The sequence below is a fragment of the Leeuwenhoekiella palythoae genome, assembly GCF_900130045.1.
Lineage (GTDB): Bacteria > Bacteroidota > Bacteroidia > Flavobacteriales > Flavobacteriaceae > Leeuwenhoekiella > Leeuwenhoekiella palythoae.
The window spans coordinates 118,830-234,172 of sequence record NZ_FQXT01000006.1; the positions used below are offsets into that span (position 1 = coordinate 118,830).

Below are 115,343 nucleotides of genomic sequence, written 5' to 3' on the forward strand. Positions count from 1 at the left end.
GAACGGAGTTGCTGCTGGTCAGCTTTCTAACCCTGAAATTAAATGGGAGCGTCAGAAGACCTTTGATGTCGGTTTTGATGCACGCTTGTTCAATAATCGGATCGATCTTACGATGGACTATTTTAAGCGTCGTACCGATGATTTATTGCTAGTGCCTCAGGTTTCGGGAATTTTAGGAGTTTATGCGCCGGGTGCAGGAGCTCCAATCGTAAATGCCGGAAGTGTTGAGAACCAAGGATTAGAATTCTCGGTTTCTTATGATCAGCCAATTGGTGACGATGCGGGATTCAATTTGAGCTACAACTTCACCACACTGAAAAACGAAGTGCTTGAAGTAGGAAATGAAAGTGGCTTTATTCCGGGTGGAAGTTTTGGTTTCGGTCAGGAGCCGCCTGCACGTATGGAAGCCGGCTTTCCAATCGGGTATTTCTACGGTTTACAAACCAACGGTATTTTTCAATCTCAAGCTGAAGTTGATGCGCACGCAACACAAACCGATGCTACCTTGGGAGATTTACGCTACGTAGATCAAAACGGAGATGGTGTCATTAATGGCGATGATCGTGTGAATATTGGCGACCCAATTCCAGATGTTACGATGGGTCTTAATTTAGGATTCAACTATAAGAATTTTGACTTTACGGCTTATGCATTTGCTTCCATAGGCAATGACATAGTACGCTCGTACGACCGTAATCAAAACCTGACCAATAAAACCAATTATGTCTTAGACCGTTGGACGGGACCGGGATCTACAAACAGCTATCCACGCGTAACCGTTGGGCCTAACTCTAACCTGTTGTTCTCCGATTTTTATGTAGAAGACGGTTCGTATGTAAGATTACAAAACGTGCAGTTAGGTTATAGTTTAGGCAATGAAGTCTTAGATCAATTAGGCATTAGAAAACTACGTTTTTACTTGGCGGTGACCAATGCGTTTACGCTAACAGAGTATAAAGGATACGATCCTTCAGCTTCTTCGGGAGCACCGATTGGTGGCGGAATCGACCAAGGGTTTTACCCGGTGCCACGTACATATACTGCAGGAATGAACTTCAAATTTTAAAAGAAGAGCGATGAAAAAATATAATATACAACGTGCATTTTTAAGCCTTTTAGCCGCAGTGCTCATGGTGGCTTGCGGGGACGACTTTGTAGAAGTCGACCCTATCAATGAGAATTCAGAAGATTTTTTCAATACTGAAGAAGATTATCAGGAAGCCTTAGTTGGCGCGTACGATCTGTTACAAGCAACCTATTTGAATGTAATGGTCGGTGAGATTGCTTCAGACAATACCCTTGCCGGTGGCGAGAGCGCTACCGACACGCCGGGGATTCAGGAAATTGATAATATGACCCACACCCCGGTCAATCAGCAACTACGCGACATCTGGGGATGGATGTTTGCCGGAGTAAACCGTGCAAACTACATTCTGGAATTTCAGGATAAAATCGATTTTTCAGGAAAAGATCAAATCATTGCGCAAGCGCGTTTTTTACGTGCTTACTATTATTTTGAATTGGTAAAATGGTTTGGTGATGTGCCGTTAGCGGTAGATCAACGTCTTTTATTTGGAGATCAATTTAATGTTGATAGAACTCCGAAAGCAGAGGTTTACGCCCAAATTGAGCAGGATCTCATTTTTGCTGCGGAAACGCTTCCGGCAACTCAGGCAGAAGAAGGCCGAATCACCAGTGGAGCCGCAAGAGCATTGTTAGGGAAAGCCTATCTGTATCAAGATAAATTTACCGAAGCTGCAAGCGCTTTAGACCAGGTGATCGCCGGTCCTTATGACTTGGTAGACGATTATTCCACCATTTTTGAGTTGGAAGGAGAGAACAATATCGAGTCGGTTTTTGAAGTACAATACACCGATAAAGAAGGAGCAGGTTTTGGATGCTTGCAGTGTAGTGAAGGAAATGTCGCGGTTGGTTTCAACGGAATCCGTAATTACAGCGGACCTTTATTTGACTCAGGATTCAGCTTTAACGTTCCTGTACAGGAAGCTTATGATGCTTTTGAGCCGGGAGATATGCGTCGCGATATCGCTATTTTGAATATCGAAGAATTTGCCGCTGCAAACGGCGCTACGTACAATGAAGGTTACGAGCATACCGGCTTCTATAACCGAAAATACATTGCGCGTAAAGGGGATGCCAATTTGGGAGATGCCAATCTTACCAATCCTAACAATTATCGTTCTATTCGTTTTGCAGATGTGTTGCTTATGGCAGCAGAGGCACACAACCGTAAGGCAAACGCTAACGATGCCTTGGCAAGAGAATACTTAAACCGTGTACGTCGTCGTGCTTTTGGCGATACCGATCACGACATAGCTGCAAGTGGCGCCACGCTTACCGATTTTATTTTAGAAGAAAGAAGGCTAGAACTTGTAGGTGAAGGACACCGCTTCTTCGACTTGGTACGTACCGGCAGAGCGGCACAAAACATACCGGGCTTTACAGCTAATAAAAACGAATTATTCCCAATCCCAACAATAGAGATTCAGTTGGCTGGAAATCGCTGGGAACAAAATCAAGGATACTAATTAATACACTAGGATACGATGAAAATTTTACGATTACTAATAGCATTTTTGGCAGTAGCCCAAATCTTTACCGCTTGTGAAGATGATGTAATTACAAATTATGCATTACAAGAAATTTCTGCACCTACCGGTGTTACCGCAAACTTTGCGATCACACAGGACGATACGGGGATGGTAACTATTACTCCGGTAGGAGAAGGTGCTTCAACCTTTACCATAGATTTTGGTGTTGAAGGGGAAACACCAATTACTATAAACGCAGGAGAAAGCACGACTTATACCTATGCCGAAGGGGAGTATCTGGTGCGTATCACGGCAACAGGAGCAACAGGTTTAACCAGCGAGTTCAACCAGATGATCAAAGTATCGTTTACGGCACCAGAAAATCTGGATTTTGAAACTACCGTGAGCGGACTTACTGCTGTGGTCACACCATCAGCAGACAACGCAACTATGTTTGATGTGTATTTTGGTGCAAGTGATGAGGAAGAAGCAGTTACGGTTATGGCTGGTAGCGCTGCAGAGTTTACTTATGAAGAACCCGGCGATTATAGGGTACGTGTTGTGGCTAAGGGCGCGAGTGTAAATACTATTGAATTGACTAAAACAGTAACGATTACCGGTGCTGTAGATCCTATGGCATTACCAATCACCTTTGATGATCCTACTGTAAATTACGCGTTCGGAACCTTTAACGGTGCTGCTTTTGAAGTGGTAACCAATCCTGATCTTTCCGGAGCTAACACTACTGAATCTAACGTAGGAGGGATCACAAATTCCGGTGCACAGTACGAAGGTGGAGCATTCACTTTAGGTACTCCGGTTGACTTCAGCGGAGCGAATAAAACCATCACTCTGAAATTCTGGTCTGATGTTGAAGTTCCGGTATTATTGAAATTTGAAGGAGGCCTTAACGGAGAACGTCAAAACGAGATCACCAAAACCCATAGTGGTTCAGGATGGGAAACTTTAAGCTTTGATTTTGCTACCGAAGCTGTAAAAAGCTACATCGACGGAAGCCAGGGTGTAGGTGAACCTTTTGTACCTACTGGGCAATATGCAACGATGGTGATTTTTGTGGATGGTCCGGGTACCACAGCAGGAACCTTTTACATCGACGATGTAGAGCAAACCGGCGGTGCGACTGAGCCAATGATGGCTGCGCCAACTCCGGAAGCTGCAGAGGCAGATGTGCTTTCGATTTTCAGTGATTCTTATACAGATCCTACTTCGGTAAATTATTTCCCAAATTGGGGACAATCAACAACCTATGAGCAAGTAGATCTAGCTGGAAACGCTGCAATTAAATACGGAAACGCAAACTATCAGGGAATCGATCTTGGCGATGAGTACGATGCTTCCGGATACGAATTTGTGCATATCGATGTTTGGTCTGCAGATTATGCAAGCATTCCGTTTTTCATCATTGATACTTCAGGAGAGCGTCCGGTAAACCTAGAGGTAACCGCAGGAGAATGGACAAGTATCGATATTCCGCTTTCAGCATTTACTGATCAGGAAATTTCGGTAACTAATGTATTCCAATTCAAGTTTGATGTGCAGCCTGATAACGGCGGAACCTTCTACATAGATAATTTATACTTCTACAACCAAGCGGCTGCAGCGCCAGAAAACCCAGAAGCGGCAGCACCGGCACCCACTTTTGATGCGGCAAATGTGCTTTCGATCTTTAGTGACTCGTATACAGATCCTGCATCAGTGAACTATTACCCGAATTGGGGGCAATCAACAACCTATGAGCAAGTAGATCTAGGTGGAGACGCTGCAATTAAATACGGAAACGCAAACTATCAAGGAATCGATCTTGGCGGAGAGTATGATGCTTCCGGATACGAATTTGTGCATATCGATGTTTGGTCTGCAGATTATGCAAGCATTCCATTTTTCATTATTGATACTTCAGGAGAGCGTTCGGTAAACTTAGAAGTGACTACCGGAGAATGGACGAGTATCGATATTCCTCTTTCAGCATTTACTGATCAGGGAATTTCGATAACTAATGTATTCCAATTCAAGTTTGATGTGCAGCCTGATAATGGCGGAACCTTCTACATAGACAACGTATACTTCCACAACTAGGAATTAAATTATAAGATATCATGAAAAAGATAATTCAAATAACATCCTATTGCTTGCTGCTGTTTTTAGCAGTAGGCTGTCAGGATGATGACAATACTCTGGAGCAAATTCTGGTACCCCAAAATCTTGAGGTGACTATGGATGTAACGGAAGATGGCTCAGGAAACGTCACCTTTACCGCAACCGCAGACAATGCGGTGACCTACAGATTTGCTTTTCCTGACGGAACCACAGCGGTTGCGCCTAGTGGAGTGTACACAAAGCGCTTTACAAAATCCGGACTCAATACGTATCAGATAACGGTAATGGCGTACGGTCAGGGAGGTGTGAATAGTTCGAAGCTAGTAGAAGTAACGGTAGAAAGCGATTTCTCAGATCCAGAAGCGATCGAGTTGTTAACCGGTGGCGGAAGCAAAACCTGGTATTGGGCAGCAAGTGAACCCAACCATTTGGGTGTGGGGCCTAATAATGATGATGCTACGCAAAACTACTTTTGGGCGTATTTTTCATTTACAGAGCCTTTTGCGTTGGCCAATATTCCAGCGGCGACCTGTGCGTATGACGATGAGTTTATTTTCAGTACCACGACCGGTGAAGATTTGACCTATGAGTATGATAACAACGGGGCAAGTTTCTTTAACAGAAGCTATGCGAGCGTGGTTAATGGGCAATCACCAGACGATAGCTGTTATGAGTTTGATACCTCTGGCGAGCGTGCGGTGAGCTTAGCACCATCAGAATCTGTGGTTGCTGCAGAGCGCAAGCGTGGTACCACGATGACCCTTACAAACGATGGTTTTATCGGGTATTATATTGGCACCAATGAATATGAGATTCTTTCACTCACCGAAAACCGTATGCTACTTAGAGCAATACAAGGCAACGATCAAGGTTTGGCGTGGTATATCATTTTAACTGCTGAAAAGCCGGTGCAAGGTAGCGGACCGCAAGCGGAAGAAGATGATTTTCCAAACTTAGTTTGGTCAGACGAATTTGACACTGACGGTGCTCCTGATCCTGCAAACTGGACCTATGATTTAGGCAATGGTCAAGCAGGTTGGGGAAATAATGAATTACAATATTATACAGACCGAAGCGACAATGTAGTGGTTGAAGACGGAGTATTAAAGATCACTGCGCAACGCGAAAGTTATATGGGATTTGACTTTACTTCGGCACGTTTGAAGTCTGAAGGTTTACAGGAATTTACTTTTGGTCGCTATGAGATCAGAGCCAAGTTACCGGAAGGTGTTGGTACTTGGCCTGCGATCTGGATGTTGGGAGCAGATTATATGACCAATCCGTGGCCGGGAACGGGAGAGATCGATATTATGGAGCACGTAGGTCGCAATCAGAACGAGGTTTTATCTACGCTGCATTTCCCCGGGAATTCTGGAGCAAATGCAATTTCAGAAGCAACAACAGTAGAAACGGTAAGTAGTGAATTCCACGTGTATGCGGCAGAATGGACTGAGACGCAAATTCGTTTTTATGTAGATGACGAGTTGTATCACATTTTTCAAAATGACGAAACCAAGCCTTTTAACAAGGACTTCTTTATGATCCTCAATGTCGCTATGGGTGGAAATCTTGGAGGTGATGTCGATGCCTCTTTTTCTCAGAGCGCTATGGAAGTAGATTATGTACGCGTCTACCAGCGCGATTAATTTGAAAGAAAAAACGATGAAACAGTTCAAAATTGTATTGATCGCAGTTTTTGCACCGCTCTTTGCGTCAGAAGCCCAAACCAAAGGAATCAACGATTTGGATCCTGTGGTAGAGCACAAAATTGATTCGATTCTAGAATTGATGACGGTAAAGGAAAAGGTAGGTCAAATGGTGCAATACAACGGAAGCTTTGATGTAACCGGTGCGCCATCTGATATCGACTCCAAAACCAAACTTCAAAAACTTAAGAATGGTGAAGTTGGTTCTATGCTGAATGTACTCACTGCTGAAGCTACCCGCGAAGCACAACAGGTCGTGATGGAAAATTCAAGACTGAAGATTCCGTTGCTTTTTGGCTATGATGTGATTCACGGTTATAAAACCATGTTCCCGGTGCCTTTAGGAGAAAGCGCAAGCTGGGATCTCGACGCGATGGAATTAAGTGCAAGTATCGCCGCTAAAGAAACAGCCGCGGCCGGAGTGCACTGGACTTTCGCACCAATGATCGATGTGTCTCGCGATGCACGCTGGGGTCGTATTATGGAAGGTGCCGGTGAAGATCCTTATCTCAATGCGGTAATCGGTGTGGCACGCATTAAAGGTTTTCAAGGCAGCGATTTGGCAGATGTTGCCACCATTGCCGCTTGTGCAAAACACTTTGCAGGTTATGGCTTTGCCGAAGCAGGCAGAGATTACAACACGGTAAACGTAGGGACTTCTGAGTTGCAAAATGCGATTTTGATGCCGTTTAAAGCAGCTGCCGAAGCTGGTGTAGCGACCTTTATGAACTCGTTCAACGAGATCGATGGGGTGCCTTCAACTGCATCGACTTACTTGCAGCGTGATATTTTAAAAGGCGTTTGGGACTATAAAGGTTTTATGGTTTCAGACTGGGGTTCTATTGCCGAGCTGATTCCGCACGGCTATGCTGAAGATAAAATGCAGGCGGGCGAATTGGCTGTAGTTGCCGGTAGTGATATGGATATGGAAGGCCGTGTGTATGAAGAAGCACTTGAGCCTTTGGTGAATGAGAATACTATTGACGAAGCCCTTCTAGATGATGCGGTACGACGTATTTTAAGAGTGAAATTTCATCTGGGACTTTTTGAAGATCCGTATAAATACAGTGATGCACAACGCGAACAAGAAGTATTACTTGCAGAAGCGCACCTTGAAGCTGCCCGAGATATAGCACGTAAATCCATCGTCTTGCTCAAAAATGAAAATTCGGTTTTACCACTAAGTAAAGCGTTAGAAAGTATTACCGTGATCGGTCCGTTGGCAGACGATAAAGATTCCCCATTAGGAAACTGGCGCGCTCAGGCCGATAAGAATTCCGCGGTTTCTGTTTTAGAAGGAATTCAAAACGCGGTGGGCAAAGAGGTTCAAATCAATTATGCTAAAGGTGCTGATTTAGGAATGGGAGAACGTAGTTTCTTGATGCCGCTAGAAATCAATGATACTGATACTTCCGGCTTTGCTAAAGCTATTGAAGCCGCCAAGAAGTCTGAGGTGGTTGTTATGGTTTTAGGTGAAGATGCCTTTCAAACCGGTGAAGGCCGCAGTCAAACCGGGATTCAATTGCGCGGTGTTCAGCAGGAATTGCTTGACGAGGTCGTCAAAGTAAACCCGAACGTGGTGCTGGTATTGATGAATGGCCGTCCTTTAGATATAAGTAAGCCTAACGAAGAAGTTTCAGCGATCGTAGAAACTTGGTTTTTAGGTTCGCAAGCGGGTAATGCCATTGCAGATGTACTTTTTGGAGCCTACAATCCGTCAGGGAAATTACCGATATCTTTTCCACGAAATGTAGGTCAAGAACCTTTATACTATAATCAAAAAAATACAGGAAGACCTGCGAGCGATATGGTGACCTATTCAGGTTATCAAGACAGTTCGCGTGAAGCCTTGTTTCCTTTCGGTTTCGGGTTGAGCTATACAACTTTTGAATATGGAGCGATCAGCCTAAGCGCAAGTGAATTTTCAGGCGAAGAAAAACTAGAGGTTACTATAGAATTAACCAATACAGGAGCTGTTGCCGGTAAAGAAACGGTACAGCTGTATCTTAGAGATTTGGTTGCAAGCCGAACACGTCCCGTCAAAGAATTACGAGACTTTAAGCAGGTAAGCTTAAAGCCCGGAGAAACTAAAAAAGTGACGTTTGAAATTTCAGCAAAAACTTTAGAATTCTATACTGCTAACAATACTTGGGAAGCAGAGTCAGGAAGCTTCAAAGTGATGTTGGGAAGCAATTCAAGGGATTTAAAAGAAGCAAGCTTTCAATATAAAAAGTGATGAAAAAAGTTCTAGTAGTTATAGCAATAATCAGTTTCGGAGTTCACGCACAAGAGCGTGAATTGATGTGGTCTGATGAGTTTAACGGCGATGCCTTAGACCTCACTTCGTGGAATTTTGAACTTGGAGACGGTTGCCCTAATCTTTGTGGTTGGGGAAATAATGAGCGTCAAGTTTATACCAAAGAGAATCACCGCTTAGAAAACGGCAAGTTGATTATTACCGCAAAAAAGGAAGGAGATCTTTACACTTCAACCCGCATAACCTCACAAGGAAAACACGAATTTCAGTATGGAAGAATGGAAGCGCGTGCAAAGGTAGCGGTGGGACAGGGGATTTGGCCTGCATTCTGGATGTTGGGAAGCGATATTAAAGAAGTTGGCTGGCCGGCTTGTGGCGAGATCGATATTTTGGAGTACGTGGGTAGAGAGGAAGATATGGTGTACACCACCTTACACGTGCCTGCGGGGCACGGCGATAGTGCTTTCAGTAAAAAAACGAAGTTTGAGGATATTGAAGAGGGCTATCACGTGTATGCAGCAGAATGGTCACCGGAGCAAATTGAGTTTTTCGTAGATGATCAATCGGTCTTTGTGTATAGTCCTGAAGATAAGACCAAAGCAGTTTGGCCGTTTGACCAGCCTTTTTACTTCATTATTAATCTGGCCATCGGCGGAAACTTTGGTGGGCCCGAAGTAGATGATTCGATTTTTCCGCAGGAATATGCGATAGATTATGTACGGGTATACCAGTTAGAACCTTAGTTTAGTTTCATAAATACGTTGTTTGTTTTAAGGTCTTGTGTGATGCGCAAGGCCTTTTTTTATCGAAGCACATAAGATGATCTAAATAGCAAGTATATTTGCAGTCTATGAGTACACTTACCTCAATTACGATTAGACCAGAACTGCTGGAAAATCGAGAATACATTCTTCAGCAAGCCTTGGGGAAAACGAAGATCAAAGCGGTATCTGTGATCGATTGGCGTATTAGAAAGCGCTCTATAGATGCTAGAAATAAGCCTATAAAATTACAATTGCAGATTGAAATTTGGCAGCAAGGTGAACAGCGCGAACCTTTAAATCGTTTTGTACCGAAAGAGGTAAGTAATGCACCAAAGATTGCCATTATAGGCGCCGGTCCTGCCGGATTGTATGCTGCATTGCGCGCTATTGAAGCCGGCTTGAGGCCCATTGTTTTTGAACGTGGTAAAGACGTGCGCGAGCGCCGAAGAGATTTAGCAAAGATCAATAAAGACCAGCTTGTAAATCCGGAATCTAATTATTGTTTTGGGGAAGGTGGCGCCGGAACTTATTCTGACGGAAAATTATATACCCGTTCAAAAAAGCGCGGTAATGTGCTTAAAGGATTAGAATGGCTGGTGCATTTTGGTGCAGACGAAGATATTTTGGTAGATGCGCATCCACATATCGGGACCAATAAATTGCCAAAAGTAATTTCTGCAATGCGGGAAGCGATCATCGCTGCAGGCGGAGAAGTGCATTTTAATGCAAAACTCACCGATATTCATATTGAAAATAAGATCTTAAAAGGCATTGTGATCAATGAAGAAAAGCAATACACTTTTGATGAGGTGGTTCTGGCGACTGGGCATTCAGCTCGAGATATTTTTTATTTAATGCATGAGAAAGGCGTGAAGATCGAAGCCAAACCTTTTGCGCTGGGTGTACGCGCCGAACATCAGCAGGAAGTGATCAATTATATTCAGTATCACGGGGAAACTGACAATCCGTACTTGCCGCCTGCCGCTTACAGTCTGGTGGAGCAGGTGGATGGGATGGGTGTGTATTCATTTTGCATGTGCCCCGGTGGGATCATCGCGCCTTGTGCTACCCAACAGGAAGAAGTGGTCACCAACGGCTGGAGCCCCAGTAAACGAAATAATCCGTACGCCAATTCTGGAATTGTAGTAAGTGTAGCACCTAAAGATTTACCCAATTATGCTCCAGATGATCCTTTTGTTAGTTTGAATTTTCAGAAGGAAGTTGAACGTGCCTGCTGGATTGCGGGTGGGAAAACACAACAAGTTCCGGCTCAACGTATGACTGATTTTGTAAATGGAAGATTAAGTAATGATTTTCCAAAAACCTCCTATCAACCGGGAATTGTGAGTGCCGATTTGAATAAAGTACTTCCAAAATTAATAGCAAACCGACTCAAGAAAGCGTTTGTGCTTTTCAATAAGAAAATGCCGGGATACCTTTCTAAAGAAGCGGTATTGCACGCGCCCGAAAGTCGCACCTCATCTCCGGTTTCTATTCCTAGAAACCTGAAAACTTTAGAACATATTGAAGTTAAAGGATTGTATCCGTGTGGAGAAGGAGCAGGCTATGCCGGCGGAATTATGTCTGCTGCCATCGACGGTATTAACTGTGTAGATGCGATAGCCAAGAAATACCAGTTGGTATAAAATGACAAAGCTCTGCATTAGGCAGAGCTTTGTATGTTTTAAAAGCTGAAAAACAGACTTGATTATTCAGCTTCTGGAGTAGTAACAGCAGCGCTGTCAACTACAACTTCAGCAGGAGCTTCAACAGGAGCTTCTTCTAAAACAGGAGCTTCAGGAGTTACTTCCTCCATTGAAGTTTCTTGCATAGACTCATCAGTAGTTGCTTCTGCAGACTCTCTACAAGAAGAAACAGTGATCATTAAACTCAGTGCGAAACCAGCTAAAATATTGCGTTTCATAGAATGTGATTTATTGCGTTAAAAATGCGAGCGAATGTAATTTAAATTCTAATTCGTGCAACAAAATCAGATACTATTTTTTCAAAAAAATAAACGTTTTTTTAGCGGTGTATTTTTGAATTTAATTACCTGATAATTAAATTATTGAGTTGTTTTTATTCTTTTGAATACGCAATAAACAACCCTTACTACGCATACACATTCGCTAATGACGAAATTCTGGACGCCAAAATCTCATCACGAGAAGCATTTTCGGTAAAATTTGCTTTCAGTTTTTTAAATTCTAATAGGGTATAATTACGCACTATTTGTTCTAAAATAAGTCCTCTCGATTTTCTAAAATGCGCCAAGTTGATGCGCAAGGTATCAGGGTTTGTGGTTAAGGTGATTTTATCGCGTTTTAAAACATTCCAATACGTATGTATGATCAAATTCTCATGGGTTGAGGTATTGATGTGATGCAATAATTGCTGAGTCAATTGTGCATCGTCATTATTTAAATGCTCTAAAAGATGTTTTTGAAAAAACGAACTGTTGATGACTTGAGTAGCACGGCGCACCGCACTATCTACAAGACTGTTATTTCCTTGATAAACTAAATTCATTCGGGTTAGGCTTAGGTTTAAAATTCTTGTTGGTTGCTGTGGTTAAACGAATTACAACGTTTTCTACAGCTAAAAATTTGAACGCGCAGTAAAACATTATATATTAGGGTTTTAGTTGAAATGATAAAATATTCGTTGTAATGAACGTGTAGGGTAATGTATTCTGAAAGTTTAAGTTTCATGCCCTCTGCTAACGTATTAATGTATTCGACTTGAGACTAGGTCGTTTATAATCTTCGAAGTACAGGTAAGAACAGGATAAATGGAAGCGTGTAGATACGTACTTTTCCAACAAACTATTAAATATGAAGCTCTTAAAATCCACGCTACTTGTAACACTCCTCATCAGTTTGTTCTCTTGTAAAAATCAAAAGGAAACTAAAACTTCCGCAGAAAATTTCTTAATTATCGATACGCTGAATGTCACGGCTCCTTTTGGCAACTACAACATACAAACTCCGGATTTTAAGAACGCGCCGCAATTTTTAATCACCGACTTTGGTGCAGAGCAGGCTGATCAAGACAAAACTTCAAAGGCTATCGCTACTGCCATAGATAGTGCGCACGCGCGTAATGGTGGAACGGTGGTCATTCCAAAAGGGGAGTGGCTTACTTCAAAAATTCATTTTAAGAGTCACGTAAATCTACATTTGGAAGAAGGAGCTACATTGCTCTTTTCAGAAAACCCACAAGATTATTTACCTGCGGTGCTGAGTACTTGGGAAGGGATGGAATGCTACAATTACTCCCCATTGATTTATGCTTACGATTGTGAAAATGTTGCCATCACTGGCAAAGGTAAATTAAAGGCCAAAATGGATACCTGGAAAGTATGGTTCGCACGTCCATCTGGTCATATGCAAAACCTGAAGCAGCTTTATGAGATGGCTTCTAAAGATGTGCCGGTAGAAGAGCGCCAAATGGTCAATGATTCGGCTAATTTCAGACCGCAATTCATTCAGTTTAACCGTTGTAAAAAAGTACTTTTAGAAGGTATTTCGATAGAAAATAGTCCGTTTTGGGTGATTCATCCCTACCTATCTTCTGATGTAGTCATCAGAAATGTAAATGTGTATGCGCATGGTCATAACAATGATGGAGTGGATCCTGAAATGAGTCAAAATGTACTTATTGAAGACTGTGTTTTTGATCAGGGCGATGATGCCATCGCAGTTAAAGCAGGTCGTAATCAAGATGCTTGGCGTCTCAACACTCCGGTAAAAAATGTGGTTGTACGTAATTGTCTGGTTAAAAACGGGCACCAGTTATTAGCCATAGGAAGCGAACTTTCTGGAGGGGTTGAAAATATTTATATGGAAAATTGTGAAGTTGAACCCAATGCAAAACTCAATCATTTACTCTTTATAAAGACTAATGAGCGCCGTGGTGGTTATGTGAAGAATATTTATATGGAAAATATCAAAGCCGGAAGAATTGATATGGGCGTACTGGGTATTGAGACCGATGTGCTGTACCAGTGGCGTGATCTCGTGCCTACCTACGAGCGCCGTTTGACGCAGATTGAACAAATACATATGAAAAATATCAAAGCCAAAAATGTAGATTTTGTCTCGCGCATTTTGGGTGAAGCAGAATTACCGGTGCGAGATATTCAGTTAACTACTATCCAGGTTGATTCTATTCGGGATACCGAAACGACTCATCAAAATGTTGAGAATTTTAAACGTACGGAATAAAACTAGTTGCGTTGCTTAGCGTTTAGAGAGCTTACCAAGCCCGAATTTTCATTCGGGCTTTTTTATTGGTTTAGGTAAATGTCAATTTGGTAAAATCAAAAGCTCATAATTTTCAACTTCTTATTTAATGATACTTAAATTGCGAATTGTGCAGAAACATTAGCACATTCCTAAAACGCCCACTTCTTTTTGTTAAAATTTTAAGTTTTTAAGCTTTTTTTAAGATAGTGAGAAAATTATATCGATTAGTTTAGGGCTCGTCTCTCACTGGATTTACAGAAGATTTACTGATTTTGAATCTTGCTTTTTTAGCAGAATTTTAAAGGTTTAGGCTTTAGTGGTGGGATATAGTTCATTAATCAAAAACTCAAACCGTTTTTATGAAAAGAAGAAATTTTGTGCAATTAGCAGGATTGGGAGCGGGAGCGTTGATGGTGCCTTCAGCAATGATGGGAAACAACATCGCCGCCGAAGCATTATTAGAACCTGGTCTTGATATTGCTACCAAAAAATCACTAGCCGATGTGGCGCTAAACACCGCACGCTCCCTCGGCGCTTCGTATGCCGATGCGCGTATAGGTCGCTACCTTAATCAATATGTATTTACCCGTGAGGATAAAGTGCAAAATGTAGTAAATACTGAATCTTTTGGTATTGGGGTACGCGTGATCGCTAATGGAACCTGGGGCTTTGCATCAACTAACGATGTAACCGATGCGGGAATCAAAAAAGCCACACAACAAGCAGTTTCTATAGCAAAGGCAAATTCTAAAATTCAAACGGAGCCGGTAACGCTTGCTCCTGTAGAAGCACACGGTGAAGTAAGCTGGAAAACACCAATTGTAAAAGATTTTAGAGAAGTTCCGGTTTCTGAGAAAGTAGAACTCTTGTTAGATGCCAACGCAGCTGCAATGAATGCAGGAGCCAACTTTGTGAATTCGGCCTTGTTTATGGTGAATGAGCAAAAGTATTTCGCTTCAACCGACGGTTCTTATATCGACCAAGATATTCATCGCATCTGGCCCACCTTTGGCGTTACAGCCATAGACCGCGAAGCCGGGAAATTCAAGTCTCGTGATGCGCTCAGCGCACCGATGGGAATGGGATATGAATATATGGACGGTCTGGAAAGCGAAAAACTGAAGAGTCCGGCAGGATTCAACCTGTACCGCAACAGCTATGATATCATTGAAGATGCAACCACCGCAGCAAAGCAGGCAAAAGAAATGCTTACTGCTGAGTCTGTGATGCCAGGCAAATATGATTTGGTTTTAGAACCCAATCATCTAGGCTTGACGATTCATGAATCGGTAGGCCACCCGCTAGAGCTTGACCGTGTATTGGGTTATGAAGCCAATTATGCAGGAACCAGTTTTGCTACCTTAGATAAATGGAAAGCCGGTGACTTTAAATACGGTAGCGATATTGTAAACATCGTAGCCGATAAAACCCAACCGCATTCTCTTGGTGCTGTAGGTTATGATGATGAAGGTGTGAAGACCAAGAAATGGGATTTGATCCGTAATGGAACATTGGTAAATTATGAAGCGATTCGTGATCAAGTAAGCATCTTAGGGCAGAATGAATCCCACGGATGTTGTTATGCACAGAGCTGGAATGACGTTCAGTTTCAGCGTATGCCTAACGTTTCACTCGAGCCGGGCAAAGAGCCGTATTCAGTAGAAGAAATGATCAAAGACGTAGAAAAAGGAATCTATATCGCAGGGCGCGGTAGTTATTCTATAGACCAGCAGCGCTATAACTTTCAGTTTGGCGGTACGGTATTCTACGAGATAAAAGATGGTAAGATTGTAGGGATGTTAAACGACGTGGCCTATCAATCAAACACACAGGAATTCTGGAATTCGTGTGCAAAGATCTGTGACGAGAAGGATTACCGATTATTCGGTTCGTTCTTTGACGGAAAAGGGCAACCTTCACAAGTAAGTGCAGTTTCTCACGGAAGTTCAACGGCGCGTTTTAACGGTGCTAATGTCATCAACACAGGCAGATCGGTCTAATTCTTTTATCTAACAATTAATACAAAGTACAATGGCAATATATACTGAAGAAGAAGCACGAGCGATCTTAGAGAAGGCGATGAGCTTTTCTAAGGCCGATGCGTGTGTAATGAATCTAGGCGGAAGCGAAAGCGGAAATATCCGTTACGCGCGAAATACCGTTTCTACCGCCGGCCACCAGTCTAACCAAAGCTTGGCTGTAGAGTCGAGTTTCGGAAAGAAATCGGGAACAGCAACCATCGACGAATTTGACGATGAATCTCTAGAAAAAGTAGTGCGTCGCTCAGAAGAATTGGCGCAGCTTTCACCGGAAAACCCGGAATATATGGAACCTCTAGGTCCGCAAACCTATGACAAATCGATTACCTATGTAGAAGCTACAGCGAATGTAACCCCCGAATATCGAGCGGAGGTTGCTGCAAACAGCATCAAACCGGCCGCTGTGCAGGATGTGACGGCTGCCGGATTTTTGGACGATGGCGCTGGCTTTAGCGCGATGCTCAATTCTAATGGGCTTTTCGCCTACAACAAATCGACCAATGTTGATTTTACGGTTACCATGCGTACCAACGATGGTACCGGGTCAGGATGGGTGACACGAGATTATAATGATATTACCAAGTTTGATGCAGAAGAAGCATCAGCGATTGCAATAGATAAAGCGGTGATGTCACGTGAGGCGAGAGCAATCGAGCCAGGACGTTATACCGTGATCTTAGAACCTGCTGCGGCAAGTGATCTGTTAGGAAGATTCCGTGGAGCGTTCAACGCACGTACTGCTGATGAAGGCCGAAGCTTTATGTCTAAAGAAGGTGGAGGAACTAAACTAGGTGAGAAAATTGTTGATGAGCGCGTGAACATTTGGTCAGATCCTTTGCATCCTGATGTACCTGCTTCAACCTGGAGCGGCGATGGGTTACCACGCAAAAAAACACAATGGATTGAAAACGGAGTCGTAAAAAATCTCGCTTACGACCGCTATTGGGCATCACAGCAAGGCGTTGAGCCGGTACCATTTGCAGCTAATATGATTATGGAAGGTGGCGATACCTCTTTTGACGAAATGATCAAGAGCACAAAACGCGGAATCTTAGTGACCCGTTTCTGGTACATTCGCTCGGTTGACCCGCAAACCCTCTTGTTTACAGGACTAACCCGCGACGGAACTTTTTATATCGAAAATGGACAGATCAAATATCCTGTGAAGAATTTCCGATTTAACGAGAGTCCGATCATTATGCTCAACAACCTTGAAGCCTTAGGCAAACAGGTTCGCGTCAATGGAAATCTCCTTCCGTATATGAAGGTCAGAGACTTTACGTTTACCAGTCTTTCAGACGCGGTTTAAACAAAAACAACTAGAAACTGGTTACTTCTTAAGTAGCCAGTTTTTCTTTTCCTTTAAAATGTATTGAAATTTGGCTGCAGCCAAAATAAAACAGCAAATCCCTTGAACTTCCGTTGAATACCGAATTTTTCTTCACACGATTGCAGTACGAGTCGGGCGACTGGGATGTAGACCAGCGTATGCCCTCCAATTTGCTCAACTCGCTTGTGGAATATACTACGCTTAAGATCAGTACCACCGAAAATATCATCTCGCTAAGTAGTGATGCGATATTTGAATGCCCGTTTTGTTATATCTCAGGACATAAACTGGTGCAGTTTACACCCAAGGAGCGGGAAAATTTTGAGAAGTATGTGCGCAATGGCGGTTTTGTATTTGCAGACGATTGCAATCACGATATCGACGGACTCTTTGCAAAATCTTTTGAGCGGCAAATGGAAGATATTTTTGGTCCAGACGAACTCAAAAAAATCCCTAACGATCACGAATTGTATTCTTCCTTCTTTGAATTTGAAGACGGTCCGCCGGCAACCTCACAGGAGCTGAACGGCTGGGGAGATGACTTGGTGCACGAGTACTTAAAAGCTATTGAGATCAACGGCCGCATCGGGGTGCTGTACAGCAATAAGGACTACGGCTGCGAGTGGGATTACGACTTTAGGAACAAGCGATTTTATAGAATAGACAATACACGATTTGGGGTGAACATCGTGATGTATGCCCTGACCTCATAACTTAAACGTATGGATAACAACTTGGTAAAAATCGAGCAAGAAGTAAATAGCCTTACGGCGAAAATTAAACAGCTCAAACAAGAAATTGGCAAGATCATTATTGGTCAGGAAGAAACGGTCGAGCAGTTGCTGATTACCTTTTTGGCGGGTGGACACGCCTTGCTTGAAGGAGTTCCCGGACTGGCAAAAACCTTGATGATACGCACTTTGGCGCAAGCCATAGATTTAAAATTTAAACGTATTCAGTTTACGCCAGATCTGATGCCCAGCGATATCATAGGAACCGAAATTCTCGAGGAAGATCAAACTACGGGGAAGAAATTCTTTGAGTTCAACAAGGGACCTATTTTCTCAAACATCATCCTTGCCGATGAGATCAACCGTACACCACCCAAAACACAGGCGGCCTTGCTCGAGGCGATGCAGGAATTTGAGGTGACCTATTCCGGGAAAACCTACGCGCTGGATAGACCCTTTTTTATACTCGCAACGCAAAACCCTATCGAACAATCAGGAACCTTTCCCTTGCCGGAAGCACAACAAGACCGTTTTTTGCTCTACATCCGTATTGGCTATCCTACCGAAGCAGAGGAAACCACGATTTTAAAAGCAACTACAAGTTCTAAAAAAGCAAAAGTAGAATCCGTGCTTAGCGGCGAAGAGATCATACGCTTACAGCAACTCGTGCGTGAAGTGCCCATCAGTGATGAACTGATAAGCAAAGTGAGCAAGATCATTAGAGCTACCCGCCCTGAAACTACGAGCGACGAATACGTCAAACAATGGGTGAGTTGGGGTGCAGGTCCACGTGCAGGCCAGGCAATGATCTTAACCGCAAAAGCCAGAGCGCTTTCGCAAGGCCGACTATCCGTGACTCCAGACGATTTGAAGTTTGTGGCTTTTCCGGTGTTGCGTCATCGCGTGATTGTTAACTTCAAGGCGGAAGCTGCAAATATTACGACAGATACCGTGACTCAAAAACTATTGGAAACCATTTTATAAATCGGGATGCAAACCAATTATCAAGAACTCCTCAAACCGGAAATCTTACACGAAGTGTCAGGACTCAGCCTGATTGCTCGGGTGGTTGTTGATGGCTATTTGCAAGGTTTAAATCGCAGTAAAAGTCTCGGTAGCGGTATGGAATTTAGTCAGTACCGCGGTTACGAGCCGGGGGATGATTTGCGTTTGCTCGACTGGAAAATGCTGGCGCGTTCCGGGCGTTATTACATCAAGCAATCAGAGATTGAATCTCAGGTTTCTGTAAAGTTTATTCTTGACGCGAGCAACTCGATGGCGCACAAGGAAGGCGAGCTGACCAAAATGGATTATGCTCGGGTTTTGACTGCAAGCCTTGCGTACCTCGCACATCAACAAGGAGATGAGGTGGGGCTTTTCGCGTTAAGCGAAAACCACATGACCACCATTTATCCCAAAGCCAGCATACAGCATTTTAACCGTTTGCTCCAGGAATTGCTCACGGTAGAAACCACCGGAACCTGGCCGATGAGTGCGATAAGTAATGAGCGTTTGCACGAGCGTGGCCGTAAAGAACTTATCTTTTTTATTACCGATATGTATGAGCATAGCGACGAACTTTCAGCATTCATAAAAGCGTTGAAAACGTCGCGGAATGAAGTAGCGGTGTTACAAATAATGGGGCAGGACGAAGTGAATTTTGATTATAAAGGGACAGTGACTTTTGAAGATCTGGAGACCGGGAGCAAGTTGAAGATTTCTGCAAAGGAGGCCAAGAAGCACTATCTGGAAAACCTGCAAAATAAACTCAAACAAACGGAAGAATTGTTACTGAGTCAGGGCATCAGCCATCAAGTATTTACGATGGGCGAACCGCTGGGAGAAACCCTGAACTTGTTCCTCAAAAAACGCATAAATCTCGTTTAATATGTTTTTTGCCAATCCGATGTATTTATGGGCTTTACTGGGACTCGCCGTTCCTGTAGCCATACATCTATGGAGCAAAGACGAGGGCAGAACCATCAAAGTAGGCAGCATTGCAAACCTTAGAGAATCTGAAAACGCGCAAACGAGAACACTGCAGCTCAATGAATGGCTGTTACTGCTGTTACGACTGCTGGTGATCGCTTTGTTAGTTGTTATTTTGGCGGAACCTTTCGTTAAAACAACAACCAAAAATCAGGATTTGGTTTATCTCGTAGAACCGGAATTATTAAAGATTGACACGTTTAAAACTTCTATTGATAGTCTTGCGGAAAGCAAAACGGTAAAATTATTTCTAGAGGATTTTCCGGAGTATAATGCAGCCGATTCGGTGAAAACCGTTGCGGCGAACTATTGGCAATTAGCACAGGATTTTGAGATGCTAAAAGCCGATAGTTTAGTGGTTTTTTCTCAATCGCTTGTCAGGGGTTTTAAAGGGAAACGTCCTGAAATTACCGAAAATGTAAATTGGGTGACTATTGATTCCATTCAGACCGTTGAAGGTATTGTCGCCTTGACCCAATTGCAAGATTCGGTAGAAGTGCTTGAAGTAAAAAGCACGAAGGAACAGCTACGCTTTAAAAAGTCTGTTCGTGAAGCTGCAGCTGTACAAAACCTGGAAACGGATCTCGAAATTGAATTCCTTGATACGCTTCAGGTTTACGCATTCGCGGAAGACAGTCTACAAACCAACCTGAAATTCCTCAAAACGGGTTTTGAAGCTTTATCCACGTATTTAAAGCGCCCGATAACAGTCACTGAAATTACTCAGAATGAAACACAGCAGGAAGGAATTTTGATTTGGATTAGCCTAAGCGATACGCCTGAGTTTACGGGTACGCTGCTCAAATATCAGCCGGATGCATTCGATTCTGATTTGATTGCACAAAACGGTACCCATTTTTCACTGACCCTAAACCTTACCCGTAAAAATGTGGTCGAACAACATCTAGCAGAACAGTTGTTGCCATTGTTAAATCTATATCCGGAGTTGGAGAAAGCGGTTCAAAAATACGACCGTCGCGTGTTGGCCGATGCATTTGCAACACCCTTGCGTACAGCAAAAGACCAAGAACTAAACCACGCCTCAAGCATCCCGCTGACACACTGGTTTTGGTTGGCTTTGCTCATTGCCTTGATTGTTGAACGTTTGTTATCCCGAATTCGAAAGCAATGAGCAATACAGGAAAACATAGCGTTCTAAAATTTAAACAGCGTTGGCAAAGCCAATTATGGCTGTTGGTGCTTTTATTGGCGCTGCTTCCGGCGATGTTGTTGTTTATTTTGACCAAGGGGATTGTGATCAGTCTTCTCCTTTTTGTGGTTTTAGCGACGGTAGGATTTTTGCTTTATAAACCTTTAGCGCTGGGAATTTCAAAAGTAATTGCATACATCGATGCGCGCATTCAGCATTCTGAATACAGTGCAGGACTGGTGTTTCAACCTACAGAAGAACTGAGCAGTTTAGGTCAGATTCAGCGGTATCGCACCGAACAGAAACTGGCAAACGAACTCAAAGCATTAAAAACGCCTATAGATTTTAAACATTTCGGTTTTTTACTTTTTGGAGTACTGGTTGGTACTTTGATTTTGGGTGTTTTGCTAAACACGAACGATAGTCTTTTTGATGAGGAAGCAATCCAACCTGAAAACGAAATGGTAATCCGCGCAGTAGATTCCGCGGAAGCGAAAATAATTCCGCCTAAAATCATCCAACAATCCGTCACTGTGCGTTATCCAGGATATACCGGCATTGCTGCACGCACAAGCGAGAAAATGGATATCAAAGCGCTTGAAGGTTCGCAAATCACTTGGATTTTGACGTTTGACCAGCCCGTCGATTCTGTTTTTATGGAAAGCCAATCGGCGCAGTATGAGATGAAAACCAACGCCAAAACCTATCAAAGAACCCAGCAATTAACAACCTCAGGGTTTTACAGTTTCCGCTTTGTGGATACCTTGGGTAATGCTTACGTTTCCGATTTGCACAGCATCGAGACATTGGTTGACGCGCCGCCACAGGTAGATATCTTGAATCTCGATCAGTTCACTTCCTTTGAGCCAGGAGACGAAAAAAACATTGCTTTTGACACTCAGATCATTGACGATTACGGTATTAGTGCTGCTTATATTGTGGCGACGGTGAGCCGCGGTTCGGGAGAATCGGTGAAGTTTCGGGAGGAGCAAATAGCTTTTAATTCTGCTATAACGAAAGGAAGCAAGCAGCAATCCCTTTCGCAACAGCTAAATCTGGATCAGTTAAAAATGGAGCCGGGTGACGAACTTTATTTCTACGTGCACGCGCAGGATTTGAAAACACCAAAGCCCAATGTAGCGCGTAGCGAAACCTATTTTGCGGTGATCAAAGACACGACCGAATATGAGTATGTCGAAGCCGGAGGAATGGGCGTCGATCTGCTTCCGGATTATTTTAGAAGTCAGCGCCAACTCATCATCGATACCAAAAAACTGCTTAAAGACAAACCGAATTTAAGTACTAAAGAATTCAATTCAACCAGCAACGAACTCGCTTTTGACCAGAAAAGTTTGCGTTTAAAGTACGGCGAATTTATGGGTGATGAAGCCGAAGGTGGTCTTGCTGCACAAACCGAAGATCCCGGGATGCTGAGCGACGATGATGCTGATCCGCTTGCTGAATATTCGCATCGGCACGACAGTTCCAATGAGCATAATCTAGTGGAAGTGGAGCACGAGCACGAAGGTGAAGAGGCAGAGGAGGAAGACCCGCTGGAGAAATACGTACATAACCACAGCGACCCCGAAGAATCGACCTTGTTTGCAAAATCTCTAAAACAGAAACTGCGCGAGGCGCTCAATATTATGTGGGATGCAGAATTGCACCTGAGAATGTTTGAGCCCGAAAAATCCCTGCCGTATCAAAATGAGGCGTTGAAATTGATTCAGGAGATCAAAAACAGTTCGCGTATTTATGTGCATCGCATTGGTTTTGATCCGCCGCCCATCAAGGAAGATAAACGCCTGACCGGCGAGTTGAAAGAAGTTTCAAGCACCACAAAACAGGAGGATATGGAGCAAGCCGCCCGTTTTGATGCGATTCAAAAGACCATTTCAAGAATAGAAGAATTGATTGCGTTTCAAGTGAAACCAAATTCAGAAGATCAGCAATTGTTTGAAGACGCAGGCAACGAACTTGCAGCATTAGCCATCGAGCAACCTGGGAATTATTTGGAAACTTTACAACAACTCAACTGGATCTCGCAAACGCTCGATGCCGATGTCGAAGCCTTGAAAGAACTACAAAACGGATTGCTCAAAGCCTTGCCCGTGGAAGAAGCAAAGCCCAACACCCAAAATGCCAAATTTTCTAAACTGGATGCCGTGCTGGTGAAAAATCTGGATGCCGATGAGTGAGTTGACCTTTGTACATAGTGCCTATTGGATTTCGGGATTGATTGCTGCGGTAATACTATTGGCTATTTTTGTAGTGAAAGAATGGCCACGCAAAAGCAGGAATTTTGTGTTGCGTCTGGCAGCAGGATTTGTAGCTATTTTGGCACTCCTGACAATCGCCTTAAAACCGGCACACTTGACCTCAGTGGATGGAAAGCAAGGGGTTTTGCTGACTTCAGGATATCAAGAAGCACAGCTGGATAGTTTGCGGGAAACAAATCCGGAGTTAAAAGAGTTGATGTATCAAGATCATATTGATCGCGACGAATTGGATTCAATTTCCCAACTTTTTATTCTGGGAAGTGGAGTTAAACCGTATGATTTTTGGCAGTTGGAAGGAAAGACCGTAAAGCTTTTAAAGACGGAAATCCCCAATGGAATCAATCAGTTGAGCTATTCAAAAACACTTACAGAAGGAGAAGAACTAAACATTACGGCCTATTACTCAAAACCAAAACCCGGAAATCAAATCGTATTGCAAGCCCCGGGAAATCTAGGATTGGATTCGATTCAATTTAAGGCTGCTGCAGATACGGTGTTTTCGCTTCAAGCGAAAGTAAAAGCGCCCGGTGATTTTGTATACAATTTAGTTGAGAAGGATTCTTTTGGAAGGGTTTTGAACAACGAAGCTTTACCCGTCCACATAAGCCCCGAAAAGCAGTTGAGCGTTGTGATGCTATCGGCATTTCCTTCGTTTGAGTTTAAATATTTAAAAAATTACTTGGCAGAATTAAACCATCAGGTTTTAGTGCGCAGTCAGTTGACGCAAAACCGTTTCAAGTACGAGTACTTCAATCAAGAGCGGAAGCCTTTTAATGCATTGAGTACTTCCGGTTTGAACCATTTAGACTTGCTGATTCTCGATGCGGGAGCCTGGCAATCCCTTTCGCAAAACGAACAAAATAGCATTAAAGATGCGATAACACAAGAGGGGCTGGGCGTGTTTTTGATGGCTAGCGAAGAGCTATTTTACGGCAGTCAGCCCTTGATCGATTTTAAATTCACCCGAACCGCACAGACAGAAGTAGAGCTACAAGACGGCACAGTAGTTTCGACTTTTGGATACTACTTAAATCCTGCAACCAACTTTAATGCAACGCTAAAGTCGGGAAATCAAATTTTAGCCGGACAACGCTTTATCGGCTTTGGAAGTGTGAGCACCACGGTGTTGTCAAATACCTACGCTTTGCAGTTAAAAGGAAATCAAGAGCGGTATAAATCCCTGTGGAGCGAGATATTAAAATCGGTGCTCAAACCGGAAAGCGGTGAGGTATTTTGGGAAGAACGGGATCAAATTCTTACGCCTAACGAACCCTACACTATAGAATTTCGAACTGCGGTTTCAGAATTCATCCTAACTGATACCGATGGGAATTCCATTCCTGTCATACAAGATCCAGACATCCCCGAGTTGTGGTCTGCTACTTTTTATCCCGAAGATACCGGTTGGTTTACCTTAAGATTTTCCGCTGGAGATACGATTTCAGAATATGCATATTATGTGTTTACCGAGGCGGATTGGAAAGCTAGAGCAGCGCAGGGGCTCACCAAAGCCAATCAGGACTTTTTTAGAAAAGGAGATGCTGAAGTAGAAGAACTTCAAGTTAAACGTCCTATCAATCCAATATACTTTTTTGTTCTCTTTGTGCTGGCTATGGGCTATTTATGGTTAGAGCCAAAGCTGCGAAGTTAAATTCTAATACGATTTCTTAAAATATATCATTTGGGCATATAAAATTTAGAAAGCCTTAGCATATGATGCTAAAGTACTTTTAATCTTTTGCTGGTGAGCGCTAATGCTTTGTAAATTAGAATTATAAATTTTAAACGATGAAAACTTTACTAAGCATATTCAGCATAATCACACTAAGTTTAAGCACCGCGGTAATACCGGTGAATGATGATCCTAGCACCCAACAACTCACCTTTGATGGCTATGAAGGCGGGTACTATTTTTTCTCAGACGAAGCCTATCAAGCCGTGGTTCTGGAAAGTGATTCAGAACTTGTGATGGACCTAAAAAATAATGATGCGGTAGGTGAGCAATTTGAGGTAGCTTACGAACCTAAAGCACAAACTGAGACTTCTTCAAGTCAAGGTACCATTGAAAGCATTAAAAAAATTAAATAATTTATTTTGATTCCCCTCAACGAGAAAGTCCGGATTGTGAATCCGGACTTTTTTTATGGCTACACTTTTCGGAAGTTTAAATCCTGAAAGCTTTAGTGTAGAATGCTTCGGGCTGTATGCTTATTTAATTTCGGTGATGAAATCTTCTTTAGGCGTACGCACTTTTTTCATATTTACTAACCAATCATTATCGGCATCGCGATAGCCCAAAGTGAGCAACAAGGTACTTTTATAACCAGAACCTTCCAATTCTAATAATTTATCTACTTCCGCAGGAACAAAACCTTCCATTGGCGTTGCATCAACTTTTTGTTCTGCCGCAGCAGCGATGGCCATCGCAAAAGAGATATAACTTTGTTTTGAAGCGTGATCTGCCTGCCACTCTTTACCTAAAGGTTCGTACAAACTCATAATATTTTGCTTGTAATCATCCATAGTTTCGTGAGGTAAGCCGCGCTGATCCATCGTATAATTAAATACTGCGCTTACACGCTCGTTGGTATAACCATCCCAAGCAGCAAAAACCAATAAATGCGAGCAATCAGTAACCTGACTTTGATTCCACGCAACATTTTTGATTTTTTCAAGCAATTCTTTGTTGGTAATCACAAACACTTTATAAGGTTGTAATCCTGAAGAAGAAGGTGCTAAACGGGCAGCTTCTAAAATATAATCCAGTTTTTCCTGAGGTACTTCGGCGCCATTCATGCTTTTAGCTGCATAACGCCATTTTAGATCGTCTAATAAACTCATATGCTAGTATAATTTTTAAGCAAAATTAGCAAAGGGAGGTTACATAAAGTAACTTTGTAACAAAATAGCTAGTAACATTAGAGTAACCGGGTTATGTGTGAGGATGAATTAAATTGTAACGAAAAAATTAGGGCCATTCACGATACGATGGATGTCTTGAGCGGTAAATGGAAAGTTTCAATTATTGCTTGCTTGTGTTATCAAGGTATGCGTTTTTCTGAATTACTCAGGGAGGTAGAAGGTATTTCCGGGCGTATGCTGAGTAGAGAACTCAAAGATCTGGAGATGAATAAACTCATTGAGCGTACCGTAGTTGACACTAAACCGGTAAGCGTGTTTTACAAAATTACAGACTATGGTGCTTCTCTAAAAGAACTCACCGATGTCATTGCCGAATGGGGCATAAAGCATCGCGCTCTGATCACTGAAGATTTTAAAAAGGTAACGCTGTGAAAGAGATCGAAAGCACACTGCAAAATAAAGGCATTCGGCCTACGGCGATGCGTATGCTGATCTATAAGTTTATGGCCGAAAAAAATTCGGCACAAGGCTTGTCAGATCTGGAGTTGGCGTTTACTAAAGCGGATCGCACCACGGTTTATCGCACGCTAAAAACTTTTGAAGAAAAAGGGGTAGTTCACCAGATTGACGACGGTACCGGCGTGCTCAAATATGCGCTCTGTGAACCCGGCTGTCGGTGCGATATTGAGCGTGATCTGCACCTTCATTTTCATTGTAACGCTTGTGATAAAACCATTTGTCTAACCGAGCATAAAATTCCGCATATCAATTTACCTGATGGTTTTATTGCAGAAGATGCTAATCTGGTAGTCAAAGGTATTTGCGATAGCTGCAGCACCTATTAAAATGCACTTCTGTTGCACGGCTTTTTTAGTGAACTTTCCATTATGAAAGAACACACGCATACGTCAGAGCACCACGTTGAAGAAGGTTGCTGCGCAAAACATAGCACATCAGGAACTTCTGAACATCACCATCACGGTACGCTAGCGTTTAAAACCTATGCGCCCGGACTTTTTAGTTTTTTGATGCTGGCTTCAGGAATGTTGCTAGACCATTTTGAAGCATCTTTTTTTAAAGGTACGTGGCGCTTGATTTGGTATATTATTGCTTATATCCCGGTGGGGGTTCCCGTACTTCAAGACAGTTGGGAGAGTATTAAAAAGGGTTCGGTATTTACTGAATTTCTTTTGATGAGCATCGCAACGCTGGGTGCTTTTATCTTAGGCGAATATCCCGAAGGTGTTACGGTAATGTTGTTTTATGCCGTGGGCGAATTGTTTCAGCACGCTGCGGTAGATAAGGCCAAGAACAACATCAAAGCCTTGTTAGATGTACGACCCAATGAAGCTATGGTTTTTAGAGAGGGGAAATTTGTTCCGACGGCTCCTGAAGATGTTAAAATAGGAGAACGCGTTCAGGTGCGCAAAGGTGAAAAAGTACCTTTAGACGGAACTTTGCTAAGCGCGAAAGCTTCTCTAAATACGGCTGCATTAACAGGCGAAAGCAAACCGGATTCGGTTAAACAAGGAGAAACCGTTTATGCCGGAAGCATTAATCTCGATGGAGTTATCGAACTGGAAACTACTGCGATTTTTACAGAAAGTTCCATTGCACGTATTCTTGAACTGGTACAGAACGCCACTACGAGAAAGTCAAAAACCGAATTGTTCATCCGCAAGTTCGCTAAAGTCTACACGCCTATCGTCGCCTTTCTGGCCTTAGCATTAACCTTTTTACCTTACTTCTTTGTTGCCGATTATGTTTTTAAAGAATGGTTATATCGTGCCTTGATTTTCTTGGTGATCTCTTGTCCTTGTGCTTTGGTGATCTCTATTCCGTTGGGGTATTTTGGAGGTTTAGGAGCAGCATCCCGTAACGGAATTTTATTTAAAGGGGCCTCCTTTCTTGATGCGATAACCAAAGTGAAGTTCGTGGTTACTGATAAAACGGGAACGCTTACGCAAGGAGTTTTCCGTATAAAAACCATAGCAACTGAAAACGGCTGGAGCGAAGCAGAATTTATGACTTATGTAAAGGCCTTAGAAGCACAATCAACGCATCCCATAGCTAAGGCGATACAGGAATATCAAGTAGAAAGTTCAAGCGTAGAAGCGCGCGAGGTTCAAGAGCATAGCGGTAAAGGCTTGCAAGCGTTGATCAACGGCAAAACGGTGCTTGCCGGTAATGCGACTTTACTGAAAAGCCATAACATCGAGATTCCGAAAAGTCTTGAGGATATCGTAGAAACTCTGGTACTCGTTGCCATTGACGGTGACTTCGCCGGTTATATTGTAGTTGCCGATGAGCTCAAGCCTGATGCTAAAACAGCTATTCAAAAGCTGAAGGAAGCCGGTGTACAGCAGATTGTGATGCTATCGGGAGATAAAGATACCATTACCCAAAAGGTTGCTAAAAGTCTTGGAATTACTTGGGCAAATGGCGGGCTCCTACCCGAAGATAAACTGCGGGAGGTTGAGCAACTACAGGCGCAAGGGAGTACCAAAGTAGCCTTTATAGGCGATGGAATCAACGATGCGCCGGTTTTAGCAACTGCTGACGTCGGGATTGCTATGGGCGGTTTGGGAAGCGATGTGGCGATAGAGACTGCCGATGTGATTATTCAGACAGACGAACCTTCTAAGGTGGCGCAAGCGATGCGAATAGGAAAAGCTACCCGCAAAATTGTTTGGCAGAATATCGCGTTAGCCTTCGGCGTAAAAGCTGCGGTATTGATCCTTGGTGCAGGCGGACTCGCAACGATGTGGGAAGCGGTGTTTGCCGATGTGGGCGTGGCGTTTCTCGCGATTTTAAACGCGATTCGTTTACAGCACATGAAGTGGGACTAAGCTTAAGGCTGAAGATCGATTTGGTAATCGGTTATTTTTAGTTTCAACACGCCGGTTTTGGTATCCATATTCCGCATAGTTTTGCGGTCAATTTTGGTGTCACTTCCCATAAAATTTAGTGGGATTTTAAGCTTTTCGATAGCAAATGCAACTTCCACATAATTGGGCAGTATGGTCAATGCCTGATCATATTGCATCTTCAGTTTGTAAGTGCCGTTCTTTTTGGTGGTGATCTCTGAAGCGGCGATGCGCTGTTGTTCGGTATCTAAAAACAAGGTTGCCAGCGCCATATCTGAGTCGTCACCGGTAGGAATCACATTGAGCACTTTTACTTGGTTTCCGTCAAGGGTTTGCATTCCGCGATCTACAGTGATAAAAGGATGTTCAAACAATTCAGAAAGCGTAAAATCAAGACCGCGTTTGGGTAAGATCACAAAGTCATCGCTCGAGAATTTGAGGTCTTTTCCACGCTGATATTCCATCTCAGCGCGTTTGGTGGGCATATTGATAAACGGCGCGTCGAGATCTAGTTGAAGCTTTGCCGAAAAGGTATTCACGGCGTCCATCTTTGCTTTTATAGCGAGTAAATCGGCATCTATTTCCTGAGCATTGCAGTTCAAACCGAACAGTAAAAAAGCGATTAAATACAAGGTTTTTATCATCCTACATCTTGTTTGGTAAACAGGTACATTCCGCCAAGGGCGACTAAAAAAGTATAAATAGTCAACGCGATATTATCGATTAGAATCTCCTGTAATTGCAATTCGTAATCAAAAAAGCGCTGCCAGGAATTGGTGAGTTTAGCGAAGAAAAAACGTTCCATACTACCCAAACCAAAATCGGCTTTTAAAAGCAGCGAACTCAAAATAAGAAAGAATGCTGAGGCGATCCAGGTTTTTGCAGGTTCCTTCAACAGTATCCCAAGCGTAACGCTTACCGTGGTAAAAAAAAGCATACTCAAAGTTCCCGAAGCGAAGGCCATCAGGATGCGTTTAAATGCTTCTTCCGCAGGGAAAAAATTGAGCGTTCCCAAATAGACCACCAGATCACCGCTACCAAAAATACCGTAGGCGAGGAGGAAGGTACTCGTCATTAGCAAAAGCAACATCAACAATGTGAAAATCGCTGAGGTAAGGTATTTAGCCAGCATTAATTTACGCTTGCTTACAGCCTGAAGCATCAGCGTTTTTAATGTGCCGTTTTTGTATTCTTCGGTTATAAGGGCCGAGCTGACGATCATTAAGATGAGCGGTAGATTAAACCACAGCGAGTTGAGAATGATGTAGAGCAGCAAATTTCCGTTTAAAAGTGTTCCCTCAAAATAGAAGGATTGGCGTAGATTGTCGAGTAATAATTCTAAGATCGTTGCCCCTTGAAAGTAGGCGGCGATAAGAATGATAAACTCGATAAGCAAGACCGCAGCGACCGCATACCAGGTTTTACTTTCTCTAAAAAGTTTAAATAATTCAGCTTTTAATAAAGGTATCATGCGTTAAGCGGAATTATAAGTTGTTCTAATGAAATGTTGGGAACACAAGAATGTACCTCAAACCCTTCTTCTAAAGTGCTTCGGAGTACGACTGAAACCGGAATATGTTCACAATTGATGGTCACCGTGTTTGTCTCGGCGTGCAGCACATAGGGTTGAAGACTTTGAGCTTTTTCAATAGCTGTTCCGGTGAGTGTATACACCGAAATAAGTGCGTTGAGCAGGGTTTGCGTAGGACCTTCATTAACGATTTTACCTTGATCGATCACATAAAGATAATCGCAGGACTTTTGAAGTTCTGCCATCAGATGCGACGAAACCAAGATTGCGATATTTTGTTGCGCAAGCGTTTTAATCAATTGAATTAGCGAAGCCACTCCCGTAGGATCCAAACCAGAAAAAGGTTCGTCTAAAATGAGTATATCAGGCGCATTGAGTAATGCGATGGCAATCCCTAGACGCTGTTTCATCCCCATCGAAAAGTTGCGCACAGGATCTTTACGATCTAGTGGAAGTCCCACTTGAGTTAAATAATTTTCCAGCGAAGTGCGATCTGCCGGAGCAGCTTGAATTTGAGCAAAAAGTTTGAGGTTTTCGTAAGCGTTGAGGTAGGTGTACAGTCCCGGTTCTTCGATCACGGCACCAATAGGTTTAGCTTTTTTGGAGTCTTGCTGTACCGCTCCATCATCTGGTGTGATCAAACCGCAAAGTATTTTAAAAAGTGTGGTTTTTCCGGCACCGTTGCGACCTAAGAGTCCGCTGATTTTTCCGGGTTCAAGAGAAATCGAAACCGCATCGAGCACCTTTCCTGATTTATAGGATTTGCTCAGCTTGATCGCATTTAGCATTCCGTTGTGATTTTTTGCGCGTTTCTAAATTCAAATTTTGGTTCGTAATATTTCTCTAAAAAGGTACGGGACCAAAAGTATTTTTTAAAAGGAAACAACGGATCCTGAATCATAAACTGCGGGATAAAGTGATACCATTTTATACCCGCTTGCGCATAATGCTGTTCGATCTCTGTTTGCATTCCTAATTCTTTAGCAGCAGCGTATAACGCCATGCGCTGGCATTTACTGCCTTTGTAATGTTCTGCGATTTTAGGCGTAAACCCGTGCTGAAACAAGTGATCTTTGATGCGTTTGTAGTTTTGAAAACGCGACCAGACATCCATAGTCACCAGAAAAATATGAATGAAAGAAAACATCAGGCACCACAACCAGAACGCGATGATAAGTATTGTTTTTTCGGTATAGGCTTCTACAAATTTAGTGTAGTAAAAAACCGTTTCCAGAATAAACAAAAACAACGCGCCATATAAGAGTTTGCCTACATTCCAATAGGAAACAAAGGTGCTGGGTTGTTTGGGTAAATCACTAAAGTGCATGAATAAACGGGCTGAGTGCTACAAGTATACGCATTTACAGGTTTTGATAACAAGAAAGGCTTAGGATTAACTGTATTTTTTAGAAAAATACAGTTTAACCTGACGGAATTAAAAATCTGATAGTTATAGCCTAAAAAGAAGCAGATTATTAATCCACCTTCATCACCTCAGTTTTTTCGGAGATCCCATTTTCATTAAAGGCTTCGATGGAAAAATAATAGGTCTGATCCCGATCTAAACAGCGCATAAAGAGCTCGTGGTCGTTATAAACCAACCACGACTGATACAGTTTATCAGGAGCAATACCCCAACGAATGTTATAGCCTTGTGCGTTTTTGATAACATCCCAAGTGAGTTGTGCATCCCTGCGGTCAGGTTGTCGAGCTACTTTAAAAGCTTTGACCTTTGTAGGTTTTTTGCCAAATCCTTTTCCAAAGACACGAATTTCAGAGAGTGCGAGATTATTGCCGGGAACTTTGATGTTTTTGTAACGGATGTACTGTGCTTTTACCGGTTGGTTTAACACCAGATAGGCATTGGGCGTGTCTTTATAACTTTTAGAACGATCGATAACGGTTTCCCAGGTTTTGCCATCCTCTGAAGCTTCAATGATAAAGCGATGCTTTAAGCCCTCAACACGCGTGTAGATCCCGCTTTCGTGATCGTGAAAATTCAGTTGTAGTGCATATATATTTCCGGGCTTATTCATTTCGATACTAACCCATTGCTGTGCATCATTCGCTTCAGCAACCCAAAATGACTTTGGGTTTTCGTCAGTCAATACTTCAGAAAGAATACTTCCATTAGCATTGGTTTTTTGAGGGATTTCGGTGACTTCAAAATCCCCATCAGTAATCGTGCTTTTGGTGATTTGCAATTGCGAGGACGAAACGGTCACCTTCCCTTTATAGGACAATAACATCCAGCCGTTATGTTCACCGGCTTTAGTTGGGTGGCTTGGCGCATGACGCGGATAATCGCCATAACTGGTATTGGAATACATGAGTCCGTCTTCATCAAAATAAGTAGGAAACATACACAGGCGGCGCTCCCAATGCGAGTTAGAAGCCAGAGCCATCGTTGCAAAATGCCAGTACTGCCCGTTGGTTTGCTTTACCGTGATCCCGTGGCCCGCCCCGTTGGTAAAGCCTCCGGGTTTAAAACTCATCGGGTTGTTGGGCATATATTCAAACGGACCTAGCGGCGTTTCGCCCACATAAACTCCGTCTCCGTAGACATTGAATTGTGTGCCGGGCGCAGCGTATTGCAGGTAGTATTTTCCATTATGTTTGGTCATCGAAGCGCCTTCCATATAGCCTTCTTTTAGGGTAGGGTGGAAGTTGTTTTCGCCAAAACGCTCCCAGCCGTGCGCTTCTTCATCCAGATTGATGAGATCCTTGGTTACGCCGGTTTCTAACATACGATCATTTTTATTGAGCATTTTGACCCGAATGGGATGCACATTTGACGAACCCCAATACAAATAGGTTTTGCCATCGTCGTCAATAAACAATTCAGAATCCTGAATGTTGTTGCTTATGGAAGCTACCGGATTCCATAATCCTTCCTTGGGATTATCGGTATATAAGATACTACCATATCCTGCAGGATCTCCGGCAAAATAAACCAGCGAATCTTTATAATTAAATGCGGTAGGAGCGTTGCTTCCCTCAAAAAACCATTGTTTGGGTTTGATGAATTCCCAATTAACCAGATCAGTAGAATGCCAATAACCAAAGGAGCGGGTGACAAACATATAATACTCCCCACGAAACTCGATCACCGCAGGGTCTGCACCCGAGCGGTACGATATGTTCTTACTCGAATTATAGACCATATAGGTATAATCAATATCTAGGGGATTGATATAGCTTTCAGGGATCATCTCTTGCGCTCTGCTCAACGAATTTAGGAGCAAGAAAATGAATACTGGAAGTAACTGTAGTTTTTTCATAGGAGTTATTTTTTCAATAGGAGGCTTACTTTCCAATACAAAAATTAGCAAAAATATTGCCCAGCAATTCATCGTTAGTGACCTGACCTGTGATTTCGCCAAAGTGATACAAAGCTTCTCGAATATCGATTGCCAACAAATCACCGCTTAAGCCGGCATCGATGCCCAGTTGTACTTTTTCAATTTCTTCTAAAGCTTTGAGTAGGGCGTCGTAATGACGGGAGTTGGTTACCAGAGTTTCATTATTGCGAAGGGCTCCGGTATTCACAAACTGAAGCAACTGCTCCTTAAGTGCTTCAACACCAGTTCCGGTTTTAGCTGAAATTAGCAAAACCGCCGATTTGTTACCTTCTGAGACCAGTTTGGCAAGTTGGTTGTTGATCGATTCTTGTTCAGCTTCCGTGAGGTGATCGATCTTGTTGGCTACTAGGACCAATGGCTTGTCTGGGAAGCGATTTCTTATCTTTTGTATTTCCACCGTAAATAATTCGGCTTGATCTTTAAATTTTTCAGAATTGATCAGGTAAAGAACCACCTGAGCTTGTGCGATCTTTTCAAAGGTTTTTTTAATCCCCAAACCTTCAATAACATCTGCGGTTTCGCGGATTCCCGCCGTATCTATAAACCGGAAACCAATACCACCTATTGAAATTTCATCTTCGATAGTATCTCTAGTAGTACCGGCGATATCACTAACAATAGCACGTTCTTCGTTGAGCAAGGCGTTCAATAAGGTTGATTTACCCACATTAGGTTCGCCCACAATAGCCACAGGAATTCCGTTTTTGATCACATTTCCGGTTGCAAAAGAGTCGATAAGTCGTTTAAGAACGCGTGTAATTTTTGATATTAATTGCTGAAATTCTTCGCGATTGGCAAATTCCACATCTTCTTCAGCAAAGTCAAGTTCGAGCTCGATAAGCGAAGCAAAATTGAGTAATTCTTGACGCAGCTGAGCAATTTCGTTTGAGAAACCGCCGCGCATTTGCTGCATAGCGATCTGATGCGCTCCAGCGTTATCACTGGCGATGAGATCTGCTACAGCTTCCGCCTGACTCAAATCCATTTTCCCGTTGATGAACGCACGTAGAGTAAATTCGCCGGCTTTTGCTGCCCGGCAGCCATTTCTAAATAAAAGCTGAAGAATTTCTTGCTGAATGTAAGAACTACCGTGACACGAAATTTCAACCGTCGGCTCTCCGGTATAGGAGCGTTTCCCTTTAAAAATAGAAACTAAAACTTCATCAATGATCCGGGAACCATCAATAATGTTGCCCAGATGAAGCGTGTGCGAATCTTGCTCGATCAGCTTTTTTTTGCTTTTCGCTTGAAAAAGATCAGAAACGATCGAAAGCGCCTGAGTTCCTGAAACCCGAATTACAGCAATTGCTCCAGCGCCTGGCGCAGTCGCTAATGCAGCTATAGTGTCTTGAATTTGCATGCTGCAAAATTACAAAATAAGCAGCTCGCAACAGCCCATAAAAAATCCCCGATACACTAAAGTATCGAGGATTTTCAACTAACTAACCAACCAAAAAAATCAAACTATGTCCCACGATCGTGGGGTTTATCATTATGACCTACGACTACGCGTACTATAAACCGTTTGCGAGCGTACACCGTGTACTTTATATGCTTTACTGATAGTCCCCGTTTGCTTATAAATACGCCCGCTTCTATCATAGTGCATTTTTAAATTTCCTATTTTAGCTAGGCGTCCTTTTTTATAAGTAAGCGCTATATCACCTATCTTTTCAACACTTCCATTACGATGATAATCAATGTTCAAATTACCTATTTGTGCTACTTGACCATTACGGTTGTATTGAATATATCCTTTACGATACGCTTGATTTGAACCATAAACCGAATTGGGATTGTAATAAATCTGGTTTACCCTTCTACCATTCAAGCTTATCGACGCTGGTGGGAGATTAAAATCTAATGTTCCGTCAGGATAAACTAAAAATTCAACACCACGTTCTATAAAAACTACAGGTTCCAATTGCAATTTGCTTGCAGTATTTGCTGTACGCGTTTGCCCTTGTAAACGTTCATTTGCCTGTGCAGAAACTCCGACTACGAAGCTTACTGCTAAAAAGAGTAAGGTGCGTTTCATAATTTTTAGTTTTTGAGATAACGCGCGTTGCGTTGTCTCGGTTCTGATAAGTATAAACCAAACCGCGTGCCAAAAATTAAAATCACGTATTTGTGATAGTACTGGGAAGAGTTTTGTGGAGTTTAAGTATATGAAATTGAATAATTTTAAATAAAAAAAAGAGGTGTGAAAAAATCACACCTCTTGACTGTTTTACAATTTTATGGGCACTACAAAGGGTTTATTACTCCGTACCGAAGGTTATCGAGATGCCTAAAAATTGAAAATTGGTTTCCAAATAATGCTTTATAGAACTGCCCGGTCGCGGGAGACAAACTTGCCTATGATATGTTATTTTCCATTAAAGTTTGTCTTTTAGATAAGGAGCAGTATATGATTTTTTATTTTTAGCAACCTCTTCCGGGGTTCCTGAAGCGATGAGATATCCGCCGTTTTCGCCACCTTCAAGACCTAAATCAATTACGTGATCTGCACATTTGATCAGGTCTAAATTGTGTTCAACAACAAGAATAGAATGTCCTTTTTTGATCAATGCCTGAAAGGAAGTAAGCAATTTCTGAATATCATGAAAGTGCAAACCTGTAGTAGGTTCGTCAAAAATAAATAGATTCTTTTCTTTGGAAGTGCCTTTGACTAAAAAGGAAGCGAGCTTGATACGCTGTGCCTCGCCACCAGAAAGGGTAGACGAACTTTGCCCTAAAGTGACATAGCCTAAGCCCACATCTTGCAAAGGTTTAAGCTTGCGGGTGATTTTATCTTGCTTGTGCTCTTTAAAAAAGGCAATAGCATCATCGATGGTCATATTAAGTATGTCATCAATATTCTTGTCTTCAAACGTAACCTCAAGCACCTCTTTTTTAAAGCGTTTGCCTTTACATACTTCGCATTCTAGATGCACATCTGCCATAAACTGCATCTCAATGGTGACTTCGCCTTCGCCTTTACAATTTTCACAACGCCCCCCATCAACATTAAAGGAGAAATGTTTGGTTTGGAAATTTCTGATTTTACTCAATTTCTGACCAGCAAAAAGCGAACGAATATCATCATAGGCTTTGATGTAGGTCACAGGATTGGAACGTGAAGAACGACCAATAGGATTTTGATCTACAAATTCAATATGATTGATATTATCAAACTTTCCTTCAATCCCGGTCATTTGGCCCATTTTCTCACCATAACCGCCGGTTTCTTTAAGTAGGGCAGGGTAGAGCAGTTTTTTTACCAGCGTACTTTTACCACTTCCGGAAACTCCGGTTACTGCGACAAACATTCCTAACGGGAAACGTACATCTATATTTTTCAGGTTGTTTTCTCGTGCGCCTTTGACCTCAACATAATATTTAGATTCCCGGCGTTTTTCAGGGACTTTAATTTCAAGATCACCATTGAGATATTTTGCGGTAAGTGATTCACTTTTTAGAATCTCATCATACGTACCCACAGCAACAACATCACCGCCAAAGGTTCCGGCTTCCGGACCAATATCGATAATCTCATCTGCTGCTTTCATAATGTCTTCATCATGTTCTACAACGATCACCGTATTTCCTAAATCTCTAAGATTTTTAAGAACTTCTATAAGACGTTCGGTATCTTTCGGGTGGAGGCCAATGCTGGGCTCATCTAGTATATACATAGATCCCACAAGGCTGCTTCCCAATGAAGTCGCAAGGTTGATTCGTTGAGATTCTCCTCCGGAAAGGGTATTTGATTTTCGGTTTAACGTAAGGTAATTTAAGCCTACTTTAGACAAGAATTCTAATCGACTCTCGATCTCAGTAAGCAGACGTTTTGCGATTTTGCTATCGTGTTCACTCAGTTGAAGATTCTTAAAAAAGTCAGCCACTTTATTAAGCGGAAGCCCTACAAGGTCTGTGATTGTAGTTCCACCAATTTTGACATAATTCGCCTCTTTACGCAGACGTTTGCCACCACAGGTTTTACAACGCGTTTTTCCGCGGTAGCGTGACAACATCACCCGATTTTGAATTTTATATGCTTTGGACTCCAAAAATTCAAAAAATTGATGAATACCTTCAAAATACTGATTTCCATTCCATAACAACTCTTTTTGCGCGTCGCTGAGCTCAAAATAAGGTTTGTGAATAGGGAAATCAAATTTATAAGCGTTGTTTACCAGCTGGTCGCGATAGTAACTCATACTATCGCCACGCCAAGGAAATACAGCATTTTCATAAACTGAAAGTGCTGTGTTTGGAACGGCCAAATCTTCATCAATACCAATCACATCACCGTAACCTTCACACGTAGGGCAAGCGCCATAAGGATTGTTAAAACTGAACAAATGCACATTAGGCTCTAAAAAGCTCATGCCGTCCAATTCAAAACTATTGCTAAAGTGACGTTGCTTGCCGGTATCAAGATCTTCAATAAAAGCTTCTCCTTTACCCTCATAAAAGGCCGTTTGCACGGCATCAGCTAAGCGATTGTAAAAGTCTTCATCATCTTTTTTGATAATTCGGTCTACCACTAGAAAGAGTTTGTCTGTTTTTTTGATACTTCCGGCTTCATCAATACGTACGACGGTGTCATTGACTTTAATCCGTGCGTAACCTTGCTGCTGAAGGATATTAAGTTTTTCTTCAATTTTGCGTCCTTCTTCAACTAGAAAGGGAGCAAGTAATAAGAGTTTGCTACGCTCATCAAACTGCTTTACATAATCTACAACATCGGTCACGGTATCCTTCTTAACCTCATCACCAGAGATAGGAGAGTAGGTCTTCCCAATTCGGGCAAAAAGCAATTTGAGGTAATCGTAAATTTCAGTAGACGTTCCTACGGTTGAGCGCGGATTAGTACTGTTTACCTTTTGCTCGATAGCGATCGCGGGTGCAATACCTTTTATATAGTCAACCTTTGGTTTGTTAAGTCGGCCCAAAAATTGCCGTGCATACGACGACAGGCTTTCTACATACCTGCGCTGACCTTCGGCATAAAGCGTGTCAAAAGCAAGACTTGATTTTCCTGATCCAGACAAACCGGTTATCACAACCAGCTTGTTACGTGGAATAATGGTATTTATATTTTTTAGGTTATGAAGCTTGGCCCCTTTAATGATAATATTCTCTTTAGGGTTGGCTTTTGAAACGTCAACAATCATAGCAATTTGTATAGGTATGCAAAGATAATTTATAGGATTGATACGCGCTCAAAGATTTGGCCAACGTCCTGTTAATGTTAAAATTGTACAGGACGTGTTGTTTATTTGGAATGAAAGTTGTTATATTTGGTTTGTATTAACATTAACAGAACGCCTATACCTTAAAATTACTTTTTAAAATTTTTACCGGCCCTAAGGCCAAATTTAACCTACAAAAGTAATTTTATGGAAGAAATGTTAACTACAGACGCGACTCTGGTGAGCAGCTATATTAAAGGCGACGAGTCGGCACTTTCTATATTAATTTCGAGACATCAGCAACGAGTATATAGTTTTATTTATTCAAAGGTTTATGACCGTGATGTAACCGAAGATATTTTTCAAGACACCTTTATCAAAGTCATACGCACGCTAAAACGCGGTGGTTATAATGAAGAGGGTAAATTTTTACCCTGGGTAATGCGCATTTCGCATAATCTGGTTATAGACCATTTTAGAAAGAATAAGCGAATGCCAAAATTTGATAACACGGGCGACTTCAATATTTTTTCTGTTTTAGGAGATCCTGATCTAAATGCTGAAAAAAGAATTATCAAAGATCAGGTGGAAGAAGATGTACGTAAACTTATTGACGAACTTCCTGAAGATCAGCGCGATGTTTTGGTGATGCGCATCTATAAAGATATGAGTTTTAAAGAGATAGCAGAGCGCACTGATGTGAGCATCAATACCGCCTTAGGTCGTATGCGTTATGCACTGATCAACCTGCGTAAAGTGATTGAGAAAAACAATATAGTTTTAACAAATTAAGATAGACTAAATCCAGAAAGTGTGCGTTATATAGGGACTATTAACCAAACGTCATTTATATGGAAAACATTTACTCAAAAAAAGCGTGCGCGCTTGACAACAATTTAAAACCGACCCAAGAGACGGTTGACCGCATTTTAAATTATTCTAAGGCTTTAAGTGTTATGAATACCAAATTTGGGAAGTTTGAGAATCTTCTCAATTAAAACTGAAAAGACCCGCAACTTGCGGGTCTTTTTTTTGGCGCCGCCAAAGGGTATAATCTCCTCAAGGCTGGCTCAGAATAATAATTTTCTCAGAGAATGCTTTTAAGAGTTGCCCCGAGTTTATGTGTTAGTATTCTGTAATGACTTCTCGTGCATCTGGAATTGTTGATCTTAATTCGAATTGTGTTTGCAGGTTTTTCTCTAATTGAGCAAAACGTTCTGATTTATTAGCAAGTTGAATTTGATTGAAACTATCTGTGAATGCTTGCATACTGCGTTTACCCACTCTCAAATTCTGAAAAACATTGGAGATGAACGCATTCATTTCTGCTTCTCCGATTTCGTTTTCCAAAATTTTAAACTGTTCAGGAGAAATAAGCAACGCGCTAAGTTCGCGTCTCTCTGAAGCCAGACCGGAATTAGAAGTGTTTCCTTCTAAGAAGGAGTTTAGGTTATTGTATTGATCAACACTGTATTTTTTCAGATAACGCAGTTTTACATATTTCGCTAAAGATTGAAGAAGCATACGGTCTAACTGACTTTCCGGTTTAAAAGCACTTGCCATATAAAAGTAGGCATCACCTTCTTCTATGGCATCGTCTATTTTCTTAACGTCAACTTGCGCCCCTGTGTTGATGATTGTATTGTATGTAGATTCATTACCATATACCGGCGAACTTACTTGCGCATAGACTACTTTGTCATTGGGTGATACTTGGGTCAATTCTTCTAGAAATCCGCGCGTTTTAGCAAACTTAGCCTCAAGTGCGGGGATGGCTTCTTGAGGAACATTTATGTAATTAGCATATTTTCCGGTTTGATATTCAAGATTACCGGCCAATAAAACTAAATCTCCTTCGGCCTGGGCATTTGTAAATTCAGTCCCACTTGGCTGCGGTTGCCCTTTACCTATATAAATTTTATCACAATCTTCGCAATTAGCGGTAATGCTGTAGGTATAATTAAAAGGATCCATGTAATCTGAGATATTACTCGATTTATTGACGATCTCAGGATACCATTTATCTGAATTGGTCGCTCTTAGAACACCGTTAGAATATACTAATTGCCCTTTGTAACGTTTTGCTCCACCTTCGCTATCAAAATTTTTAAACTTTCCCTCGGTAACAATCGTAAGTGTAGATTGTGGCGTGATTACCACCTCGCAGCCTACCAGAACGGTATAGATCAAACAATCAGTACAGTTTTGAGGAACTTTGCTAGAAGCAATGCGCTCACCATTTAGGGAGATCGATTTTACCTTGATAAACTCATTGAGTCTAAACGACAAGGTCTGTGTATCCACAGGTAGATTGCTTAATGTGTATGTGGCATCGATGGTTTCATCTTCTAAAGAGATGTTCACCGTACCATCTAAGTGACTTAAAGCTTGACCAATACTCAGGTTGGCACACATCATAAGAAAGAAAAAGAGTAGCGTTCTGCTCATAAAATTCTAATTTCTAGTTTAAAATTAAACAAGCAGAAATTAAACTTTTTTAAAACAGCATTTTGTGGTTGTTCATCTATAAAAATGAACGTTAATCCGAAAGTCGATTAAAAGCCTAGATAAATTGTCAATTTTTTAGACTAACAGCCTTTGATATAATCAAATTGAATTTTAGAATTAGAAAATTGAGGCGCAAATGACTTGAAAATGAGTCGAGATTGACTAGAGCACTATTATTGAAAATAATTTTTTAAGAAAAAATTAACGAATAGGAGTTTGATAAACGATCGCTTCGATACCTGAATCTAATTTAATCAGGACTCTCTCATAAGCTTCACTCTCATAAGTGTCAGTGAACTTTAATTCGTGCTCTGATAAGTAGAAAACAACACCTTCAACACTATCCTGCGGATTACCGGTTGGTTTTGCGATGGGGTAGGCGATATAATTGAAGGAAGAATCCAGAAGATTAATGCGTTCTAAAATATACCCTGAAAGGCGATCAGGTTGCCCCTCTAGCACGCGGTTATAGAGTTCCTTTTGAACTTCAGGATCTTGAAGGGTGCCATAACTAAAAACAGCGATTTGATTTGGGGAATCCGTTTCCATTTAGCGCTTTAATGTTACGTGACCTTGATAATTTACAATAGATCCGTCTGTTTTTGTCAAAAGCACTTTGTACCAATAATCGTCTGCCGGAAGATTGCTGCCGCGTGTACTGCCGTCCCAGCTCGAATTGAAATCGTAAAGCGTTTTTAAGAGCTTTCCGAATCTATTAAAAATAAGAATTTGAATCGCAGAAAATTCATTTGAAACAACACCTTGTGCTCCCCACGTATCGTGATAACCATCATTATTTGGCGTGAAATACTTTGGGAAACCTAGGACAGGAATTTCAATACTGCTTATTCCGCAACCGTTCTGGTCACGCACGTATAAAGTTTGCAAACCAATAGCAACATCGTCAAATGTCGGGTCTGTCTGATACGGACCTATGGGATCGCCCAATGCAAATTCATAATCCCCAATTCCCAGCAGGCTTAAATCAGCAATATGTATACTGTTGCTCCCATTTTCCTGAATAACTTCAATATTCTCTAGCTCGAGTAGCGCAGCTTCAGAAGCGATAACTTCAATTTGCTTAGGTTCAGAAATGCATCCGTAAGCTGTAGTTGCGGTGACTGTATAAATTCCCGGAGTGGTAACGGTAACCTGAGCCGATGTGCTTATACGTGTGTTTGAAGCATCATACCAACTGTAATTATAAACACCTTGTGCATTTTCGGTTTCTAGGGTAAACGAACTCGCGTTACTGCAAAATTTGCCCTCATTAACGACATCAAATATTGGGAGTGCTTCTACTTGAAGCTCTAAATGCGGACCCACTCCGTAACATCCACCAGAATCTTGATCTTCAACGCGTACGTATACGATTTGATTGTAAGCAACCTCGTTTCGGTAGAAGCTGGCGGTGTTTATTTCATTTTGAGCTAAGAGAGCATCCTGTTCAGAACGGAAATAGGAAACCTCAAGATTAGCCCCTGACGGAAACACATTCAGCATTGCTGAAGAAGCTTCGTTGAGGTCAAAATCCATAAAACCATCCTGTTGAGCATCGGTGTCGCAGCTGGTTAAATTGTATAAAAAACCAGTGGGGAAAGTGGTGGTGGAAACCTGTAGCTGCACTTCAGAAACTGCAGAACAGCCCGCACTATTGAAAATATACGCATAAATTGTATTGCCAGAAGCATTGTTATAGGGCGTTGTCAAAACATTACTTCCAGAATTGGTATCCGCGTCAAAACGCGTGCTGTAAAAGGTTACATGAACAGCAGGATCAGCTGTTAAATACGGAATGATTTGTTGTAAATTAAAATCTACAAATCCATCAGGCGTTCCATCTTCATCACAATTAGAAAATGTGATCTGATTGGGGGCTGCAACCTCCGGAAGAATTTCTGCCTGAACCGCTCTTCTTTTTCCGGAAGTACATCCTGCAGGTTCTGCGGCCACATAAAAGGTTTGCGAACTTGTTAAATTTGGAGTGAATTGAGTGCCCGTAAATAAAATATTTCCTCCACTTTGACTATCATACCAGTGCAACTCACCGGCATTTGTAGTCGCATCCAATGTGACAACGCCGGGACCACACCGCGAATCTCCGGTAGCTGAAGTGACAGGAATACGAATTTGAGTAGCTGCTGCAATTTTTAATACAGGATCACCCGGCATTCCGCCATATTCAACAATATATCCTTTTGCCTGAAAAAGCGGATTGGTTTCTCCCGTGGTTCTTAAATCATTCCAAGAACCTTCAATGCCAACTCCAGGAGCGGTGATATGCGCATAGTCTTCTCCACCGTTAGTATTGTTTGGTTCTCCCGGATTCCAATATGCGAAAGTTGTGGTGCTACCGCCGGGGCCACCTCTCCAAAATTCTAAACCGCCAGCTAGACCTTCTGGTCCTGTAACCCATTCCCAAACGCCTTCTACAGCTTCATCGGTGCCACCAATCCAGCCGGCACCTTGGGTTTGTTCTCCGCACAAAACAGCTTCATCAAGTGTTGTAATGGTTGCGAGATAGCCTTGAAGACCGTAATAGGTTCTGTTTTCTGCTGCTATCCTTGCATCTTGCCAAGTAATAAGATTGGCAGGTACATACTCATAATAATGATCAGATGAGGGGAGGTAATTGGCTTGACCAATACTGATAGAAAACTCTTTTTTTCCGCTCACCGAAGCGTCATCACTTCTAAAGGTTACTGCTTCAACCGCCTCAATTATTTCAGCGTTGGTTATAGTTGAAGAAAAACGAAGTGTAAGTTTTCCATCTGCTGCATTGAAACTTTGGGTGATATTAGGATTGAGGTTGGGAAACTCTAAAAAGTCGTTTCCTTGCTCATAGCCCGAAGAAATTTGAATGTAAAGCGCATCGATCACCGTCCCTCCAGGGTTATTGAGCTCAAAATCAGTAGCAATGGGAATTGAAGTCAACGGACAATACACTTGATCTCCCACAGCGGTGAGTTCAGGAGCTTGCCCGAAGATGGAAGTGTATGCAAAAAAAAGACTTAGTAAGAGGTATTTATAATTCATACACTAATTTTCGTTGTCGGTTGCTTGATAGGCTCCGGAATCTATGTGTTCTTCTCGGGCAATGCCTAAAAGGTCTGTGGGCACCTGAATTGCACCGCTTTCATTTCCCAAAGCCCTAGCGGCAGAAGGAGCGATGATTTTATAATTGTTTAGAGAAGTATTTTCAAAATTAGGGTCTTCATTTAAAAGTATATCGGTGTACAAAGTTTCGTTAGCAAACTGATATAAAGGGTTAGCAGTAAAATCATCAAAGGGATCTTCAAAGCGCACTAAGCTATTTGAAAAATTATACTGAAATGTTGCTGCATCTACTGCTTCGAGTCCTAATTCTCTTGTTGCGTTTCCGTAGATGATACTATTGGTAAATTGGGCTTTAGTAAGGTCAGCGATTAATAATTCGTCTTCGGTTTCTAAAAAATTCGCTAACTGTACCGAAGGCGTATTTCTAAAACTTTGATTCCAATAATTAGCAAATGTACTGTGTACAAACTCATAACTTCCACCTTGCCGGGCCCAAAAATTCGAAATTCCGGAATTTCCTATCACGAGATTTTCTCCTAAAATGGAAGCATTAACACCGTAAAGCCCCACCGAAGCTGTGTTGTAAATCTGAACATTTTTGAGGTAATGGTCAGGGGTGTTGGTGTTAGAATGTCCCTCAGCCAAAATGCCAATCGCATTATTTTTAATTGTAACATGCTGCATACGTGCAGTGCTTCCCGGGGTGAACCACAGCGTGCCCCATTGACCGGGAACAGCACTAAATTCAGGCTCCAGCCGATCTCCTTCCAAAATGATCTCACCTTCTAAACGATCAGGATCTTGGCTTAAACTTCCGTCAGCTTCCAGCCTGGCGCCGTTACTCAGTATGATCCCGCTATTTTCGTGAAAATGAATACGCGCTCCTGCTTCAATACGCAAGGTTTGTTCGTCTGCAACACCGGCATAGCCATAAATCACGTAGGGTTTTTGATTCGTCCAAACAAGCTGATCTTCTTCTAAAATAAAACCTTCAATGGTGATTGCATTGCCATCTTCGTCAGTGCCTAAAGTCAAGGTTTCTTTGATACCTTGAGCATTCCGTTCAGGAAATAAAAAAATAGCGTCTTGAATAAGGGTGACCAATGCTACCCGCTGCTCGTAAACTCCAGAATCAAAAAGGATTTGATCTGTGTATAAAAACTGATCTTCGTCTTGCTGTGAAGCGTTAACTGTGGTTTCCACGAAAACATAGATACTGTCTTTAGCAGGCAGTTCTACATTTTCAAAAGTTTTTCCCGGAATTCCATCAATATTAAGCCGGTATTGCGAATTTTCGCCTTGCGCGAGTCGCACTTGAGGAATGCTAATGAGTTCGTTAGATCGGTTGTAAACCTTAAAACTATAGGTGCTGCTACCAATGTTTGAAAAAACCGTGTCTAAAAAAATAGTATCTCTTGAGAATTCTAAATTCCCCGTGCTTAGGCTGGGTTCAAAATCTGTTCTGCACGAATGAAGCAGGAGCAGCCCGAAACCGACAAAAGCACTTAAAAGACTACATTTTAGGAGGTTTTTCAAAGTAGTTATTTCTTAATCAAACGAATTTCAAACAGCTTGTCCCAGTGTTTACCGGTAACATAAAGTTGCTTTGTTGCTGCGTTGTATGCAATACCATTAAGCACTTCGTTATCAGCATCGGTAATGGAACTGATTTCCTTTTTTAGCGGACGTAGATCAACCACACCCTCGATCGCTCCCGATGTTGGATTAATTATTGAAATGCTATCAAACTGATAACTATTAGCGTAGATCTTACCATCTACCCACTCCAGTTCGTTGTATTTAGAGCGTAGTTTTTTAGAATCTACAACCTGAATATACTCTTGTTCAGCAAAAGTTTGCGGGTCAAGCAGCCATATTTTTTCAGTGCCGTCAGATTTATAGATCACCTGGCCGTCATTACACAATCCCCAACCTTCTTTGCTTTTTCCGTAGTTGAAAGTGTCGGTTTTTTCAAAACTGTTGAGGTCATACACAAAACCTACATTCTCACGCCAAGTCAATTGAACAAGCTGGTTGTTAATCACCGTTAAGCCTTCGGCGAAATATTTTTTCTCAAGATCTTTGCGCTCCAAGATTTTTCCGGTTTCTAATTCTGTTTTGAGCAGACCAGATTCACCATATTCTCCCACGCTTTCATATAAGATGTTATCGTGAAATTCTAAACCTTGTGTGTACGAACTTTTGTCATGTGGGTAGGTATTGACAATCTCATAGGTATATAACGTAGGAGTTTCAGAAGCTAAAAAGGTAAGTTTAGAATTTAGCGTGGCTTGTTTTCCTTCGGCATAGACCTGCGCGCTCAAATTTTTGGCTCCTAATTTAGTTACATCAAAAGCGATCTCCAGAGCACTTAAATCTGTTTTGGTTCCTAAGACTGCACCATCAAGTTTATAAATTACAGAATCTATAGGGATTTCTCCTTTTGATTTCAGGCTTATGCTTACCTGATCGCCATTTTTAAGACTGTTTTCGGCCTTATTTAGGGTGAGTTTAAAACTTTTACTTAAATCTTTTCCGTTGCCGCAAGCCAGTAAAGTAAGGCTTAAAATAAAGACAGCGAGAAGGTTATAAATGCGCATGGGATTGTAAATTTTGTGGTCAAGTTAAATCAATAAATTCAGTTTAAAAAACGTTTGGTATACTGTTCTATTGCTGTATATTTGCAGCCGGCAAGTCCTACACAACCAGCTCCTGTCGAATTCCCCCAGGGCGGGAACGCAGCAAGGGTAGATGGTCGTAGCGGTGTGATGTAGGTAGCTTGCCTTTTTTTATGCCCTAATATTACGTATTTTCCCCGCTCTAAATTATTAATATGTCTCAAGTAGTCTTGATCACAGGAGCCTCTTCAGGAATCGGGAAATCTATCGCAGAATTTTTAGTTACCAAAGGTTTTATCGTTTATGGCACAAGCCGAAACCCCAAAAATGAACTCGTAAATGGGGTGCATTTTCTTGCCTTAGATGTAACACAAGGTGAAACGGTTAAAGCTGCGGTAGCTGCAGTGCTCGCCAAAGAGTCGCGCATTGATGTACTTATCAATAATGCCGGAAAGGGAATTACCGGTCCTTTAGAAGAAATTCCGGAGGAAGAGCTCAAATCTATTTTTGAAACAAATTATTTTGGTCCGTTAAAAGTCATTAAAGCGGTTTTGCCTGCAATGCGTGAGCAACGCAGCGGACTGATAATTAACGTGACGTCTATTGCGGGTTATATGGGGCTGCCGTATCGTAGCGCGTATTCTGCGACTAAAGGCGCATTAGGTTTGACCACCGAAGCTTTAAGAATGGAATTGAAAGAGTTTAATATCAAACTCACCAATGTAGCTCCTGGAGATTTTGCGACGAATATTGCTTCCGGGCGCTATCACGCACCTTTAAAGGAAACGTCACCGTATAAAGAAAACTACGGCAAATCACTCGCTTTAATGGACGAACACGTAGACCACGGTGAGGATCCTCAGAAAATGGGTAAAGCCGTTTATGCAATTATTACCGAAAAAGAACCTAAAGTGCATTACAAAGTAGGTGCATTTATGCAAAAGATTTCTGTTTTTCTCAAAGGTGTGCTGCCGAGCAAAATCTATGAGCGTTTGCTGCTCAATCACTATAAATTGTAGATTGAAGGTTAATTTAGTGTAAAATCAACACTTAACAGGTTTTAAACGTCTTGTTCTTAAATATTAACGATTATATTGCGTAATTTTGAACAACAAATATTAGATAATCTAAATTCTTCACATGAAATTTTTTATTGATACAGCAAATCTTGATCAGATTAAAGAAGCTCAAGAACTAGGTGTTCTTGACGGGGTAACTACTAATCCATCTTTGATGGCTAAAGAAGGTATTACCGGGAGAGAAAATATTTTAAAACACTATGTTGACATCTGTAACTTAGTTGACGGTGATGTAAGTGCAGAAGTTATTGCTACTGACATTGACGGAATGATCAAAGAAGGTGAAGAGTTAGCAGCACTTCACGAGCAGATCGTAGTTAAGATACCAATGATCAAAGACGGTATTAAAGCTTTAAAATACTTTAGCGACAAAGGAATTAAAACCAACTGTACATTAGTGTTTTCAGTAGGGCAGGCGTTGCTTGCTGCTAAAGCTGGAGCTACTTACGTATCACCATTCTTAGGACGTCTAGATGATATCTCAACAGACGGACTTCAATTGATTTCAGATATTCGTTTGGTTTATGATAACTATGCGTTTGAAACACAAATTTTAGCAGCATCTGTACGTCACACTATGCACGTAATTGATTGCGCTAAATTAGGATCAGATGTTATGACCGGACCATTAAGCTCTATTGAAGGTTTATTAAAACACCCTTTAACTGATATAGGTCTAGAGAAATTCTTAGCAGATTATAAGAAAGGGAATAGCTAATCCTAGCTTTTAGATATACTAGAAAAGCCTGCATCACGCAGGCTTTTTTTATGAATTTTCTTTAACGGAGTAAGATCTTTAAATTGATTGTTTCTAATGTTCACTTGCGTGATTCACTATGCGCTATTGATTCAAAGCTTCTAAAAGTTCTTGCTCAAAGTTAGAGCTGAATATGTTGGCATGCGCGTTGATGATAATCCCATTGCGGTCTACGATAAACGTTTTCAGCAAGCTGTTTAGCGCTAGATCTTCTGCTAATTCATCAAAAGAATCTTTAAAATAATACTGTTTTGCACTATCAAAATTATAACGAGAAACCGTGTTCTGCCAATTGTCATAACTATCATTGACATTTATGGCGAGGTAAGAGTACTCGGGATATTTTTGTTGTAGTGAAGAGGCAAGTTTCTGCGCTCTGATGGCGTGCGATTTTCTGGAAGATGACCAGAAGAAAATAAATGTTGGTTTATTGATAATACGTTCAAAACTTAAAGTATCATTATCAAAATTTACCAGTTTTTCGTTAGGGATACGCTTACCAGTCTCTATATTCTTATTGGATTCGTATAGTTCCTGTATAATCACTTTATCATCTTTAGAAGCGATGCGCTCCATATACATGTCATACAAGGTTTGTCCACCTTTTTTGTCGTTACTGTTTGCCAGGTAATCGCGTATGGTTCTGGTGAGTAGAAAGCTTTCAACAGAGTCGTTTTCGATTTGAGAATCAATCAACCGCAACTTGTGCAAATTATGTGTAAAGGATAACGGATCGTAGGCCTCTTGCTTATAATAGTCTTTAAAGGCTGCCTGATTGAAATAATTGATCAAAAAACGCTGATAACTGTAAAGCTCTAACAGACTCGCATCATTAAAATCTGCATCCTTTCGATAATCGAAAAACGACTGCGGAAGACTTTCTAAAAATGCTACCCGGTCTACACCAAAATGTGACATTGGGTAAACTTCTTTACGCGCGTAAAAATCGTAATTTACTACGGTTTCGGCTATTTTTTCAAAATAGGCATCTGCTTCATTTTTCTTTAAGAAGTCTTGAAGAATCTTCTCACGCTCTGCTTTGAGCAAGGCGATGCTTTTGCTAAAGGTTTCCGGGTCTTGCTGATAAATCTCATCCTGAAGCATGAGCTCATTCTCGTGTTCATTAAGCAAGAAAAGTTCGACTAGTAAGTTGTTGCGAGGAGCACCAAAACCCGAAAAGGTCAAGGTTTCGTCAAACTCGTAGGTGTTCACCCGTAACATTAAACTGTCGTTGGGCTCGATAAATATGATTTGCCCTTCGTTATGAAATATTTGATAGAGACCCTCTTGTGGATTTTCAATCTTGTATAAAAAACGGTTGTTTTGATCTAACTTAATGCTGTCAATAAGCCTGTCGTTCTTGCGCAGAAGCACAAAATTAGAAGTGGGATTTACGATTTCTCCTCCCAAGTACGTTCCGGATTTTGCTTTATGCGTTTGCTCAGAGCAACCTAGTAACGATAGGGATAGAAAGGTGGCTAAAAGTAGCTTAACGCTCATAAAAGATTGAGATAGAGGTAATGCAATAGGTTAATTTTTAAAAATTGCTCAAATGTATAAGGGGCGATTAATCTAGGCTGTTAATTGCACGTTAAATCACAATATTAAAAAGTTAATGTTTCTTGTTTTACGGTAATAGCTGTACTTTTGCAAATCACAATAAAATCAGGCTTTAAGCATATGTTATCAGTATCAAATTTATCTGTACAGTTTGGAAAACGCGTATTGTTTGACGAAGTAAATGTCTCGTTCACTCAAGGCAATTGCTATGGAATTATAGGTGCAAATGGTGCAGGAAAATCTACATTTCTAAAAATTATTTCAGGCAAAGAAGATCCTACAAGTGGTCACGTGCACTTGGAGCCGGGCAAAAGAATGTCGGTTTTAGAGCAAGATCACTATGCTTACGATGAGCATACTGTTTTAGAAACGGTTTTGATGGGGAACAAGCCCTTATTTAAGATCAAGACGGAAATTGATGCGCTGTATGCTGATTATTCAGACGAAAATGCTGAGCGTATCGGGGAGCTTCAAGTAGAGTTTGAAGAGATGAATGGGTGGAATGCAGACAGTGATGCTGCGGCTTTATTATCAAATCTAGGGATAACCGAAGATTTGCATTACAGTCTGGTAAAGGATCTTGATGGTAAGCAAAAGGTACGTGTGCTTTTGGCGCAGGCACTTTTTGGCAATCCAGATGTGTTGATTATGGATGAGCCTACTAACGACCTTGATTATGAAACGATCAACTGGTTAGAGAATTTCTTGGCGAATTACGACAACTGCGTCATTGTGGTATCTCACGACCGTCACTTTTTAGATGCGGTATGTACACATATTTCTGATATAGATTTTGGAAAGATTTCCCATTTCAGCGGAAATTATACTTTCTGGTATGAGTCTTCTCAATTGGCTGCTCGTCAACGCGCGCAACAAAACAAGAAGGCTGAAGAAAAGAAAAAGGAGCTTGAAGAGTTTATTCGTCGTTTTAGTGCAAACGTAGCAAAGAGTAAGCAGGCAACGTCCCGTAAAAAGATGATTGATAAGCTTAATGTAAATGAGATCAAGCCATCTAGCCGAAGATATCCTGCTATTATTTTTGAGCGTGAGCGCGAAGCAGGAGATCAGATTTTAAATGTGGAGAAACTAGCATCTTCTATTGATGGAGAAGTTTTGTTTAAAAACGTTAATCTCAATCTAGCTAAGGGTGATAAAGTTGTAGTATATTCTAAAGACAGTAGAGCAACCACTGCATTTTATGAGATCCTAAACGGTAAGCAAAATGCGCTAGAAGGAAAGTATGAGTGGGGGGTGACTACGAATCAGTCTTATCTTCCTGTAGATAATCAAGAGTTTTTTGATAACGAATTGACTCTAGTTGATTGGCTGCGTCAATATGCAAAAACCGAACAGGAGCGTGAGGAAGTTTATTTAAGAGGTTTCTTAGGGAAAATGATCTTTTCGGGAGAAGAAGCGCTTAAAACTTCAAATGTATTGTCAGGGGGTGAAAAGGTTCGTTGTATGTTAAGTCGAATGATGATGCAGCGTGCAAACGTATTGATGTTTGATGAACCTACTAACCACTTGGATCTTGAATCGATCACGGCGATCAATAACAGTCTGAAGAATTTTAAAGGGACTATTTTGTTGACCACAAGTGATCACGAGTTTGCGCAAACAGTGGGTAATCGTATTGTTGAATTAACTCCAAAAGGTGCAATAGATCGTTATCTTACATTTGATGAGTATATGAATGACCCAAAGATAAAAGAGCAACGCGAGCAGATGTACGCTGTAGAAGCGTAAGCTTTCAGTTGAATAAGAACAAAAAAAGATCCGTGGTCTGTACCACGGATCTTTTTTGTTTTAAGAGAACGTTTGTTCTTACTTTTTTATGAAATGTCGTACGAGCGTATAACCGCAGAAAACCGCAATAAAACTACTCAAGAGTATACGATAAGTGGGCAAATCTTCTCCTTGAGTGAGCGGATACAAGCGCCATAGTGAATAAATAAGTAAACCGGCATTTAATGCGAGATTGAAAAAAGAGCGCTTCGGCTTTTCTTCTTTTTGAATTAATGGCCGCTCGCCTTTACGCTCAGTGGTTTGCTCTTTCAAGCGGCTTTGCGTAGCCTGCTCTTCTAATTCGGCATCGGTGAACTTAGGTTCTGAAGTGGATTTTTCGATAATATGTTTCGCTCTTAATAGGTTATCCTTTTCTACAAATAATAATACGCCGCGATCATAGTCACTGCCAAAACCGGCACGGATGGCACTCTCGTGATCATTGCGAACGACGCTGCTGATACCGGCGCCTTCCAATTGTGATTTTAGGTGGTTTACATTGATTTCAGAGCCTGTATATACACGCTCATACTTTGAATCTTTAATCATTGTGCTTTATCATATTGACACTTCCAGATGGCGGTGTTGAAGTTTTTTCCCAACGCAAAGCCGTAGTAGATCACCACAGCGGCGATAGATTTAAACATAAAAAAGAAAACCATCGCATCTTGACTTAAGCTTTGCTCCGGCGCAAACAGGCCATCAGGAACTAGTACCGTAGCTAAAATACTCGAAAGCATAATGGTAAAAACCAGTGTTTCAAAAGTTTTAAAAGGCCACATTAGCAATTTGCGTAACGGGTGCAGGTCATTGCCCCATTTATGAATAAGATAATAATACCCATTACCCATTGGTGCAAATAAAAGCGGATCGTCTGTTTTGCTCAAGACAAACATTTTTGACGGAGCCATTATTTTGAAGTTAGAAAGGCTAGTTTCATGTGCTTCTTCCAGATGTTTGATTTCGTCAAGAGCTTCCTGAGGATAGGTTCCTTTAAAAAAATGCGTGTCTAAAAACCGAAGCCTGTAGTCCACGCAAATTCTTTTAATGCTTTTTTCGTGAAATATGCGTTCTGTATCAAGTTTGTCAAAAACAAAAGCAGTTGCCGTAGTATCACCGTTTTGTTGCTTGAGCTTGTCTAAAATAGGCGCATTGTTAGCGGGTGTGTTCTTAAGAAATTGATTAACCCAGTTTATGATTTTTGATTCTCCAGCATTGGTGTTTAGACGTTGTTCACGAAGCAATTTTTCGTGAATGTTGGTTCTTTTTAACAGCATCATTCTTCTTTTTAAGTCTTAAAGTTAACTATTTGAAGACTAAAGCACAACACGCGAAATGCTAAAAAATCTAGCGCAATTCAGCGTTTAAGCTTTTCTCAAAGCGCTGCTGCAATTTGTTCATGATTTTATCAATTTCTTTATCAGTTAGGGTTTTGTGTTCGTCCTGAAGCGTAAAACTCACAGCATAACTCTTTTTCCCTTCCGGAAGGTTTTCACCCTCGTACACATCAAACAAGGCTACATTTTGCAGTAGTTTTTTCTCTACCATAAAAGCTTCCTGATAAATCTGATCAAAGGTCACTTCCTGATCTAAAAGCAACGCAAAATCACGTCGTACCGCCGGATTTTTAGGTATTGGCACAAATTTGATCGAATTCTGTTGAACCAGATCTAAAATGGTATCCCAATTAAAATCAGCAAATAGGACTTCTTGCTCAATATCAAAATGCTTACGAATAGCTTTAGAAACCAAGCCAAAAGAAACCACTTGCTTTTTCTGTACAGTGTACTCTAACCCTTCAGAAAATTGAGCATCTTTTACTGGTTTTACCTTCCACTGGGCAATACCTAATCTTGAAAGCACAGCTTCAACACTTCCTTTTAAATCAAAGAATGTAGTGTTTTGTTGTTGCTGAAACCAGTTTTCGGCATTTTGCTTTCCGCTTAAAAGCAGCGTTAAATGCTTATATTCTTCACGGCCACCCGGGAAGTTATGATAGCTTTTTCCGAATTCAAAAAGTTTTAAATCCGGTTGTCTGCGGTTGCTGTTAAAAGCCACAACTTCTAATCCGCTAAACAGCAAAGATTGACGCATTACCGAAAGATCTGTACTCAACGGATTCAGCATCGTTACGTTATAATCTTCTTTAAAAGCATCGTTTAAAGAAGCGTATACCGGAGAGGTCAGAGAATTATTCAGAATTTCGTTAAATCCTAAGGACGCCAATAACGTACCGGTTACTTGCTGAATTTTATGATCTGCAAAGCGGCTGCTTTTTGAAACCGAAGCATTAAGCTTTGACTTAAATTGAATTTTGTTGTAGCCGTAAACGCGTAAAATTTCTTCAATAACATCTACCTCACGGGTAACATCATTACGGTATGCTGGGATGGTCATTCCAATACCAGATTCTGTAATATTATTGATCTTGATATCTAGAGAAGACAAAATAGATTTTATGGTCTCTTTTGGGATTGCTTCTCCAATGAGTTTTTCAGCACGATCAAAATTGAGCACTACTTGATGATCTTCAATCTTTTTAGGATAGAAATCCACCACGTCACTTGTTACTTCGCCACCAGCACACTCTTGAATTAACAAAACGGCACGTATTAGTGCGTATTCTGTAATATTAGGATCAATACCGCGCTCAAATCTAAAAGAGGCATCGGTATTCAGTGCGTGACGCTTAGCCGTTTTACGTATGCTTACAGGGTCAAAATAGGCACTTTCTAAAAATATAGAAGTCGTTTCTTCGGTTACACCGCTATGCTCACCACCAAAAACACCGGCGATACACATAGGTTTTTCAGCATCGCAAATCATTAGATCTTCCTCGTGCAGTTCACGCTCAATACCATCAAGAGTAGTGAATTTTGTACCTGCAGCTACCGTTTTAACATTGATCTGCTTTCCGGCAATTTTTGCCAAGTCAAAAGCGTGAAGGGGTTGCCCTAGTTCGTGCAACACGTAATTCGTGATATCAACGATATTATTTTTTGGGGTAAGTCCAATCGCTTTAAGCCTGTTTTGAATCCAGGCCGGTGATTCTTTTACGGTTAAACCGCTTAAGGTGATTCCGCAATAGCGAGGTGCTTTTTCATTATTTAAAACCTGCACGCTTATTTTTTGGGTGCGGTTATCAATTCTAAATGAACTCGTAGAAGGCGTGATGAATTCAGGATGCACACCAGACTGAATAAGTCCTGCACGTAAATCGCGCGCGGTACCCATATGACTCATCGCATCTGCACGGTTGGGGGTCAAGCCAATTTCAAAAACATAATCATCTTCAACTTCAAAGATTTTAGCAAGCGGAGTCCCCGGTTTTAGATCTTCTTCTAAGATCATAATTCCATCGTGACTTTCACCAAGACCAAGTTCGTCTTCAGCGCAAATCATTCCATTACTTACTTCGCCGCGAATCTTTCCTTTTTTAATTTTCCAAGGCTCACCTTTATCATCATAAAGTGTTGTACCCACAGTTGCAACAGGAACTTTTTGACCGGCGTCAACATTGGGTGCTCCACATACGATTTGTACCGGTTCACCATCACCAAGATCTACAGTGGTAAGTTTTAGACGGTCAGCATTGGGGTGTTTAACGCACGTAAGCACGTGCCCAACCACAATACCTTTTAATCCTCCTTTTACACTTTGAAAAGCTTCTATTCCTTCAACCTCAAGACCTAAGTCTGTCAATAAATTACCGGTTTTTTCGGCTTCCCAATCAATATTAATAAACTGTTTTAACCAGTTGTAGCTTATTTGCATTCTTATAATTTTGAAAGGGCAAATATACTATTTACCCTGCTTTTTTACTCAAATACTTGGGGTTAATCACGACTTTATCTACCGTGTTTTTCAATAGAAAAATCTTGAAAGGTGTTAGGAAATATAGTTCCAGATATTTTTGAATTTCATGACCTGCGCATAGGTTTTGCGTATGGGTAAATTTTCGGGCTGTGCCAATTGCGGATCTTCTTTAAGCAATGCCGAAGCATAATTGCGCGCAATTTTCATAACTCCGTTATCCTTCACAATATCAGCGATTTTAAGGTTAAGCACCCCACTTTGTTGCGTGCCCATAATATCGCCGGGACCGCGTAGTTTAAGATCTACTTCGGCGATCTCAAAACCGTCATTAGTTTGCGTCATCGTTTGCAGGCGGGTTTTTGAATCTTCAGAAAGTTTATGGCCGGTCATCAAAATACAGTAACTCTGGTCTGCACCGCGGCCTACACGCCCACGTAGCTGATGCAGTTGTGACAGCCCAAAACGCTCTGCACTTTCAATGATCATCACCGAAGCATTGGGGACGTTTACACCCACTTCGATCACGGTAGTGGCGACCATAATTTGCGTTTCACCGTTTACAAAGCGGTTCATCTCATAATCTTTGTCTGCAGGTTTCATTTGTCCGTGCACGATCGAGATTTGATAATCGGGCATCGGAAATTCACGTGCGATGCTTTCATAACCATCCATCAGATCTTTATAATCAAGCGCTTCACTCTCTTGAATAAGTGGATAGACGACATAGATCTGTCGGCCTTTTTTGATCTCATCGCGAATGAAGCCGAAGACTTTCAAACGGTTGTTATCATAGCGATGCACGGTTTTAATGGCTTTTCTTCCCGGAGGTAACTCATCGATCACCGAAACATCAAGATCACCATAAACACTCATCGCTAACGTACGCGGAATGGGGGTTGCTGTCATTATCAAAATATGCGGCGGCAGTTCATTTTTGTGCCAAAGCTTGCTGCGTTGCGCTACACCAAAGCGGTGTTGCTCATCAATAACGGCAAGTCCCAGATTTTTAAACTTTACTTTATCTTCAAGCAGCGCGTGTGTTCCTATTAAAATATTCAGGCTGCCATCTTCTAAACTTTCATGAATTTCTCGGCGTTCTTTGGTCTTTGACGAACCGGTAAGAAGGGCGATTTTAATATTTAGTTTTTCGCACAATTCACTGATTCCCTGAAAATGCTGAATGGCCAAAATCTCGGTAGGAGCCATAAGGCAGGCTTGAAAATTGTTGTCTAGCGCAATCAGCATCGTCATCAAGGCAACGATGGTTTTGCCGCTTCCCACATCTCCCTGAAGCAGGCGATTCATCTGTGCAGGTTTTCCCAGATCGTTACGAATTTCTTTTACCACTCGTTTTTGAGCGCCGGTGAGTTTAAAAGGTAAATGTTTATTGTAAAAAGTGGTAAAATAGTCTCCGATTTCCTCAAAAGCGTAGCCTTTAATTTTTTGTTTATGCAGTTGGTTTTTTACTAAAAGCTGCAACTGAATAAAAAAGAGTTCTTCAAATTTCAGTCGAAATTGCGCCTTTGCCAGTTTTTCTTGCTGCTGCGGAAAGTGAATATTAAGATAGGCTTCCCGACGCGAAATCAACTTCAATGTATTTCTAATGGATTCAGAAAGAGATTCTTCAATACTCTTATGCACTTCTTGAAAAAGCGTTTGCATCAAGCCATTCATCACGCGGTTAGTGATTCCTTTATTGCTTAGTTTTTCAGTTGAAGGGTAAACCGGTTGCATCGCAATGCGCAGGCCTTTTTTATGTTCTTCAAGTAATTCCAGATCGGGATGTGCGATCGAGTAGGAGCTGCCAAAACGTTGCACTTTTCCAAAGGCGACATAGGGCACGTTTATTTTTAGGCTTTCTCGTATCCATTTTAACCCTTTAAACCATACGAGCTCCATTGCGCCGGTTTGATCGATAAAGGTTGCGACCAAGCGTTTTGACCTTCCTTCTCCTGCGGTTTTGATATGTGTGACTTTGCCAATAATCTGTACATCGGCGCTTGTAGGTTGCAACTGACTAACCGTGTAATATTGCGTTTTGTCAATATAACGATTAGGGAAAAGGTTAAGCAAATCCTGATACGTATGGATCCCCAATTCTGAGCGCAACAAATTAGCCCGGTTGGGGCCAACGCCTTTGAGATAATCTATAGGAGTCTGAAGTTTACTACTCATGAATTAGATAAGCGCTTGTATATTTTTTTTCCGATGAAAACTAAAGTGATACCTGCTAATAGCGCTACAAATAATCTGATGCTGTTTAGTATTTTGATAAGCATAGTCGTAGCTTCATCTGCGGACTGCATTTCATGTAAAGCACTCAAAAATTGAGTACTGAATACTAGTAGTACTCCAGAAGCAATGATAAAGAAAAGCACTGTTGCGATTTCTGATTTTTTCTGAATTAAGAGTTTTAATCCGTTTCCTGAAAAGAGTAAAAGGCAAAATATTCCCGGGAAAATGTATAGAACAGAAACTACATAATAGGTATCGTCAATGTTGATAGCGGTAGTTTTTTCTACACTAAAACCCGAAGCGCCAAAGAATAGCAATTGAAGCGCGGCAGCTATCACAAGTAGTAGGATTAAAAAAAAAGGTTCGCGTTTTAGCATTGCTACTCATTTTAGTTTGCTCTAAGATCAAACCGTTTGAAAGATAATGTACTCTAAAAAGTTTTCCTTTCAGGCTATTTTCAGCCTAGAATGATCTTGATAAACGAAGATATAAAACCCAATTATTTTATTCTCGTATTCGGTACACTTAAAACAAGCAGGTTTGAATTCAAATCCTTAATTTGGCAGCCTATTCATTAGATTGATTTTATGAGATTGATTTTTTCGCTTATCGCAGCATTTTTGATAAGCACCACGTACGCCCAACAAACCGAAACGGTTGACTTTGAACGCATATATGCACTGCTTGATTTTGACTTTGCCAAGTCTAGTGTTACCGGTAAAATGGAGATTAAATTTACCATGAAAGCTAATGCAGATTTTGTTTATCTGGATGCTAAAAACATCGCAAAATATGAGGCACTTCTTAATAGTAAGATCGTCCCAACACATACAGATGAAGGTCGCATCATTTTCACCCAAAGTTTTGAGAAGGGTAAAACCTATAATTTGATGCTTAATTATACGGCACAACCTAATAAGGCGCTATACTTCGTGAATAATGGCGGTTTTCAGCAAATCTGGACACAAGGTCAAGGGAAATATACTTCTAATTGGTTGCCGAGTATTGACGATATGAACGATAAGATCGAGTTTGACCTTTCTATTGTAGCGTATCCGGGGCAAGAGGTGATTGCCAATGGTGTTTTAAAGGAAAAAGAAGAAGTTGAGGATAAATTCATTTGGCATTATGAAATGTCAGAGCCTATGTCTAGCTATCTGGTAGCAGTTGTGCTAGGCGATTACCGCAAGCAAAGCCGTAGATCTGATTCTGGTGTGCCCATTGATTTGTACTATTATCCTGAAGATTCACTTAAAGTGATGACCACCTACAAATATTCTGATGATATTTTTGATTTTTTAGAGGAAGAAATTGGGGTCCCTTATCCGTGGCCGGTGTATAAGCAGGTGCCCGTAAAGGACTTTCTATATGCAGGTATGGAAAACACTACCGCAACCATTTTTAGTGATGCCTATATGGTAGATCGCAGCGGTTTTACAGATCGTAATTATGTGAATGTAAATGCGCACGAACTCGCGCATCAATGGTTTGGAGATTATGTGACTGAAACTTCAGGAACACATCACTGGCTGCAAGAAGGTTTTGCAACCTATTACGCGTTGTTAGCCGAAGCTGAAGTTTTGGGAGATGAAGTATATGCGTGGAAACTGTTTCAGTCTGCAATGCAACTAAAAGCAATGACTGATAAAGGAAACGGCGAAAGCCTGCTCAACCCTAAAGCAAGTTCGCTTACGTTTTACGAAAAAGGTGCCTGGGCACTGCATATGTTGCGTAAACAAATAGGAGACGAGGCATTTAAAACTGCTGTGAAAAATTACCTTAATGCGCATAAATTCAGCAATGTAGAAACCGAGGATTTTCTAGCGGAAGCACGTGCTGCAAGCGGTCAGGATTTACAAGCATTTGAACAAAATTGGTTGCAAGCAGCCGACTTTAGATATGAGGAAGCGATCGCGACCTTACAAGATTTTCCGGTGATTCAGCGCTATAAGCGCACGGTAGATTTACGCAAGCTTTCTTATGGGCAAAAATCACAGAAACTTTTTGATCTGCTAGCATTGCCTGATAAATACTCGGGTCCTGAGGCTATTTACCAACTCGCAGATGTTTCTCCAGCTGCTGCCGGTCGCATTTATGAGCGCGCGTTTTATACTAATAACCCTTGGGTACGACAAGCCATCGCGCAAACGGTGACTAAAGTTCCCGCTGCTATGAAAACCAATTATGAGCGTTTACTGAATGACGATTCTTATATTACGAGAGAGCTTGCTTTTATGAACTTATGGACGTCCTTTCCTTCAGAAAGACATAAATACTTAGATAAGATGAAGGGGGTTCAAGGGTTTTCTAATCACAATGTGGAGATCTTGTGGTTGGCTTTGGCGATTTCTACTTTAGACTACGAAGAGGCTTACATTAGAGATCATTTTTTCCGATTAACACGTTATACGGGTAATAGATACTCTTTTGAAACCCGTGAGCAAGCTTTTACTAAGCTGTATCAGTTGCAGTTGTTTGAACCCAAAAGTTTAAAAAACCTCGTGGAAGCTTGTTTTCATCACAATTGGCGTTTTGCACAAACTTGTCGTCAAATTCTTGATGAGGTAGTGAAAAATGCAGATTATCGCAGAGAGTTGAAAAAGCTAGATATTTCTGATGAAAAAGAAAAACAACTTTTAGCCGAAAAATTGACCTGATGCGCGCATTAGTTATTTCAGGAGGAGGTAGTAAAGGCGCATACGCCGGCGGTGTGGCTCAACATTTGATTGAAGAGCAGGGACACAAATATGATTTGTTCTTAGGCACTTCAACCGGTAGTTTGCTAATCTCTCAACTTGCAAATAACAATATCAAGCGTGCGTATGAAGTATATACGCAGGTCAACCAAAACACAATTTTTAATGTCAATCCTTTTAATATTAAAAAGCGTGGTGATCGGGAGTATGTCTCCATTAACTATTGGAATACGGTCTGGCAATTCATCAGACGGAAGCGTACGTTTGGGGAGAGCAAAAACCTGCTGAAAAATATCAAGAAAAATCTCTCTAAAACCGAGTTTGAGCAGATAAAAAAACAGACGGCAGATGTGGTCGTGACCGTTTCAAACCTCACCAAAAATACTGTGGAATATAAATCGATTCGCAATTGGGATTATGAAGATTTTTGCGAGTGGATCTGGATCAGCTGTAACTACATTCCGTTTATGAGTTTGGTGAAAAAAAATGGCTTTGAGTATGCTGATGGTGGTTTTGGGTGTATAGTGCCTATTCGTGAGGCTATACGCCGCGGAGCGACCGAGGTGGATGCGATTATTCTGGAGTCAGAAAATATGGAGTACAACAAGGTCTTGGGCAACAATCCCTTTTCATTGATGGTCAATCTTTTTGGGTTTTTGATGGATCAGGTAGAATACCACGATGTGATCGTAGGTAAGTTAGCTGCAATCAACAAAGACGTACCTTTGAATCTGTATTATACCCCGTCAAAACTAACGGAAAACAGTCTGATTTTTAATAAAAAGCTGATGACCAATTGGTGGCAGCAAGGTTGGGATTACGCAGCCGCAAAAGCCAAACAGGCTCAGGAGAATAAACTTCGCGAGTTGCCCGAAACAGAATAACTTCTCTTTCTAAAGCGCTAGTTTACAGTAATTGTTTTGGTGATAAATTCTGTTTCTGAAGACTTGAATTTTAAAGTATAGCTTCCTTCGGTTTCCGCTTGAAAAGTATAGGGCGCTGTACGCGTTGGGATATCCATCGTACACATACTGCAGGTGTCATAAATAGCTTCAACCTCAATTGTAATTACGTTGCCGTCTTCAGTTTCTGTAAAAGCATTAAACTGCCCACAGCCATTATTCACCGGGAACGAAACGCTTAGCTCAAGTTCATCGCCTGCCGCAACTCTAGAGTCCCCTGTTACTTCAGAAACATAGGCAATATTAGTTTCGGTGCAGCTTTCTTCATCGGTTGCTTTTGAGGAAGCGTCACAACCAGAAATAAATAAAAGTGCTGCAAGTAATAAAGTACAGAAGAGTTTCATAGGCTTCGTTTCTTTTCAGATGCCGAAGCTAAACAAAGGTTGCGTGGTGCGTATCTCTATTTTGAATTAATTAACGCATTTAATTACATCGTCTAATCCTTCTTCATCTTCGCTCAAAACCACAAGCGTATCGCCGGCATTGATCACTGTTGAGCCTTTTGGAGTCAGGAATTTATCATTGCGTTTAATCATAGCAATGATCGCATTTTTAGGAAAGCCCAAGTCAATGATCTTTGTGTCAGCCGCTTTACAGTGCGGCGAGATCTTGATTTCCCGCATCGCTGTTTTTGGAATTTCAGAAATAAGATGATTCATATTACGCTGTGCTTTGCTTTCTTCGGGCAAGCCTACTTTAAGCCATTTTGCCACCACCGAAAGCGTGGTTCCTTGAATAAGCACGGAAGTCAGTGAGATAAAGAAGACAATATTAAAGATCATATTGGCCTTGTCTATTCCGGCGAGAAGGGGATACGTCGCAAATACAATGGGCACAGCCCCGCGCAATCCCACCCAGGAAATATAAAATCTGCGGCGCATTTTCATCTTAAAAAATGCTAGACTGATAAAAACTCCAACAGGTCGCGCGACAAAAATGAGGAATAGCGAGATCATTAGACCAATCCCGATATAAGGGATCACTTGCGTGGGAAAGACGAGCAGCCCTAACGTAAGGAACAATACGATCTGCATCAACCAAGCCAATCCATCAAACATTTTTAAAATGGTTTGTTTATGAATTAAATCTTGGTTGCCTAGATAAACCGCGCAAATATAAATAGCAAGGAAGCCGTTACCCCCAATAAATTCAGTTGCTGAAAAGGTGATGAACATTAAAGCGATCACTAAAACAGGATAAAGTCCTTCAAAACCTAATTCGATCTTATTGATTATGAGTTTACTGAATTTCCCAAAAAGAAACCCGGCAATTCCACCAATGACCATTTGCTTTAAAAGCATAGGTATAACAGAAATCAAACCTTGATCTTGATTGATCACTAAAGTTAAAAACGCAATGGTTAATACATATGCCATCGGGTCATTACTACCGCTTTCAAGTTCAAGCGTTGGGCGCAAATTGGTTTTTAGCGCTAGACTTTTTGATCGCAAAATGGAAAACACTGCTGCAGCATCAGTAGACGATACAATAGAGCCGAGGAGCATACTCTCATAAATGGTAAAATCTGTAACATAATACACAAAGCAGCCTAAGGATACCGCTGTTAATAGCACGCCGGCTGTAGATAATGCCAGGCCTTCCCGCAAAATAGGTTTCACTGAAGACCACTGCGTGTCTAATCCCCCCGAAAATAAAATGAAATTAAGGGAGACAATACCTATAAACTGTGCTATTTGCGGATTGTCAAACTGAATGCCTCCAATTCCATCAGAGCCCGCGATCATCCCGATTCCTAAAAATAAAATCAGCGTAGGAACCCCAAATTTATACGAGGTTTTACCAACTATAATACTTATTAGGAGTAAAACAGAGCCAATGAAGACAATATTTTCGATGGTTAAATTCATAGGGTATCAGTTTTGGAGATGCGTTTGTTAGCAGGCTAATTTAAGCGGAAGTCATTATTCTATACGTTTTCCTTCGGTGGTAAAGGAGAGGCCTTGAGTTCCTCGGGTTGAGATCATTATTCCTTCAAAAAGCGGATCAGTAACTGAAGCATCATCGAGCCAGTTAAAAATGAAATTTCCTCCGGTGCCTCCGGTTTTATCGCCTTCTTCAATTATGATTTCTACAGTTTCCAAAGGTTTTAAAACAATAGGGAAATCAAAATAGGTATGAATGAGTTTGCCGGTAGTATCATAATAAGCACCTTTGGTCAAATATACAGCCGCGGTCTCGCTCGTATTTCTTAAACTCACGGTTACCGTTAAATCGTGCGTGAGGTGTTCTGAAGTACTATAAATCTCAGAATAAATGCCCAGATAGGTTTTTGCGGGTTTTAGGCTGTCTTGATTAGTAATAGTAGCACGACGTTTTTCCCAATTTATGGGATTGATTGAGCTGCTTTCTTTTTTTTGCTCATCACATCCCACGAGCAAGAAAACAATGGTAATTAGGGAAAGAAGGTAGCGCATAGCATAGTTTTTTAACCGAACAACTCTTGAACTTCAGCCTTAAGATAGTCTAAAGCAAGCGAAGTAGGATTCTGTGACTCGTCAAAATTTGTTAAAATATACTCGCGAATATCTTGAGCGCTCTGGAGCTGCGTATCAGCAAGTGTTTTTCTCAGTTGTTGGATCAAGGTATTTTTAGCAGATTTAATCGCGGCCCAACATTCGTTAGAAACATAAACCTGCTGCGTTAGATTATGTTCAAATTCTTGCTCAATTGTCGCTGCAAGCAAATCTACATACGCCTTTTTATCCTCGCCGGTGGGTTTTACTCTGATGAGTAATTGCAAAGGTGAGATACGCTCTAAAAATAAGGTGAGCCGCTCATAAGCTTGTAGTCTTATGGGTAAAGCTTCGGTTTGTGCTTCCTTATGCAAAATAAAGCGCCTTCTGTTTTCTTCGTTCTTTAAAAATCCATCAAAAAAGTAATAGGCGAGTAAGCCTACAACCACCGCCGGAAGCACCGGTATCAAAATGTCTAAAATATCATTCATAATTAATAGCGTACGTCTTCAAATTGTTTTTGGCCACTTTTTTCAGATTTCACGGTTTCTCTATCGTAATGCCCACCTAAATACTGGCAGTTTAATAAAGAAGACATACCTTCAAAAGGGACTTCAACTTTATGATAGGTAAAACAAGCCGCCAGCGTCTGACTCAAGTTTTTATCGCCTAAAGTTAAGTCAACATCTTCAGTTGTCAACTGGCATGGGTGTTCATAACCACAAGCGTGCGTGATCTCAAGCAATTCTTTTCTAAAGTTTTTAAAGTAGAAGTTAGTCCGTACTGCTTTATCTTCGATATTGATTCCTGATTGCAACCACTTATTTTGTGTAGCAACGCCACTAGGGCAGGTATTGTTGTGACATGCTTTTGCCTGAATACAACCTATAGAAAGCATAGCTTCACGAGCCACATTGATCACATCGGCACCCATCGCAAAAGCCATTGCACCTTTTGCCGGAAGTCCTAATTTTCCACTTCCTATAAAAACAATACGATCTGTAAGATGGTGTTTTTTAAAGATCTTATACAGATCACTAAACGCATACACCCACGGAAGCGAAACGTGATCGGCAAAACTTGGAGGAGCCGCACCGGTACCTCCTTCACCACCGTCAACCTGAATAAAATCTGGACCTTTATTGGTTTTTACCATCAGCTGAGCCAGCTTTTCCCAATCTTGAAGTTTTCCTATCGCAGCTTTAATTCCAACAGGAAGACCGGTCGCTTCGGCAATTTGTTCTACAAATTCGATCAAGCCTTCAACACCATCAAAAGCCGTGTGAGTCGCAGGTGAGATCACATCTTTGCCCATAGGCACGTGGCGTATTTCAGAAATTTCCTGTGTGATCTTAGAGGCCGGAAGCACGCCTCCTTTTCCGGGTTTTGCGCCTTGCGAAAGTTTTACTTCAATAGCTTTGATCTCAGGGTTGGCTTCAACAAGAGCAACCATTTTTTCCAAGGAAAAATTTCCGTGCTCATCACGAACGCCAAAGTATCCTGTACCTATTTGATAAACGATATCAGCACCTTTTTTGTGATATGGAGAAAGACCTCCCTCACCGCAGTTATGGTACGCGTGAGCCAGTTTACACCCTCGATTAAGCGACTCGATCGCTCTGGCGGAAAGTGAACCAAAACTCATTGCAGAAACATTGATCGCCGAAGCTGGGCGATAAGGCTTGCGCCGCTTGTTATAGGCTCCCATCACTTTTGCACAAGGAAGAAAATACGGATTCTTAGCATTGGGATGTTCCGGTGGAACTTTAAAGCCCATCATCGCATTGTTGATGAAAATATAGTTGGCTTCATAAATGTTTTGGTCGGTACCAAAACCTTCATAGTTGTTTTGGTTTTTTGCCGAAGCATAGATCCAGCCGCGTTCGATACGGTTAAACGGAAGTTCTTCGCGGTTGTTGGCCACAATGTACTGCCGCAATTCTGGACCTATACTTTCTAGCATATAGCGTATGTGGCCCACGATTGGGAAGTTGTGCGTTATAATGTGTTTTTTATTGAAAAAAACATCGCGAATGCCTATGATCACTAAGACGATGAGTATCCAGGCCCACCACGGAATCTGCGCTAAAAAAGTAAAAAAATCGTTCATATCGGGTATCAAAATTCAGGGTTCAAACTTACTATTTCGGCGAGTATCTAAACGCCGAAATGCGTAGAATTTAAGAATTTTTAACCCAAAAGCATTACTTGCCTACATGTTTCAAATAGAAGGCATAATCTTCGTGTGCAACGTTGCGGCCCAGTTCTAGACCGGCGATATTATCGGCTTGTATGTGATAGCCACCCATGACTCTGGAAATTCCAGCCATTTCTCCTGCTTTAGTAAAAGTTGGAAATTTAAGTGTGATCGTATCGCCTAGATGTTTAGGTTCGGTAAGCGCTCCGGCAACAAGTGTGGCTTCAGCACCAAAAGTATCACTTCCGGTCCAAAGTTTTAAAGCTTCAGCACAACCACCACTTATAGTACTGTGACCAGAAGTATAACTGGGAAAGGGCGGACACAAAAAGTTATCCGGAGAGTAAGGGCGCCACTGGCTACCATCCATCTCTATCATTCCAATATCTTTTCCGCCCCAGGCGGTGATTGTTTTTCCGCTGTAATATTCGTGCACTAAAGCATAGGGACGGGCAAAATCATAAAACATTTTAGAGTCCCAAGAGGCGATAAATGCATCCATTGCTACCATCTGATTATAAAAGTACATTTTGATATCTTGGTCAAGAGTGTGCTGATCCCGGCGTGATACAAACTGAGCAAAATTGAGCCAGTGTCCGGCTTGCTGCACAGATTTTGGTCCGTCACGCATAAATTCAACGAGTGCTTTGTCTGCATCGCTTAAATTGGCCTGAAGCATGACAACCTCATCTACTTGAGTTTTTAATTCCTCAGAACCGATAAGCGGAGGAGGTCCGGGTCTGAACTGATCACCAGATTTTAAACCAATAGGTTTTACTTTATCCCAATACGGAGTTAAGCATCCGGGTGCATATTTTTTACCGTTATTATCGGTAAAATATTTAGGTTGCCAGCGGTTGGGATCTACCATAATCGTATCTGAATTTACCGGCTTATAGCCAGTGTAATCAAAATAGGTAATTCCGTCTGAGCCGGTTTCTTCTCCATATTGATTGGCGCCATCGCCGGTACGGGCTTCAATCACTGCTTTTGCTGCTAGATTTCCAATACCTACGGGAGTTGATGCATCTGTACTTTCATCTTTAGGATCTAGGCCTAGCGTGTTCATAAATTCAGCGAACATCGGTTGGTCTTTAGGATAGTATTCGCACATTGCGCGATAGGCAGCATAACTGATAGCGATCTCTTTGCTGCGAAGATTGTGTTCTTTCGCAGGCGTGCGATCAACATTTTTAAGGTAAACTGGTGTAGCCGCCGCATCATATCTCGACCACGCGTCAAAGGTTGCTGTAAAAATTAATCCTAAAAACCGGGAGGTCACCGTGGGTCTGGGATTAAACCATTCAGTGTCGTGAGCGGTAGCTTCAAGCGCAAGAAAACCCCATTGGTAAGCGATATTCTCGCTACCTACAGGGTTTTGTAGTTGAGTTAATGATAAGGGTTCAGCTTGTTTACATCCTAAGATATTTAAAAGCAAAAAGCAGAGCAATAAGGGTACTCTTTTCATAAAAGGTATGCGTGTTACTATTAAGAAGCACTCAGATAATCAACTACCAACTGTGACATGGTTTTTACACCTAATAGCATTCCGTCATCGTCGATCTGGAAATCTGGCGTATGATGTGGATAAGCTTCGGTATTGCCGGGAGTCATTCCGCCTAAGAAAAAGAAGAATCCCGGTACTTCTTCTTGAAAATAACTGAAGTCTTCCCCACCGGTAGTTGCTTTAACCAGTTTTACATTTTCTGTTCCTGCCACTCCTTGAAGGGTAGGTAACATTTGTTCAGTAAGTTCAAGGTCGTTATAGGTGATGGCGGTATTGCTTTGGAATTCAATAGTTGCGCTTCCGCCGTAGGCTTTTGCTAATCCTTCGCTCATTTCGGTCATACGTCTGATGATCAACTCGCGCATATCAGGATCAAGCGTGCGTACCGTACCTATAAGTTCTGCACTTTCAGGAATAATATTAAAACGTACACCGGCGGTGATTTTACCAACGGTGATTACGGCAGGTTCTACAAGCAAATTGGACTCTCTACTGATGATCGACTGAAAACCATCAACGATTTTTGATGCAATGTAAATAGGATCAACACCACCCCAAGGTTGCGAGCCGTGGGTTTGTTTTCCTTTGATATTAACCACAAAACGCTCAACGGCAGCCATCGTCCCGCCGGGTTTGTATGCGATGGTTCCTACCGGAGTCGCGCTGTTGATGTGCAACCCAAAAATGGCATCCACATCCGGACTTTTTAAAACGCCTTCTTTGATCATCAGCGCAGCACCGCCTTCTTCTCCCGGAGGCGCTCCTTCTTCAGCCGGCTGAAAAATAAACTTTACGGTCCCGTGAATTTTGTCTTTATTTTGAGCTAAAACTTCAGCAGTACCCATAAGGATCGCAACGTGTGTGTCGTGACCACAGGCGTGCATCACTCCGGTTTCAGCACCCATAAAAGTTGTGGTTACTTCACTTTTAAAGGGCAAATCGTTACGTTCGGTAACCGGAAGTGCGTCCATATCTGCGCGAAGCGCAACCACTTTTCCCGGATGGTCCCCTTTCAAAATACCTACAACTCCGGTTTTAGCCACTTCAGTTTGAACCTCAATACCTAAAGACTCTAGGTGTTTAGCAACCTTAGCGGCAGTTTCAAATTCACGGTTGCTCAATTCAGGATGTTCGTGAATATCGTGACGCCAGTTGATCACTTTAGGCTCAATCGCTTCAGCTGCTGCGATCAAGTCGGGATTTGCAGATTGAGCAAAAGCACTCAACCCTAAAGCGAAGAAAAACAGTGTGTTTAGTTGTTTCATAAGATAGAATTTAGAAGGAAATTAATGCGTAATCCATATTTTGATACTGTATCAATGCGGTCATGGCCGAAAGTGCTAGCTGCGTTTTTCCCCAGCGCTTTTCAACTGAAATATCGCGCGCACCGGCGGTTTGACCACATAATATTACCGGGATCTTTAGTTTGTGTAATGTATTGAGTAATTCAAGATTGGGGTTGTCAACGCCAAATTGTTCTTTGTAGAATTTATTTTTTAGCAGACCAAAAGCAGCACTTCCGTGGACTACAAGTACCGGCTGAAGTTTTGATTTTTCTATTCCGGCGTGGGCGTGCATATTTAAAAAGCGCGCCACAGTGTTGAAATATGGGTTAAGTTTAGCGGGATCTTCCGGCGCATTTGCAATATCAAAAACAACCTTATAGTCGGCTTCTGTATCAACAGCCAAGTCGGGTTGCGGAACGGCAAATGTCTCGCCATACCCGTGAATGAGTGGTCCTTCAACCTTTTTCTGAGCTTCAGCGTAAATAGAAATCAGTAGGGAGAAGAGCCCAAAAACAAAACGTTTTAGTTTCATAAAAAAATCTTAACAAAGAATAAATATATTGAAAAGCTCGGGAAGCTAAAACGAATAGGCCACGAATTGTGGTTATGTGAATTTTCTGATGAAATGATACTAAATTGATAATTTACAGCGCGCATCTTTTCACTTTGAATGGATTTAAAATAAAAAGGACGTGTTCTCGATCTAACGAAAATCACGTCCTTTTCCTCTCCAACATCTATTTTTACGGGCGTCACCAGAGATGTTATCTTTCCCAGGTTCGCTACCCGGTAATTTACTCGGTGTATTTAGTGATTAAACGCACCATCAAATCTTTTAAATATTCTACTTCATATTCCCCAACAGTAGGTTCTAGATGGTCGTTACCCACGCCGCTGTCGTTTGTAATAAACACGTAAGTCCCGTTAGTGGTAATGCTAAAATTTCGCATCAGGAATTCGGTTTCTTTATTGATGCCACTGGCAACAATAGGAATGATCTTTATTCCTTTTTTTGCAGCTTTTTGAATGGAAGTATGCATATCGTCTTTGATCTGAGATTCGTTATGCGGTGGCGCATCAAGCAGCAGAAATGCGATTCTACTTTTGGCTGAGGTAGACCATTGCAATTGATCAACTCCCGTTTTTAAAGCGGTATGTACAGCTTCTGGAAAATCGCCACCACCTTCAGCTTCTTGGTCGCTTATAAAACTTAGCGTACTTTCGAGATTTGTGGTAAATGCCGACTCTTTAACCACATAAGCATCACCGGTATCCCGGTAAAAAACTGTGCCAGTGGAAATTTGTAAGTTACCATCGTTGCTTTTTACATTTTGAATAACCTGTTTAAGATCATCTTTTAGAAAGTCCATCTCATCACCCATTGATCCAGTTGCATCCACAATAAAAGCCAGGTCAACTTTAGATTGCACCGGCACACTTACGTTTAGTTTAATGGTATTTACACCCTGAGAAAAAGCGTGTACCGAAGAAGTTATAGGAGTGTTGTTTATATAAAAACTGTACGCCGAAGCATCAGCGGTTTTCTGCGCGTTATTTTTAAGATCGATCCATAACTCTGCGGTCCCCTGGTTATCAGTTCGCGCCTCCCAAACGATATTGTTGCCTTGTTTTACACTGATAGGAATATCAACAGCAGGAAGGTTGCTTGCATCTGTAACCTTAAAAGAAAATCTGTTAGTAGTGTTAAATTGCCAATCAGAAGTAAAAGCATCGGCTTCTTCTTGGTTGAGTAGATTTTGCCAGAAACTCCAGTTGGTGAGGTCATTCCACTCTCCGGCGGTTACGATACCAGAGTTGTCTTGCGAACCATCACCATCACCCACTCCAGAGGATTCGCCGCCAGGCTCAGAAGAGGCTAGTCCATCTTCGGTAAAACTGTCTTCAGATTCAGAAAGTGCTCCATCTTCGGTACAGGATATAAAAAGTAAGGAGCAGAAGATGAAAAGAAAAAGGTAATTAGTTTTCATGCTGTCGTTTTTTGATTGATTGTTACTTCATAGATGCTTTATTTTAAAAAGGTTGCGTCTATTCAGAAAGTTTTTTTCAATGAACTAAAATTCTTTTCAAACCTCTTTAGGGAACAAATACTGCTGAAAAATTCTTGATAACTAACACGGTTGGAATTCTGCTAAAAAAATAAGTTTCCTTAATTTTCGCCCTTTGGCAGATATTGAGATTCTTGCACGCTCGTTTGGAGGTGCACGCTCTCTTTTAAGTCCCATTATTTTAAAAAATTGAATTGATTTGGAGGCACTTTTAGCAGGATTAAATGAAGCACAACGCGCACCGGTTTTACAGAAAGAAGGTGCAATGATGGTGATTGCCGGTGCAGGTTCGGGGAAAACCAGAGTACTTACGATGCGTATTGCACACTTGATGCAGCAAGGGGTGGATGCGTTTAATATTTTATCGCTCACGTTTACAAACAAAGCGGCGCGTGAGATGAAAACCCGTATCGGGACTATTGTAGGGAATAGCGAGGCAAAAAACCTGTGGATGGGAACTTTTCACTCGGTATTTGCAAAAATTCTGCGTATTGAAGGACATCACCTTGGTTTTCCGCCCAACTTTACCATTTATGATTCTCAGGATTCGCAGCGTCTTATTTCTACGATCATCAAAGAAATGGGACTAGATAAGGATATCTACAAGTACAAGCAAGTGCATAGCCGTATTTCTTCTTTCAAAAACAGTTTGATCACGGTCAAGGCTTATTTTCAAAATCCTGAACTGATGGAAGCCGATGCTATGGCTAAAAAGCCACGCTTGGGTGAGATTTATAAAGAATATGTGGATCGCTGTTTTAAAGCGGGAGCAATGGATTTTGATGATTTATTGCTGCGAACCAATGAATTGTTGGCGCGTTTTCCTGAAGTTTTAGCAAAGTATCAAAAGCGTTTTCAATACATTTTGGTAGATGAGTACCAGGATACAAACCACTCCCAATATCTTATCGTAAAAGCACTCGCAGATCGTTATCAAAATATCTGTGTGGTAGGAGATGATTCACAGAGTATTTATGCTTTCCGCGGAGCGAATATTAATAACATTCTCAACTTTCAGCGGGATTATGACGATGTAAAAGTCTATCGCCTGGAGCAAAATTATCGTTCTACAAAAAACATCGTAGAGGCGGCAAACTCAGTTATTGAGCACAACCAGACTAAACTGGATAAAGTCGTTTGGACCGCAAATGATAGCGGACCCAAGATCGTTGTGCATCGCTCATTAACAGATGGGGAAGAAGGGCGTTACGTAGCGAGCAACATCTTTGAGACCAAGATGAACCAGCAGCTTAAACACAGCGATTTTGCGATTTTGTACAGAACCAATGCACAATCGCGTGCTATGGAAGACGCCTTACGTAAGCGCGAAATTCCCTATCGTATTTTTGGTGGTTTATCGTTTTATCAGCGCAAAGAAATTAAAGATGTGCTGGCGTATCTGCGTATTTTGGTTAATCCTAATGACGAGGAAGCGCTTAAAAGAATTATTAATTATCCCGCTCGAGGAATAGGAGCGACCACGCTTGATCGTCTGACGATCGCTTCTAAACAATACAACCGTTCGATTTTTGAGGTGATGGAAAATATTCAGCATCTGGATATCAACATCAACAACAGCACAAAAAACAAGCTCTATAATTTTGTGAATATGATTCACAGCTTTAAAATTATGAGCGAAAATCAAGATGCTTTTGCAGTTGCAGAAACAGTAGCACGTAAAACCGGATTATTACAAGAACTCAAAAAAGACGGCACGCCGGAAGGGATCGCGCGAATTGAGAATATTGAAGAATTACTCAACGGGATGCGCGATTTTGTTGAAGGACAAAAGGAAATCGCTGACGCCACCGGAAGCTTAACCGAATTCTTAGAAGATGTTGCTTTGGCAACAGATATGGATAAGGAGGTTGATGATATTGACCGTGTTTCGCTCATGACGATTCACTTGGCAAAAGGACTAGAATTCCCATACGTGTATATCGTTGGGATGGAAGAAGATCTGTTCCCCAGCGGAATGAGTATGAATACGCGTAGCGAACTCGAAGAAGAACGTCGCCTGTTTTATGTGGCACTAACGCGCGCAGAAAAACAAGCCTATCTCACCTATACCGAATCGAGATACCGATGGGGAAAACTTATAGATGCAGAACCCAGCCGTTTTATTGAAGAGATCGATGAGCAATACTTAGATATCCAAACACCAATGGATACCTATCGCTACAAACCGATGATTGACAGCGATATTTTTGGCGAACCCGATAAGAGTAAATTACGTCTTAAAAAGCCAGTGAGCGGGACGCCGCCTACGATGGGTAAACCTTCTGAAGAACAGCTGCGAAAATTAAGAAAGCTTCGTCCTCAAGCTGCTTCGGCGCCACAAACCGATGAACTTAACGGAAAACTTCAGAAAGGGATGCACGTAGAACACAGTCGTTTTGGTCGTGGGCAGGTGCTGAATTTAGAAGGCGCAGGACAGGATCAAAAAGCAGAAATTCAATTTCAAACCGGCGGAATCAAAAAGCTCTTATTGCGTTTTGCAAAGCTGAAAATTCTGGATTAAAAAGTTTTAATCGAAGCCAATAGCGCAACAGGATCGATCTCGGTGTTTACCGATTCATCCTCTTGAGTTTCCGGTAGGTTTTGCTTTTCATATTCCATTAAAGACCAGATGCCTTTGTCGTATTCTAATGCGGTAAGATTTTCGATCCAATCGCCGCTGTTAAGATACAGGCAGTCGCCTTGTGGTGTTTCAACCTTACGCATTTGCGGTTGATGAATGTGTCCACAGATCACATAGTCAAATTTATTTTCGATCGCGAGTTCAGCAGCGGTTTCTTCAAAATCAGAGATAAAGCTCACAGCTTTTTTGACGCTGTTTTTGATCTTTTTAGAAAGTGAATATTTCGGTCTTCCTAAGCTTACCAAGCACCAGTTGATAAAACTGTTGAGAATGATAAGAAAATCATAGCCCCAACCGCCTAGTTTCGCGATCCACTTGGTGTGCTGTATCGAAGCGTCAAACACATCACCGTGAAAAATCCACGCTTTTTTTCCATCTAAATTCAAAACCAACTTATCTAGAATTGAAATGTTTCCAAATTCTACCGGACTGAATTTCCGCAGTTTCTCGTCGTGATTTCCTGTGATGTAATAGACTTTGGCTCCCTTAGCAGCCAACGAAATGATCTTTTTGATCACTTGTAAATGCGATTTTGGGAAATACCGTTTTCTAAATTGCCAGATATCGATAATATCTCCGTTTAAAACAAGCGTTTTAGGTTTTATACTTTGCAAATAACTTACCAATTCTTTTGCGTGGGCACCGTAAGTACCCAGATGCACATCAGAAAGAATAACGAGTTCAACTTTTCGTTTCAAAGAATATGATTTTTAACAAATTACATGCATAGGTGTTACGATAGCTTTATGTGATTATTAAATAATTTTAGTCTTTTAAGATTTTTCGTTTCAATTAGCGCATTCTAAGCAAGGCTTTTAGCCAAAAACACATTATTTTCGCCACACAACATGATGTTATGGCAGGGAATACTTTTGGAAAATTATTTACACTTACCACTTTTGGAGAATCTCACGGGGAAGCTATTGGTGGTATCATAGATGGCTGTCCGGCAGGGATTGAAATCGATTTGGATCTGGTTTATCGCGATATGGAACGCCGCAAACCGGGACAATCTAAAATTGTAACTCAGCGTAAAGAACCGGATTCGGTGAATTTCTTTTCAGGGATTTTTGAAGGAAAAACTACAGGAACACCTATAGGGTTCAATATTGTGAATACCAATCAAAAGTCGCACGATTACAGCCATATCAAAGATACCTATCGTCCTTCACACGCAGATTATACCTATGACCAAAAATACGGCGTACGTGATTATCGCGGCGGCGGAAGATCTTCAGCACGGGAAACGGCGAGTAGAGTAGCGGCAGGTGCGATCGCTAAGCAATTTTTAAAAGACATCAAGATCAATGCGTTTGTTGATTCGGTAGGTGAAATTCATATGACGACGCCGTATCAGGAATTGGATTTTGATAAGATCGAATCCAATATCGTGCGTTGTCCTGATGAGGCTTTCGCAGAAAAAATGATCGATAAGATCAAAGAAATACGTAAAGCAGGAGATACCATTGGCGGGACCGTGATGTGCGTGATTCAAAATGTGCCTGTTGGTCTCGGCGAACCGGTTTTTGACAAACTGCACGCTGAGCTGGGCAAGGCGATGCTCTCTATAAATGCCGTAAAAGGTTTTGAATACGGAAGCGGTTTTCACGGGGCTTCTATGCTAGGTAGTGAGCACAACGATCTATTTAATGCAGATGGAAGCACGAAGACCAATCTGAGCGGTGGTATTCAAGGCGGAATCAGTAATGGGATGGATATTTATTTCCGAGTAGCTTTTAAACCGGTTGCGACCATTATGCAAAATCAGCCCACGATTGATAAAGAAGGAAACGCCACCGAAATGCAAGGTAAAGGACGCCATGATCCGTGTGTTGTACCTCGTGCAGTGCCTATTGTTGAAGCAATGGCAGCATTGGTTCTGGCAGATTATATGCTATTAAACAAAGGCTCAAAGATTTAGCCTTTATTAATTTATATGTAAAAGCTTCAGTTAATCACTGGAGCTTTTTTTTTGACGATATTATAGGGGTATACTTCCTCAAAATTGAAATAGGTTTCGAGCGGAAACCTTGTGCTTTTACCACTAGAGGGTGAACTTAAAATCTTCTTATTTATTTTTCGACAAAATCAAGGATTTACTAACAATTCCGCATCAAAAGCGCGCGGAAGCTTACACTAGATAGGGATTTTGTTTATCTTTCAGCTCAAAGTAACAAAGCACTTATTTATGAAGAAAATCGCACTACATTGGAAGATAATTATTGGTCTCGTTCTCGGTATAATTTGGGCCTTAATTTCTAGCCAATTAGGATGGAGTCAGTTTACCATAGATTGGATCGCTCCTTTTGGAAAGATCTTTATCAATCTTCTAAAACTTATTGCGGTTCCGCTAGTGCTTTTTTCGATAATAAGTGGTGTTGCTAATCTAGGTGATCCTGCAAGTTTGGGTAGAATGGGAGGGAAGACCTTACTCGCCTATCTGGTAACAACCGTGCTCGCTGTTGGGATGGGGTTATTTCTCGTAAATCTTATTGGCCCTGGTAAACTAGTTGATGAGCAAAGCCGTATTGACAACCGTATCAGCTATGAGATTTGGGCTGCCGAAGAAGGCTATGTAATCAAAGACGGTATCAACTACCTACAAGATCCTGAATTTATGGATCGCGCGCGGGAAATTTCAGACCTTACTAAAAGCGATCTGAAAGACGCTTCGATGAATGATAAAATGCAGGCCGCAGATGCTACCAAAGATGCCGGACCATTGCAGCCGTTAGTTGATATTGTACCGGATAATTTTTTCAGTTCGCTGGCAGATAATGGCTTGATGCTTCAGGTGATTTTCTTCGGTCTATTTTTTGGGATCAGTATGCTGTTTATAGATCAAAAGAAAGTGGCACCGGTCACCAAAGCAGTTGATGGTATTATGGAAGTCTTCTTAAAAATGGTCGACTTTACTATGCAAGCTGCGCCATTTTTTGTATTCGCCTTACTTGCCGGTGTGGTCAGCCAAATGGCCGGTAATGACATTGGTAAGGTAGTAGAGATCTTTAAAGGCCTGAGTTGGTATTCGCTCACTGTTTTTGGAGGGCTAGGGCTTATGATCTTTGTGATCTACCCGCTGATCTTTAAAATATTTGTGAGAAAAGTTTCGTATTTCGGTTTTTTCAGAGCGATGGGCCCTGCACAAACCTTGGCGTTTTCAACCTCGAGTAGTGCAGCGACACTTCCCGTAACTATGGAATGTGTTGAAGACAATCTAGGTGTCGATAAAAAGGTGACCAGTTTTGTATTGCCTATTGGTGCCACGGTCAATATGGACGGTACCTGTTTGTATCAGGCGGTGGCCGTTGTTTTTCTTGCGCAGTTGCATATGATTGACCTTACCATTGGCCAACAACTTACTATAGTATTGACCGCTACTTTAGCGTCTATTGGGTCAGCAGCGGTACCTAGCGCGGGCTTAGTGATGCTAATAATTGTATTGGAGTCTGTAGGTTTAAATCCGGCGTGGATTGGTATTATTTTCCCGGTAGACCGTATTCTTGATATGTGTAGAACTGTGGTAAACGTTACTGGTGATGCTACGGTTTCTTCGGTGATTGCTAAAGGTGAAGGGATGTTCAATTATAATCCTAACAAAGAGCCTGATGCTGCTTTTGATATTGATGAAAAACAGTAATCCGTTGATTTTCAGATTATAATTTGTTTTGGTGTAGATTTTTTCTAATTTAGATTGACCCAATCTACTGTAAGCTGTCCCCTATCAGCAGCTTGACTTACCATTTAATTTTAAATGTGTAAGTATGAAAACATTTTTACTCCTTTTACTTTTCGGAAATTACTTTCTTTATGCTCAAGTAGGGATTGGTACTACAAGTCCTAGCGAATCTTCTATGCTGGAAATTAACAGCGAAGCGTCGGATGGAAGTTTTAAAGGTATGATGCCTCCGCGGGTTACCATAGCCCAACGAGATTTGATCAATCCTACAGATGCAGATACCGGGCTGATGGTTTTTGTGAACGACCCTGATGCTTCTATTTATGGGCTGCAGGTTTACAATGGAACCTTTTGGGAAAATATTTATCTACTTCAAAGCTCTATTCAACCCACTGAAGTATCCTTTACGATAACAGAAACTTCGCAAAGCGAAAGTGATGTAGCTATTGACTTGGAGTTTAATATCACCAATCCTTCAACAACTAACGGACTCACCCTAACTGTTGCGGCATCATCATATGCTGATTTGGCCGAAACTACTGCTCAAGTAATCACGATTCCACCGAATACTCAGGTTTTTAATGCTACCGAAGTCTTCACCTTGGTAGATGACACAGAGGTTGAGGGTAATGAGCAGATCTTATTTTCGATAACCAATGCGAGTGGCGGCTCAGGCGCACCGACTATTGGTGCGAACTCGATTTTTGATCTTACAGTAGTAGATAATGATGTGAACCTTTGGATTAATGAAATACATTACGATAATTTAGGAGGTGATGTTGAAGAACGTGTTGAAATTGCTGGTTCTGCTGGGATAGATTTAACAGGATATAGTATTTACCATTATAATGGATCTGGAGGAACGATTATTTCAACTGAAAATATATTAGGAATTATTGTAGAAATTTCTTCGGGAATAGGGGTTAAAAATATTGACTTTACCAGTCTACAGAATGGTCCTGATGCTCTGGCACTAGTTGACCCTTCAGGTAATGTAATTCAATTTTTAAGTTATGAAGATGAAGTGATCGCAACTGAGGGGCCTGCAGCAGGAATGACTTCTATACTATTGTCAATTTCTGAAGAACCTGCAGTAACTATTGGTTTATCCATGCAGCTTACAGGAGCGGGTAATCAATATACTGATTTTACTTGGACTTTAGCTCCAGACACCATAGATGCTATCAACTCAGGTCAAACGTTCAACTAACTCATTTAAATCCGTGCAATCGTAAGTGGGCTGTTCTGCAAGGGGATATTTGAATTTTCCTTCACGAGCAATAAAGCTGGTTTGAAGTCCGGCGCGTTGAGCGCCGGTGATATCCCACCCGTGGGCTGCAACCAACATAGCATTTTCGGGATCAACTTGCATCTCGCTGAGCACAAATTGATAAGGTTTTGCATTCGGTTTAAAAGCTTCGGCTTCATCTACGCTAAAAATGCGATCAAATAATGGTGCTATTTCGGCAAAATTCAATTGTTCTTTTGCAACTTGACTATTTCCGTTAGTTAAGGCCACTAAAGTGTATTTATTTTTCAGCTTGGCTAAAGCTTTAGCAACATCGCTGTGTGCCGGAAGCTGCGTAATTAAACCCAGAATGCTGTCAATTTCTTCTTCCGCCAGTACTTTTTTGTATTTGGCTGCTGTCATTTCAAACGTGGCTTTGGCAATCTTACTAAAATCTTGATGTTTTCCACTTACCGTTTCCACTAAAGAATAGTGTAACAGCGTGCTAAACCAAAGCTCAAAAGCGTGCTCATCGCTTAATACAGCATTGATTCGGCGTGCTAAGGGTTTCAGATCTAGAAGCGTTTCATTAACATCAAAAATAAGTAGTCGGGGTTGCGTCATAATTATAAGTTTATATAGCGGTCTTTAGGGTAGCGCACTTCGTACGAGAAATTTTTAGTTGCTGAAGCTTTAGGAGCCAATTCCAATTTCCATTTAAGAATTCCTGTTTGTTCATCATAATCGGCATCAGCAGTTTCTTGGTCAGAGATTTTAATCTCCTTATTTTGAGAAACAGGTATGCGATCTTCTAAGAGCAAATTGATCGTTGAACTTTTAGAATTTCGCACCGAAATTTCATAAGCGTTTGTAACCACACGAGTGCCGCCCAACAAAGATTTGCTTTTAAAATTGTCTTTTTTCTCGCGTTTGACAATAATGTTAGGATCGATGCCCAGAGAGATTTCAAGACTGTCTGTTGTAGCTAACGGACTGATAGCGGTTTTACCTGCGTAGCTTCCTTCAAAATAAATATTGGCTTCGCCTTGCAGCAGATCATAACGCTCCCAATCAGTCACGGTCGCGGTTAAAAACACATTCTCATTGAGCTCTGGTGCCGCGTAATGTTGATAGTTTGCCGGAAGGTTGAACGCATCAATCTCTATAGTAGTGATGTCTGAATTAGAAACGATCGTATAGCGCTTTTTGATTTCAAAACGAGTGTTTGTTAAACTTTCTTCCTTGGCCTGAACATTTTCATTGTAAGAAGCAGGAGCCACAGAATTTGAACCTCTAATATTAATCCCAGCAGCTTTACCTGCCAAGGCTCTTGATACATCTGTCGTCTCATAGCCAACTATAGCAACTTCCTCTAAAACTTCCTGATTTGCTTCTAATCGCACATTCATCATCGATGCATAAACCGGGATCGATTGGGTCTCAAATCCCACATAAGAATACCTTAATTCATTACCTCCAGAATTGTTTATGGCAATTCGATACTTACCATCAAAATCACTAGTTGTACCATTAGTCGAACCGGTTTGAGCAATATTAACTCCCGGAAGCGGCGCACCTGAATCGTCGGTAACGATACCAGAAACACTTCTTACTGTAGGATTGTGTTTAAAATTATTTCGGCTTACCGCGCTTGAGGGTTTGTAATTTCTATTAACGAAATTGAGGTATTTAGGTTGCAAGTCGGGTTTTAGGTTATTAGTATTTGGGTCACCTGTAGACAACACGAGATTCACGTCGTCCCAATCTATACCGCTTTGCTGGTAAACACTAGCTTTATAACTGAGTTCAATGGGGTCTATCGTATTGTTGGCACGAATGTCATAAAATGGAAACCAGCCTGCATTTTCAATGTTATAAGAGAGCTCCATATTTAGATAAGAAGCGCTTTCCGCTTGAAGTTTTACGGTGATCTCGCCGCGCATTTCTTTACGAGAATCTTCAAGATTATTCATTTGCTGGCGATGATCATTAATATCGCGTTCTAAGTCTTGCAACGCTCTTTTTTGTTTGTAGATCGTATTCTGAATTTCGGTGCTGCGTTGCCGATAATAGGTGCTTATTTGTTTGATTTTTTCTAAGGATAAATCGGTGTTATCGCTATTGATGCGCTGATTTTCTGAAAGCAATTTAAGCTCACGCTCGTAACCTTCAATCGTGCTTTGAATAGCATTTCTTTCAAAAAGAAGTTCGTCTAATCTCGTTTCTAGTGATTCATATTCTGCGGAAACATTTTTTTTATCCAGGTAATCCAGATTAAAAGCAATAGACAAAATACTGGCGTTTTTAAGGCCTCTCAGCTGAATGCTGTTTTCGATAATATCTGGGGATAGATTGTCAAAAACGAGTTCGTTAACACCTGTTTTTAGCTGTACCGAAGCACTACGTTCAATAGTTGCGCCTTGCAAAAACACAGTGACTTTTTCAATTTTAGAGTTTTGAGCGATCAGTGGTTTTTCTGAGGCGCTAAGAAAATTTGAGCAGAGCAGGGCGATAAAGGCAATCGCGTAGTATTTTTTCATAAACGATATATTAAACGATCATCAAGTGCAATGGCTTAGTGATTGATCGCGTTGTGAGCAGGTTTTTAAATTGAATTGACCTAAATCAAAGTAGTTTAAATATAAGCGAAAAGTTTAAGCTAAGCGCCAATAGTATTATTAATAGCAATTATTTAATCTAGAAAGCGAGAGCGCAACTCGGGAGTTGGAAGCATACAACTTTCTTTTTTGCCAAACCACTTGTAGCGGTTTGCAGCAATAAAATCATACACGCCATTTCTAATAAAGGTTGGAATGATCATAAAACCAAAAAGTAATGGATAACCCTGATTGAGATTTTTTGCAATGCGCAAGGCCGCCGAAGACTTCACAGAAACCTTATCATCATCGATTAATACAATAGAATCAGTCTCTTGCGGATCTATATTGTGTTGAGCAAGCAGCTTTTGGCCGGTTTCCTCTTGTAGCGAAGCAAATTTGAAAATACCTTTAGGATCGTGCTTGATTATAAAATTGATAGCGCCGTTACATAAATTACAAACGCCGTCAAACAGAATGATTTTACCTTTCATAGCTACCGTTGTTTATTAAAATAAAGCACTTGAATCATAGCCAAGATCAACAATAGGTTAGCGGTAACACTTAAAATAAAACCAATATCTGTAAAGCTAGCAGTAAAAAGTATATTGAGAACCAGTAATAAGGCTCCTAGAAATAGTAATGATTTAGCTAACCCACGATTCATTATTTAGCTTTAGGTCTTTTTACAAATTCAAGCGTGTCAACGTCCACTTGGGTGGTAAACATACCATAATCTACGGTTGCTTTGCCTTTTTCAATTTTGTCGATACTGCCTACAGCTCTACCGTCTGGCAGGCGTACTTGATCGCCAACTTGCAAGCTTACTTTAGGTTTTGCTTTTTCAACCTGAATTTCTTTCTGTTTTTCCTCCTTCTTCTTCTGACGGATTACTTCGACCTTCTTTTCTGCTTCTTGCTGAATGCGACGCTCCTTAGCCTTCTGAGCGCGTTTTTGTTTTGCATTCTGCCTTTGCCGTTTTGAATTCTCAATCTGAACCACTTTGTAGAGTTCGTCTAGAAGCAATTTTTTATTCTTATTGCTGAAAAACTTCTCACTCAGATCATCTAGTTTTTGACCCAAATAGATCAAACGCTGGTTACTGTCGTAAAGCTCTTGATAGCTTTCTAACTTCTCTTGAATGCGCGCATTGGTTTTATTCAGCTCTTGCTGTTGTTTTGCCGCTTCTTGCTCTTTGGTTTTTAAAGAAGTAGTGGTTTTGGCTAGCTTGCTGCGTTCTTTTTGCAAGTTGGCTATACTTTTATCAAAACGTATTTTACCTCGTTCTACTTTCTTTTTAGAGCGGTTGATAAGCGAATAGGGAATCCCATTTTTCTGTGCCACTTCAAAAGTAAACGAGCTTCCGGCTTCACCTACATATAATTTATAAAGCGGCTCAAGCGTGCGCGAGTCAAAAAGCATATTGGCATTGGTGATCGCTTCGGTCTCGTTTGCCATCATTTTTAAATTGGCATAATGGGTTGTGATAATTCCATAGCTGTTGCGCTCATAAAATACTTCGAGAAAGGTTTCGGCTAAAGCACCACCCAATTCAGGATCACTACCGGTACCAAATTCATCGATCAGGAATAAGGTCTTGTCGTCACATTTCCGCAGAAAATAGTTCATATTTTTCAGACGGTAACTATAGGTACTCAAGTGATTCTCTATACTTTGATTGTCACCAATATCAGTAAGAATTTTGTCAAAAAGGCAAAAACGAGAGTATTCGTGTACAGGAATCAAGAGTCCGCTTTGCAGCATCACTTGAAGCAAGCCCACGGTTTTTAGAGTAATACTCTTTCCGCCGGCATTGGGGCCGCTGATGACAATGATACGATTGTCTGCATCCAGTTTGATGTCCTGCGGATAGGTTTTCTCCCCGCGTTTTCTGTTGTTTAAAAGCAAGAGTGGGTGATAGGCCTCTTTGATCTCTAGTTCGCGATCTTTAGTAATTTTTGGCAGCACCGCGTCAAGCTTCTTGGCGTACTTTGCTTTTGCCGCAATGACGTCTATAGTACTCAGTAGCTTCTGATACTCTTTTAATAACGGACTAAAAGGCCGCACAAAATCGGTGAGTGCTTTTAAAATGCGTTTAACCTCTTCCTGCTCATCATAAAGCAAATTGTTGAGTTCGCGCTGATGTGACTGGGTTGCTTCCGGCTGAATGTAAACAATGCTTCCGGTTTTTGAATTCCCAAGGATTGAACCTTTTACCTTGCGTCTGTGCATTGCAGAAACCGCCAGAACACGTACGTTATCTACAATTGACTCGCGTATTTCATCTAGATAACCATAAGAGGCGTAGCGCGATAGCGCCGAAGCAAAGCTGCTGTTGATTTTACCCTTTACCTCATTGATGGCTCTTCTGGTTTGTAAAAGTACCGGTGAGGCATCATCTTTAATTTCGCCATAGCGATCAACGATAGTATTGATCTCATCGGTCAAGGCAGTGGTATATTCAGTATCGCGAACGGTTTGATGCAGTACCAGAAATGTTTCCTGAAATTTTCTAAAGTATCTTAAGTGTGTATTTACCGTTTCTGAAAGGCTACCTATTTTTCTAAAACTACCCACCTCAAGCACCGTATCTTCTATCCCCAGCATCTTGAGTTCGTGATCAAGCGCATCAAAACCATGATTAGGAATGGGCGTTTCGTGCGTATCGGCGTTAATGTATTCTTGGGTTTGATCAAGAACAAATAGGGTCTTTCTATAATTGCGCTGAGGTGCCAGTTTTAAAGCTTTGACTTTGCCTATATCGGTGATGCAAAGCGCACTCAATTGTGCACAAACCGTGTGGAATTCTAAATCTGAAAGGGTTTTAGGATGGATCTTTATCATAGTCTGCCGTCAAGGCTTAAGAGCTTAATTAGCTTTTTTACAAATTAAAAATGGAAAAGAGTGTCTAGAACACGATGTTCACTAGTCTTTAAACAGGCTCAAATATTTAATGAGTATTCTGCTTTGGTTCTAAAGCTCCTTTACCGACTTTTACTGCAAATTTAAGATTTTCATGAACGTTGACATACACCCAAGCTGGAAAGCACTTTTAGCTGAAGAATTTGATAAACCGTATTTTAAGGATTTGGTAGACTTTGTAAAAACTGAGTATACACAGCATACGTGTTATCCCAAAGGGAAAGATATTTTTAAAGCTTTTGATCTGTGTAGTTTTGATGATCTTAAAGTGGTCATCATAGGTCAGGATCCCTATCACGGTCCGGGCCAGGCGCACGGACTTTGTTTTTCGGTGCCCAATGGAGTTGCGCCACCGCCGTCATTGATCAATATTTATAAGGAACTTGAGACAGATCTAAGCATAAGTGCTCCTGCAAACGGAAATCTGGAGCGTTGGGCTGAGCAAGGTGTTTTGCTGCTTAATGCTACGCTTACCGTGCGTGCGCATCAGGCGGGATCTCATCAAGGCAAAGGCTGGGAGCAGTTTACAGACCGAGTAATTGAATTGATCTCAGAACAAAAAGAAAATGTGGTGTTTTTACTTTGGGGAGGTTTTGCAAAGAAAAAGGCTGCAAAACTAAACAAGCAAAAACATCATATTTTAACTAGCGGTCACCCATCACCCTTAAGTGCAAACCGCGGGTATTGGTTCGGGAATCAGCATTTCAGCAAAACAAATGCACTTTTGCAGCAGCAAGGTCTAGTGCCTATACAATGGTAGTGATTAACCTCAATGCTAGTTCTCTAGTTGGTGTGCAGAAATACCATTTTAATTTCAAAGCAAGCCTAAGGATCAAGTTCTTTGGCAGAGCCAAATAAAAAAAGCAGCTTTCAAAAAAGCTGCTTTTCTAGATGTTGGATTTGAGGTCAAAATTAAGACGCTTTGTTAAAAGCTAAAGGCTGTCTTAAATCCTTTTGTTTAGGGGTTACATGCTTTCGTGGTTTTTCAGCCACCGGACCCCCTGCTACACTAAATTTGAATAACAAAACATTAATGATCAGCAGGGCACCCAAAATAATTAAAAATGTAACCATAGTTCAAAAATTTTGATTGCTCAATTAATTCGGGGGTAAAATTGTACATTTTTTTCCAGCTAATCGCTAAAAAAAAGATAAAACTTATATTAAATCTTTTTTAAATATTGTTGAGAATCAGACGTTTTATCGACCATATCCAGTTTTTTAAGGTATTTCAATACCAGATCGCGCTCAGAATTTTCTAATTGATTTTGAGACCAACTCGTTATCGATAACCACTTTTTAATGTCTTCTAAATTTTGCTGGTACCGCTCAGCAAGTTGCGTTTCTATACGGCTGAGGCCTTTAAACACACTTGTTTTTGCATTTATAACTTCTAAGACAATACGCAAAATTTCTGATTGATCTTCAATGGCTTTATCGGTGGCGGCAATCACAAAACTAGACCAAGGTGTGGGGAAATCTCCTACGCGTCTAAAGATTCCCTTATCGACTAAAGGTTTAGTCGTGAAGTGTTCCCACATAAAATAATCAGCATCTTTTTGAGCTAATGCCTCAACAGCAGTATCTATGTTGTTGACGACTACACATTCAATTTTTGAAGTATCCCAACCTAATTCATTGGCCTGTACGTAAGCCATCACGTGACTTCCGGAGCCGTATCTGCTTATGGCAGGACGCTTGTCTTCAAGATCTGCGATGGTGTAAAAATCACTTTTTGAAGCCACGTGAACTCCCCAGCGCAACGGACTAGAAACATAATTCTGAATGATTTTAGACGGATTTCCGTTTGCGATATCTTTGATAATCCCTTCGGTGAGAATGATGGCAAGGTCAATTTCATCATTGCGTAAAGCCGCATTCATAGCGCCGGTTCCTCCAGGAAATTCAACCCATTCTACGTGAATTCCTTTTTCGGCAAAAAGCCCTTCTTCAATGCATAAATGAATAGGAAGATTAAAATGTTCTGGTACTCCACCAATACGTATCGTGGTCATGCTAGTGATTTTTAAGTTTTAGATAATCATAAATTTCATATTGCGACCGTATGCGCTTATCTCCAGATTTCTGTTTTACATATACATTACTTTCGGCTTCATCTTGAATTCTAGCTTTGACATTATCAGCCAGTTGAAGCACTAAAATATCTTTAAGCTCAGCAAATAGATCTTTATCATAAATAGGTGTAAGCACCTCAATCCTACGGTCAAGATTGCGCGTCATCCAGTCGGCAGAGCCCATATACATTTGCTCATCTCCACCATTATAAAACAGGTAAATACGGCCGTGCTCTAAATAACGGTCAACAATTGAAGTCATGTATATATTTTCACTCAGGCCTTTCACTCCCGGAATAAGGCACGTGAATCCACGTACAATCAGTCTGATTTGTACGCCGGCCTGACTCGCTTTATACAACAGCTGAATCATATCTGGATCTTCAAGACTGTTCATTTTTGCAGTAATCTGAGCCTTTTTACCGGCTTGAGCGGCCTCGATCTCATTGTGAATGAGTTTCTCAAAAGTTCTACGCGTCGTAAAAGGAGAAATCAAGAGGTGTTTATTCCGTGGAATAATTAGCTCTCCCTCAAGCACTCTAAAAACACGGCCTAGCTCTTTAGTGATTTTCTTATGCGCAGTAAATAAACCGTGATCACAGTATATTTTAGACGTTTCGCCGTTAAAATTTCCTGTGCCAATGTAGGCGTAACGTACCGGTTTGTCTTGCTCTTCACGAATGATCATCAAAATTTTTGAATGAACTTTAATCCGCGGATAGCTATAGATTACGCGGGCTCCTTGTTCTTCAAATTTGCGTCCCCAAGTGATGTTATTCTCTTCATCAAAACGCGCTTTGGCTTCAATGAAAATCGTTACTTTTTTTCCGTTTTTGATGGCTTTCAGCAGTGCCGAAGTAAGAACAGATTCATCAGCTACGCGGTATAAAGAAATTTTAATATGCGTCACGGCATCATCTGCTGCGGCTTGCTCTACAAAGCGTTCTACGTAATTAAAACTCATAAACGGGAAGTGTACGAGTTGGTCTTTTTCGGCAATTGCTTTGAAGAAGTCCGGGACTTTCTCGAGAGTACGGTGTTTTATAAAGGCTTTGTTTTCGTAATGCAGCTCAGGATTATTGGTAGGGTCTGGGAATTTAAAAAAGTCATTAAAGTTGTGATAGCGCCCGCCAGGCATCATATCGATCTTCCCTAAATTTAACAGTTTACGCAAGCGCTTAGCTACCGGTTTAGGCATTGCTGCATCATAGAGCAACCGTGTGGGTTGTCCTTCCTGGCGTTGTTCTAAAGATTTATAAATACGTTCGGCTAAAATTCCGCCTAATTCATCATCAATGTAAAGTTCGGCATCACGAGAAAGTTTGATCTCATAAACACCATCAATGGTCTCAGAATTAAAGATATTATGAATTTCGTACCTAATGATATCATCTAAAAATGTGATGTGATAGGTGCCCTCAACTTTTCCTAAATCTACAAAGCGATCGTTAGTTTGCGTTGGGATTTTTACAAATCCTATATTTTTTGAATCAGAAAAGGTTACGCATAGATACAAGCTCTGATTTTCAAGAAAAATCTCTTTTTCTTTTGAAGGATCAATGACTTTGGTTTCCAGATTATTCTTGATGTGTGCAATGAACCAAATGTTAGCCAATTGCGCCTGAATGTTAGTGTACTGCTCTGAAGGAACCAAAACAATATTGTTCTTGGCAAGTTCAGGTAAAATCTCATCATTGTAAATTTTACCAAAAGCCTCTTGTTGCTCTTTAACTATTGCGAGAATTTGTTTTACGGTTCTGTTAGGCTTCAGCGCAAGCTTTTTTCTGATGCTTTTTTCAACGCGTTTCATTTGGCGAAGCTGACTAACACGTACCCTAAAATATTCATCAAGATTTGAGGAATAAATGGCTAAAAATTTCATCCGCTCATAAAGCGGGTTGTTCTCTTTATCTTGAGCTTCTTGTAAAACACGAGCATTAAAACTGAGCCAGTTTAAATCTCTGTGAATTAAATTATCAGCCAGATCATTTTCCATATTTTGATAGGTTTTCTTCAAAAATACGAAAGCCCTTAACGGTCTGAATTAAGCTTTTGTTAAAAGAGGTTAGAGCAACGCAATACGGTCTAATGCTGCTATGATCATCTGATTTACGGTGTTGGCAGGATTTTTACTGAAAACACCGGTAGCTCTGTTGGCTAAGATCGCATTTACAGAAAGTGCCTGATGCCCCAAAAGTGTACTCAAGCCGTAAATCCCTGAAGTTTCCATCTCCAAGTTGGTAATGCGTTCTCCTTTGTGCTTAAAAGTTTCTAGTTTATTATTGAGCGCGCTGTCTTCGGTTTTTAATCGAAGTTGTCTGCCTTGAGGGCCATAAAACCCAACATTAGTAGCTGTGATTCCTGTATAATGCGCTTTTGTTTTAAAATGATTTAAGAGGGAAGCACTTGCCGAAACAGCATACGGAATACTCTTTTCCGGATTCCACTTGGTATGAGCAACAAAAGCTTGTTCAAGATGTTGATCTCTTACAGTTTTACTTTGGTAAAAATGAAGTAAAGCATCAAAGCCCAAAGCTTTTTCGCTCAACAAAACTGCATCAACCGGAATATCTTTCTGGATAGACCCACTAGTACCCAGCCGAATAATTTGCAGTGCGGTATGCTCAGGTTTAAGCATCTGCGTTTTAAAATCAATGTTGACAAGCGCATCTAATTCATTTAATACGATATCAATATTGTCTGTGCCAATTCCCGTTGAAATAACCGTGATTCGCTTGCCTTGATAAACACCGGTTGTGGTCTTAAACTCCCGCTTTTGAACAGAACATTCAATGCTGTCAAAATGTTGTGTAACCGTATCCACCCGATCTGGATCTCCAACGGTGATTATGGTTTGCGCGATTTGATGGGGTAGGAGGTGAAGGTGATAAATGCTACCATCTTCATTGAGTATAAATTCAGAAGGGGCTAGCGTCATTCTAGCTGTATTTTAAAAGTTCGTGACTTGCAGGATTGTATAAAAAAGAATATTTGTGAGTTCCGCCATAGGTAGATTGGTCTTTTACGATGTCATAATAATTCTCTGATCCTTCCAGCACGTTTTTACCTTTGGTACTTAAAACTAATTTGCCTTCGTGCATTCTAAAAAAGGGCTTGAGCGCCTTGATCATTCTACTAATTTGCATATCGCCGTAGCCGTAATAGCCTTGATAGTTCAGGACAAAACCGCAAAGTTGCTGCTTAGAAGTAATATCGTGTAGATCTATGAGTTTTAAAATATTAGTCTCAAGGGTGTTGAGACCGGTATTCTTGTTGGGAAAACGTTCAATATGTGCTCTGATGCAGCTGGACAAATATTTGAAATTAGAGCTTTTTTTAATCTCTGCTTTAAGTTCAATGGGTTTCTCATCACAATACAACTGCCAGATGTGATGCGCAATTTTTAGATCTTCGGGAGCTAGTCTAATCTTCTTATCATAATGCATAAAAAGCTGCTCGTCTGTCAACTCCGAAAGACCTTTTAATTGGGATTGTCCTTTTACCCAACCGCTACACACAATATAAATGGGCATCGTACTTTTGTGCTGAATAAGGTAACTTATCGCAGCTAGCATATTGATATGACAAAATAAGTCAAACTCAAACCAGAGAATCACTTCGTCGTACGAGTTGATTGCATTTAGCTTATTCAACTGACTCACAAATTTTTGCTCGTAGTCTGCTTCAGAGATTTTATAGGTTTCCTTAAAGAATTTCTTTCGCGCTGCGATAAATTCAGGAGAACCTACTTTTTCAACCGTAGGACCTTCACAAAGCATTTCACGCCAAATAACCAGATCACCGTCTAAATCCAGCGTGTTTAAACGATCAGTAAGACTGTCACCATTGGTGATATGCAATGTGTTTTTTTTCATAAGAAAGGGTTCTTAATTAGCCGCCTACACGTTTCACTTTAAAACCCTTGTCTTTTAAAAACGTCATGATTTTATCGCGATAATCTCCTTGAATTATTATTTGTTCTTTTTTAAAACTTCCGCCTACGCCTAACATTTTTTTGAGCTCTTTAGACAGAATTTTAAAATCTGAATCGGCACCGGTATAGCCTTCAATAATGGTAATGGGCTTTCCTTTGCGTTTTTCATATTTACACAGCAGCGGATCTTCTTGCATCCAGATCCCTAGATCATTAGGATCTTCCTCGTGTTGATCCGGTTCGGGTTCGTGATCAGGAAATAAGTTTTTGAGCTGGTCTTGTAAGTCCATTCAATTATTTTTTAATCAAGCCTATTTCAACAAGACGTTGGTGTAAAAATTCGCCTGCTGTAATATCAGGATAGGCTTTTGGATGAGCATCATCAATACATTCCTCTAAACAATTCAATGGCATTTCACTGCGCGGATGCATAAAAAACGGAATGGAATAACGCGGTGTATCCCACTGCTCTTTAGGCGGATTGGTAACGCGGTGAATTGTGGATCTTAATTTATTATTGGTGTGACGCTCCAGCATATCACCCACGTTGATCACCAGTTCGTCTTCGTTAGGAATGGCATCAATCCATTCGCCATCATTTCTTAAAACTTGCAGTCCACCTGCTGAGGCACCCATCAACAATGTGATTAAGTTGATATCACCGTGAGCACCGGCACGCACAGCGCCTTTAGGTTCTTCAGTAATGGGAGGATAGTGTATAGGGCGCAAAATACTATTGCCATTTCTTGCCCATTTATCAAAGTAAAACTCGTCTAAACCAATGTAAAGAGCCAAAGCGCGTAATACATAAATTCCTGTTTTTTCAAGCATTTTATACGCTTCCATCCCGGTTTTATTGAAGTTTTCTAGTTCTTTGACTTCAACATTTTCAGGGTATTCTTCGATCAAATTAGCATCAGCATCCGGTTCTTGACCAAAATGCCAAAATTCTTTCAGATCCCCTTCTTTTTTGCCTTTAGCGTGTTCTTTTCCAAAGGAGATATAACCGCGCTGGCCACCAAGACCGTCAATTTCATACTTCTGTTTTGTTGCTTCGGGAAGGTCAAAAAAGGATTTTACTTCACTATATAGAGCATCGACTAAAGCATCATCAAGAAAATGATTTTTTAAGGAAACAAATCCTATTTCTTCGTAAGCTTTACCAATCTCATCAACAAATTTCTGCTTTTTTGCCGGGTCTTCACTTAAAAAGTCTGCGAGGTTAACGCTGGGTATATTATTCATAATTTAGAGGTACATTCAATGTTTGCATTATGTAAAGATATTAAATATTTACGGCTCCAATTTTTAAACAATCCTTAAAATATAAGTCGCTCACTATCATTTGTGTATAAATTAAATTCTAGGGGCGAAATATATAAAAGCAGGTGAAGTTTAGGTGAAACATAGGCCTCAGTCAAAAAACAATTATTTTTCAAAGCACCGGCATTGTATAAATTTAAAGTATGAATATAGAAGAAAACCTGCAGCGCGCATTACAGTCTTATGATTTGAACAGCGAGACTTTATTAAAACTGTATGAGCATGTGTTGCGACCAAGACGCATTGAAGAAAAGATGTTGATTCTTTTACGCCAAGGAAAAATTTCTAAATGGTTTAGTGGAATTGGGCAAGAAGCGATTGCGGTTGGTTTGACCTTGGCGTTGCATAGCGATGAATATATTTTACCTATGCATCGCAATCTGGGGGTTTTTACGAGTAGGGAAATTCCGCTAGATCGTCTTTTTAGTCAATGGCAAGGAAAATCTAATGGATTTACTAAAGGCAGAGACCGCAGTTTTCACTTTGGAACACAAGACTATAAAATAGTGGGTATGATTTCGCATCTGGGTCCACAACTTGGAGTCGCAGACGGAATCGCTTTAGCACACAAGTTGAGCAATGAAGCAAAGGTCACCGCCGTTTTTACGGGCGAAGGCGGTACCAGCGAAGGTGATTTTCACGAGGCTTTAAATGTAGCCTCGGTATGGGATTTACCGGTGCTATTTTGTATTGAGAACAACGGTTACGGACTTTCTACACCCACATCAGAGCAATACCGCTGTGAGCATCTGGCAGATCGGGCAAAAGGTTATGGGATGGAAAGCCACATTATAGATGGCAATAATATTCTTGAAGTGTATACGAAGCTTAGCACTATTGCGCAATCAGTAAGAGAGCGATCACGACCGGTTTTGATCGAGTTTAAAACTTTTAGAATGCGTGGGCACGAGGAGGCGAGCGGTGTTAAATATGTACCGGAAACTTTATTAGGCACTTGGGCATTGCGCGATCCTGTGACTAATTTTGAATCGTATTTAATAGAAAAAGGTCTATTAACCGAAGCCCTAAAGCACGAGATCGAGGATAAGATTCATCAAGAAATTGAACAAGCTTTGCAAAAGGTTGCTACAGAACCAGCTGTAAGTGCTGATCTGCATACCGAACTCAACGATGTTTTTGCTCCAGTTGAATTTACCCAAATAAAACCCGGTGAGGCTACACAGCAGGTTCGGTTTATAGATGCCATTCAAGTAGGACTTCGTCAAAGTTTAGAGCGTTTTGCGAATCTCGTTTTAATGGGGCAAGACGTAGCTGCATACGGCGGTGTGTTTAAAATAACCGAAGGTTTTGTGGAGCAATTTGGCTCAGAACGCATCAGAAATACTCCTATTTGTGAGTCGGCAATCGTTGAAACTGCAATGGGCTTGGCCATTAATGGATACAAAGCCATCGTAGAAATGCAATTTGCAGATTTTGTAAGTAGTGGTTTTAATCCTATTGTTAATTATTTGGCCAAAAGTTATTACCGCTGGGGCCAACCGGCAGACGTGGTGATCAGAATGCCGTGCGGTGCAGGAGTAGGGGCAGGACCGTTTCACAGCCAGACTAACGAGGCGTGGTTTACCCATACTGCCGGCCTTAAAGTCGTATATCCCGCTTTTCCATATGATGCCAAAGGCTTACTCGCAGCAGCAATAGAAGATCAGAATCCTGTGTTGTTTTTTGAGCATAAGGCTTTGTATAGAACCATTACTCAAGAGATTCCTGAAGACTATTACACCTTGCCTTTGGGAAAAGCTTCGGTGGTGCAGGAAGGCTCAAAAATCACACTCATTACTTACGGCGCTCCGGTGCATTGGGTGATAGAAGTTTTGAATGATCATAAAGATTGGTCTGTTGAGCTCATAGATTTACGTAGTTTGATTCCATTAGATTACAATACGATTAAAGCTTCCGTAGCAAAAACAGGAAAGGTTTTATTGGTGACCGAAGATGTAAACTTCGGAAGCATAACTGCTGATATTTCGGCCTACATTGCAGAGGAGTGTTTCACTTATTTAGACGCACCGATCAAGCGATTATCAAGTTTAGATACGCCCGTTCCTTTTGCGCAGCTCCTTGAAAATCAGTATCTGGCAAAGCGTAAATTAGCAGAGGCTATCAAAGCATTACTTGCGTACTAATGTTAAAATTTTATCGGAATCAAAAGGACGGAAACTATTCCTTAACGCATTTTAACAGCGCAAAGTTAAACACTATTAATTCTAAAAAATCGACTGTGGCTTCTCTATATTTTTGGACTATTACTAACCAATAAATCTTAAAAATTATGTTGAAGTGGACAGTTATATTTATCATTATTGCGATCGTAGCAGCAATCTTTGGATTCGGTGGAATCGCATCTGGAGCAGAGAGTATTGCTAAAATACTTTTCTTCATTTTTATCGTTTTATTCTTGATTAGTTTACTTTCAAGACTATTTAGATAAAACTTAGTTTAATCAATATTTAATTTATGAAACGGATTATCACAGTATTGCTTTTAAGTGTGTTTTTGGTCTCTTGCGGAAGCAGCGATCAAGTTGTAAAACAATCTAGAAAAACCCTTAAAGGTTATTGGAATTTAGATAATATCAATTACAACAACGCTCCGGGAGTTTACGATGTGACGCTTTTTGGCGACGCTTCATCTGAGTGTATGGTGGGAAGTACCTGGAGGTTCATCCCGAATAACAACTTTGGTAATTATGAAATTACCGATGGAAGTTGTGCATTAGGCAAACGCTATTTTGTATGGAGTATTCCCGCTCAAGAGAGTGCGACTTCTTATGATATTTTGCTAAAGCCCACAGATGAGAAAATGAAATCAACAATGAACAATGCTGGTTTTCGTTTAAATATCAACTATTTGTCTGATAACGAATTAACCTTTACGCAGACGGTTCAAGTAGATGGAAAACCATTTACGATTGTAATGAACTTTTCTAAAATCTCTGAATAAGTTTAATAAATTGATATGCTTTTAGATTGAACCTAAAACTTCAAGCTAAAAGCATATTTTTATATAAATAATCAATAAAACAATTATGAAAAATATACTTAAAAATGTTTCGGTATTTGCAATCGCTATTACGATGCTAACGGGATGTGAGGCCACAAGAAATGCAAATAATCAACAAAAAGGTACCGTAATAGGTGCAGCCGGTGGTGCTATTTTGGGCGCTGTAATTGGTAACAATGTTGGTAAAAAAGGTGATGGTGGTGAACTAGGAGCTGTTATAGGTGGTGTTGTAGGTGGTGCTGCCGGTAACGTGATCGGTAAAAAAATGGATAAGCAAGCACAACGTATCGAGGAAGAAATTCCTGGAGCCGAAGTGGAGCGTGTAGATGATGGTATCGTAGTAAATTTTGACGAGAATAGTGGGGTGTATTTTGCAACCAACAAGTATGACATCAACAGCGCATCTCAAGAAACTTTAAATGGTCTTGCACGCGTAATGCAAGAATATCCTCAAACCAATGTTTTAGTAGTTGGGCATACTGATAGTACCGGTTCGGCGGATTATAATATGACGCTTTCTAAAAACCGTGCGCAAGCGGTTACTAACTACTTGGTAACACAAGGAATTGCTTCCGGTCGTTTCACTACACAATGGTATGGTGAAGAGCAACCAAAATATACTAATGATACTGCGGAAGGACGTTCTAAAAACCGTCGCGTAACTTTAGCAATCGTACCTAACCAAGAGATGGTAAACGAAGCTAAGCAGGAAGCGGGTGAAAATTAAAAGGCTTATACTAAGATTCCTTTTTTAGGATGCTTAATTGAGAGAACTCCTTATATTGATTGATGTAAGGAGTTTTTTTATACGCCTAATTGTCCGAGGCTTGCCCTGATGTTGTTTAAATCGTAATTTGAAACTCGATTGAAAAAGTCGTTTAACATAGCAATTATTGGTGCAGGACTGGCCGGTTTAACTGCCGCAATTCATTTGCGCAAGTCTGGATTTGATGTGTTGCTTTTTGAGAAAGAGCACTTCCCAAAACATAAAGTTTGCGGTGAGTACCTTTCTAACGAAATTTTACCGTATTGGAACTATCTGGGCGTTGATCCTCTACAGTGGGGCGCGGTCGCAATTGATCATTTAGCGTTGTCTGCGGTCAATGGAAACTCGCTTGATATTAAATTGCCTCTAGGCGGTTTTGGGATAAGTAGATACGAGCTTGATCATCATCTTTTAGAATATGCCCTTAGTTTAGGATGCACTTTGATCCCTCAGACTGTTGAGGATATTCATTTTGCTGAAAATACATTTTCTGTTTCAACTAAAGATCAGCAAGAGTTTAAAGCTCATTTGGTGATTGGTGCCTTTGGGAAACGTTCTAATTTAGACTTTAAACTGGACCGAAATTTCACAAATTCTAAGAACAATTGGTTGGCGGTTAAAGCCCACTATGCTGGGGAAATTCGTTCAGATCAAGTGAGTCTGCATAATTTTAAAGGTGGTTACTGCGGAATTTCTAGGGTTGAAAATCATAAAATAAATGTTTGCTATCTAACCCGTACCGAAGCGTTCAAACCTTTTAAGAATATTGAAGAGTTTCAACAAAAAGTGCTTTGTGAAAATCCGCATTTGAGGAAGTTTTTCTCCCAAGCAGAATCTCTTTTGGATCAACCGTTAAGTATCAGTCAGATCGCTTTTCAATCAAAACCGAGCGTAGAAAATCATATGTTGATGTGTGGCGACAGTGCCGGACTCATTCATCCCTTATGCGGAAACGGAATGGCGATGGCGGTTATTTCGGCTAAATTAGCTTCAGAATGTATTTGTGAGTACGTGAATCAAGATTGGTCTCGTAGCGAACTAGAGCAACATTATGAGCAGCTCTGGAAGCGTACGTTTACAAATCGCTTGCGTGCCGGAAACTTGTTGCAGCGCGCTTTGCAAAATGACTCGCTCACATCCACAGGAATACAAGTGCTAAAACACCTGCCAAAAGTGACACAAAAACTCATTCAAACAACCCACGGAAAACCTTTAAAAATTTGAAGTATCGCAAATTAACCCCGGAATTGATGGACGACCCCCACGTGGATGAAGCTACTTTGAAAGCCGCCTTGGCCGAGGTTACTCGCGTAAATAAATACTTGGGTGGTCAGCAGGTCACTTTAGAGGGGTTACGCTATTTTTTTGATCGGTTTCCGCAAAAAAGTTACACCATTCTCGATGTAGGATGTGGCGACGGAGCAATGCTGCGTAGTATCGCCAACTTTGCCAGAAAGCGCTCTATTGCTGTAAAACTGATAGGGATCGATATCAATCCTAAAAGCATTGCTTTGGCACAAAAACGCTCACAAGATTTTCCGGAGGTGTCGTTTCAAGTTCAGGATGTTTTTAAGCTGAATGAAACCCATCTGGAAATAGACATAATCACTTCAACCTTAACCATGCATCACTTTACCGATACTGAAATTTTAAAGTTCCTAGCGCAGTTTTTAAAGTTGGCTAACTTAGGAATAGTGATCAATGATTTACAGCGAAGTACGATTGCATATCGATTGTTTCAGGCGTATAGTCGTGTATTTATGAGAAGCGCAATGGCACGACACGATGGTTTAATTTCTATAGAACGCGCCTTTACAAAAAACGAATTGCTATCTTTTACATCAAAACTCGGGGTACAGTCGTTTAATATAAAATGGCGCTGGGCGTTCAGATATTTATGGATATTAGAAAATCAAAAGTAGCAATCGCAGGTGTAGCTAAAGCTGTCCCGCAATATAGCCGGGAAACCCAAGAGATTCTCCCTTTGGTCACACAATGGATGGCAGGGCAGCAGGAGCGTTTTCAGCGTAAAGTAAAAAAGATTTTCACCAATGCCGGGGTAGACAAACGCTACAGTATTATGGCTCCCGATGAGGTGTTTACCGCGACTTCTTTTGAGCATAAAAACAACATTTATAAACGCGAAGTAATCCAACTTGGAGAAGATGCTCTGCGCTCAGCACTTGAAAAAACAGGTTGGGAACCGCAATCCCTAGATTATATCATCACCGTGAGTTGCACGGGAATTATGATTCCGTCGCTTGATGCCTATCTCATTAACCGCTTAAAGCTGAGACAAGATATTACCCGATTACCCGTCACCGAAATGGGTTGCGCCGCAGGAATTTCAGGGATGTTGTATGCTAATGATTTTCTAAAAGCCAATCCCGGTAAACGTGCTGCGGTAATTGCGGTCGAAAGTCCTACGGCGACTTTTCAGCTAGATGATTTTTCGATGGCAAATATTGTGAGTGCGGCGATTTTTGGTGATGGCGCGGCCTGCGTATTGCTTTCTTCAGAAGAAAAGGCGTTAGGACCAAAAATCATCGATACCGAAATGTATCATTTTTACGATGCCGAACAGATGATGGGATTTGACCTGACAAACAACGGACTCAAAATGATTCTTGACAAATCGGTGCCGGAAACAATAGCAGCGCACTTTCCGCAGATTATCAATCCGTTTCTCGCAAAGAATGACATAAGTATTTCAGAAGTCAATAATCTGGTATTTCATCCCGGCGGAAAGAAAATCGTTCAGACCGTAGAAAGCTTGTTTGGCGCTTCCGGAAAAAATATTGACGATACTAAAGAAGTTCTTCGGCTTTATGGCAATATGAGCAGTGTAACCGTGTTGTATGTTCTAGAACGCTTTTTAAATCGAAAAATTCCTGCCGAAGATTATGGATTGATGCTTAGTTTTGGTCCCGGTTTTTCAGCACAACGTATATTGTTACAATGGTAAATACTTTTGAATTTAATACCGAAGAAACGGCTAACAGCTGGGCCCTGATCTTGGGTGGAAGCAGCGGTTTAGGTTTTGCTTCGGCAAAAAAACTCGCCGCTAAGGGTTTACATCTTTGCATCGTGCACCGCACGCGCAGAAGCAAACTCGAGGAATTTAACCCTACGATTGAAGCCTTACGCGAAACAGGAATTCAGATCGAAAGCTTTAATCTCGATGCGCTCAACCCGGCAACTATTGATAAGGTGAAAGATTTTTTTACAAAGCAGAATGCTTCAGTAAAAGTATTATTGCACAGTATTGCCAAAGGAAATCTCAAACCGATTTATGCAGAGGACGCTTCCGTAGCTAAACTTTCCGGGAAGGATTTTATACTTACTGCCGAAGCGATGGCGGTGAGTTTATACGACTGGGCGAGCGCATTTGCAAACGTTGGTTTATTTGAAGAAAACGGGAAAATCCTAACTTTTACCAGCGAGGGAAGTACGAAACCGTTACCCAATTACGCCGCAGTTTCCGCAGCTAAAGCAGCTTTAGAAGCCATAATTCGCAGTTTAGCATTTGAATTGGCACCATTAAAGATCACGGCAAATTGTATTCAAGCCGGCGTAACCAATACCGAAAGTTTACAATTGATCCCGGGAAGTGATCAGATTATAGCTCAGGCATTGGAGCGCAACCCGCAAAAGCGATTGACCACTCCGGAAGATGTTGCCAATGTGGTGTACTTGTTGACCAAACCCGAAGCCAACTGGATCAACGGAGCGGTGATTCCGGTAGATGGCGGGGAACATTTAAGATAATTAAGAAAACATAATATAGAATGAAAATAGACCTGCGTAGCGATACGATCACGAAACCCACTCCGGGAATGTTAGATGCAATGATGCACGCCGAAGTTGGGGATGATGTATATAAGGAAGATCCCAGCGTTAATAAATTAGAAGCGCATATTGCTGAATTATTTGGGATGGACTCGGCGCTGTATTTCCCAACAGGATCGATGACCAATCAAGCGGCGATTAAAATTCATACGCAACCCGGCGAGCAACTTATCGCAGATAAATATGCGCACGTTTACAATTATGAAGGTGGTGGCGTTTCGTTTAACAGCGGCGTTTCGTGCAAACTCGTTGACGGGCATCGGGGGATGATCACGGCAGATCAGGTAGAGGAACATATCAATCCGCCAGATTTTTATCACAGTCCGTTGACGTCTCTGGTGTGCCTTGAAAATACCACCAATAAAGGAGGCGGAGCCTGTTATGATTTTAGAGAGATTTTAAAAATCAGAAAGATCTGTGACGATCACGGTTTAGGTTTTCATCTTGACGGAGCACGTCTATGGAACGCGCTCGTAGTAACCGATGAATCTCCTAGAGATTATGGGGCTGCGTTTGATACGATTTCAGTGTGCTTGTCTAAAGGTTTAGGCGCGCCAATGGGTTCTGTGCTCGTGGGTAAACAAAAATTTATGGATAAAGCGATGCGTGTACGCAAAGTTTTAGGAGGAGGTATGCGTCAGGTAGGTTTTGCTGCGGCGGCCGGGCTGTACGGTATTGAGCATCATTGGCAGCGTATGGCAGATGATCACAAACGTGCTCAGGAACTTTCAATTGCTTTAAATCAGCATACAGAAGTAGCACACGTAGAGCCTGTAGAAACCAATATTTTGATCTTTAACCTGCGCGCAGATGCAGATGAGTTACAGTTTATAGAACGCCTAAAAGCCGAAGATATTCACATCAGCGCCTTAGGAAAAGGTAAACTTCGTATCGTAACACATTACGATTATACCGAAGCGATGCATCAGCATTTCTTGGCATTTTTAAAACAAGGATAAACCACACTTTTTGGTTTTTGATATTCTGATTTTTAGAATAAATGCTGGTAATTGATTAATGATATAAGTCTGATGCAGGCTTAAATTATTAATTACTCAAAAATAGGTCGTAAAGAATTAGTTTTTTAAGCTTCCTGCTTAATTTACTGTGTGGTATGCTATCTTAGTATATAGTTAACCCGCGGGCGCTTTGTGCGTTATTCAATATAAAACCAGTTCTTTATGGCCTTAAAAGTTGCGATCTCTCATAAGACGAAATACAAGTATGATAAACGTATTTCGCTTTCGCCACATATTTTTAGACTGCGCCCTGCGCCCCATAGCAGAACTCCCATTGAGGCTTATTCGCTTAAGATAAAGCCCGAAAATCACTTTTTTAACTGGCAGCAAGATCCCTTTGGAAATTATCTGGCGCGTGTGGTTTTTCCTGAAAAAACAGACGAACTTTCTATAGATGTTGAAATTATAGCTGACCTCAAAACGATCAATCCGTTTGATTTTTTTGTGGAAGATTCGGTGGAAGAATTTCCGTTTAAATACAAAGATTCGCTAAAAAAAGAATTACTTCCGTATTTAGAAATAACAGACGACGGCCCGTTACTCAAGAAGTTTTTAAAAACCATTGATGTTTCAGAGCAGCTCACGATTTACTTTTTAATCGGTCTCAACCGCCACATCAATGAGTACCTCAATTATACGGTGCGTATGGAGCCGGGAGTACAATCTTGTGAAGAAACGCTCGAGAAAAAATTGGGCTCTTGTCGGGATTTTGCCTGGTTACTCGTGCAAAGTTTACGGCATTTAGGATTGGCAGCACGATTTGTTTCGGGCTATTTGGTACAGTTAAAATCTGACGAAAAATCGTTAGATGGTCCATCCGGTCCAGAAGAAGATTTTACCGATTTACACGCTTGGGCAGAAGTCTATATTCCTGGAGCCGGCTGGATTGGTTTAGATTCCACTTCGGGTTTATTGGCTGGGGAAGGACATATTCCGTTAGCGTGTACGCCTTCTTTTGAAAGCGCTGCGCCGGTGGTTGGTTTTTCTGATCCTGCGGAAACGGAATTTGAATTTGATAATTCCGTTACCCGAATATTTGAATCTCCGCGAGTCACCAAGCCCTATACAGAAGCGCAATGGAACGCAATTTACGAGCTAGGTTTTGAGGTTGAAAGGGAATTGCAAGCAGGCGATGTGCGTCTTACGATGGGAGGGGAGCCGACTTTTGTTTCTATAGATGATATGGAATCTGAACAGTGGAATACCGCTGCAGACGGCCCTGAAAAGCGTAAACTTTCTGAAGGACTTTCTAAACGTTTGCTGCATAAATTTGGTCAAGGTGGAATGTTTCACCACGCGCAGGGAAAATGGTATCCGGGCGAACCTATTCCACGCTGGTCTATAGGGTTGCATTGGCGTAAAGACGGCATTCCTATTTGGAAAGATGAGTCACTTATGGCATCTTTTAATGAGGAATATGATCTGCCGGAAGGAATCACCAAGACTTTTTTACAAGAATTGGCGCTGAACCTCGGGATTCGTTTAGAATACATCACCCCGGCGTATGAAGACGTGTTTTATTTTATGTGGGAAGAAGGAAGGCTGCCTGTAGATGTTGATCCGTTAAAAGGCGATGATGTTGCGACTTCGGTGCGTAATCGTCTCAATAAAGTTTTAGAGCAAGGATTAGATAAAAAGATCGGCCACGTAATGCCATTGGCCAATATTCAAGGAAAATGGGTTACGAGTCCGTGGCGTTTCCGAAGAAATCATCTTTTTCTCATTCCGGGGAATTCACCGGTAGGTTTACGATTACCACTTAATTCATTGATTGAAGAACCCGATGTGCCTACACAACCCATTGCAGATCCTGATCTTTTTGACAAGCGACAGCCTTTTGGGCCGTACGGTGAAGCCTTAGAAAAACGTAAAGCCGCCGAAAAGCCTAAAAAGAAAAATGGCAAGGTTGATTACAATGCAGATAAGCAAGAGAAGAATCCGTTTGCTCGAACTGCGATTTGTGCTGAGGTTCGGGATAAAAAGCTTTATTTATTTCTTCCGCCTTTAGATAATGCCGAAACGTTCATAGACCTGATGGCTTCGGTGGAAGCAGCAGCAAAAAAGCTAAATGTGCCTGTATTGATCGAAGGTTACGAGCCGCCAAGAGATAATCGTCTTGAGGTGTTGAAGGTGACGCCAGATCCCGGAGTTATTGAAGTGAATGTTCACCCGGCGAAGAATTGGGACGAACTTACCAAAAACACGCTCACGCTGTACGAAGAGGCTAAAAAGAGCCGTTTGGGTACCGAAAAATTTATGCTCGACGGAAAACACACGGGCACCGGTGGCGGAAATCACGTGACCTTAGGCGGTGTCACTCCGGCTGATAGTCCGTTGTTGCGCCGACCTGATTTGTTGCGCAGCTTGCTTACATTCTGGCAGCATCATCCGGGACTTTCCTATTTGTTTTCAGGCGGATTTATAGGTTCTACGAGTCAGGCTCCCCGTGTAGATGAAGGCCGCCAGGAAAATTTATACGAACTGGAAATCGCATTCAATCAAATTCCGGAGGATGAAGATGTGCCGTTTTGGTTGACCGATCGTTTGTTCAGGCATTTGCTTACTGATATCACCGGAAATACGCATCGTGCAGAGTTTTGTATCGATAAATTATATTCGCCAGATTCGTCTTCCGGCAGGTTAGGAATTCTTGAATTACGGGCGTTTGATATGCCGCCACACGCCCAAATGAGTTTGATGCAAATGTTGCTCGTACGCACGCTGGTCAGCTGGTTTTGGAACGAACCGTACAAGCACAAACTCACCCGTTGGGGCACACAATTGCACGATAAATTCCTGATGGAACATTATGTGCGAGAAGATATTAAAGATATTGTTGCACAGCTTAACGCAGCGGGATATCCATTCAAATTAGATTGGTTTGATCCGTTTTTTGAATTCCGTTTCCCATTGTACGGTTTGGTCGATATTAAAGATATGAAGGTCGAATTGCGCGCCGCGATAGAACCGTGGAATGTACTGGGAGAAGCAATGACGGGTGGCGGGACTTCGCGTTATGTTGATTCGTCTTTAGAACGTGTGCAGATCAAAGTTTCAAACTTTAATGATGAGCGCTATGTGTTGACCTGCAACGGCGTGAAAGTACAACTGAGCAACACCGGTGTTAAAGGAGAATATGTTGCCGGCGTGCGCTATAAAGCTTGGCAACCGTGGTCTGCTTTGCATCCAACTATTCCGGTAGATACGCCTCTGGTTTTTGATATTGTTGATTTGTGGAATCAACGCTCCATAGGCGGTTGTACGTATTTTGTATCACATCCGGGAGGGCGCAATTATGAGACGTACCCAATTAATAGCTTAGAAGCTGAATCTAGAAGAATTAATCGTTTTTGGGATATTGGTCATACGCAAGGAACTTTAGTATATACCGAAAAAGAACCCGACACCAAGCTGGCAGGCCGAACTTTAAAATCAACTTCTTCAGATAAAACCTTTAATTTTAAGGAAATTCCGGTGAATCCAGAATTCCCACATTTGCTAGATTTGCGAAAGAAATAATTATTATTTACAACCCTGAATATGACCGTGGCTACTAATGCTTGGTTTACCAAGTATTTTACAGATTATACCTACGATGAGATGTTTACCCCAGATCTCAGCGTTAAGGAAGATTGGCAGGAGCTTTTAGAGAACTTTAAGCGCATAGGGATTGATGGTTTGACACAACGTCAAAACGATATCAACTGGCTGCTGGAAGAAAACGGGGTGACTTATAATGTGTATAATGATCCCAATGGCTTAAACCGCCCTTGGAATCTCAATGTAGTTCCTTTAATTCTTCAGGCTAAGGAATGGCAGAAAATTGAAAAAGGCCTCAAACAACGGGCGCACTTGTTAGACTTAGTGCTAAAAGATGTTTATGGAGAGCGCAAGTTGATCAAAGAAGGCATTGTCCCGCACGAAGTGATCTACGGGCATCGCGGGTTTTTAAGGCAATGTGATAAAATTCAGTATAAGATTGATAAGCATTTATTGCTGTATGCTGCAGATCTCGCCCGCGGAACTGACGGTAGAATGTGGGTGGTAAATGATCGTTCTCAGGCGCCCTCAGGAATGGGATATGCCCTCGAAAACCGCTCAACGGCAAACCGGGTGCTCTCTGATATTTTTGCTGAGATGAACATCAAGCGACTTTCAGAATTCTTCAAAGAATTCAACGAGTTGTTGCTTGAAGCTTCTCCTGATAAAGTCGAAAATCCCAATATTGTTATTCTCACTCCGGGCTCGCATAACGAGACCTATTTTGAACACGCCTATTTAGCGTCCTTTTTAGGTTATCCGTTAGTTCAGGGAAACGACTTGGTGGTGCGTGATGGATTTCTCTTTATGAAATCACTCAAGGGGTTGAAAAAAGTACACGTGGTTTTACGGCGCGTTGACGATGTATTTACAGATCCTTTGGAGTTGCGTGAAGATTCTCACTTGGGAGTCGCCGGCTTACTTGACGTGGTACGTAGACAGAATGTGGCGGTGGTAAACCCTATTGGCAGTGGCGTTTTAGAGAATCCGGGGCTTATCCCATTTATGCCGGCTATTTGTAAATATTTTTTAAAGGAAGATTTGCAGCTTCCGCAAATTGCGAGTTGGTGGTGTGGGCAAGAAAAAGAGAAAGATTATGTGCTGAAGAATTTAGCAAATCTGGTTATTAAGCCGATTGATCGTACCAACCGCGAACATATACATTTTGGTTCTCAAATGACCGAAGAAGAGCTGGCAACACTTCGGAAAGAAATTTTAAAAAAGCCTTATCATTTTGTGGCGCAGGAACGTATAAGTTTTTCAACAGCGCCTAATTATTCAAAAGGAACTTTTGAACCGCGTAATATGGTTGCACGTACATTTACTATTGCGGGTAAAAACGGTTATAATGTGATGCCCGGCGGACTGGTGCGTGTGGCTCCTGAACGTGGTAAATTGAGAGTTTCTAACCAACGCGGAGGGACTAGCAAGGATTTTTGGATCATCGGCGATCTTAAAAGTGAAGAAACCGCAAATTACAGCTGGAATCGTAAATCTGCTGTGTCGGCTAGTGGTCTTGATGATCTCCCCAGTTTAACTGCAGAAAATTTATATTGGGCAGGACGTTATGTGGGGCGCACTTTAGTCAACGCCCGTTTTCTAAGAATGGTGCTCAAGCAAATGAACACGCCCGAAATATCTTCAAATCAGCAAACCTGCTCGGTAAAGATGAATATTCTCTATAAAGCAGTGACGCAGATGACCGGTACGTATCCCGGCTTTATGGAGAAAAACAAAGAGGGTGTTTACGCTATAGATAATCCGTTGAAAGAAATGATGGCCGTAGTGCTCGACCGAAATAAAATAGGAAGTCTGGCCAATTCGATGATGATGTTCAGCAACAGCTATTATTCGATCAGAAATCTGTGGAGCAGCGATATGTGGCGGGTTTTTGAGAATATTCAAAAGTTGTGGCGCAATCTTGAAAATGAGAAAGAGATCACCGTCAATAAAATGATCAAAACCTTAAATCAATTGATCACGCGCTTGATTGCTTTTATGGGACTCATTGAAGAAAGCATTATGGTCGAACAAGGCTTATTGCTTTACTTTATAGGCCTTCAGTTAGAGCAGAGTATGCTTACGATTACAAAATGCCGTTCGCTTCTGGTGATCAAACAATCTGGGCAAACCGAATATGAAGTGCTGGAATCCTTGTTAAGCAGTCACGAAAGTTTAAACATTTACCGCTACAGTTACAGATCGTATATACGCGTAGAACCGGTAATTAGCCTTTTGCTGATGGATTTAAAATATCCACGATCGTTGACCTTTCAGCTTGGGCGGTTACAAAAAGATATTTCGCGCTTACCGCATTCACAAAAGTCTGATGCGCTTATGCATTACGAGAAATATGTATTTGAAGCCTTTTCTAAACTACGTTTGGCGAACTCAGATCAGCTGGCAACAGTAAAGGAGAATGACGGAAATATTCGAAAAGATCTGGATAAACTTTTAGAAGAATTGAGCGATTTATTATTTTCCACTTCTCAGACAATTTCTAACACCTACTTTAATCATACATATAAGCAGAGTCAGCTTGTAGATCAAAACTTTCCGCTCTAATGTTGTATTCCGTTACGCATACCACAAAATATGATTATGATGCGCCTGTGAGCTACTGTCATAATATCGCAGTATTAAAGCCAAGGCGTTCGCTAGGGCAGGAGTTGCTAGAATATAAAATGAGCATAGCGCCGGAAGCCGATGAGGTTTCTGAACGTGTAGATTTCTTCGGAAATTTCATCACGCGCTTTTCGATTCAGAAAGAGCACAAACAGCTCAAAGTAACTACTAAAAGCAAACTGCGAAGAGAGTATGAGCAGTACAAAACCGAATTTAGATCAGACCGTTGTACTAAAGTAAGCCTCGAGCAGGCTAAGGAAAATTTATTGAAAACAGATCTTGAAATTCTTGATGCAAAGCAGTTTGTTTTAGATTCTATTTTTATCAATAAAACTGGTGAAGCCGTTGAAAAATATGCCCGCGAAAGCTTTAAACCCAACCGTTCTGTTTTTGAAGCTGCAGAAGAATTAATGCAGCGCATTTATACAGATTTTAAGTTCGTATCTGGCTTTACCAGTGTGTCAACGCCCATAGACGTGGTGATGCAAGAACGCAAAGGCGTTTGTCAGGATTTTGCTCAAATCGCTATCGCTTGCATCCGAGCAATTGGCTTACCTGCGCGATACATAAGCGGGTATATTGAAACGCTTCCGCCGCCCGGTCAAGAAAAGTTAATAGGAGCAGATGCGTCTCACGCGTGGTTTTCTATTTTTATTCCGGGTTTTGGATGGGTAGATTTTGATCCTACCAATAATCAAATCCCCGGCGACCAGCATCTGGTCGTAGGTTGGGGAAGAGATTATTATGATGTACCTCCTTTAAAAGGAGTGGTTTATGGTAGTGGAAAAAGCAGACTGAGCGTTGAGGTTGATATCGCTCGTGTGGTTTAACTCGCTGCTAGATATTTTAAGAAACACATACTGCCGCCAACACCGCTGTATTGCCCGTAATTGGGGATTACATCGTACTGGCGCTTTTTGTATAAAGCGATTGCAGGTGGCTGAAAAATTCCGGTTTCAAGCACGCATTTATTGTATCCTATTTCTATAGCCCAGTTCTCTAAAGCCTCAAGAATGGCGCTGGCATATCCGCGTTTGCGGTACAATGGCTTAGTATACATGCGTTTGATCTCAACGCTTCTGGGACCATATTCTCTAAATGCGCCACAAGCAACAGGAATTCCGCTGTCATACGCGACTATTACATTTTTAATTCGGTCTAAAGCATTAAACTGATTGTAAAATGCGTGATCATCACCATCAGTGACTTTGAGGGTTTGATCCAGTTCTTTTACCATTTTCAAAAAATCAGGATTTTTTGAATCGGTACGTACAAGATTTAACATAGTATTGTTTTTCGGGTGGTTGAATTCGAAAGATACATTTCTCTTGTTCCAAAAAAAAGATTTCAAATAAGAATTTCTTAAACGCTTTTCAACATAAAAGCAAAATCTGGTTTTTTGTACAAATGTATAAGCAAACGCATCGTTTGCAGATTTCTGAATTTTGGAAATGGAAGCAATTTATGGACACCGCCGAAGGGTTTAGTACTCAGTCCCGGTAGTTATCGGGATGCCTTAAAATTGAAAATTTGTTGCCAAGTACATTACCTCACGGGCCTGCCCTAATATAGTTTACTTGGAAGAAAAGCAATCACAGCCTGCTCCATCTTACTCACTCACTTCGAGGTAGATATTAATAAAGTTCTCCAATTTCGATTGAAGGTCTAATTGATCTTCGTTGCTCCAGTTGCCGTGGCCTCCGTTATAAATAGTTAGGCTATTGACTACGCTGAATTCCTCTAAGCGTTCTTGCATAAATGTAGCGTTGGTTATTGGCACTAAAGGATCATCGTTGCCATAAAACATTAGCGTAGGGCTGGTAGCTGTACTTACCTGATATGCCGGACTCACCGCTTGTGCCAACGTATCTGCTTCGGGATATGCGTTTGCATCAATGAGTTGCGGGATGGCGACGCTATATTCAGGATGATTTTGATAGAATTCATCGTCAAGGTTTGTAGGACCTACAATACTGCAAACGCCTTTGACCTGATCATTTTCATCATAAACCGAATCATAATACAGTGCGAGATGTGCTCCTGCACTCACCCCAATTAAGATGAATTCTGCACGTACTTGAAGGGTTTCTACGTTTTGTGAAATTTCTGTCAGTGCGAGACCAATTTCTTCAAATTGTTGTGGAAAGGCCGTAGTCTCCGGCGGATTGGCCAAAGTATAATTCATATTCAGAATGGCATGCTCAGGAAAATTCTCTTGTAAAAAGGGAATATACGCTTGCATATCTCTTTTGTCACCGTCAATCCAGCCACCTCCGTGAATCAGCACAAGCACTTTGGTTTTATTGCGGCTACGTGCTTCGGGAAGATACAGATCATAGATTTGCTGATTTCCCGGCCCATAAGAAGTGTTGGACAACGTTTGGGCTGGCAGATCTGTGGCTACATCAATTGTTGCCGGCACTTCCTCATTAGTACAGGACCATAAGATACAGACAAGAACTATAAGCAAAGCATTTTTCATAATAGGGCAAGGGTTTAAAAGTATAACGTGAAAACGAGTAATTAGTATAAAAAAAGCCTGCTAAAAAGCAGGCTCAGATATACAGTGATTTGGGTTAATTGGCACCGCCAAAGGGTTTTATACTCAATCCCGATAGTTATCGGGATGCCACGAAATTAAAAATTTGTTCGCAATGAAAGCCGAGTGAGCTTGCCCCGAGGTAGTTTACTTGATTGGTTTATATTCTCCAACCGAAAGCCCTAAGCAATTCAGTTCATTTTTAATGCGTTCATAAACGCTGGGTTTTGCATAATCAACAGCGATAATGTTTTTTTTGAGGTTGATCTCTAAAACGCGAACCTCCATAATTCGGTTTAAACAGCGGCTGATCGCATCTTGCGAACCGGTGAAGTTCTTTTCGGAAATTTGAAGCGTAGCTTTCATAAATTCTTAAATAATTGGCGGTTAGACTGAAGCGGTCTTATAAAAGTACAACAGGTTTGTTTAAGTAGTGTTAATAAAACGTTGCAAAAACAGTGATTTACAAGGTTTTAGTGTTAAAATTTTAAGCTAAACCGGTTTAGCCGAAAAGCACATTTTACAAGTGTTTGGCTTACACTAGAGCACTTTTGCCGCTAAATAGCGTTGAATTGCATAAACATCTATTTGTTTGGTGAACTTTTTGCTTACACTAGGTACATTTTCACTGCTGATCCATATTTTTAATTCGGCATCTAAATCAAAAGTTCCTGCTGTTTCTAATGAAAAGCGTGAAATATTCTTATATGGTAAGCTTTTATATTCCACTTTACTACCGGTGACACCCTGCACATCAATAAGAATTAAGCGCTTTGTAGTAAATATAAAAACGTCTCTCAGCAGTTTAAAGCCAAGCTCAACCTGTTCACTATCGGTAAGTAAGCGTTCATATTTAGTACTTAATTCTTCCGCCGGGATCTCACTGGCGTTCCCTAATATTCTTCCTAATAAACTCATAGCGCTAATTTTTGAGCTAAAGGTTATAAAAGAAAATTTTAAGAACTGTGAGCGTCTAGCCAATTAACAGCGATTTAATAGTAGTGAACCGTGAACATAAAAATTGAAGTAAATAAAAAAAGCCTCCGGATGGAGGCTTTTCAATGCTTTTGAGGAAATCCTTAAAATGCATTAGCAATAAGCTGCTCGAACAACTCTTGCTTTCCGCTGTATGGTTTTGGTTCTCCGGTTTGGTGTCCCAAGGTACTGAGCGCTTCTAGCGATAAAGCGCCAGATTCAAATTTTGCACCATTCCCCTGATCAAAAGAAGCATAGCGGTTTTTGCGTAGTTCTTTATAAGAAGTATGCTGAAGCACGTGATCTGCAGCGATCAGTCCGCGGGCAAAAGTATCCATACCGGCGATGTGGGCGATAAATTTATCTTCAAGATCAGTAGAATTACGGCGCACTTTAGCGTCAAAGTTGATGCCGCCGCCTTGAATTCCACCACCTTCAAGAATAACCAACATTGCTTGAGTCGCTTCATACACATCAATAGGAAACTGATCTGTATCCCAACCGTTTTGGTAGTCGCCACGATTGGCATCAATACTGCCTAGCATTCCTGCGTCAACAGCTACTTGTAATTCGTGCTCAAATGTATGACTTGCTAAGGTTGCGTGATTCACTTCAAGATTCAGTTTAAAATCATCTTGTAGTCCGTATTTATTAATGAAACCTAAACTCGTTGCTGCATCAAAATCATATTGATGCTTGGTAGGTTCCATAGGTTTAGGTTCGATTAAAAAGTTTCCTTTAAATCCTTGTTTACGCGCATAATCACGCGCAATGGTAAGAAACTGCGCCAGATGATCCAGCTCGCGTTTCATGTCGGTATTCAGCAAGCTCATATAGCCTTCACGACCACCCCAAAACACATAATTCTCACCACCCAACGCAAGAGTTGCGTCAATGGCAATTTTAAGCTGCGCACCGGCATAGGCCACTACATCAAAATTAGGATTGGTTGCAGCACCATTCATATAACGCGGATTACTAAAGAGGTTTGATGTTCCCCAAAGCAGTTTAATACCGCTTTCTTGCTGTTTGGTTTTTGCATAGTCTACAACCGCAGCAATGCGTTTTTCAAACTCCCCAAGACTAGGAGCTTCATCTACAAGATCTACATCATGAAAGCAGTAATACGGAAGACCTAGCTTGGTCATAAATTCAAATGCGGCATCCATTTTATCCTTAGCACGTATTACAGGATCGGGGTTGGCATCCCAGGAAAAAGTTTCGGTGGGAGCGCCAAAAGGATCTCCACCTTTATTGTTAAGCGTATGCCAGTAGGCCATCGCAAAACGCATATGCTCTTTTAGTGTTTTTCCTGCGACTACTTTGTTTTCATCGTAGTATTTAAAGGCAAGCGGATTATCGCTTTCTTTTCCTTCAAATTTGATTGGGTCTATGTTTTTAAAATAGGTACTCATTATGCTATTATTTGAATATTATTTTTCCAGGTTTGATATAAATCGGTGTATTGTTGTTTTAATTCGGGTTGAGGCTCCTGAGTGCTTAATAACTCTAGTCCGTGGGCGGCATCATCCAGACTGGTATAAAATCCATAGCCGTGGGCTGCTCCTCGCGCAGCACCTTCAGCGCCATTGGTTTTGTACAGCGCTAAGGTAGTTTGCGTGGTATTTACAAAAATATCTCTGAATACCGGACTCAGGAATAAATTGGCTTTTGTAGCCTTTACGGAATGTCCACCGGCGCCAATATGCTGCATTACCTCAAAGCCGTAGTTCATGGCATAAACAATTCCTTCACAAGCAGCGCGAACCATATGGGTGGCTCCGTGCCTGTTGAAATCTAAATTCTGCAATCCGCTGAAGGATTTCTTGTTATTAAATATACGTTCAACACCATTGCCAAAAGGATAAAAGTTAAGTCCGGCACTACCCGGACCAGCTTGCGCTGCTTGCGCATTTAAGAAATCGTAGGACAAAAACTTATCTTTTCCGGTGGAAAGTATTTTACGCAACCACTGATACAAGATCCCTGAACCATTAATACAGAGTAACACGCCGTTGCGTTTTTGAGCTTCGGTGTTATTCACGTGCAAAAAGGTGTTGATGCGATTTTCGGTATCAAAAGCATCTTGATCGGTCACCGAATAGATCACTGCGGAAGTTCCGGCAGTAGTGGCGATTTCTCCGGGTTGATTTACGTTAAGTGCGAGCGCATTATTGGGTTGATCTCCGGCGCGATAGGTGATTGCTACGTCTTTAGAAAAGCCCAAACGCTCAGCGATATGAGGTGCAATAGTCGCCTGATGACTAAAATTAGCCACGACCTCAGGAATCACCGCACGCGGAAGATCTAAAGCATCGAGGACTTCTTCGGCTAAGGCATTCTTTTTAAAATCCCAAAGCGCTGCTTCAGAAAGCCCTGATTTGCTGGTTTGTGCTATGCCCGAAAATTTAGCGGCCAGATAATCGCCCGGAAGCATCATATGTGCGACCTGATCAAAAAGCTCTGGTTCGTGTTGCTGAACCCACTTTAACTTCGCTGCGGTAAAATTCCCCGGACTTTGCAAAACCCGGTCTTGAAAAAATGTTGCTCCTTTTTCCTGATAGTATTTTTCGCCAATAGGCGCAGCACGGCTATCACACCAGATGATAGAAGGCCGCAAAATATTTAGATCTTTGTCGGTAAGTACCAGACCGTGCATTTGATACGAAATCCCAATGGCTTTAATTAGGCTAATGTCAACACCATGATCTTTTAATTTTTTTACACCCGTACAAGTGTACTCCCACCAGAGTTGCGGATCTTGCTCAGCCCAACCGCTTTGAGGGGCTTTGATGATCATCTCGTGATCAGGAACCGTGCAACTGCCTACTGATTTGCCAGTGTTGGCATCAAGTACGGCAAGCTTGATTGAAGAACTGCCCAGATCGATTCCTAAAAAATACATATGCGTTTAAATTAAATCTCTTATTTTAGTCCAGAGGACAACTTATGGTTTGTATGACTACAAGTATACTTATAAAATATGGAATCTCATAACCGCTCTAAAAAATTTATCGATATTAGCGATTGATAACCAGAATTATGGCAAAACAATACGAAGCGACCATTTTAGACAGTATAACCATTGATTGTGTCATATTTGGGTTCAATCAAGGGGCTTTAGAAGTGCTTTTAGTCAAGCACGCTGATGGTATTAGTAAAGATAAATGGGGGCTCCCCGGAGGATGGATTTTTACTGATGAAAGCACAGATGCTGCTGCTAACCGTTTACTGCTCGAACTTACCGGAATTAAAGATGTTTATCTCGAGCAGCTGCGCGCTTTTAGCGAACCTGATCGTTTTCCGGTTTCTCGAGTGATTACAGTGGGATATTACGCGTTAATTAAAAAGCAAGACTGGACGGGCTTAAAACCCGGAGCTACCGCTTCTGAAGTAGCGTGGTTTAAAGTTTCTGAAGTGGAAACGCTAATTTATGACCACCGTCATATTTTAGGGGTTGGCTTGCGCAGACTGCGCCGCAGAATTAAACAAGAGCCTATTGGATTCAATTTATTACCCGAAAAATTTACGTTGCTTCAGTTGATGCATTTGTACGAAGAGATTCTAGGTTACGAAATGGACAAGCCCAACTTCAGAAGAAAAATTCTTAGAATGAATTTACTAACGGCGCTAGATGAAAAACAGAAAGACGTCTCGCATCGTGCCGCCACACTTTATAAATTCAATCCTGAAACCTATCAAAAGCTATTAGAAAAGGGATTTAATTTTGAGTTTTAAACTAAAAAAAAGCCGCAATCACAAGATTACGCCTTTGCTTTTTGTAAACTTCAGTTTATTGCCATCCACCACCAAGACTGCGGTAGAGTTCAATGTTTGCAATTAAGATCTGCTTTTTAGTATTGATTTCATTCAATTCACTTTCTAAGGCATCGCTCTGTGCGGTGATCACCTCGAGATAATTGGCAAATCCACCTCTAAATAACAAAGCAGCATCTTTAAGTCCTTTTTGCGTAACCTCGATACGCTCTTGTGCGATCTTATATTCCTGAGTCAGTTTATTGATTCGGGTAAGCGAATTAGATACATCTTCAACAGCACCAATTAAATTATCCTTAAACTCCAATTGTGCGATCTCGCGTTCTGTAAGTGCGACACGATAATTGGTTTTCAGTTTACGGTTATTGAAAATCGGCTGAAAAATAGAACCGTTGAGCAATGCAAACGCCGAACTAACCGGATCGAAAAAATTTTCCAATTCAAACGAATTTAAACCCAATCCCGCACCAATACTAAGCGATGGATATTTTAAAGCTTCGGCTACGCCCGTGCGTGCATTTTGAGCGATAAGTTCGTACTCCGCCATCGCCACATCGGGACGGTTTTTAACCAATTCGATAGGAACACCGGTTTTATATTTTTCCTGAAATTGAATATCATCAAAATTTGCAGTAAGCTCAATGGCACGAGGCGATCTTCCTAAAAGACGGTTCAGTTTATTTTCCTGAACGGTATATTGACGCTCCAATTGCGGAATTAAAGACTGTGCTTTTAACTGCTGCGACTTGGTTTGTTGCAGCGCTAGCGAAGTAGTCTCGCCCGCATCGTATTGCAGCTTTACAATATTATAGGTACTATCATTAAGTGCATAGTTCTTTTCGGCAACTTCAACCTGAGACTTCAGCATTATTAAATTATAATAGGTCGAAGCAACTTCGGCGATCAATTCGGTTTGTACTGCTTTTTTAAATTCCTGGCTTTTCATAAAGTCGGCACGAGCCGCTTCTTTTTGCCATCTCAGTTTGCCCCAAATGTCAATTTCCCAATCAGCTTGCAGTGCAGAAGTATATTCTAATCTTTCGGTATACAAACTGGTAGGCGGCGTTTCACCGTGGTTACGTCTGGCGCGGTTAGAACCGTAATTATTGTAGTTCTCAGAATAATATTCTCTTCTAAAGCCTGCCGGAGTCGCGTTTACCGATGGCAAAAAGTTTGCTTTAGATTGGGCTAAATATTCCATCCCAATATCCATATTGCGCATTGCTTTTTGCAAGTCAATATTGTTTACCAAAGCGGTATCTATAA

Annotated in this window: 95 protein-coding genes and 1 other RNA gene (2 of these 96 cut by a window edge); 46 read left to right on the top strand and 50 right to left on the bottom strand. The window is 41.2% G+C overall.

Annotated elements, in window-relative coordinates; genetic code table 11:
* The 7 genes from BUA96_RS15400 to BUA96_RS15430 form a co-directional block, all read left to right on the top strand.
* A protein-coding gene (locus BUA96_RS15400) for a SusC/RagA family TonB-linked outer membrane protein (RefSeq protein ID WP_072984605.1) crosses the window boundary here: on the top strand, nt 1-1,066 show its 3' portion. Its footprint begins 1,970 nt before the window's first position; the window shows 1,066 of its 3,036 coding nt (coding positions 1,971-3,036); its start codon lies off the left edge, out of view; it ends in the stop codon at nt 1,064-1,066.
* Nucleotides 1,067-1,076: 10 nt separating this feature from the next.
* A complete protein-coding gene (locus BUA96_RS15405) occupies nt 1,077-2,549 on the top strand; it encodes a RagB/SusD family nutrient uptake outer membrane protein (protein WP_072984607.1) in 1,473 nt (490 codons plus the stop codon).
* Nucleotides 2,550-2,567: 18 nt separating this feature from the next.
* A complete protein-coding gene (locus tag BUA96_RS15410) occupies nt 2,568-4,649 on the top strand; it encodes a COG1470 family protein (RefSeq protein WP_072984609.1) in 2,082 nt (693 codons plus the stop codon).
* A 20-nt stretch (nt 4,650-4,669) separates the two neighbouring features.
* Entirely contained in the window at nt 4,670-6,316 is a 1,647-nt protein-coding gene (locus BUA96_RS15415) for a family 16 glycosylhydrolase (protein WP_072984611.1), read from the top strand.
* Nucleotides 6,317-6,332: 16 nt separating this feature from the next.
* Nucleotides 6,333-8,612, top strand: coding sequence for a beta-glucosidase BglX (gene bglX, locus BUA96_RS15420; protein WP_072984613.1), 2,280 nt, complete (start codon nt 6,333-6,335; stop codon nt 8,610-8,612).
* The gene (locus tag BUA96_RS15425; RefSeq protein WP_072984615.1) at nt 8,612-9,376 is read left to right on the top strand and encodes a glycoside hydrolase family 16 protein; all 765 of its coding nucleotides are present in this window, start codon (nt 8,612-8,614) and stop codon (nt 9,374-9,376) included. Before bglX ends, BUA96_RS15425 begins: the two co-directional genes overlap by 1 nt.
* Nucleotides 9,377-9,483: 107 nt before the next feature.
* A complete protein-coding gene (locus BUA96_RS15430; RefSeq protein ID WP_072984617.1) occupies nt 9,484-11,043 on the top strand; it encodes an NAD(P)/FAD-dependent oxidoreductase in 1,560 nt (519 codons plus the stop codon).
* A 62-nt stretch (nt 11,044-11,105) separates the two neighbouring features.
* Here BUA96_RS15430 and BUA96_RS15435 read toward each other — a convergent pair whose 3' ends face one another.
* Nucleotides 11,106-11,321 (bottom strand): hypothetical protein, encoded by a 216-nt coding sequence (locus BUA96_RS15435; protein ID WP_072984619.1) that lies wholly within the window; start codon nt 11,319-11,321, stop codon nt 11,106-11,108.
* Between the two features lie 188 nt (nt 11,322-11,509).
* Nucleotides 11,510-11,926 (bottom strand): hypothetical protein, encoded by a 417-nt coding sequence (locus BUA96_RS15440; RefSeq protein ID WP_072984621.1) that lies wholly within the window; start codon nt 11,924-11,926, stop codon nt 11,510-11,512.
* Nucleotides 11,927-12,231: 305 nt separating this feature from the next.
* On the opposite strand from BUA96_RS15440, the gene BUA96_RS15445 reads away from it, so the two are divergent.
* From BUA96_RS15445 to BUA96_RS15490, 10 genes are all read left to right on the top strand, one after another.
* Nucleotides 12,232-13,623 carry a glycoside hydrolase family 28 protein gene (locus BUA96_RS15445; protein WP_072984623.1) on the top strand — a complete coding sequence of 464 codons (1,392 nt, stop codon included), beginning with the start codon at nt 12,232-12,234 and terminating at the stop codon, nt 13,621-13,623.
* A 380-nt stretch (nt 13,624-14,003) separates the two neighbouring features.
* Complete coding sequence (locus tag BUA96_RS15450; RefSeq protein ID WP_072984625.1) at nt 14,004-15,644, top strand: TldD/PmbA family protein; 1,641 nt, start codon at nt 14,004-14,006, stop codon at nt 15,642-15,644.
* Nucleotides 15,645-15,675: 31 nt separating this feature from the next.
* Nucleotides 15,676-16,992 carry a TldD/PmbA family protein gene (locus tag BUA96_RS15455; RefSeq protein ID WP_072984627.1) on the top strand — a complete coding sequence of 439 codons (1,317 nt, stop codon included), beginning with the start codon at nt 15,676-15,678 and terminating at the stop codon, nt 16,990-16,992.
* A 113-nt stretch (nt 16,993-17,105) separates the two neighbouring features.
* Nucleotides 17,106-17,726 carry a DUF4159 domain-containing protein gene (locus BUA96_RS15460; protein ID WP_072984629.1) on the top strand — a complete coding sequence of 207 codons (621 nt, stop codon included), beginning with the start codon at nt 17,106-17,108 and terminating at the stop codon, nt 17,724-17,726.
* A gap of 9 nt (nt 17,727-17,735) precedes the next feature.
* Nucleotides 17,736-18,728 carry an AAA family ATPase gene (locus BUA96_RS15465; protein ID WP_072984631.1) on the top strand — a complete coding sequence of 331 codons (993 nt, stop codon included), beginning with the start codon at nt 17,736-17,738 and terminating at the stop codon, nt 18,726-18,728.
* Between the two features lie 6 nt (nt 18,729-18,734).
* Nucleotides 18,735-19,631 carry a DUF58 domain-containing protein gene (locus BUA96_RS15470; protein WP_072984634.1) on the top strand — a complete coding sequence of 299 codons (897 nt, stop codon included), beginning with the start codon at nt 18,735-18,737 and terminating at the stop codon, nt 19,629-19,631.
* A 1-nt stretch (nt 19,632) separates the two neighbouring features.
* On the top strand, nt 19,633-20,865 hold the full coding sequence (locus BUA96_RS15475) for a BatA domain-containing protein (RefSeq protein WP_072984636.1): 1,233 nt from the start codon (nt 19,633-19,635) through the stop codon (nt 20,863-20,865).
* A complete protein-coding gene (locus tag BUA96_RS15480; RefSeq protein WP_072984638.1) occupies nt 20,862-23,081 on the top strand; it encodes a tryptophan-rich sensory protein in 2,220 nt (739 codons plus the stop codon). The genes BUA96_RS15475 and BUA96_RS15480 overlap by 4 nt, the downstream gene beginning before the upstream one ends.
* A complete protein-coding gene (locus BUA96_RS15485) occupies nt 23,074-24,813 on the top strand; it encodes a hypothetical protein (RefSeq protein WP_072984640.1) in 1,740 nt (579 codons plus the stop codon). The genes BUA96_RS15480 and BUA96_RS15485 overlap by 8 nt, the downstream gene beginning before the upstream one ends.
* A gap of 137 nt (nt 24,814-24,950) precedes the next feature.
* Nucleotides 24,951-25,250, top strand: a complete 300-nt coding sequence (locus BUA96_RS15490; RefSeq protein WP_009779456.1) for a hypothetical protein — start codon at nt 24,951-24,953, stop codon at nt 25,248-25,250.
* Between the two features lie 120 nt (nt 25,251-25,370).
* Here BUA96_RS15490 and BUA96_RS15495 read toward each other — a convergent pair whose 3' ends face one another.
* Nucleotides 25,371-26,003, bottom strand: a complete 633-nt coding sequence (locus tag BUA96_RS15495; RefSeq protein ID WP_072984642.1) for a nitroreductase family protein — start codon at nt 26,001-26,003, stop codon at nt 25,371-25,373.
* Between the two features lie 93 nt (nt 26,004-26,096).
* Between BUA96_RS15495 and BUA96_RS15500 the strand changes: the two genes are divergently transcribed.
* Genes BUA96_RS15500 through BUA96_RS15510 form a run of 3 tightly spaced genes read left to right on the top strand, consistent with a single transcriptional unit; the run spans nt 26,097 to nt 28,873 of the window.
* Nucleotides 26,097-26,456 carry a winged helix-turn-helix transcriptional regulator gene (locus tag BUA96_RS15500; protein ID WP_072984644.1) on the top strand — a complete coding sequence of 120 codons (360 nt, stop codon included), beginning with the start codon at nt 26,097-26,099 and terminating at the stop codon, nt 26,454-26,456.
* Nucleotides 26,453-26,869 carry a Fur family transcriptional regulator gene (locus BUA96_RS15505; RefSeq protein WP_072984646.1) on the top strand — a complete coding sequence of 139 codons (417 nt, stop codon included), beginning with the start codon at nt 26,453-26,455 and terminating at the stop codon, nt 26,867-26,869. Before BUA96_RS15500 ends, BUA96_RS15505 begins: the two co-directional genes overlap by 4 nt.
* Nucleotides 26,870-26,911: 42 nt before the next feature.
* Nucleotides 26,912-28,873: a heavy metal translocating P-type ATPase gene (locus BUA96_RS15510; protein ID WP_072984906.1), complete on the top strand. Its 1,962-nt coding sequence runs from the start codon at nt 26,912-26,914 to the stop codon at nt 28,871-28,873.
* Nucleotides 28,874-28,875: 2 nt separating this feature from the next.
* Here the strand turns inward: BUA96_RS15510 and BUA96_RS15515 are convergent, their stop codons facing one another.
* From BUA96_RS15515 to uvrA, 8 genes are all read right to left on the bottom strand, one after another.
* A complete protein-coding gene (locus tag BUA96_RS15515) occupies nt 28,876-29,535 on the bottom strand; it encodes a hypothetical protein (RefSeq protein WP_072984648.1) in 660 nt (219 codons plus the stop codon).
* Nucleotides 29,532-30,362, bottom strand: coding sequence for an ABC transporter permease (locus BUA96_RS15520; protein WP_072984650.1), 831 nt, complete (start codon nt 30,360-30,362; stop codon nt 29,532-29,534). Before BUA96_RS15520 ends, BUA96_RS15515 begins: the two co-directional genes overlap by 4 nt.
* Nucleotides 30,359-31,210, bottom strand: a complete 852-nt coding sequence (locus tag BUA96_RS15525; RefSeq protein ID WP_072984651.1) for an ABC transporter ATP-binding protein — start codon at nt 31,208-31,210, stop codon at nt 30,359-30,361. Before BUA96_RS15525 ends, BUA96_RS15520 begins: the two co-directional genes overlap by 4 nt.
* Complete coding sequence (locus BUA96_RS15530; protein ID WP_072984652.1) at nt 31,204-31,749, bottom strand: hypothetical protein; 546 nt, start codon at nt 31,747-31,749, stop codon at nt 31,204-31,206. Before BUA96_RS15530 ends, BUA96_RS15525 begins: the two co-directional genes overlap by 7 nt.
* 148 nt (nt 31,750-31,897) lie before the next feature.
* Nucleotides 31,898-33,703: a family 43 glycosylhydrolase gene (locus BUA96_RS15535; protein ID WP_072984908.1), complete on the bottom strand. Its 1,806-nt coding sequence runs from the start codon at nt 33,701-33,703 to the stop codon at nt 31,898-31,900.
* 25 nt (nt 33,704-33,728) lie between these two features.
* A complete protein-coding gene (mnmE, locus tag BUA96_RS15540; RefSeq protein WP_072984653.1) occupies nt 33,729-35,144 on the bottom strand; it encodes a tRNA uridine-5-carboxymethylaminomethyl(34) synthesis GTPase MnmE in 1,416 nt (471 codons plus the stop codon).
* Between the two features lie 132 nt (nt 35,145-35,276).
* The gene (locus BUA96_RS15545) at nt 35,277-35,822 is read right to left on the bottom strand and encodes a hypothetical protein (RefSeq protein ID WP_072984655.1); all 546 of its coding nucleotides are present in this window, start codon (nt 35,820-35,822) and stop codon (nt 35,277-35,279) included.
* A 340-nt stretch (nt 35,823-36,162) separates the two neighbouring features.
* A complete protein-coding gene (uvrA, locus tag BUA96_RS15550; protein WP_072984657.1) occupies nt 36,163-38,946 on the bottom strand; it encodes an excinuclease ABC subunit UvrA in 2,784 nt (927 codons plus the stop codon).
* Between the two features lie 225 nt (nt 38,947-39,171).
* Here uvrA and BUA96_RS15555 point away from each other — a divergent pair, with 225 nt between their 5' ends.
* Together BUA96_RS15555 and BUA96_RS17320 are read left to right on the top strand one after the other, a co-directional pair.
* The gene (locus tag BUA96_RS15555; RefSeq protein ID WP_072984659.1) at nt 39,172-39,756 is read left to right on the top strand and encodes an RNA polymerase sigma factor; all 585 of its coding nucleotides are present in this window, start codon (nt 39,172-39,174) and stop codon (nt 39,754-39,756) included.
* A gap of 59 nt (nt 39,757-39,815) precedes the next feature.
* The gene (locus tag BUA96_RS17320) at nt 39,816-39,962 is read left to right on the top strand and encodes a hypothetical protein (RefSeq protein WP_164916945.1); all 147 of its coding nucleotides are present in this window, start codon (nt 39,816-39,818) and stop codon (nt 39,960-39,962) included.
* A 127-nt stretch (nt 39,963-40,089) separates the two neighbouring features.
* Here the strand turns inward: BUA96_RS17320 and BUA96_RS15560 are convergent, their stop codons facing one another.
* The 5 genes from BUA96_RS15560 to BUA96_RS15580 form a co-directional block, all read right to left on the bottom strand.
* On the bottom strand, nt 40,090-41,412 hold the full coding sequence (locus tag BUA96_RS15560; RefSeq protein WP_072984661.1) for a hypothetical protein: 1,323 nt from the start codon (nt 41,410-41,412) through the stop codon (nt 40,090-40,092).
* A gap of 261 nt (nt 41,413-41,673) precedes the next feature.
* The gene (locus BUA96_RS15565) at nt 41,674-42,021 is read right to left on the bottom strand and encodes a gamma-glutamylcyclotransferase family protein (RefSeq protein ID WP_072984663.1); all 348 of its coding nucleotides are present in this window, start codon (nt 42,019-42,021) and stop codon (nt 41,674-41,676) included.
* Nucleotides 42,022-44,508, bottom strand: a complete 2,487-nt coding sequence (locus BUA96_RS15570) for a T9SS type B sorting domain-containing protein (RefSeq protein WP_072984665.1) — start codon at nt 44,506-44,508, stop codon at nt 42,022-42,024.
* Between the two features lie 3 nt (nt 44,509-44,511).
* Nucleotides 44,512-46,065 (bottom strand): hypothetical protein, encoded by a 1,554-nt coding sequence (locus BUA96_RS15575; protein ID WP_072984667.1) that lies wholly within the window; start codon nt 46,063-46,065, stop codon nt 44,512-44,514.
* A gap of 5 nt (nt 46,066-46,070) precedes the next feature.
* Nucleotides 46,071-47,129 (bottom strand): glutaminyl-peptide cyclotransferase, encoded by a 1,059-nt coding sequence (locus tag BUA96_RS15580; RefSeq protein ID WP_072984669.1) that lies wholly within the window; start codon nt 47,127-47,129, stop codon nt 46,071-46,073.
* Between the two features lie 88 nt (nt 47,130-47,217).
* Between BUA96_RS15580 and ffs the strand changes: the two genes are divergently transcribed.
* From ffs to fsa, 3 genes are all read left to right on the top strand, one after another.
* An RNA gene (gene ffs / locus BUA96_RS15585) (signal recognition particle sRNA small type) lies at nt 47,218-47,317 on the top strand.
* A 45-nt stretch (nt 47,318-47,362) separates the two neighbouring features.
* Nucleotides 47,363-48,166, top strand: a complete 804-nt coding sequence (locus BUA96_RS15590) for an SDR family oxidoreductase (protein ID WP_072984671.1) — start codon at nt 47,363-47,365, stop codon at nt 48,164-48,166.
* Between the two features lie 121 nt (nt 48,167-48,287).
* On the top strand, nt 48,288-48,944 hold the full coding sequence (fsa, locus tag BUA96_RS15595) for a fructose-6-phosphate aldolase (RefSeq protein ID WP_009779592.1): 657 nt from the start codon (nt 48,288-48,290) through the stop codon (nt 48,942-48,944).
* A 123-nt stretch (nt 48,945-49,067) separates the two neighbouring features.
* Here fsa and BUA96_RS15600 read toward each other — a convergent pair whose 3' ends face one another.
* Nucleotides 49,068-50,483: a TlpA family protein disulfide reductase gene (locus tag BUA96_RS15600; RefSeq protein ID WP_128755738.1), complete on the bottom strand. Its 1,416-nt coding sequence runs from the start codon at nt 50,481-50,483 to the stop codon at nt 49,068-49,070.
* A gap of 180 nt (nt 50,484-50,663) precedes the next feature.
* On the opposite strand from BUA96_RS15600, the gene BUA96_RS15605 reads away from it, so the two are divergent.
* Complete coding sequence (locus BUA96_RS15605) at nt 50,664-52,289, top strand: ABC-F family ATP-binding cassette domain-containing protein (protein WP_072984675.1); 1,626 nt, start codon at nt 50,664-50,666, stop codon at nt 52,287-52,289.
* Between the two features lie 78 nt (nt 52,290-52,367).
* On the opposite strand, the gene BUA96_RS15610 is transcribed toward BUA96_RS15605, so the two are convergent.
* The 5 genes from BUA96_RS15610 to BUA96_RS15630 form a co-directional block, all read right to left on the bottom strand.
* Nucleotides 52,368-52,877, bottom strand: a complete 510-nt coding sequence (locus BUA96_RS15610; protein WP_072984677.1) for a DUF2007 domain-containing protein — start codon at nt 52,875-52,877, stop codon at nt 52,368-52,370.
* Nucleotides 52,874-53,608, bottom strand: coding sequence for a hypothetical protein (locus BUA96_RS15615; protein ID WP_084673190.1), 735 nt, complete (start codon nt 53,606-53,608; stop codon nt 52,874-52,876). Before BUA96_RS15615 ends, BUA96_RS15610 begins: the two co-directional genes overlap by 4 nt.
* Nucleotides 53,609-53,675: 67 nt before the next feature.
* Nucleotides 53,676-56,102, bottom strand: a complete 2,427-nt coding sequence (gene pheT, locus BUA96_RS15620) for a phenylalanine--tRNA ligase subunit beta (RefSeq protein ID WP_072984681.1) — start codon at nt 56,100-56,102, stop codon at nt 53,676-53,678.
* Nucleotides 56,103-56,216: 114 nt separating this feature from the next.
* On the bottom strand, nt 56,217-58,319 hold the full coding sequence (gene recG / locus BUA96_RS15625) for an ATP-dependent DNA helicase RecG (protein ID WP_072984684.1): 2,103 nt from the start codon (nt 58,317-58,319) through the stop codon (nt 56,217-56,219).
* Nucleotides 58,316-58,756, bottom strand: a complete 441-nt coding sequence (locus BUA96_RS15630; RefSeq protein WP_072984686.1) for a hypothetical protein — start codon at nt 58,754-58,756, stop codon at nt 58,316-58,318. The genes recG and BUA96_RS15630 overlap by 4 nt, the downstream gene beginning before the upstream one ends.
* A 210-nt stretch (nt 58,757-58,966) precedes the next feature.
* On the opposite strand from BUA96_RS15630, the gene BUA96_RS15635 reads away from it, so the two are divergent.
* The gene (locus tag BUA96_RS15635) at nt 58,967-61,036 is read left to right on the top strand and encodes a M1 family metallopeptidase (protein WP_072984688.1); all 2,070 of its coding nucleotides are present in this window, start codon (nt 58,967-58,969) and stop codon (nt 61,034-61,036) included.
* Nucleotides 61,036-61,959 carry a patatin-like phospholipase family protein gene (locus tag BUA96_RS15640; protein WP_072984690.1) on the top strand — a complete coding sequence of 308 codons (924 nt, stop codon included), beginning with the start codon at nt 61,036-61,038 and terminating at the stop codon, nt 61,957-61,959. Before BUA96_RS15635 ends, BUA96_RS15640 begins: the two co-directional genes overlap by 1 nt.
* 17 nt (nt 61,960-61,976) lie before the next feature.
* Here the strand turns inward: BUA96_RS15640 and BUA96_RS15645 are convergent, their stop codons facing one another.
* The 9 genes from BUA96_RS15645 to BUA96_RS15685 all read right to left on the bottom strand — a co-directional run bounded on the left by BUA96_RS15645 (nt 61,977) and on the right by BUA96_RS15685 (nt 71,489).
* Nucleotides 61,977-62,381: a hypothetical protein gene (locus BUA96_RS15645; RefSeq protein ID WP_072984693.1), complete on the bottom strand. Its 405-nt coding sequence runs from the start codon at nt 62,379-62,381 to the stop codon at nt 61,977-61,979.
* Between the two features lie 66 nt (nt 62,382-62,447).
* Nucleotides 62,448-63,905 carry a potassium/proton antiporter gene (locus BUA96_RS15650; RefSeq protein WP_072984695.1) on the bottom strand — a complete coding sequence of 486 codons (1,458 nt, stop codon included), beginning with the start codon at nt 63,903-63,905 and terminating at the stop codon, nt 62,448-62,450.
* A gap of 54 nt (nt 63,906-63,959) precedes the next feature.
* Nucleotides 63,960-64,472 carry a DUF3124 domain-containing protein gene (locus BUA96_RS15655; protein WP_072984697.1) on the bottom strand — a complete coding sequence of 171 codons (513 nt, stop codon included), beginning with the start codon at nt 64,470-64,472 and terminating at the stop codon, nt 63,960-63,962.
* A gap of 11 nt (nt 64,473-64,483) precedes the next feature.
* Entirely contained in the window at nt 64,484-65,002 is a 519-nt protein-coding gene (locus tag BUA96_RS15660; RefSeq protein ID WP_072984699.1) for a DUF7935 family protein, read from the bottom strand.
* A gap of 2 nt (nt 65,003-65,004) precedes the next feature.
* On the bottom strand, nt 65,005-66,621 hold the full coding sequence (locus BUA96_RS15665) for an FMN-binding glutamate synthase family protein (protein ID WP_072984701.1): 1,617 nt from the start codon (nt 66,619-66,621) through the stop codon (nt 65,005-65,007).
* Nucleotides 66,622-66,715: 94 nt separating this feature from the next.
* Nucleotides 66,716-68,176, bottom strand: coding sequence for a vanadium-dependent haloperoxidase (locus tag BUA96_RS15670; protein WP_072984703.1), 1,461 nt, complete (start codon nt 68,174-68,176; stop codon nt 66,716-66,718).
* Nucleotides 68,177-68,196: 20 nt separating this feature from the next.
* Nucleotides 68,197-69,480: an amidohydrolase gene (locus BUA96_RS15675; protein ID WP_072984705.1), complete on the bottom strand. Its 1,284-nt coding sequence runs from the start codon at nt 69,478-69,480 to the stop codon at nt 68,197-68,199.
* Nucleotides 69,481-69,490: 10 nt separating this feature from the next.
* Complete coding sequence (locus BUA96_RS15680; RefSeq protein WP_072984707.1) at nt 69,491-70,033, bottom strand: DsrE family protein; 543 nt, start codon at nt 70,031-70,033, stop codon at nt 69,491-69,493.
* A 262-nt stretch (nt 70,034-70,295) separates the two neighbouring features.
* On the bottom strand, nt 70,296-71,489 hold the full coding sequence (locus tag BUA96_RS15685; RefSeq protein WP_072984709.1) for a vWA domain-containing protein: 1,194 nt from the start codon (nt 71,487-71,489) through the stop codon (nt 70,296-70,298).
* 277 nt (nt 71,490-71,766) lie between these two features.
* On the opposite strand from BUA96_RS15685, the gene BUA96_RS15690 reads away from it, so the two are divergent.
* A complete protein-coding gene (locus BUA96_RS15690) occupies nt 71,767-74,088 on the top strand; it encodes an ATP-dependent helicase (protein WP_072984711.1) in 2,322 nt (773 codons plus the stop codon).
* Here the strand turns inward: BUA96_RS15690 and BUA96_RS15695 are convergent.
* The gene (locus BUA96_RS15695; protein WP_072984713.1) at nt 74,085-74,906 is read right to left on the bottom strand and encodes a UDP-2,3-diacylglucosamine diphosphatase; all 822 of its coding nucleotides are present in this window, start codon (nt 74,904-74,906) and stop codon (nt 74,085-74,087) included. The two genes, BUA96_RS15690 and BUA96_RS15695, sit on opposite strands and share 4 nt — an antisense overlap.
* A 158-nt stretch (nt 74,907-75,064) precedes the next feature.
* On the opposite strand from BUA96_RS15695, the gene aroC reads away from it, so the two are divergent.
* From aroC to BUA96_RS15710, 3 genes are all read left to right on the top strand, one after another.
* Nucleotides 75,065-76,129, top strand: a complete 1,065-nt coding sequence (gene aroC, locus BUA96_RS15700; RefSeq protein WP_072984727.1) for a chorismate synthase — start codon at nt 75,065-75,067, stop codon at nt 76,127-76,129.
* Nucleotides 76,130-76,396: 267 nt separating this feature from the next.
* Nucleotides 76,397-77,848: a dicarboxylate/amino acid:cation symporter gene (locus BUA96_RS15705; protein WP_072984910.1), complete on the top strand. Its 1,452-nt coding sequence runs from the start codon at nt 76,397-76,399 to the stop codon at nt 77,846-77,848.
* A 124-nt stretch (nt 77,849-77,972) separates the two neighbouring features.
* Nucleotides 77,973-79,097, top strand: a complete 1,125-nt coding sequence (locus tag BUA96_RS15710) for a lamin tail domain-containing protein (RefSeq protein ID WP_072984728.1) — start codon at nt 77,973-77,975, stop codon at nt 79,095-79,097.
* Here BUA96_RS15710 and BUA96_RS15715 read toward each other — a convergent pair.
* From BUA96_RS15715 to BUA96_RS15730, 4 genes are all read right to left on the bottom strand, one after another.
* Nucleotides 79,077-79,739 carry a haloacid dehalogenase type II gene (locus tag BUA96_RS15715; protein ID WP_072984729.1) on the bottom strand — a complete coding sequence of 221 codons (663 nt, stop codon included), beginning with the start codon at nt 79,737-79,739 and terminating at the stop codon, nt 79,077-79,079. The two genes, BUA96_RS15710 and BUA96_RS15715, sit on opposite strands and share 21 nt — an antisense overlap.
* A 2-nt stretch (nt 79,740-79,741) precedes the next feature.
* Nucleotides 79,742-81,655 (bottom strand): mucoidy inhibitor MuiA family protein, encoded by a 1,914-nt coding sequence (locus BUA96_RS15720; protein WP_072984730.1) that lies wholly within the window; start codon nt 81,653-81,655, stop codon nt 79,742-79,744.
* A gap of 152 nt (nt 81,656-81,807) precedes the next feature.
* Nucleotides 81,808-82,206, bottom strand: a complete 399-nt coding sequence (locus BUA96_RS15725) for a thiol-disulfide oxidoreductase DCC family protein (RefSeq protein ID WP_072984731.1) — start codon at nt 82,204-82,206, stop codon at nt 81,808-81,810.
* Nucleotides 82,207-82,378: 172 nt separating this feature from the next.
* Entirely contained in the window at nt 82,379-84,556 is a 2,178-nt protein-coding gene (locus BUA96_RS15730) for an endonuclease MutS2 (protein ID WP_072984732.1), read from the bottom strand.
* 172 nt (nt 84,557-84,728) lie between these two features.
* On the opposite strand from BUA96_RS15730, the gene BUA96_RS15735 reads away from it, so the two are divergent.
* Nucleotides 84,729-85,394: a uracil-DNA glycosylase gene (locus BUA96_RS15735; RefSeq protein WP_072984733.1), complete on the top strand. Its 666-nt coding sequence runs from the start codon at nt 84,729-84,731 to the stop codon at nt 85,392-85,394.
* A gap of 152 nt (nt 85,395-85,546) precedes the next feature.
* Here the strand turns inward: BUA96_RS15735 and BUA96_RS17325 are convergent, their stop codons facing one another.
* The 7 genes from BUA96_RS17325 to BUA96_RS15765 all read right to left on the bottom strand — a co-directional run bounded on the left by BUA96_RS17325 (nt 85,547) and on the right by BUA96_RS15765 (nt 91,888).
* A complete protein-coding gene (locus BUA96_RS17325; RefSeq protein WP_164916946.1) occupies nt 85,547-85,708 on the bottom strand; it encodes a hypothetical protein in 162 nt (53 codons plus the stop codon).
* An 89-nt stretch (nt 85,709-85,797) separates the two neighbouring features.
* Nucleotides 85,798-86,649 (bottom strand): substrate-binding domain-containing protein, encoded by an 852-nt coding sequence (locus BUA96_RS15740; protein ID WP_072984734.1) that lies wholly within the window; start codon nt 86,647-86,649, stop codon nt 85,798-85,800.
* Nucleotide 86,650: 1 nt separating this feature from the next.
* Nucleotides 86,651-88,705, bottom strand: coding sequence for a polyphosphate kinase 1 (ppk1, locus tag BUA96_RS15745; RefSeq protein ID WP_072984735.1), 2,055 nt, complete (start codon nt 88,703-88,705; stop codon nt 86,651-86,653).
* A gap of 69 nt (nt 88,706-88,774) precedes the next feature.
* A complete protein-coding gene (locus BUA96_RS15750) occupies nt 88,775-89,647 on the bottom strand; it encodes a nucleoside phosphorylase (protein WP_072984736.1) in 873 nt (290 codons plus the stop codon).
* 1 nt (nt 89,648) lies between these two features.
* Nucleotides 89,649-90,584, bottom strand: coding sequence for a DUF1835 domain-containing protein (locus BUA96_RS15755; RefSeq protein WP_072984749.1), 936 nt, complete (start codon nt 90,582-90,584; stop codon nt 89,649-89,651).
* Between the two features lie 16 nt (nt 90,585-90,600).
* A complete protein-coding gene (locus BUA96_RS15760; protein WP_072984751.1) occupies nt 90,601-90,933 on the bottom strand; it encodes a translation initiation factor in 333 nt (110 codons plus the stop codon).
* Between the two features lie 4 nt (nt 90,934-90,937).
* Nucleotides 90,938-91,888: an isopenicillin N synthase family dioxygenase gene (locus BUA96_RS15765; RefSeq protein WP_072984753.1), complete on the bottom strand. Its 951-nt coding sequence runs from the start codon at nt 91,886-91,888 to the stop codon at nt 90,938-90,940.
* Nucleotides 91,889-92,109: 221 nt separating this feature from the next.
* Between BUA96_RS15765 and BUA96_RS15770 the strand changes: the two genes are divergently transcribed.
* The 12 genes from BUA96_RS15770 to BUA96_RS15825 all read left to right on the top strand — a co-directional run bounded on the left by BUA96_RS15770 (nt 92,110) and on the right by BUA96_RS15825 (nt 107,616).
* Nucleotides 92,110-94,110: an alpha-ketoacid dehydrogenase subunit alpha/beta gene (locus BUA96_RS15770; RefSeq protein ID WP_072984755.1), complete on the top strand. Its 2,001-nt coding sequence runs from the start codon at nt 92,110-92,112 to the stop codon at nt 94,108-94,110.
* A 146-nt stretch (nt 94,111-94,256) separates the two neighbouring features.
* Nucleotides 94,257-94,415, top strand: coding sequence for a DUF1328 domain-containing protein (locus BUA96_RS15775; protein ID WP_072984756.1), 159 nt, complete (start codon nt 94,257-94,259; stop codon nt 94,413-94,415).
* Nucleotides 94,416-94,441: 26 nt separating this feature from the next.
* Nucleotides 94,442-94,927: a lipocalin-like domain-containing protein gene (locus BUA96_RS15780; RefSeq protein WP_072984758.1), complete on the top strand. Its 486-nt coding sequence runs from the start codon at nt 94,442-94,444 to the stop codon at nt 94,925-94,927.
* A gap of 85 nt (nt 94,928-95,012) precedes the next feature.
* Nucleotides 95,013-95,714: a YiaD family glycine zipper/OmpA-like lipoprotein gene (locus BUA96_RS15785; RefSeq protein WP_072984760.1), complete on the top strand. Its 702-nt coding sequence runs from the start codon at nt 95,013-95,015 to the stop codon at nt 95,712-95,714.
* Between the two features lie 138 nt (nt 95,715-95,852).
* Nucleotides 95,853-96,977 carry an NAD(P)/FAD-dependent oxidoreductase gene (locus tag BUA96_RS15790; RefSeq protein ID WP_072984761.1) on the top strand — a complete coding sequence of 375 codons (1,125 nt, stop codon included), beginning with the start codon at nt 95,853-95,855 and terminating at the stop codon, nt 96,975-96,977.
* Complete coding sequence (locus BUA96_RS15795; protein ID WP_084673192.1) at nt 96,974-97,675, top strand: methyltransferase domain-containing protein; 702 nt, start codon at nt 96,974-96,976, stop codon at nt 97,673-97,675. The genes BUA96_RS15790 and BUA96_RS15795 overlap by 4 nt, the downstream gene beginning before the upstream one ends.
* Nucleotides 97,651-98,718 carry a type III polyketide synthase gene (locus BUA96_RS15800; RefSeq protein ID WP_072984763.1) on the top strand — a complete coding sequence of 356 codons (1,068 nt, stop codon included), beginning with the start codon at nt 97,651-97,653 and terminating at the stop codon, nt 98,716-98,718. Before BUA96_RS15795 ends, BUA96_RS15800 begins: the two co-directional genes overlap by 25 nt.
* A complete protein-coding gene (locus BUA96_RS15805; RefSeq protein WP_072984765.1) occupies nt 98,712-99,521 on the top strand; it encodes an SDR family oxidoreductase in 810 nt (269 codons plus the stop codon). The genes BUA96_RS15800 and BUA96_RS15805 overlap by 7 nt, the downstream gene beginning before the upstream one ends.
* 20 nt (nt 99,522-99,541) lie before the next feature.
* On the top strand, nt 99,542-100,561 hold the full coding sequence (locus BUA96_RS15810) for a threonine aldolase family protein (RefSeq protein WP_072984767.1): 1,020 nt from the start codon (nt 99,542-99,544) through the stop codon (nt 100,559-100,561).
* 222 nt (nt 100,562-100,783) lie between these two features.
* Nucleotides 100,784-104,140 carry a transglutaminase family protein gene (locus tag BUA96_RS15815; RefSeq protein ID WP_072984769.1) on the top strand — a complete coding sequence of 1,119 codons (3,357 nt, stop codon included), beginning with the start codon at nt 100,784-100,786 and terminating at the stop codon, nt 104,138-104,140.
* A gap of 21 nt (nt 104,141-104,161) precedes the next feature.
* Nucleotides 104,162-106,726 (top strand): circularly permuted type 2 ATP-grasp protein, encoded by a 2,565-nt coding sequence (locus BUA96_RS15820; RefSeq protein WP_072984771.1) that lies wholly within the window; start codon nt 104,162-104,164, stop codon nt 106,724-106,726.
* The gene (locus BUA96_RS15825) at nt 106,726-107,616 is read left to right on the top strand and encodes a transglutaminase family protein (RefSeq protein WP_072984773.1); all 891 of its coding nucleotides are present in this window, start codon (nt 106,726-106,728) and stop codon (nt 107,614-107,616) included. The genes BUA96_RS15820 and BUA96_RS15825 overlap by 1 nt, the downstream gene beginning before the upstream one ends.
* Here the strand turns inward: BUA96_RS15825 and BUA96_RS15830 are convergent.
* The 6 genes from BUA96_RS15830 to BUA96_RS15855 all read right to left on the bottom strand — a co-directional run bounded on the left by BUA96_RS15830 (nt 107,613) and on the right by BUA96_RS15855 (nt 113,205).
* Nucleotides 107,613-108,071 carry a GNAT family N-acetyltransferase gene (locus BUA96_RS15830; RefSeq protein ID WP_072984775.1) on the bottom strand — a complete coding sequence of 153 codons (459 nt, stop codon included), beginning with the start codon at nt 108,069-108,071 and terminating at the stop codon, nt 107,613-107,615. The two genes, BUA96_RS15825 and BUA96_RS15830, sit on opposite strands and share 4 nt — an antisense overlap.
* Before the next feature lie 324 nt (nt 108,072-108,395).
* Complete coding sequence (locus tag BUA96_RS15835; protein ID WP_072984777.1) at nt 108,396-109,268, bottom strand: alpha/beta hydrolase; 873 nt, start codon at nt 109,266-109,268, stop codon at nt 108,396-108,398.
* Nucleotides 109,269-109,472: 204 nt separating this feature from the next.
* A complete protein-coding gene (locus BUA96_RS15840) occupies nt 109,473-109,691 on the bottom strand; it encodes a hypothetical protein (protein ID WP_072984779.1) in 219 nt (72 codons plus the stop codon).
* Nucleotides 109,692-109,865: 174 nt separating this feature from the next.
* Complete coding sequence (locus tag BUA96_RS15845) at nt 109,866-110,243, bottom strand: PH domain-containing protein (RefSeq protein WP_072984781.1); 378 nt, start codon at nt 110,241-110,243, stop codon at nt 109,866-109,868.
* A gap of 161 nt (nt 110,244-110,404) precedes the next feature.
* On the bottom strand, nt 110,405-111,715 hold the full coding sequence (xylA, locus tag BUA96_RS15850) for a xylose isomerase (protein WP_072984783.1): 1,311 nt from the start codon (nt 111,713-111,715) through the stop codon (nt 110,405-110,407).
* The gene (locus BUA96_RS15855; protein ID WP_072984785.1) at nt 111,715-113,205 is read right to left on the bottom strand and encodes a xylulokinase; all 1,491 of its coding nucleotides are present in this window, start codon (nt 113,203-113,205) and stop codon (nt 111,715-111,717) included. The genes xylA and BUA96_RS15855 overlap by 1 nt, the downstream gene beginning before the upstream one ends.
* Nucleotides 113,206-113,342: 137 nt before the next feature.
* Here BUA96_RS15855 and BUA96_RS15860 point away from each other — a divergent pair, with 137 nt between their 5' ends.
* Nucleotides 113,343-114,038, top strand: coding sequence for an NUDIX hydrolase (locus BUA96_RS15860; RefSeq protein WP_072984787.1), 696 nt, complete (start codon nt 113,343-113,345; stop codon nt 114,036-114,038).
* Between the two features lie 55 nt (nt 114,039-114,093).
* Here BUA96_RS15860 and BUA96_RS15865 read toward each other — a convergent pair whose 3' ends face one another.
* Nucleotides 114,094-115,343, bottom strand: the 3' portion of a protein-coding gene (locus BUA96_RS15865; protein WP_084673193.1) for a TolC family protein. The gene runs 277 nt beyond the window's last position; 1,250 of the gene's 1,527 nt are visible here — the last part of the coding sequence; the start codon falls outside the window, past its right edge — the gene reads right to left on this strand; it ends in the stop codon at nt 114,094-114,096.

Excerpts from the sequence above, each read along its gene's own strand:
- BUA96_RS15405 (WP_072984607.1), top strand. The coding sequence starts at position 1,077 with ATGAAAAAATATAATATACAACGTGCATTTTTAAGCCTTTTAGCCGCA.
- BUA96_RS15410 (WP_072984609.1), top strand. The coding sequence starts at position 2,568 with ATGAAAATTTTACGATTACTAATAGCATTTTTGGCAGTAGCCCAAATC.
- BUA96_RS15415 (WP_072984611.1), top strand. The coding sequence starts at position 4,670 with ATGAAAAAGATAATTCAAATAACATCCTATTGCTTGCTGCTGTTTTTA.
- bglX (WP_072984613.1), top strand. The coding sequence starts at position 6,333 with ATGAAACAGTTCAAAATTGTATTGATCGCAGTTTTTGCACCGCTCTTT.
- BUA96_RS15425 (WP_072984615.1), top strand. The coding sequence starts at position 8,612 with ATGAAAAAAGTTCTAGTAGTTATAGCAATAATCAGTTTCGGAGTTCAC.
- BUA96_RS15430 (WP_072984617.1), top strand. The coding sequence starts at position 9,484 with ATGAGTACACTTACCTCAATTACGATTAGACCAGAACTGCTGGAAAAT.
- BUA96_RS15435 (WP_072984619.1), bottom strand. The coding sequence starts at position 11,321 with ATGAAACGCAATATTTTAGCTGGTTTCGCACTGAGTTTAATGATCACT.
- BUA96_RS15440 (WP_072984621.1), bottom strand. The coding sequence starts at position 11,926 with ATGAATTTAGTTTATCAAGGAAATAACAGTCTTGTAGATAGTGCGGTG.
- BUA96_RS15445 (WP_072984623.1), top strand. The coding sequence starts at position 12,232 with ATGAAGCTCTTAAAATCCACGCTACTTGTAACACTCCTCATCAGTTTG.
- BUA96_RS15450 (WP_072984625.1), top strand. The coding sequence starts at position 14,004 with ATGAAAAGAAGAAATTTTGTGCAATTAGCAGGATTGGGAGCGGGAGCG.
- BUA96_RS15455 (WP_072984627.1), top strand. The coding sequence starts at position 15,676 with ATGGCAATATATACTGAAGAAGAAGCACGAGCGATCTTAGAGAAGGCG.
- BUA96_RS15465 (WP_072984631.1), top strand. The coding sequence starts at position 17,736 with ATGGATAACAACTTGGTAAAAATCGAGCAAGAAGTAAATAGCCTTACG.
- BUA96_RS15470 (WP_072984634.1), top strand. The coding sequence starts at position 18,735 with ATGCAAACCAATTATCAAGAACTCCTCAAACCGGAAATCTTACACGAA.
- BUA96_RS15475 (WP_072984636.1), top strand. The coding sequence starts at position 19,633 with ATGTTTTTTGCCAATCCGATGTATTTATGGGCTTTACTGGGACTCGCC.
- BUA96_RS15480 (WP_072984638.1), top strand. The coding sequence starts at position 20,862 with ATGAGCAATACAGGAAAACATAGCGTTCTAAAATTTAAACAGCGTTGG.
- BUA96_RS15485 (WP_072984640.1), top strand. The coding sequence starts at position 23,074 with ATGAGTGAGTTGACCTTTGTACATAGTGCCTATTGGATTTCGGGATTG.
- BUA96_RS15490 (WP_009779456.1), top strand. The coding sequence starts at position 24,951 with ATGAAAACTTTACTAAGCATATTCAGCATAATCACACTAAGTTTAAGC.
- BUA96_RS15495 (WP_072984642.1), bottom strand. The coding sequence starts at position 26,003 with ATGAGTTTATTAGACGATCTAAAATGGCGTTATGCAGCTAAAAGCATG.
- BUA96_RS15500 (WP_072984644.1), top strand. The coding sequence starts at position 26,097 with ATGTGTGAGGATGAATTAAATTGTAACGAAAAAATTAGGGCCATTCAC.
- BUA96_RS15510 (WP_072984906.1), top strand. The coding sequence starts at position 26,912 with ATGAAAGAACACACGCATACGTCAGAGCACCACGTTGAAGAAGGTTGC.
- BUA96_RS15515 (WP_072984648.1), bottom strand. The coding sequence starts at position 29,535 with ATGATAAAAACCTTGTATTTAATCGCTTTTTTACTGTTCGGTTTGAAC.
- BUA96_RS15520 (WP_072984650.1), bottom strand. The coding sequence starts at position 30,362 with ATGATACCTTTATTAAAAGCTGAATTATTTAAACTTTTTAGAGAAAGT.
- BUA96_RS15525 (WP_072984651.1), bottom strand. The coding sequence starts at position 31,210 with ATGCTAAATGCGATCAAGCTGAGCAAATCCTATAAATCAGGAAAGGTG.
- BUA96_RS15530 (WP_072984652.1), bottom strand. The coding sequence starts at position 31,749 with ATGCACTTTAGTGATTTACCCAAACAACCCAGCACCTTTGTTTCCTAT.
- BUA96_RS15535 (WP_072984908.1), bottom strand. The coding sequence starts at position 33,703 with ATGAAAAAACTACAGTTACTTCCAGTATTCATTTTCTTGCTCCTAAAT.
- mnmE (WP_072984653.1), bottom strand. The coding sequence starts at position 35,144 with ATGCAAATTCAAGACACTATAGCTGCATTAGCGACTGCGCCAGGCGCT.
- BUA96_RS15545 (WP_072984655.1), bottom strand. The coding sequence starts at position 35,822 with ATGAAACGCACCTTACTCTTTTTAGCAGTAAGCTTCGTAGTCGGAGTT.
- uvrA (WP_072984657.1), bottom strand. The coding sequence starts at position 38,946 with ATGATTGTTGACGTTTCAAAAGCCAACCCTAAAGAGAATATTATCATT.
- BUA96_RS15555 (WP_072984659.1), top strand. The coding sequence starts at position 39,172 with ATGGAAGAAATGTTAACTACAGACGCGACTCTGGTGAGCAGCTATATT.
- BUA96_RS17320 (WP_164916945.1), top strand. The coding sequence starts at position 39,816 with ATGGAAAACATTTACTCAAAAAAAGCGTGCGCGCTTGACAACAATTTA.
- BUA96_RS15560 (WP_072984661.1), bottom strand. The coding sequence starts at position 41,412 with ATGAGCAGAACGCTACTCTTTTTCTTTCTTATGATGTGTGCCAACCTG.
- BUA96_RS15565 (WP_072984663.1), bottom strand. The coding sequence starts at position 42,021 with ATGGAAACGGATTCCCCAAATCAAATCGCTGTTTTTAGTTATGGCACC.
- BUA96_RS15570 (WP_072984665.1), bottom strand. The coding sequence starts at position 44,508 with ATGAATTATAAATACCTCTTACTAAGTCTTTTTTTTGCATACACTTCC.
- BUA96_RS15580 (WP_072984669.1), bottom strand. The coding sequence starts at position 47,129 with ATGCGCATTTATAACCTTCTCGCTGTCTTTATTTTAAGCCTTACTTTA.
- BUA96_RS15590 (WP_072984671.1), top strand. The coding sequence starts at position 47,363 with ATGTCTCAAGTAGTCTTGATCACAGGAGCCTCTTCAGGAATCGGGAAA.
- fsa (WP_009779592.1), top strand. The coding sequence starts at position 48,288 with ATGAAATTTTTTATTGATACAGCAAATCTTGATCAGATTAAAGAAGCT.
- BUA96_RS15600 (WP_128755738.1), bottom strand. The coding sequence starts at position 50,483 with ATGAGCGTTAAGCTACTTTTAGCCACCTTTCTATCCCTATCGTTACTA.
- BUA96_RS15605 (WP_072984675.1), top strand. The coding sequence starts at position 50,664 with ATGTTATCAGTATCAAATTTATCTGTACAGTTTGGAAAACGCGTATTG.
- BUA96_RS15610 (WP_072984677.1), bottom strand. The coding sequence starts at position 52,877 with ATGATTAAAGATTCAAAGTATGAGCGTGTATATACAGGCTCTGAAATC.
- BUA96_RS15615 (WP_084673190.1), bottom strand. The coding sequence starts at position 53,608 with ATGATGCTGTTAAAAAGAACCAACATTCACGAAAAATTGCTTCGTGAA.
- pheT (WP_072984681.1), bottom strand. The coding sequence starts at position 56,102 with ATGCAAATAAGCTACAACTGGTTAAAACAGTTTATTAATATTGATTGG.
- recG (WP_072984684.1), bottom strand. The coding sequence starts at position 58,319 with ATGAGTAGTAAACTTCAGACTCCTATAGATTATCTCAAAGGCGTTGGC.
- BUA96_RS15630 (WP_072984686.1), bottom strand. The coding sequence starts at position 58,756 with ATGCTAAAACGCGAACCTTTTTTTTTAATCCTACTACTTGTGATAGCT.
- BUA96_RS15635 (WP_072984688.1), top strand. The coding sequence starts at position 58,967 with ATGAGATTGATTTTTTCGCTTATCGCAGCATTTTTGATAAGCACCACG.
- BUA96_RS15640 (WP_072984690.1), top strand. The coding sequence starts at position 61,036 with ATGCGCGCATTAGTTATTTCAGGAGGAGGTAGTAAAGGCGCATACGCC.
- BUA96_RS15645 (WP_072984693.1), bottom strand. The coding sequence starts at position 62,381 with ATGAAACTCTTCTGTACTTTATTACTTGCAGCACTTTTATTTATTTCT.
- BUA96_RS15650 (WP_072984695.1), bottom strand. The coding sequence starts at position 63,905 with ATGAATTTAACCATCGAAAATATTGTCTTCATTGGCTCTGTTTTACTC.
- BUA96_RS15655 (WP_072984697.1), bottom strand. The coding sequence starts at position 64,472 with ATGCGCTACCTTCTTTCCCTAATTACCATTGTTTTCTTGCTCGTGGGA.
- BUA96_RS15660 (WP_072984699.1), bottom strand. The coding sequence starts at position 65,002 with ATGAATGATATTTTAGACATTTTGATACCGGTGCTTCCGGCGGTGGTT.
- BUA96_RS15665 (WP_072984701.1), bottom strand. The coding sequence starts at position 66,621 with ATGAACGATTTTTTTACTTTTTTAGCGCAGATTCCGTGGTGGGCCTGG.
- BUA96_RS15670 (WP_072984703.1), bottom strand. The coding sequence starts at position 68,176 with ATGAAAAGAGTACCCTTATTGCTCTGCTTTTTGCTTTTAAATATCTTA.
- BUA96_RS15675 (WP_072984705.1), bottom strand. The coding sequence starts at position 69,480 with ATGAAACAACTAAACACACTGTTTTTCTTCGCTTTAGGGTTGAGTGCT.
- BUA96_RS15680 (WP_072984707.1), bottom strand. The coding sequence starts at position 70,033 with ATGAAACTAAAACGTTTTGTTTTTGGGCTCTTCTCCCTACTGATTTCT.
- BUA96_RS15685 (WP_072984709.1), bottom strand. The coding sequence starts at position 71,489 with ATGAAAACTAATTACCTTTTTCTTTTCATCTTCTGCTCCTTACTTTTT.
- aroC (WP_072984727.1), top strand. The coding sequence starts at position 75,065 with ATGGCAGGGAATACTTTTGGAAAATTATTTACACTTACCACTTTTGGA.
- BUA96_RS15705 (WP_072984910.1), top strand. The coding sequence starts at position 76,397 with ATGAAGAAAATCGCACTACATTGGAAGATAATTATTGGTCTCGTTCTC.
- BUA96_RS15710 (WP_072984728.1), top strand. The coding sequence starts at position 77,973 with ATGAAAACATTTTTACTCCTTTTACTTTTCGGAAATTACTTTCTTTAT.
- BUA96_RS15715 (WP_072984729.1), bottom strand. The coding sequence starts at position 79,739 with ATGACGCAACCCCGACTACTTATTTTTGATGTTAATGAAACGCTTCTA.
- BUA96_RS15720 (WP_072984730.1), bottom strand. The coding sequence starts at position 81,655 with ATGAAAAAATACTACGCGATTGCCTTTATCGCCCTGCTCTGCTCAAAT.
- BUA96_RS15725 (WP_072984731.1), bottom strand. The coding sequence starts at position 82,206 with ATGAAAGGTAAAATCATTCTGTTTGACGGCGTTTGTAATTTATGTAAC.
- BUA96_RS15730 (WP_072984732.1), bottom strand. The coding sequence starts at position 84,556 with ATGATAAAGATCCATCCTAAAACCCTTTCAGATTTAGAATTCCACACG.
- BUA96_RS15735 (WP_072984733.1), top strand. The coding sequence starts at position 84,729 with ATGAACGTTGACATACACCCAAGCTGGAAAGCACTTTTAGCTGAAGAA.
- BUA96_RS17325 (WP_164916946.1), bottom strand. The coding sequence starts at position 85,708 with ATGGTTACATTTTTAATTATTTTGGGTGCCCTGCTGATCATTAATGTT.
- BUA96_RS15740 (WP_072984734.1), bottom strand. The coding sequence starts at position 86,649 with ATGACCACGATACGTATTGGTGGAGTACCAGAACATTTTAATCTTCCT.
- ppk1 (WP_072984735.1), bottom strand. The coding sequence starts at position 88,705 with ATGGAAAATGATCTGGCTGATAATTTAATTCACAGAGATTTAAACTGG.
- BUA96_RS15750 (WP_072984736.1), bottom strand. The coding sequence starts at position 89,647 with ATGACGCTAGCCCCTTCTGAATTTATACTCAATGAAGATGGTAGCATT.
- BUA96_RS15755 (WP_072984749.1), bottom strand. The coding sequence starts at position 90,584 with ATGAAAAAAAACACATTGCATATCACCAATGGTGACAGTCTTACTGAT.
- BUA96_RS15760 (WP_072984751.1), bottom strand. The coding sequence starts at position 90,933 with ATGGACTTACAAGACCAGCTCAAAAACTTATTTCCTGATCACGAACCC.
- BUA96_RS15765 (WP_072984753.1), bottom strand. The coding sequence starts at position 91,888 with ATGAATAATATACCCAGCGTTAACCTCGCAGACTTTTTAAGTGAAGAC.
- BUA96_RS15770 (WP_072984755.1), top strand. The coding sequence starts at position 92,110 with ATGAATATAGAAGAAAACCTGCAGCGCGCATTACAGTCTTATGATTTG.
- BUA96_RS15775 (WP_072984756.1), top strand. The coding sequence starts at position 94,257 with ATGTTGAAGTGGACAGTTATATTTATCATTATTGCGATCGTAGCAGCA.
- BUA96_RS15780 (WP_072984758.1), top strand. The coding sequence starts at position 94,442 with ATGAAACGGATTATCACAGTATTGCTTTTAAGTGTGTTTTTGGTCTCT.
- BUA96_RS15785 (WP_072984760.1), top strand. The coding sequence starts at position 95,013 with ATGAAAAATATACTTAAAAATGTTTCGGTATTTGCAATCGCTATTACG.
- BUA96_RS15800 (WP_072984763.1), top strand. The coding sequence starts at position 97,651 with ATGGATATTAGAAAATCAAAAGTAGCAATCGCAGGTGTAGCTAAAGCT.
- BUA96_RS15805 (WP_072984765.1), top strand. The coding sequence starts at position 98,712 with ATGGTAAATACTTTTGAATTTAATACCGAAGAAACGGCTAACAGCTGG.
- BUA96_RS15810 (WP_072984767.1), top strand. The coding sequence starts at position 99,542 with ATGAAAATAGACCTGCGTAGCGATACGATCACGAAACCCACTCCGGGA.
- BUA96_RS15815 (WP_072984769.1), top strand. The coding sequence starts at position 100,784 with ATGGCCTTAAAAGTTGCGATCTCTCATAAGACGAAATACAAGTATGAT.
- BUA96_RS15820 (WP_072984771.1), top strand. The coding sequence starts at position 104,162 with ATGACCGTGGCTACTAATGCTTGGTTTACCAAGTATTTTACAGATTAT.
- BUA96_RS15825 (WP_072984773.1), top strand. The coding sequence starts at position 106,726 with ATGTTGTATTCCGTTACGCATACCACAAAATATGATTATGATGCGCCT.
- BUA96_RS15830 (WP_072984775.1), bottom strand. The coding sequence starts at position 108,071 with ATGTTAAATCTTGTACGTACCGATTCAAAAAATCCTGATTTTTTGAAA.
- BUA96_RS15835 (WP_072984777.1), bottom strand. The coding sequence starts at position 109,268 with ATGAAAAATGCTTTGCTTATAGTTCTTGTCTGTATCTTATGGTCCTGT.
- BUA96_RS15840 (WP_072984779.1), bottom strand. The coding sequence starts at position 109,691 with ATGAAAGCTACGCTTCAAATTTCCGAAAAGAACTTCACCGGTTCGCAA.
- BUA96_RS15845 (WP_072984781.1), bottom strand. The coding sequence starts at position 110,243 with ATGAGTTTATTAGGAAGAATATTAGGGAACGCCAGTGAGATCCCGGCG.
- xylA (WP_072984783.1), bottom strand. The coding sequence starts at position 111,715 with ATGAGTACCTATTTTAAAAACATAGACCCAATCAAATTTGAAGGAAAA.
- BUA96_RS15855 (WP_072984785.1), bottom strand. The coding sequence starts at position 113,205 with ATGTATTTTTTAGGAATCGATCTGGGCAGTTCTTCAATCAAGCTTGCC.
- BUA96_RS15860 (WP_072984787.1), top strand. The coding sequence starts at position 113,343 with ATGGCAAAACAATACGAAGCGACCATTTTAGACAGTATAACCATTGAT.